General features: G+C 66.0%; 103 protein-coding genes, 1 tRNA gene and 1 pseudogene (1 of these 105 only partly in view). 43 read left to right on the plus strand and 62 right to left on the minus strand.

What is annotated here, in order from left to right; all coding sequences use genetic code 11:
* Together AC5RUO_RS15095 and AC5RUO_RS15100 are read left to right on the plus strand one after the other, a co-directional pair.
* A partial coding sequence (locus AC5RUO_RS15095; RefSeq protein WP_494103949.1) for a lipoyl synthase occupies positions 1-443 on the plus strand: 443 nt, incomplete at its 5' end.
* 60 nt (positions 444-503) lie between these two features.
* Positions 504-1,808, plus strand: coding sequence for an MFS transporter (locus tag AC5RUO_RS15100; RefSeq protein ID WP_494011731.1), 1,305 nt, complete (start codon positions 504-506; stop codon positions 1,806-1,808).
* A gap of 39 nt (positions 1,809-1,847) precedes the next feature.
* On the opposite strand, the gene AC5RUO_RS15105 is transcribed toward AC5RUO_RS15100, so the two are convergent.
* The 3 genes from AC5RUO_RS15105 to AC5RUO_RS15115 all read right to left on the minus strand — a co-directional run bounded on the left by AC5RUO_RS15105 (position 1,848) and on the right by AC5RUO_RS15115 (position 6,094).
* Positions 1,848-4,193, minus strand: coding sequence for a glycoside hydrolase family 65 protein (locus AC5RUO_RS15105; RefSeq protein ID WP_494103950.1), 2,346 nt, complete (start codon positions 4,191-4,193; stop codon positions 1,848-1,850).
* A 120-nt stretch (positions 4,194-4,313) separates the two neighbouring features.
* Positions 4,314-5,051: an HAD family hydrolase gene (locus AC5RUO_RS15110; RefSeq protein ID WP_494011733.1), complete on the minus strand. Its 738-nt coding sequence runs from the start codon at positions 5,049-5,051 to the stop codon at positions 4,314-4,316.
* 425 nt (positions 5,052-5,476) lie between these two features.
* Positions 5,477-6,094 carry an alpha/beta hydrolase gene (locus AC5RUO_RS15115; protein ID WP_494011734.1) on the minus strand — a complete coding sequence of 206 codons (618 nt, stop codon included), beginning with the start codon at positions 6,092-6,094 and terminating at the stop codon, positions 5,477-5,479.
* A gap of 161 nt (positions 6,095-6,255) precedes the next feature.
* Here AC5RUO_RS15115 and AC5RUO_RS15120 point away from each other — a divergent pair, with 161 nt between their 5' ends.
* The 5 genes from AC5RUO_RS15120 (at position 6,256) to AC5RUO_RS15140 (ending at position 11,057) form a co-directional block, all read left to right on the plus strand.
* The gene (locus AC5RUO_RS15120) at positions 6,256-6,513 is read left to right on the plus strand and encodes a DUF6458 family protein (RefSeq protein ID WP_494011735.1); all 258 of its coding nucleotides are present in this window, start codon (positions 6,256-6,258) and stop codon (positions 6,511-6,513) included.
* A gap of 351 nt (positions 6,514-6,864) precedes the next feature.
* A complete protein-coding gene (locus AC5RUO_RS15125) occupies positions 6,865-7,671 on the plus strand; it encodes a DeoR/GlpR family DNA-binding transcription regulator (RefSeq protein ID WP_494011815.1) in 807 nt (268 codons plus the stop codon).
* Entirely contained in the window at positions 7,668-8,648 is a 981-nt protein-coding gene (locus tag AC5RUO_RS15130; RefSeq protein ID WP_494011736.1) for a 1-phosphofructokinase family hexose kinase, read from the plus strand. The genes AC5RUO_RS15125 and AC5RUO_RS15130 overlap by 4 nt, the downstream gene beginning before the upstream one ends.
* Before the next feature lie 2 nt (positions 8,649-8,650).
* Positions 8,651-10,726, plus strand: coding sequence for a PTS fructose transporter subunit IIABC (locus AC5RUO_RS15135; RefSeq protein WP_494011737.1), 2,076 nt, complete (start codon positions 8,651-8,653; stop codon positions 10,724-10,726).
* Positions 10,727-10,778: 52 nt separating this feature from the next.
* Entirely contained in the window at positions 10,779-11,057 is a 279-nt protein-coding gene (locus AC5RUO_RS15140; RefSeq protein ID WP_104185572.1) for an HPr family phosphocarrier protein, read from the plus strand.
* Between the two features lie 169 nt (positions 11,058-11,226).
* Here the strand turns inward: AC5RUO_RS15140 and AC5RUO_RS15145 are convergent, their stop codons facing one another.
* From AC5RUO_RS15145 to ku, 3 genes are all read right to left on the minus strand, one after another.
* Positions 11,227-11,601 (minus strand): SRPBCC family protein, encoded by a 375-nt coding sequence (locus AC5RUO_RS15145; protein ID WP_494103951.1) that lies wholly within the window; start codon positions 11,599-11,601, stop codon positions 11,227-11,229.
* Positions 11,601-12,446: a class I SAM-dependent methyltransferase gene (locus AC5RUO_RS15150; RefSeq protein WP_494011739.1), complete on the minus strand. Its 846-nt coding sequence runs from the start codon at positions 12,444-12,446 to the stop codon at positions 11,601-11,603. The genes AC5RUO_RS15145 and AC5RUO_RS15150 overlap by 1 nt, the downstream gene beginning before the upstream one ends.
* Positions 12,447-12,563: 117 nt before the next feature.
* Positions 12,564-13,694, minus strand: a complete 1,131-nt coding sequence (gene ku / locus AC5RUO_RS15155; RefSeq protein WP_494011740.1) for a non-homologous end joining protein Ku — start codon at positions 13,692-13,694, stop codon at positions 12,564-12,566.
* Positions 13,695-13,734: 40 nt separating this feature from the next.
* On the opposite strand from ku, the gene AC5RUO_RS15160 reads away from it, so the two are divergent.
* Positions 13,735-16,314, plus strand: coding sequence for an ATP-dependent DNA ligase (locus AC5RUO_RS15160; RefSeq protein WP_494103952.1), 2,580 nt, complete (start codon positions 13,735-13,737; stop codon positions 16,312-16,314).
* Positions 16,315-16,441: 127 nt separating this feature from the next.
* Here the strand turns inward: AC5RUO_RS15160 and AC5RUO_RS15165 are convergent, their stop codons facing one another.
* On the minus strand, positions 16,442-16,696 hold the full coding sequence (locus tag AC5RUO_RS15165) for a hypothetical protein (protein ID WP_494011742.1): 255 nt from the start codon (positions 16,694-16,696) through the stop codon (positions 16,442-16,444).
* Between the two features lie 609 nt (positions 16,697-17,305).
* Here AC5RUO_RS15165 and AC5RUO_RS15170 point away from each other — a divergent pair.
* A complete protein-coding gene (locus tag AC5RUO_RS15170) occupies positions 17,306-18,925 on the plus strand; it encodes an MFS transporter (RefSeq protein WP_494103953.1) in 1,620 nt (539 codons plus the stop codon).
* A 234-nt stretch (positions 18,926-19,159) separates the two neighbouring features.
* On the plus strand, positions 19,160-20,281 hold the full coding sequence (locus AC5RUO_RS15175) for an FUSC family protein (RefSeq protein ID WP_494011744.1): 1,122 nt from the start codon (positions 19,160-19,162) through the stop codon (positions 20,279-20,281).
* On the opposite strand, the gene AC5RUO_RS15180 is transcribed toward AC5RUO_RS15175, so the two are convergent.
* The 5 genes from AC5RUO_RS15180 to AC5RUO_RS15200 form a co-directional block, all read right to left on the minus strand.
* On the minus strand, positions 20,249-21,022 hold the full coding sequence (locus AC5RUO_RS15180) for an SDR family NAD(P)-dependent oxidoreductase (protein ID WP_494011745.1): 774 nt from the start codon (positions 21,020-21,022) through the stop codon (positions 20,249-20,251). The genes AC5RUO_RS15175 and AC5RUO_RS15180 overlap by 33 nt on opposite strands.
* A 79-nt stretch (positions 21,023-21,101) precedes the next feature.
* Complete coding sequence (locus tag AC5RUO_RS15185) at positions 21,102-22,898, minus strand: IucA/IucC family protein (protein WP_494104033.1); 1,797 nt, start codon at positions 22,896-22,898, stop codon at positions 21,102-21,104.
* Positions 22,899-22,954: 56 nt separating this feature from the next.
* Positions 22,955-23,524, minus strand: coding sequence for a GNAT family N-acetyltransferase (locus AC5RUO_RS15190; protein ID WP_494011746.1), 570 nt, complete (start codon positions 23,522-23,524; stop codon positions 22,955-22,957).
* A complete protein-coding gene (locus AC5RUO_RS15195; protein ID WP_494011747.1) occupies positions 23,521-24,888 on the minus strand; it encodes a lysine N(6)-hydroxylase/L-ornithine N(5)-oxygenase family protein in 1,368 nt (455 codons plus the stop codon). The genes AC5RUO_RS15190 and AC5RUO_RS15195 overlap by 4 nt, the downstream gene beginning before the upstream one ends.
* A complete protein-coding gene (locus AC5RUO_RS15200) occupies positions 24,885-26,486 on the minus strand; it encodes a pyridoxal phosphate-dependent decarboxylase family protein (RefSeq protein ID WP_494011817.1) in 1,602 nt (533 codons plus the stop codon). Before AC5RUO_RS15200 ends, AC5RUO_RS15195 begins: the two co-directional genes overlap by 4 nt.
* Before the next feature lie 282 nt (positions 26,487-26,768).
* Here AC5RUO_RS15200 and AC5RUO_RS15205 point away from each other — a divergent pair, with 282 nt between their 5' ends.
* Positions 26,769-27,110: a hypothetical protein gene (locus AC5RUO_RS15205; protein ID WP_494011748.1), complete on the plus strand. Its 342-nt coding sequence runs from the start codon at positions 26,769-26,771 to the stop codon at positions 27,108-27,110.
* A gap of 185 nt (positions 27,111-27,295) precedes the next feature.
* Complete coding sequence (locus AC5RUO_RS15210) at positions 27,296-27,619, plus strand: hypothetical protein (RefSeq protein WP_494011749.1); 324 nt, start codon at positions 27,296-27,298, stop codon at positions 27,617-27,619.
* Between the two features lie 27 nt (positions 27,620-27,646).
* On the opposite strand, the gene AC5RUO_RS15215 is transcribed toward AC5RUO_RS15210, so the two are convergent.
* From AC5RUO_RS15215 to AC5RUO_RS15245, 7 genes are all read right to left on the minus strand, one after another.
* Complete coding sequence (locus AC5RUO_RS15215) at positions 27,647-28,609, minus strand: NAD(P)/FAD-dependent oxidoreductase (RefSeq protein WP_494103954.1); 963 nt, start codon at positions 28,607-28,609, stop codon at positions 27,647-27,649.
* Between the two features lie 107 nt (positions 28,610-28,716).
* Complete coding sequence (locus tag AC5RUO_RS15220; protein WP_494011752.1) at positions 28,717-29,046, minus strand: GNAT family N-acetyltransferase; 330 nt, start codon at positions 29,044-29,046, stop codon at positions 28,717-28,719.
* Entirely contained in the window at positions 29,015-30,322 is a 1,308-nt protein-coding gene (locus AC5RUO_RS15225) for an acyltransferase family protein (protein ID WP_494103955.1), read from the minus strand. Before AC5RUO_RS15225 ends, AC5RUO_RS15220 begins: the two co-directional genes overlap by 32 nt.
* A 119-nt stretch (positions 30,323-30,441) precedes the next feature.
* Positions 30,442-30,846, minus strand: coding sequence for a DUF1304 domain-containing protein (locus AC5RUO_RS15230; protein WP_494011754.1), 405 nt, complete (start codon positions 30,844-30,846; stop codon positions 30,442-30,444).
* A 95-nt stretch (positions 30,847-30,941) separates the two neighbouring features.
* Positions 30,942-31,958, minus strand: coding sequence for a LacI family DNA-binding transcriptional regulator (locus AC5RUO_RS15235; RefSeq protein ID WP_494103956.1), 1,017 nt, complete (start codon positions 31,956-31,958; stop codon positions 30,942-30,944).
* A 17-nt stretch (positions 31,959-31,975) separates the two neighbouring features.
* Positions 31,976-33,553, minus strand: a complete 1,578-nt coding sequence (locus AC5RUO_RS15240; RefSeq protein ID WP_494011756.1) for a glycoside hydrolase family 43 protein — start codon at positions 33,551-33,553, stop codon at positions 31,976-31,978.
* Complete coding sequence (locus AC5RUO_RS15245) at positions 33,550-34,416, minus strand: DUF6807 family protein (protein WP_494011757.1); 867 nt, start codon at positions 34,414-34,416, stop codon at positions 33,550-33,552. Before AC5RUO_RS15245 ends, AC5RUO_RS15240 begins: the two co-directional genes overlap by 4 nt.
* A 296-nt stretch (positions 34,417-34,712) precedes the next feature.
* Here AC5RUO_RS15245 and AC5RUO_RS15250 point away from each other — a divergent pair, with 296 nt between their 5' ends.
* The 6 genes from AC5RUO_RS15250 to AC5RUO_RS15275 all read left to right on the plus strand — a co-directional run bounded on the left by AC5RUO_RS15250 (position 34,713) and on the right by AC5RUO_RS15275 (position 41,711).
* Entirely contained in the window at positions 34,713-36,017 is a 1,305-nt protein-coding gene (locus AC5RUO_RS15250; RefSeq protein ID WP_494011758.1) for an ABC transporter substrate-binding protein, read from the plus strand.
* 55 nt (positions 36,018-36,072) lie between these two features.
* Positions 36,073-37,026 carry a carbohydrate ABC transporter permease gene (locus AC5RUO_RS15255; RefSeq protein WP_494011759.1) on the plus strand — a complete coding sequence of 318 codons (954 nt, stop codon included), beginning with the start codon at positions 36,073-36,075 and terminating at the stop codon, positions 37,024-37,026.
* A 9-nt stretch (positions 37,027-37,035) separates the two neighbouring features.
* Entirely contained in the window at positions 37,036-37,941 is a 906-nt protein-coding gene (locus AC5RUO_RS15260; protein WP_494011760.1) for a carbohydrate ABC transporter permease, read from the plus strand.
* Positions 37,942-38,031: 90 nt separating this feature from the next.
* Positions 38,032-40,065, plus strand: coding sequence for a pectinesterase family protein (locus tag AC5RUO_RS15265; RefSeq protein WP_494011761.1), 2,034 nt, complete (start codon positions 38,032-38,034; stop codon positions 40,063-40,065).
* A 51-nt stretch (positions 40,066-40,116) separates the two neighbouring features.
* Positions 40,117-41,388 carry a pectate lyase family protein gene (locus tag AC5RUO_RS15270; RefSeq protein ID WP_494011762.1) on the plus strand — a complete coding sequence of 424 codons (1,272 nt, stop codon included), beginning with the start codon at positions 40,117-40,119 and terminating at the stop codon, positions 41,386-41,388.
* 110 nt (positions 41,389-41,498) lie between these two features.
* Complete coding sequence (locus AC5RUO_RS15275; RefSeq protein ID WP_009357757.1) at positions 41,499-41,711, plus strand: dodecin; 213 nt, start codon at positions 41,499-41,501, stop codon at positions 41,709-41,711.
* Between the two features lie 84 nt (positions 41,712-41,795).
* Here AC5RUO_RS15275 and AC5RUO_RS15280 read toward each other — a convergent pair whose 3' ends face one another.
* Both AC5RUO_RS15280 and AC5RUO_RS15285 read right to left on the minus strand, forming a co-directional pair.
* Positions 41,796-42,014, minus strand: coding sequence for a hypothetical protein (locus AC5RUO_RS15280; protein ID WP_494011763.1), 219 nt, complete (start codon positions 42,012-42,014; stop codon positions 41,796-41,798).
* A 129-nt stretch (positions 42,015-42,143) separates the two neighbouring features.
* The gene (locus AC5RUO_RS15285; protein WP_494011764.1) at positions 42,144-43,046 is read right to left on the minus strand and encodes a helix-turn-helix domain-containing protein; all 903 of its coding nucleotides are present in this window, start codon (positions 43,044-43,046) and stop codon (positions 42,144-42,146) included.
* Positions 43,047-43,250: 204 nt separating this feature from the next.
* Between AC5RUO_RS15285 and AC5RUO_RS15290 the strand changes: the two genes are divergently transcribed.
* The 7 genes from AC5RUO_RS15290 to AC5RUO_RS15320 all read left to right on the plus strand — a co-directional run bounded on the left by AC5RUO_RS15290 (position 43,251) and on the right by AC5RUO_RS15320 (position 50,841).
* Positions 43,251-44,072: an aldo/keto reductase gene (locus AC5RUO_RS15290; RefSeq protein ID WP_494011765.1), complete on the plus strand. Its 822-nt coding sequence runs from the start codon at positions 43,251-43,253 to the stop codon at positions 44,070-44,072.
* Positions 44,073-44,117: 45 nt separating this feature from the next.
* On the plus strand, positions 44,118-45,089 hold the full coding sequence (locus tag AC5RUO_RS15295; protein ID WP_494103957.1) for an aldo/keto reductase: 972 nt from the start codon (positions 44,118-44,120) through the stop codon (positions 45,087-45,089).
* A complete protein-coding gene (locus tag AC5RUO_RS15300; protein ID WP_494104034.1) occupies positions 45,086-46,108 on the plus strand; it encodes an SDR family oxidoreductase in 1,023 nt (340 codons plus the stop codon). Before AC5RUO_RS15295 ends, AC5RUO_RS15300 begins: the two co-directional genes overlap by 4 nt.
* A 206-nt stretch (positions 46,109-46,314) precedes the next feature.
* A complete protein-coding gene (locus AC5RUO_RS15305; RefSeq protein ID WP_494103958.1) occupies positions 46,315-48,867 on the plus strand; it encodes a rhamnogalacturonan lyase in 2,553 nt (850 codons plus the stop codon).
* Positions 48,868-48,896: 29 nt separating this feature from the next.
* The gene (locus tag AC5RUO_RS15310; RefSeq protein ID WP_494103959.1) at positions 48,897-49,730 is read left to right on the plus strand and encodes an aldo/keto reductase; all 834 of its coding nucleotides are present in this window, start codon (positions 48,897-48,899) and stop codon (positions 49,728-49,730) included.
* Between the two features lie 133 nt (positions 49,731-49,863).
* Positions 49,864-50,130 (plus strand): GlsB/YeaQ/YmgE family stress response membrane protein, encoded by a 267-nt coding sequence (locus AC5RUO_RS15315; protein ID WP_494011769.1) that lies wholly within the window; start codon positions 49,864-49,866, stop codon positions 50,128-50,130.
* Between the two features lie 123 nt (positions 50,131-50,253).
* Positions 50,254-50,841: a hypothetical protein gene (locus tag AC5RUO_RS15320; protein ID WP_494011770.1), complete on the plus strand. Its 588-nt coding sequence runs from the start codon at positions 50,254-50,256 to the stop codon at positions 50,839-50,841.
* A gap of 175 nt (positions 50,842-51,016) precedes the next feature.
* Here the strand turns inward: AC5RUO_RS15320 and AC5RUO_RS15325 are convergent, their stop codons facing one another.
* On the minus strand, positions 51,017-51,607 hold the full coding sequence (locus tag AC5RUO_RS15325) for a DM13 domain-containing protein (protein WP_494103960.1): 591 nt from the start codon (positions 51,605-51,607) through the stop codon (positions 51,017-51,019).
* A 176-nt stretch (positions 51,608-51,783) separates the two neighbouring features.
* On the opposite strand from AC5RUO_RS15325, the gene AC5RUO_RS15330 reads away from it, so the two are divergent.
* Positions 51,784-53,685: an HNH endonuclease signature motif containing protein gene (locus tag AC5RUO_RS15330; RefSeq protein WP_494103961.1), complete on the plus strand. Its 1,902-nt coding sequence runs from the start codon at positions 51,784-51,786 to the stop codon at positions 53,683-53,685.
* Between the two features lie 134 nt (positions 53,686-53,819).
* On the opposite strand, the gene AC5RUO_RS15335 is transcribed toward AC5RUO_RS15330, so the two are convergent.
* On the minus strand, positions 53,820-54,593 hold the full coding sequence (locus AC5RUO_RS15335) for a putative protein N(5)-glutamine methyltransferase (RefSeq protein ID WP_494011819.1): 774 nt from the start codon (positions 54,591-54,593) through the stop codon (positions 53,820-53,822).
* 276 nt (positions 54,594-54,869) lie between these two features.
* On the opposite strand from AC5RUO_RS15335, the gene AC5RUO_RS15340 reads away from it, so the two are divergent.
* Both AC5RUO_RS15340 and AC5RUO_RS15345 read left to right on the plus strand, forming a co-directional pair.
* Positions 54,870-55,916, plus strand: a complete 1,047-nt coding sequence (locus AC5RUO_RS15340) for a lactonase family protein (protein WP_494011773.1) — start codon at positions 54,870-54,872, stop codon at positions 55,914-55,916.
* Positions 55,917-56,104: 188 nt separating this feature from the next.
* Entirely contained in the window at positions 56,105-59,236 is a 3,132-nt protein-coding gene (locus AC5RUO_RS15345; protein ID WP_494103962.1) for an alpha-amylase family glycosyl hydrolase, read from the plus strand.
* A gap of 74 nt (positions 59,237-59,310) precedes the next feature.
* On the opposite strand, the gene AC5RUO_RS15350 is transcribed toward AC5RUO_RS15345, so the two are convergent.
* Together AC5RUO_RS15350 and malQ are read right to left on the minus strand one after the other, a co-directional pair.
* A complete protein-coding gene (locus AC5RUO_RS15350; protein WP_494011775.1) occupies positions 59,311-60,267 on the minus strand; it encodes an SDR family oxidoreductase in 957 nt (318 codons plus the stop codon).
* 20 nt (positions 60,268-60,287) lie between these two features.
* Positions 60,288-62,573 (minus strand): 4-alpha-glucanotransferase, encoded by a 2,286-nt coding sequence (gene malQ, locus AC5RUO_RS15355; protein ID WP_494103963.1) that lies wholly within the window; start codon positions 62,571-62,573, stop codon positions 60,288-60,290.
* Between the two features lie 766 nt (positions 62,574-63,339).
* On the opposite strand from malQ, the gene AC5RUO_RS15360 reads away from it, so the two are divergent.
* On the plus strand, positions 63,340-64,386 hold the full coding sequence (locus AC5RUO_RS15360) for an aldo/keto reductase (RefSeq protein WP_494011777.1): 1,047 nt from the start codon (positions 63,340-63,342) through the stop codon (positions 64,384-64,386).
* 18 nt (positions 64,387-64,404) lie between these two features.
* Here the strand turns inward: AC5RUO_RS15360 and AC5RUO_RS15365 are convergent, their stop codons facing one another.
* Positions 64,405-64,704 carry a hypothetical protein gene (locus AC5RUO_RS15365; protein ID WP_494011778.1) on the minus strand — a complete coding sequence of 100 codons (300 nt, stop codon included), beginning with the start codon at positions 64,702-64,704 and terminating at the stop codon, positions 64,405-64,407.
* A 110-nt stretch (positions 64,705-64,814) separates the two neighbouring features.
* Between AC5RUO_RS15365 and AC5RUO_RS15370 the strand changes: the two are divergent.
* Positions 64,815-64,988: pseudogene (locus AC5RUO_RS15370) on the plus strand (DUF3040 domain-containing protein); the annotation flags it as partial.
* Here the strand turns inward: AC5RUO_RS15370 and AC5RUO_RS15375 are convergent.
* Both AC5RUO_RS15375 and AC5RUO_RS15380 read right to left on the minus strand, forming a co-directional pair.
* Positions 64,944-66,059: a DMT family transporter gene (locus AC5RUO_RS15375; RefSeq protein ID WP_494103964.1), complete on the minus strand. Its 1,116-nt coding sequence runs from the start codon at positions 66,057-66,059 to the stop codon at positions 64,944-64,946. The pseudogene AC5RUO_RS15370 and the gene AC5RUO_RS15375 sit on opposite strands and share 45 nt — an antisense overlap.
* Positions 66,056-66,652: a TetR/AcrR family transcriptional regulator gene (locus AC5RUO_RS15380; protein ID WP_494011780.1), complete on the minus strand. Its 597-nt coding sequence runs from the start codon at positions 66,650-66,652 to the stop codon at positions 66,056-66,058. Before AC5RUO_RS15380 ends, AC5RUO_RS15375 begins: the two co-directional genes overlap by 4 nt.
* A 148-nt stretch (positions 66,653-66,800) precedes the next feature.
* Here AC5RUO_RS15380 and AC5RUO_RS15385 point away from each other — a divergent pair, with 148 nt between their 5' ends.
* Both AC5RUO_RS15385 and AC5RUO_RS15390 read left to right on the plus strand, forming a co-directional pair.
* Complete coding sequence (locus tag AC5RUO_RS15385; protein ID WP_494011820.1) at positions 66,801-67,646, plus strand: SDR family NAD(P)-dependent oxidoreductase; 846 nt, start codon at positions 66,801-66,803, stop codon at positions 67,644-67,646.
* A 172-nt stretch (positions 67,647-67,818) separates the two neighbouring features.
* Positions 67,819-68,118, plus strand: coding sequence for a DUF4193 domain-containing protein (locus AC5RUO_RS15390; protein ID WP_494011781.1), 300 nt, complete (start codon positions 67,819-67,821; stop codon positions 68,116-68,118).
* Between the two features lie 139 nt (positions 68,119-68,257).
* Here AC5RUO_RS15390 and ppsA read toward each other — a convergent pair whose 3' ends face one another.
* Together ppsA and AC5RUO_RS15400 are read right to left on the minus strand one after the other, a co-directional pair.
* Positions 68,258-70,657 carry a phosphoenolpyruvate synthase gene (gene ppsA / locus AC5RUO_RS15395; RefSeq protein WP_494103965.1) on the minus strand — a complete coding sequence of 800 codons (2,400 nt, stop codon included), beginning with the start codon at positions 70,655-70,657 and terminating at the stop codon, positions 68,258-68,260.
* A gap of 147 nt (positions 70,658-70,804) precedes the next feature.
* Positions 70,805-71,623 (minus strand): pyruvate, water dikinase regulatory protein, encoded by an 819-nt coding sequence (locus AC5RUO_RS15400; RefSeq protein WP_494011783.1) that lies wholly within the window; start codon positions 71,621-71,623, stop codon positions 70,805-70,807.
* 145 nt (positions 71,624-71,768) lie between these two features.
* Between AC5RUO_RS15400 and AC5RUO_RS15405 the strand changes: the two genes are divergently transcribed.
* Positions 71,769-72,059, plus strand: coding sequence for a hypothetical protein (locus AC5RUO_RS15405; protein ID WP_494103966.1), 291 nt, complete (start codon positions 71,769-71,771; stop codon positions 72,057-72,059).
* On the opposite strand, the gene AC5RUO_RS15410 is transcribed toward AC5RUO_RS15405, so the two are convergent.
* The 7 genes from AC5RUO_RS15410 to AC5RUO_RS15440 form a co-directional block, all read right to left on the minus strand.
* The gene (locus AC5RUO_RS15410; protein WP_494011785.1) at positions 72,044-72,793 is read right to left on the minus strand and encodes a GAF and ANTAR domain-containing protein; all 750 of its coding nucleotides are present in this window, start codon (positions 72,791-72,793) and stop codon (positions 72,044-72,046) included. The genes AC5RUO_RS15405 and AC5RUO_RS15410 overlap by 16 nt on opposite strands.
* A 502-nt stretch (positions 72,794-73,295) precedes the next feature.
* Entirely contained in the window at positions 73,296-73,736 is a 441-nt protein-coding gene (locus AC5RUO_RS15415) for an SRPBCC family protein (protein ID WP_494103967.1), read from the minus strand.
* Positions 73,737-73,788: 52 nt separating this feature from the next.
* Positions 73,789-74,058 carry a hypothetical protein gene (locus AC5RUO_RS15420; protein ID WP_494011786.1) on the minus strand — a complete coding sequence of 90 codons (270 nt, stop codon included), beginning with the start codon at positions 74,056-74,058 and terminating at the stop codon, positions 73,789-73,791.
* Between the two features lie 26 nt (positions 74,059-74,084).
* Positions 74,085-74,576 carry an RpiB/LacA/LacB family sugar-phosphate isomerase gene (locus AC5RUO_RS15425; protein ID WP_494011787.1) on the minus strand — a complete coding sequence of 164 codons (492 nt, stop codon included), beginning with the start codon at positions 74,574-74,576 and terminating at the stop codon, positions 74,085-74,087.
* A complete protein-coding gene (locus AC5RUO_RS15430; RefSeq protein WP_494011788.1) occupies positions 74,573-76,324 on the minus strand; it encodes a dihydroxyacetone kinase family protein in 1,752 nt (583 codons plus the stop codon). The genes AC5RUO_RS15425 and AC5RUO_RS15430 overlap by 4 nt, the downstream gene beginning before the upstream one ends.
* 41 nt (positions 76,325-76,365) lie before the next feature.
* Positions 76,366-77,139: an SDR family NAD(P)-dependent oxidoreductase gene (locus AC5RUO_RS15435; RefSeq protein ID WP_494011789.1), complete on the minus strand. Its 774-nt coding sequence runs from the start codon at positions 77,137-77,139 to the stop codon at positions 76,366-76,368.
* A 38-nt stretch (positions 77,140-77,177) separates the two neighbouring features.
* Entirely contained in the window at positions 77,178-78,002 is an 825-nt protein-coding gene (locus AC5RUO_RS15440; RefSeq protein ID WP_494103968.1) for a sugar phosphate isomerase/epimerase family protein, read from the minus strand.
* Positions 78,003-78,184: 182 nt separating this feature from the next.
* Between AC5RUO_RS15440 and AC5RUO_RS15445 the strand changes: the two genes are divergently transcribed.
* From AC5RUO_RS15445 to AC5RUO_RS15470, 6 genes are all read left to right on the plus strand, one after another.
* Positions 78,185-79,522 carry an MFS transporter gene (locus AC5RUO_RS15445; protein WP_494011791.1) on the plus strand — a complete coding sequence of 446 codons (1,338 nt, stop codon included), beginning with the start codon at positions 78,185-78,187 and terminating at the stop codon, positions 79,520-79,522.
* 35 nt (positions 79,523-79,557) lie between these two features.
* Positions 79,558-80,451: a transketolase gene (locus AC5RUO_RS15450; RefSeq protein ID WP_494103969.1), complete on the plus strand. Its 894-nt coding sequence runs from the start codon at positions 79,558-79,560 to the stop codon at positions 80,449-80,451.
* The gene (locus tag AC5RUO_RS15455; RefSeq protein WP_494103970.1) at positions 80,451-81,470 is read left to right on the plus strand and encodes a transketolase family protein; all 1,020 of its coding nucleotides are present in this window, start codon (positions 80,451-80,453) and stop codon (positions 81,468-81,470) included. Before AC5RUO_RS15450 ends, AC5RUO_RS15455 begins: the two co-directional genes overlap by 1 nt.
* A gap of 111 nt (positions 81,471-81,581) precedes the next feature.
* Positions 81,582-82,241 carry a GntR family transcriptional regulator gene (locus AC5RUO_RS15460; protein WP_494103971.1) on the plus strand — a complete coding sequence of 220 codons (660 nt, stop codon included), beginning with the start codon at positions 81,582-81,584 and terminating at the stop codon, positions 82,239-82,241.
* A gap of 148 nt (positions 82,242-82,389) precedes the next feature.
* Positions 82,390-84,669 (plus strand): maltose alpha-D-glucosyltransferase, encoded by a 2,280-nt coding sequence (gene treS / locus AC5RUO_RS15465; RefSeq protein WP_494011795.1) that lies wholly within the window; start codon positions 82,390-82,392, stop codon positions 84,667-84,669.
* Positions 84,670-84,769: 100 nt separating this feature from the next.
* Positions 84,770-85,222, plus strand: a complete 453-nt coding sequence (locus AC5RUO_RS15470) for a DapH/DapD/GlmU-related protein (protein WP_494011796.1) — start codon at positions 84,770-84,772, stop codon at positions 85,220-85,222.
* Between the two features lie 4 nt (positions 85,223-85,226).
* Here AC5RUO_RS15470 and AC5RUO_RS15475 read toward each other — a convergent pair whose 3' ends face one another.
* From AC5RUO_RS15475 to arfA, 16 genes are all read right to left on the minus strand, one after another.
* A complete protein-coding gene (locus tag AC5RUO_RS15475; RefSeq protein ID WP_494103972.1) occupies positions 85,227-86,741 on the minus strand; it encodes an MFS transporter in 1,515 nt (504 codons plus the stop codon).
* Positions 86,742-87,003: 262 nt separating this feature from the next.
* Positions 87,004-88,065 carry a HoxN/HupN/NixA family nickel/cobalt transporter gene (locus AC5RUO_RS15480; RefSeq protein ID WP_494103973.1) on the minus strand — a complete coding sequence of 354 codons (1,062 nt, stop codon included), beginning with the start codon at positions 88,063-88,065 and terminating at the stop codon, positions 87,004-87,006.
* Complete coding sequence (locus tag AC5RUO_RS15485) at positions 88,065-89,033, minus strand: urease accessory protein UreD (protein WP_494103974.1); 969 nt, start codon at positions 89,031-89,033, stop codon at positions 88,065-88,067. The genes AC5RUO_RS15480 and AC5RUO_RS15485 overlap by 1 nt, the downstream gene beginning before the upstream one ends.
* Positions 89,030-89,647 carry an urease accessory protein UreG gene (gene ureG / locus AC5RUO_RS15490; RefSeq protein WP_494011799.1) on the minus strand — a complete coding sequence of 206 codons (618 nt, stop codon included), beginning with the start codon at positions 89,645-89,647 and terminating at the stop codon, positions 89,030-89,032. The genes AC5RUO_RS15485 and ureG overlap by 4 nt, the downstream gene beginning before the upstream one ends.
* Before the next feature lie 29 nt (positions 89,648-89,676).
* Complete coding sequence (locus AC5RUO_RS15495) at positions 89,677-90,345, minus strand: urease accessory protein UreF (RefSeq protein ID WP_494103975.1); 669 nt, start codon at positions 90,343-90,345, stop codon at positions 89,677-89,679.
* A gap of 154 nt (positions 90,346-90,499) precedes the next feature.
* Positions 90,500-90,985 (minus strand): urease accessory protein UreE, encoded by a 486-nt coding sequence (ureE, locus tag AC5RUO_RS15500; RefSeq protein WP_494011801.1) that lies wholly within the window; start codon positions 90,983-90,985, stop codon positions 90,500-90,502.
* A 16-nt stretch (positions 90,986-91,001) separates the two neighbouring features.
* Positions 91,002-92,750, minus strand: coding sequence for an urease subunit alpha (gene ureC, locus AC5RUO_RS15505; RefSeq protein ID WP_494103976.1), 1,749 nt, complete (start codon positions 92,748-92,750; stop codon positions 91,002-91,004).
* On the minus strand, positions 92,747-93,115 hold the full coding sequence (locus AC5RUO_RS15510) for an urease subunit beta (RefSeq protein ID WP_494011803.1): 369 nt from the start codon (positions 93,113-93,115) through the stop codon (positions 92,747-92,749). Before AC5RUO_RS15510 ends, ureC begins: the two co-directional genes overlap by 4 nt.
* A 9-nt stretch (positions 93,116-93,124) precedes the next feature.
* On the minus strand, positions 93,125-93,427 hold the full coding sequence (locus tag AC5RUO_RS15515; protein ID WP_494011804.1) for an urease subunit gamma: 303 nt from the start codon (positions 93,425-93,427) through the stop codon (positions 93,125-93,127).
* Between the two features lie 213 nt (positions 93,428-93,640).
* Complete coding sequence (locus tag AC5RUO_RS15520; RefSeq protein ID WP_494103977.1) at positions 93,641-94,192, minus strand: cysteine hydrolase family protein; 552 nt, start codon at positions 94,190-94,192, stop codon at positions 93,641-93,643.
* 60 nt (positions 94,193-94,252) lie between these two features.
* Positions 94,253-95,257 (minus strand): LacI family DNA-binding transcriptional regulator, encoded by a 1,005-nt coding sequence (locus tag AC5RUO_RS15525; RefSeq protein WP_494103978.1) that lies wholly within the window; start codon positions 95,255-95,257, stop codon positions 94,253-94,255.
* Between the two features lie 194 nt (positions 95,258-95,451).
* Complete coding sequence (mmsB, locus tag AC5RUO_RS15530) at positions 95,452-96,738, minus strand: multiple monosaccharide ABC transporter permease (protein ID WP_494011806.1); 1,287 nt, start codon at positions 96,736-96,738, stop codon at positions 95,452-95,454.
* 5 nt (positions 96,739-96,743) lie between these two features.
* A complete protein-coding gene (gene mmsA, locus AC5RUO_RS15535) occupies positions 96,744-98,273 on the minus strand; it encodes a multiple monosaccharide ABC transporter ATP-binding protein (protein WP_494103979.1) in 1,530 nt (509 codons plus the stop codon).
* A gap of 93 nt (positions 98,274-98,366) precedes the next feature.
* Positions 98,367-99,491 carry a multiple monosaccharide ABC transporter substrate-binding protein gene (chvE, locus tag AC5RUO_RS15540; protein ID WP_494011808.1) on the minus strand — a complete coding sequence of 375 codons (1,125 nt, stop codon included), beginning with the start codon at positions 99,489-99,491 and terminating at the stop codon, positions 98,367-98,369.
* 254 nt (positions 99,492-99,745) lie between these two features.
* Positions 99,746-100,330: an HhH-GPD-type base excision DNA repair protein gene (locus AC5RUO_RS15545; protein WP_494052603.1), complete on the minus strand. Its 585-nt coding sequence runs from the start codon at positions 100,328-100,330 to the stop codon at positions 99,746-99,748.
* Positions 100,331-100,410: 80 nt separating this feature from the next.
* Positions 100,411-101,937 (minus strand): arabinosylfuranosidase ArfA, encoded by a 1,527-nt coding sequence (gene arfA, locus AC5RUO_RS15550; protein WP_494103980.1) that lies wholly within the window; start codon positions 101,935-101,937, stop codon positions 100,411-100,413.
* Between the two features lie 359 nt (positions 101,938-102,296).
* On the opposite strand from arfA, the gene AC5RUO_RS15555 reads away from it, so the two are divergent.
* The gene (locus tag AC5RUO_RS15555) at positions 102,297-103,238 is read left to right on the plus strand and encodes a GAF and ANTAR domain-containing protein (protein WP_494103981.1); all 942 of its coding nucleotides are present in this window, start codon (positions 102,297-102,299) and stop codon (positions 103,236-103,238) included.
* A 104-nt stretch (positions 103,239-103,342) separates the two neighbouring features.
* Here the strand turns inward: AC5RUO_RS15555 and araA are convergent, their stop codons facing one another.
* Genes araA through araB form a run of 3 tightly spaced genes read right to left on the minus strand, consistent with a single transcriptional unit; the run spans position 103,343 to position 107,323 of the window.
* Positions 103,343-104,863 (minus strand): L-arabinose isomerase, encoded by a 1,521-nt coding sequence (gene araA / locus AC5RUO_RS15560; protein ID WP_494103982.1) that lies wholly within the window; start codon positions 104,861-104,863, stop codon positions 103,343-103,345.
* Positions 104,864-104,903: 40 nt separating this feature from the next.
* Positions 104,904-105,599 carry an L-ribulose-5-phosphate 4-epimerase gene (locus AC5RUO_RS15565; protein ID WP_494011813.1) on the minus strand — a complete coding sequence of 232 codons (696 nt, stop codon included), beginning with the start codon at positions 105,597-105,599 and terminating at the stop codon, positions 104,904-104,906.
* Positions 105,596-107,323 carry a ribulokinase gene (gene araB / locus AC5RUO_RS15570; protein WP_494011814.1) on the minus strand — a complete coding sequence of 576 codons (1,728 nt, stop codon included), beginning with the start codon at positions 107,321-107,323 and terminating at the stop codon, positions 105,596-105,598. Before araB ends, AC5RUO_RS15565 begins: the two co-directional genes overlap by 4 nt.
* 273 nt (positions 107,324-107,596) lie before the next feature.
* On the opposite strand from araB, the gene AC5RUO_RS15575 reads away from it, so the two are divergent.
* Positions 107,597-108,082: a hypothetical protein gene (locus AC5RUO_RS15575; RefSeq protein WP_494011823.1), complete on the plus strand. Its 486-nt coding sequence runs from the start codon at positions 107,597-107,599 to the stop codon at positions 108,080-108,082.
* On the opposite strand, the gene AC5RUO_RS15580 is transcribed toward AC5RUO_RS15575, so the two are convergent.
* The 6 genes from AC5RUO_RS15580 to AC5RUO_RS15605 form a co-directional block, all read right to left on the minus strand.
* Positions 108,072-108,854 carry an anti-sigma factor gene (locus AC5RUO_RS15580; RefSeq protein WP_494103983.1) on the minus strand — a complete coding sequence of 261 codons (783 nt, stop codon included), beginning with the start codon at positions 108,852-108,854 and terminating at the stop codon, positions 108,072-108,074. The genes AC5RUO_RS15575 and AC5RUO_RS15580 overlap by 11 nt on opposite strands.
* Entirely contained in the window at positions 108,841-109,473 is a 633-nt protein-coding gene (locus AC5RUO_RS15585) for an RNA polymerase sigma factor (RefSeq protein WP_494103984.1), read from the minus strand. The genes AC5RUO_RS15580 and AC5RUO_RS15585 overlap by 14 nt, the downstream gene beginning before the upstream one ends.
* On the minus strand, positions 109,470-110,201 hold the full coding sequence (locus AC5RUO_RS15590) for a class F sortase (protein ID WP_494103985.1): 732 nt from the start codon (positions 110,199-110,201) through the stop codon (positions 109,470-109,472). The genes AC5RUO_RS15585 and AC5RUO_RS15590 overlap by 4 nt, the downstream gene beginning before the upstream one ends.
* Positions 110,202-110,321: 120 nt before the next feature.
* Positions 110,322-111,167 (minus strand): DUF4397 domain-containing protein, encoded by an 846-nt coding sequence (locus AC5RUO_RS15595; RefSeq protein WP_494011919.1) that lies wholly within the window; start codon positions 111,165-111,167, stop codon positions 110,322-110,324.
* Between the two features lie 132 nt (positions 111,168-111,299).
* The gene (locus AC5RUO_RS15600) at positions 111,300-112,322 is read right to left on the minus strand and encodes a LacI family DNA-binding transcriptional regulator (RefSeq protein ID WP_494103986.1); all 1,023 of its coding nucleotides are present in this window, start codon (positions 112,320-112,322) and stop codon (positions 111,300-111,302) included.
* Positions 112,323-112,489: 167 nt separating this feature from the next.
* Positions 112,490-112,562 (minus strand) — tRNA-Lys (locus AC5RUO_RS15605).
* A gap of 177 nt (positions 112,563-112,739) precedes the next feature.
* Here AC5RUO_RS15605 and AC5RUO_RS15610 point away from each other — a divergent pair.
* Positions 112,740-113,399 carry a hypothetical protein gene (locus AC5RUO_RS15610; RefSeq protein ID WP_494011828.1) on the plus strand — a complete coding sequence of 220 codons (660 nt, stop codon included), beginning with the start codon at positions 112,740-112,742 and terminating at the stop codon, positions 113,397-113,399.
* Between the two features lie 331 nt (positions 113,400-113,730).
* Positions 113,731-113,925, plus strand: partial view of a DUF47 domain-containing protein gene (locus AC5RUO_RS15615; RefSeq protein WP_494011829.1) — the 5' end (the start) only. Its footprint extends 423 nt past the window's final position; only the first 195 of its 618 coding nucleotides appear in the window; it begins with the start codon at positions 113,731-113,733; its stop codon lies off the right edge, out of view.

The following is a 113,925-nucleotide window of genomic DNA, read 5'->3' on the forward strand; positions in this document are numbered from 1 at the left end:
TCCGCCCCGCGTTCCGCTACGAACGCTCCCTGAACGTCATCACCCAGGGCCGGAACCAGGGCATGGTCACCAAATCCAACCTCATCCTGGGCATGGGCGAAACCCGCGAAGAAATCAGTGAAGCCCTCCGCGACCTCCACCAGGCCGGCTGCGACCTGATCACCATCACCCAGTACCTGCGCCCCAGTGAACGGCACCTGCCCGTGGACCGCTGGGTCAAACCCCAGGAATTCCTGGACCTGCAGCACGAAGCCGAAGAAATCGGCTTCCTCGGCGTCATGTCCGGGCCCCTGGTCCGCTCCTCCTACCGCGCCGGCCGGCTCTGGGCCACCGCCATGCGCAAAAAGGGCCGCGACATCCCCGCCGAACTCGCCCACATCGCCGACGGCATCCAGGACTCCGGCACCACCCGCCAGGAAGCCGCCAGCCTCCTCGCGGGATAGCGACTGCCTGGTGCAGGTTGGGGGCACCAGGCAGGCAAGGGCGGGCATAAACTGGGGCGTATGCCCACCCCCAAAGCCCTGCGCCCCTTTGCCCACCGTGAGTACCGGGTACTGATCGCGGCGCTGGCCATCTCGATCTTCGGGTCCGGGATGTGGGCCGTGGCAATGGTCTACCAAGTGATACAGCTCGGCGGAGGACCGCTTGAGCTCTCCCTGGTGGCGGCCGCTGGAAGCATCGGGCTGGTGGCGTTCGTCCTGGCCGGCGGCATCGCAGCCGACCGGATCCCGCAGCGCCAGCTGATCATCGCCGTCGAGGGCGCCAACCTGGCAGTCATCGCAACCATCAGCGGACTGGCGATGGCCGGCTGGCTGCAACTGTGGCACGTCGCGGCGGGTGCGTTCGTCCTGGGCGTGGGCGCCGCCTTCTTCTTCCCCGCCTATTCGGCCATCCTGCCGCGCATCCTGCCTGCCGAAGACCTGCTGGCTGCCAACGGGATGGAAGGCACCATGCGCCCGGTCCTCCAGCAGGCGGCCGGCCCTGCCGTGGCGGGCATCCTGGTGGCTGCGCTCTCGCCGTCGCATGCGGTGACGGGCGTGGCCCTGTGCCACCTGTTGGCGTTCATCGTGCTGAACTTCCTGGCCCGCCACACCCTGGCGGCGCAGCCCGGCGGACGTGAACAGCCCGCCGGGGAGCAGCGGAAACAGTCCTTCTTCCATGACCTGCGCGAGGGCGTCAGCTACACCCTCCGCACCCCGTGGCTGCTGTGGACCCTGATCTGGGCGTGCATCTCGGTACTCTTCCTGATCGGCCCCATCGAGGTGCTGCTGCCGTTCGTGGTGCGGGACCAGCTGGGCGGCGATTCCAGCATGTTCGGTTTCCTGCTGGCCATCATGGGCGTGGGCGCCGCGCTGGGTTCCCTCGTCACCGCCTCGCTCCGGCTGCCGAGGCGCTACCTCACTGTGATGATGGTGTCCTGGGGCCTCGGCAGCATGCCGCTGGCCGCCGTCGGGCTCATGGACAACTTCTGGGTGATCGCGGCAGCCACGTTCGTGTGGGGCGTGACCGGCAGCGTGGGCATGGTCATCTGGGGAACGCTGCTCCAGCGGCGGGTTCCGCCGCACCTGCTGGGCCGGGTTTCCAGCCTCGACTTCTTCGTCTCGCTCGCGCTGATGCCGGTGTCCATGGCCCTGGCCGGCCCGGCCGCGGAGGTCCTGCCTATCTGGCTGATCTTCCTGGTGGCAGGCGGCGTCTGCCCCATCATGGCGGTCATCGCCGTGGCCGCGGCGAAGATGCCCGCCGACGAACTGGCCCACCCCCTGGACAGGGCGCCTGAGGTGGAACGCGCGACGACGGCAGGAGACTAAGGCGCGGGTCCGGCCGCCGCCTCCTCCCGCCGTCGGACGTCAGCTCTTGCCCCGCACCACCGGGATACTCGCCGTGGGCAGGCCGCTCGGGAAGACGGTGGGCTCCGGCTCGGTGACCGGATCCAGCGCCACACGGACCGGATCGGCGCCGACGGCCTGCAGCTGCCCGCGGACGTCCACCTCCAGCGGTTCGCCCTCCTGGACGGTGAGGGTGATGGATTCGGCTGTGAGCTGCACCAGCAGCAGGCGGCGGCGGATCTTAAGATGGAAGGTCAGCCCGTTCCACTCCGCCGGCAGCCGCGGATCGAAGTACGGCGCGGGGCCCTGGTCACGCAGGCCCGCAAACCCGCAGACCAGCGAGCTCCACACCCCGCCGGTGGAGGCGATGTGGACGCCGTCGATGGTGTTCCCGTGGGTGTCGTCCAGGTCGATGAACACTGCGTTGGTGAAGTGCTCCAGTGCCTCCCTGGAATACCCCACCTCCGCGGCCATGATGCCCTGAACGCAGGCGGACAGGGTGGAATCGCCGGTGGTGATGGGATCGTAGAAATCGAAGGCGCGCTGCTTTTCCTCCGCAGTGAAGTCCTGCCACTGCAGGAACATGGCCAGGACCGTGTCAGCCTGCTTGAGGACCTGGTGGCGGTAGATCACCAGCGGGTGGAAGTGCAGCAGCAGCGGGTACTTGGACCGCGGCGTGGTCCAGTCCCACGGTTCCAGGGTCATGAAGTCGGCGTCCTGGGAGTGCACCTGCATCCGGTCGTCGAACGGCAGCTGCATACGGCTGGCGGCCGCCTCCCACAACTGGCGCTCCTCCTGGGTGATGCCCGCGTGCTCCAGGGCCGCCGCGGCACGCAGATTAAACCGGGCCATGACGTTGGTGTACAGGTTGTCGTTGACCACGGCGGTGTACTCGTCCGGTCCGGTGACGCCATGGATATGGAACAGCCCGTCCTTGCCGAAGAAGCCCAGCGAGATCCACATGCGCGCGGTCTCGATCAGCAGCTCGGCTCCCATGCCGTCCTGGAACGCGGTATCGCCGGTGGCCCACAGGTAACGGTTGGTGGCAAAGGCGATGGCGGCTGCGATGTGGAACTGGGCGGTGCCGGCGGCGTAGTAGGCGCTGGCTTCCAGGCCGTTGATGGTGCGCCACGGGAACAGGGCGCCGTCCACGCTCAGTTCCTTGGCACGGATCTGGGCCTCGGGAAGCATCCCGTGCCGGAACTCTAAGACCTGCCGGGCGCCCTCCGGGTTGGTGTACGTCATGTACGGCAGGAGGTACACCTCCTGGTCCCAGAAGTAGTGGCCCTCGTAGCCGGAACCGGTCACGCCCTTGGCGGGGATGCCGGCCACGCCTGCCCGTGCGGTGGCCTGGGCCAGCTGGAACAGGTTCCAGCGGATGGCCTGCTGCAGCTGCGGGTTTCCGCCGTCCACCACGATGTCCGAGGTGGCCCAGTAGCGGCGGTAGTGGGTTTCGCTCTCGGCAAAGATGTCCTGGACCGGCCGCAGGCCTGCTTCAGCGACGTCGGCGGCATCTGCGGCGGGGTCCAGGACCGCGGCACCCGCAGCGTAGCTGATGCTTTTCTCCAGGGTAAACGGCTGGTCCGGGCTTACGGCCAGGACATACCGGACAGTGCTGTCATCCTGGTCCACCAGGGTCTCGAAGGGCTGGTAGCCGGTGGAGGTCCAGTGGTCCACAGCGATGCCCACGCGCTGCTTGGACTCCGCGGCTTCCCAGGCGAGCCGGAGCGAGCCGTCGCCGCCGTCGAGCCGCAGAGGCAGCAGCACGCGCCCGGCGTGCCGGCCCGCACGGCGCGGATCATGGACAGAGTGGTCCTCGACGGGCTGGTCCTGCCGGTTGATAACGGAAGACGTCACATCCAGTGACACATCCTGGTCCGTGGCAACCGAGAGGGAGATGCCCAGGCTGCCCCGGGACTCGAAGCCCACGGCCCGGCGTTCCGTGGTGGTCACTGTGGCGCCGGAGCGGCACTGCCACGTGATCCGGCACTCGTACACGCCGGTGGCGAAGTCAAGGGTCCGCCGGTAGTCAAGAACCTCGGATTCGGCGAGGCTGAGGGGCTCACCGTCAACAACCACGGTGAAGTTGTTGGCATCAGGGATGTACAGGATGCGCTGGCCCGTCCGTGCGAAACCAAAGGCATTCTCGGCGTGCTTGATGTCCCAGATCTCGTGCAGCCCGTTAATGAAGCTGCCCGGCAGTTCGGCGTCCGCGGCGGCCCAGTGCGCGCCCCGGATTCCCAAGTGCCCGTTGCCGAGGGCAAAAAGCGTCTCCAAAGTTCCGGCATCGCCCGGCTCGTGGCGGGCCTCGACCAGCTGCCAGGGGATATTCGGGAACCGCTCGCGGTCTGCGGTGATGAGTGCCATGGTGTTGGGGTCCTTTTGGCGTTTACTGAGCTGCCGGCCGTGCCGGCAAATGTTATTCGAAGGGGGTGCGGTGCCCGGATGGCTGCTGCGGGGAAACAGCTGCCGCCCTGCTGACGGTGGTTAGGGCACCAGTTCCTGCAGGTCCTGGACCACCAGCGTTGCCCCGGCGTCGAGGAGGGTCTGCCGGCCGGCGCCGCGGTCCACGCCGATGACCGCGTGGAACGAGCCTGCCTGGCCTGCCTGGACTCCGGACACGGCGTCCTCCACCACAACGCATTCCTCGGTGGGCAGTCCCAGCAGCCGGGCAGCGTATTGGTAGGTGGCGGGGCTGGGTTTGCCGGGCAGGCCTTCCTTGGCCGCCAGCACGCCGTCCACCACCACGGGAAAGTGGTGGCTGAGCCCGGCAGCTTCCAGGACCGCCGGCGCATTGCGGGAGGAAGAGACGACGGCGACCTTCAGCCCACGTTCAAGCGCGGCCCGGAGGAACCGCACCGAGCCCTCGAACGGTTCGACGCCAGTGCTGACGATATCGTTGAAGATGCGGTTCTTCCGGTTGCCCAGGCCCTGGACGGTGGAGTTGGCCGGATCGTCATCCAGGGGGCCTTCGGGGAGCACGATTCCCCGGGAGGCCAGGAAGTCGCGGACGCCGTCGAAGCGCGGCTTGCCATCGATGTGGTCGAAGTAGTCGCTTTCGCGGTAGGCGGCCACCTCAGGTTGTGAGGCGAGGTAGCCATCAAACAGTTCCTGCCAGGCCTGTTCGTGCACGGTGGCCGTGGGGGTCAGCACGCCGTCCAGGTCGAACAGGATGGCGGAAGCGCCGGTCCAGGCGGCAGTCTCTGTGGCAGGCGATGCAGTCATCGGCGGTTTGTCCTTTCAGACGGCGGGCAGCCGTGAAGACGGAGTATGGGGGAGGTGGCTTCGGTGCCCGGGTGACCAGCACAGGCGCGGCTGCCGGAGGAAATTCCTGCGGCGCGGGGTCCCTGCTGGTCCAGATACGTCTTCCATCATGTGCCTGTTGCCGGTGAAGGACAACTTTGGGGAACAGAAATCTGCCGCGTCACGCTGCGATGGGGTGCCCACACGAACCGGGACTGCGCAGGCTCGTGGCGGCGGTTTGTTGCCTCCATGTTCCTCGCCTCCTTATCCGCCCAGTTCAAAGCCTCATGAGGGGCCGTAGATGAGTGTAAGCGCTTACAAATTTGGCGTGCAACTGTTTTTTTGCAGTTGGTGACACTGGCCTGGATGTGACGGAAATCGCACACCGGAATACTAAGTTTCCGCGCTCAGCGGAGGATGTAGTGGCGGAGGAATGCGCTGACGTCAACCATTTCCGCTTTTGACATCGCATGCCCCATGCCGGGGTAGGTCCTGCTGGTCAGGAGGGTGTTCTTCTCGAGCCAGTCGGCGGTGTAGGCGATGGCGTCGTCGTTGATCACGAGGTCCGCCTTGTCGCGGCCCCAAAAAAAGGGCGGCTTGGCGTCGAAGGAGTCTGTGAGGGCCAGCAGTTCGTTGTTCAGGACGAAGCCGGAGAGTCCTACTACCGACGCATAGGCCTGGGGATGCAGCCGCAGCAGCGTGCTTGCCATGGCCATGCCCTGCGAGTATCCCATCAGGCTGACGCTCGTGTGCTGGCCCTTGACTGTATTGACCCACCCATGCACGGCATTCGTGGCCGAGATGACCTCGGCGAAGTCGTTGACCAGGAAATAGTCCAGCAGGAACCAGCCGTAGTGGTCGCCGATGGGCATCGGCGCCCGGAGGGCGGCGAAGGTGAACTCGGAGGGGAGGTAGTCAAAGAGCCGGACCATGCGGGACTCGTCCGTACCGTAGCCGTGCATCATCACCAGCAAGGGAGTGCCTGCGCGCTGGTCCTCGGGCTTGGACCACACAACCGTTTCCATCGGACCAGCCTAGCCAGCCGTTACAGAGATGAAACGCGCAGCGGCCTCCCACATCGTTGATCAGGGCCGCACAGGGCTGTAGCGTTGCGATTAACAGACAGCATGCTTAGCATCTGTCGCGGGCTAAGACAACGCCCATCCTCGACCAGAAGGAGCAAGACATGAGAATCGGATCCTCCATTTTCCTTATCGCCCTCGGCGCCATCCTCGCCTGGGCGGTTGCTCCGGGCCTGATCCCCGCCGTCGACCAGGTGCTCATCGGCTACATCCTGATGGCCGTGGGCGTCATTGGGCTGATCGCATCCCTCATCCTTGCCTCCCCCGGGCGCAGCCGGCGCATCAGCGAGACCCGCTCGGTGGTGGATCCGAACACCGGCGAACGCATCACGCGCAATGAAAGCCGGGACGGCGGGCTCTAACCCACCCGAAGCACCAAGTAAGGCAGGACATGCCTGGGGCACCAGATGCCCTACACACCCGGGAGGCCGGGCCGGACCACTGCAGTCAGGCCCGGCCTTCGCCTTGCTCGTTGGAATTCTTGTCCAGATAAAGCGACTTCGAGGGCGGATAAGTCGCCTTATCTGGACAAAAACTCTGAAGGCGAGGGTCAGCATTTTGTTTCGTGTTGATTTCCATTGACAAACCAACAGAAGCAAAGATAAAGTCAAGTAAGCCAACATCATGTGATGTCAGTCACCCAGGTTTCGGAGACCCCGAGCAGCGGCGGCATCGCTAACCCCAGCACCAGCAACCTACGCAACGGAGGGTATGTGTTCGCCGAGGAGCGCCAGCAGAAGATTGCCGAGCTTGTTGCCGGCAGCGGCCGGGTCAGCGTGACCCACCTGGCCGAGCGCTTCCGCATCACCACCGAAACCGTCCGCCGGGACCTCGCCACCCTTGAGACTGCAGGAACAGTACGCCGCGTGCACGGCGGCGCCGTAGCGGCGGACCGATTCAGCACCACCGAGGAAAGCATCACCGACCGCGCCATCCAGCGCCCCGACCAGAAAATCCGGATCGCCGAGGCCGCGCTTGCCCTCATCCCCCGCAACAAGACTGCCAGCGTCCTGCTCGACGGCGGCACCACCACCGAAGTCCTGGCGGACATGCTTTCCCGCCGCTCCGCCGTCGATCCAACCGAATCAGGTGAACTCCGGCCCGAACTCGTGGCCATAACCCACGCCGTGCCCATCGCCGCCAAGCTCTCCAATGTCCCCGGCATAGCACTGCAAATCCTGGGCGGCCGGGTCCGCGGAATCACCCAGGTGGCCGTGGGCCAGGCCACCGTGGACGCCGCGGCAAGAATCCGCCCGGACATCGCCTTCTTAGGCACCAACGGCATCCACGCGGACTTTGGCCTCAGCACTCCCGATCCCGAAGAGGCCGCCGTCAAGGCAGCCTTCGTCCATTCGGCACGCCGCATTGTGGTGCTGGCCGATTCCTCCAAGCTGGACACGGAAACCCTGGTCCAGTTCGCCTCCCTGAAAGACCTGGACACCTTGATTACAGACAGTGAACCCGGACCTGAACTGGCAGCCGCACTGGAAGAAGCCGGCGTAGATGTGGTGATCGCATGATCGTCACCTTCACCGCGAACCCCAGCCTGGACCGCACCGTGGCCCTGCCCGGGCCGCTGGAACGCGGCGAGGTGCAGCGCGCCGTATCCGTCAGCCAGGAGTCGGGGGGCAAGGGCGTCAACGTGTCCCGCGCCCTGGTGGCCTCCGGCCTGGAGTCCATGGCCGTGCTCCCGGGTGCGGACAGCGATCCCGTGCTTGCCGGCCTCCGGGACAGCGCCGTGCCGTTCGCCTCGCTGCCCATCGACGAGCCGCTGCGCACCAACGTTGCCCTCACCGAGCCCGGCGGCGTGACCACCAAGATCAACGAGCCCGGCCCCGCCCTGGATGAAAACCAGCAGGAGGCCCTGCTCAAGCTGCTGCTGGAGACGTCCCGCGGTGCCAGCTGGGTGGTCCTGGCCGGCTCGCTGCCGCCGGGCTTCCCGGCCGATTTCTACGCGACGGCGGCCCAACGCCTGCGTTCATCCGCCGACGGCGCCGCCCCCCGGATCGCCGTCGACTCATCCGGCCAGCCACTCGCCGCCGCCCTTACCGGCGGCGCGGCAGGCATGCCGGACCTCCTCAAGCCCAACGCCGAAGAACTGGCAGAGCTGGCCACCGCGGCCGGTTTTGCCCCGGCCACCGCTGACGAACTGGAAGCGGACCCCGTGGCCGCAGCGGCAGCCGCTGCCGCCGTCGTTCGAGCCGGTGTGGGTGCTGTGCTGGCAACTCTCGGATCCAAGGGAGCTGTCCTGGTAACGGCCGACGGCGCGTGGCTGGCCACGCATCCGCCGGTCACCGCAGTCAGCACGGTGGGCGCGGGCGATTCCGCGTTGGCCGGCTATCTGCTCGCCCACGGCCAGGGTGCATCCCCGGCCGATTGCCTTCGTCAGGCTGTGGCCCACGGTGCCGCTGCCGCCTCCCTGCCCGGTTCAACGGTTCCGGCAGTCCACCAAACAACCCCGGATGCCGTAACCATCACGGCCCTTCGAAAGGATTGACAGTGACTCAGCTCATCACCACGGAACTGGTCGAGCTCGACCAGAACCTGGGCAACGCTCCCGAGTCGGTGATCCGGCACCTGGCAGGCAAAGTAGCTGCCGCCGGACGCGCAACGGAGGTTGAAGGCCTCTTCGCCGACGCCTTCGCCCGCGAAGAGAAGACTTCAACCGGTATCCCCGGCGGCATTGCCATCCCGCACTGCCGCTCGGCCGCGGTCACCCAACCCACCCTGGCCATGGCGCGCCTCAACCCGAAGGTGGACTTCGGCGCCAAGGACGGTCCGGCAGACCTGATCTTCTTCATCGCCGCTCCGGACGGCGCGGACCAGGAGCACCTGAAGCTGCTCTCCAAGCTGGCCCGCTCCCTCATCAAAAAGGACTTCACCGCAGCCCTGCGCAACGCTTCCTCACGTGAGGAAATTGTGGACCTGGTGGACGGCGCCCTCGCGGACAAGCCCGCCGCCCACGCTGCCGCAGCACCGGCAGATGGAACGCCGGGAACTCTGAACACTTCCGGCCAGTCCGGCGCTTCCGCCGTTGCAGGTACGGGCACAAGTGCAGCGGCTGGTTCCTCGGGCCCCAAGCGGCTCGTGGCTGTCACCGCATGCCCCACCGGCATCGCCCACACCTACATGGCAGCGGACTCCTTGGTGGCGGCTGCACAGGAAGCCGGCGTGGACCTGCAGGTGGAAACGCAGGGTTCCTCCGGCGCCAAGCCGCTGGACCCGGCAGTCATCGCTGCCGCCGACGCGGTGATCTTCGCGGTGGACGTGGATGTGCGCGGCAAGGAGCGTTTTGCCGGCAAGCCCGTGATCAACGCCCCCGTGAAGCGCGGCATCGACGAGCCCGCCAAAATGGTGCAGGAGGCTCTCGCCGCGGCTGACAACCCGAACGCACGCCGGGTTCCGCACTTCGGTGCCGAGGAACAGGCAGAGCGCGACGCCGAGGAAAAGGGCGAGCACATCGGCCAGAAGCTGAAGAGGGCCCTGCTCACCGGCGTCAGCTACATGATTCCGTTTGTTGCTGGTGGTGGCTTGCTGATTGCCCTCGGCTTCCTGCTCGCAGGATTCGACATTGCACTGGGCACGAAAGCCGACGACATTTTGGCGGCCAACACCCTCTTCAACCTTCCCGAGGGCAACCTGGCGCTTTACCTCGGCACGGTGCTATTCAAGATCGGCGCGCTGTCCATGGGCTTCCTGGTACCCGCACTGGCCGGCTACATTGCCTACGCCATCGCGGACCGCCCCGGCATTGCCCCCGGTTTTGTCGCCGGAGCCGTTGCCGGCTTCATGGGTGCCGGCTTCCTCGGCGGCATCGTGGGTGGTTTGCTGGCCGGATACATCGCCCACGTGATTGGGACCTGGGCCGTCCCGCGCTGGTTGCGCGGCCTGATGCCCGTCGTCATCATTCCGCTGCTTGCCTCCATCGTCGCTTCCGGTGCCATGTTCCTGTTCTTGGGCGGCCCGATCGCAGGTATCACCGCAGGCCTGAATGGCTGGCTGTCCGGCATGACGGGCGCGTCCGCAGTGGTCCTGGGCATCATCCTTGGCCTCATGATGTGCTTCGACCTCGGCGGCCCCGTCAACAAGGTTGCTTACGCATTCGCTGTGGCCGGCCTTGGTGCCGGCAGCGCAACCAACCAGGCACCCTGGCAGATCATGGCTACCGTTATGGCGGCCGGCATGGTCCCGCCGCTGGCAATGGCTCTGGCAACCGTCCTGGACAAGAAGCTGTTCAGCTTGGCCGAACGTGAAAACGGCAAGGCAGCCTGGCTGTTGGGCGCGTCCTTCATCTCCGAAGGGGCCATCCCGTTCGCAGCAGCCGACCCGCTGCGCGTCATCCCCGCCAGCATGGTGGGCGGTGCCCTCACCGGCGCACTGAGCATGGCCTTCGGCGTTACGTCCCAGGCGCCCCACGGCGGTATCTTCGTGTTCTTCGCCATCGGCAACCTGCTGATGTTCGTGCTCTCGATCATCGCCGGTACCATCGTCAGCGCCCTGGTCGTAGTGGCCCTCAAGCGCTGGGCAGCCAAGAAGACGGTTGATACGGTGGAGACCGTTCCCGCAACGGTCTGACCTGCCTTACCCACTAGCTATCCGGCACCGCCGGAAGACAAAAGGAGCAAAAATGCCAGAACGCACCGCAACCGTCGCCAGCCGCGTGGGCCTGCACGCCCGCCCCGCCGCCATCTTCGCCGAGGCAGCAGGCGAGTACGACCTGGACATCACCATAGCCCGTGAAGGCGAACCGGCCGATGAAGCCATGGATGCCGCCAGCATCCTGTCCCTCATGAGCCTGGGCGCCTCCCACGGTGACGTTGTAGTCCTCCGCGCCGAGGGCGACGGTGCCGACGATGCGCTGAACCACCTGGTCCAGATCCTGGAAACGGACCACGACGCCGAGTAGCCGTTCGCGTTTCGGCAGCAACGTGCCGGCGGCCGCCGTCGGGCCTTCCTTTGGGGAAAGTCCGACGGCGGTCGCTTGGCTTAATGCGCCTGCCCGCCTGGCGGGGACGTTAGTCAGCCGCGCTCGGCGATCGCCTTCACGTCGCCCACCAGCTTGTCCCATATCTCCTTTACGTGCGCGGCCGCCTCTTCCGTGGCGTTGTTGTCCTGGGCGAGCGTGAGCCGGTCCCCTGGTTCTGCGCCTCAAGTGTCCAGGTGAGGGTGTGGTAGTTCTCCGGGATGTCCGCGTCGCCGCTGAGCGGGCTGTAGTGGATGTGGACCAGCCGCTGCCCGGGCTCCACTTCCAGGATGAAGCCCTTGTCCTCGTAGTCCTTGCCCTCCCACTGGCCACGCCACACGATGGGCCCGCCCACGGACCAGTCGGTGACCACGTCCGCGCCGAACATGAATTCCTTGATGGCGGCAGGATCCGTGATGACGTCCCAGACCCGGCTGGCGGGAGCGTCGATGGCGACGGACGAGGTCGCAACGTGGCCGCCGGCCATCACTGCGCCTTTTTCGCCGTGAACAGGAGGTACTCCCATTCCATCTGGAAGGGGGTGTCACCGTGGGCGTCGCCGAAGGAGTCGGCGAGTTCCGTGAGCGCGGCATCGAGGGCTTTGACCTTGTCCGCGTCCTCACCGATGAACTTGTAGACCGAGATGGTGGGGCCGTAGTGGGACTTGAAGTAGCGCACGAAGTCGGCCGGCTGGTGGAAGCTGCGCACCGCCAGTGTCTGCTTGCGGGCCTTGGCGTCGGTGATGCTGTTCCCCAGCAGTTCCCGGACGTGGTCCTCGCTCCCCCACAGCGGTGCGGGCTGTGCGCCGGGCGGGGGCGGCGGTGCGAAGGGTTTCATGGTGGCAAACATCCGGCCGATGAATCCTTCCGGGGTCCAGCTGAGCAGGCCGATGGTCCCGCCGGGTTTGCACACCCGCACCAGTTGGTCGGCGGCTTTCTGGTGGTTTGGCGCGAACATGGCGCCCAGGCAGGACATCACCACATCAAACTCGGCGTCGCCGAACGGCAGGGCCTCGGCGTCCGCCTCCTGCCAGTCCAGGCTCACTCCCCTGTTTGCCGCCTCCCGGCGGCCGGCCTCGAACAGCTCGGGGGTGAGGTCGCTGGCCACCACTTTGGCGCCCATCATCGCCGCCGGAATGGCCGCGTTCCCGGAGCCGGCCGCCACGTCCAGAACCCGGTGGCGGGACGTGATTCCGCAGGCTTCCACCAGGATGGCGCCCAATTCCAGCAGCATCTCATCCGCCAGCGCCGGGTAATCCCCTGACGCCCACATGGCCCGATGCTTCTGTTTGAGCGCCCGGTCCGCCTCCGCCGCTTCCGTTTGGTCGTTCATGTCCGCGCCCCTCTGCCGTTCCGTTCGGGATGAGTGGCAGCACGCTGTGTGCACAGCGGAGGCTGCGATTCAGCCATTGTGGACGTGCGGGCACTGGCTGTAAAGGGATCTGCGGGATTATGCGGGCTTGCGGGCTTTGGTTGTGGCTGGCTTCGACGCCGTGGTTTTTTCGGACGCCGTCTTGGTGCCTGTGCTCTTGGTCGCTGCGGTCTTGGCGGCCGTCGTCTTCGAGGCTGCGGCCTTGGTGCCGGACGTTTTCGTGGCAGCCGGTTTGGACGCCGTGGACTTTGAGGCCGTGGTCTTCGCCGTGGTGGATTTGGCAGCGGTGGATTTGGTGGTTCCGGATTCTGCAGTCTTCGCACCGGAAGACGCGCGCGATCCGGAAGCCCTGCGGGCAGGCTTGGCCGGCTCCTCTTCCACTTCTTCCTCGTCCGATTCCTCGGCTGGGGCAGCGGCCCCGCCCCCGCGCTTCTTGTCCAGGCTCCGCTTCAGCGCCTCCATCAGGTCGATGACTTCGCCCTTGCCGCCTTCGCCTGCTTCCACACCGAAGGTTGCTTCCGTATCCAGCGACTCACCCTGCTCAAGCTTGGCTTCGATGAGCGTGCGCAGCTGGACCTGGTAATCGTCCGTGAAGGATTCGGGGTCGAAATCCGCCGCCATGGACTCCACCAGCGCGGCGGACATCTCCCGTTCCTGGGGGGAGATCTTGATGGACGCGTCCAGGGCGGGAAAGTTGGCTTCCCGCACCTCGTCCGGCCACAGCAGGGACTGCAGCACCAGGACGTCGTCCTTGATGCGCAGCGCGCCCAGCCGCGTCTTCTCCCGCAGCGCGAACTGCACAATGGCCACCCGGTCCGTGTCCTCCAGCGCCCGCCGCAGCAGCACGTACGCCTTGGGCGACTTGGAGTCCGGCTCCAGGTAGTAGCTCTTCTCGAACATCATGGGTTCAAGCTGCTCGGACGGGACGAACTGCACCACGTCGATCTCGTGGCTGTTCTCCGCCGGAATGGCCTTGAGCTCATCCTTGGTGAGGATCACCGTCCGGCCGTCTTCCTCGTACGCTTTCTCGATGTCCGAGTAGTCGACCACCTCGCTGCACACCTCGCACCGCCGCTGGTAGCGGATCCTGCCGCCGTCGGCATTGTGAACCTGGTGCAGACTGATGTCATGATCCTCAGTGGCGCTGTAGACCTTGACGGGCACGTTGACCAGCCCGAATGCGATGGCACCCTTCCAGATGGCTCTCATCCCTACAGTCAACATCAGTCCGGGCCGGAGGTGAAGACCCATGCCCGCAGGTAAGGACCGTGTCCGGGTGGCGGGCCGCGAACTGACGCTCACCAACCTGGACAAAATCATCTATCCGCAGACCGGAACCACCAAGGCGGACGTCCTGGCGTACTACGCCGCCGTGGCCCATGTCCTGATTCCCGCCGCCGCCAACCGGCCGGCAACGCGCAAACGCTGGGTCAACGGAGTGGGGACCGCGGACCATCCCGGGGAGGTGTTCTTCCAGAAGAACCTCGAAGACTCGGCGCCAGGCTGGCTGCCGCGCGCCGCCATCACGCATAAGGACCGGACCATCTACTATCCGCTGGTCAACGATCCCGCCACGCTGACATGGTTCGGACAGATCAACTCACTGGAGATCCATGTGCCGCAGTGGCGCGTGGATTCGCACGGCAACCAGCTGAACCCGGACCGCCTGGTCCTGGACCTTGACCCGGGTGAGGGCGCGGGCCTGCCGGAATGCCGGGAGGTGGCCCTGCTGGCCCGGTCCATCCTGGAGGACGTCGGGCTGGACCCTGTCCCCGTCACCAGCGGCAGCAAGGGCATCCACCTGTACGCGCCGCTGGACGGGACGCAGACCTCGGACCAGATCTCCGCCTTCGCCCGCGAACTCGCCCGGGCCCTGGAGGCCGACCATCCGGACCTCGCCGTCAGCGACATGAAGAAGACGCTCCGGAGGGGGAAGGTGCTGGTGGACTGGAGCCAGAACAACGCAGCCAAGACCACCATCGTGCCGTACTCCCTGCGGGGCCGGCCCACGCCCATGGTGGCCGCCCCGCGGACGTGGCGCGAGATCAGCTCCAGCCGCTTGGAGCACCTGGACTACCATGAGGTCCTGCGCCGGGTGCAAGACCGGAAGGACCCGTTCGCCGCCGTCGTCAGCGCGTCCGGACAGGCCGCGGACTCCCATTCGGTGGATGTCGACACGCACGGCGGGTCAACACAGGGCGGGTCAGCAGCGGGCTCCGAAGGGCACGACGCGAATCCCCGGCTGGCCAAGTACCGGTCCATGCGTGATCCGAAGGCCACGCCCGAGCCGTTCAGCGGCGCGGCCGGAAGTGGCGACGCGTTCGTCATCCAGGAGCACCACGCCAGCAGGCTGCACTACGACCTCCGCCTGGAGCATGACGGTGTCCTGGTGTCCTGGGCCATCCCCAAGGGCGTCCCCGAATCCGGGGGCAAGAACCACCTCGCCGTGCAGACCGAGGACCACCCGATGGACTATCTCACGTTCCACGGCACCATCCCCAAGGGGGAATACGGCGCCGGTGAGATGACCATCTGGGACACCGGCACCTATGAGCTGCACAAGTGGATCAACGGCCGCGAGGTCATCGTCACCCTCCACGGCTCGGAGGGCGGCGGGCTGGGCAGCCCGAAGAAGTTTGCGCTGATCCACACCGGCCGCGGGCAGGGCATGGATGCCGAGGGGCAGTGGCTGATCCATCTCATGGACAAGGAGCAGGCAGGCGGACGACGGCGGCACGCAGCCCCCGCGGCCGGGCAAGCGGAAAGTTCCGTGGATCCAGCCGGGAAAGCTGGCGGGCCGAAGGCCCCTTCAGCGGCGCGAAAGGACGCAGCATCGACGGAAGCCGCGACCAAGGCAGACACCGCTCCCTCCCCCGAAGATTTCGGCCCCATGATGGCCACTGCCGGTGACCCGGCAGACCTGCAGGGCAGCGACTGGCAGTTCGAGCTCAAGTGGGACGGCGTGCGGGCCCTCCTCGTGGCCGACGCGCAGCGCGTCCGCATCTTCAGCCGCAACGGCAACGACGTCACCCGCACCTACCCGGAACTAACGGACCGCTCCTGCTGGCCCGAGCAGCCCTTCGTGGCCGACGGCGAGATTGTGGCCGTCGGCGGGGACGGCCGGCCCGACTTCGGGCTGCTCCAGGGACGCATGAAACTCACCCGGCCTGCCGACGTCGCAAAAGCCCGCACGGCCATCCCCGTCCGGCTGGTTCTCTTCGACCTGCTGTCCGACGGCGGAACGGACCTCCGCCGGCTTCCGCTCAGCAAGCGGCGCGAGCGGCTGGAGGAGTTTTACCGCCCCTCCGGCTGCCCCGTGGACCTCTCGCTCGTGCTGGACGACCGCATCGACCACATCCTCGAGAGCGCGCGCGAGCTGGGCCTCGAGGGGGTCATGGCCAAGCGGACGGACAGCCGCTATGTGAGCGGGCAGCGCACCCGCACCTGGATCAAGCTCAAGATCGAACAGACCCAGGAAGTGGTGGTGGGCGGCTGGCGGCCGGGCAAGGGCGGCCGCCAGGACACCGTTGGATCGCTCCTGGTGGGTATCCCCGACGGCGACAAGCTGCAGTATGTGGGCCGGGTGGGCAGCGGCTTCAGCACCCGCGAACTGGCCGAACTCCGGCAGACGGTGGAGCGGCTGGCCAGGAAAACGTCACCCTTTCGCGACGTCCCCCGCCCCGATGCAGCGGACGCGCACTGGGTGGCGCCGCAACTGGTGGGCGAGGTGACGTACAGCGAGTGGACGGGCCCGGGGCGGCTGCGGCATCCACGGTGGCGCGGCTGGCGGCTGGACAAGGATCCGTCCGAGGTGGTCCGCGAGACCTGAGACGAACGACTGACGCGAAGATTCATCCGCCACGCGAAAATTGCCTGGCGCCCCCAAATAATGGGATCACCAGGCAATTTCCGTGTCGATAGTTGTTTTGTGTGGCGCCGGCGGAAACCGGCCGGGCCTAGGACGAGTGCGGCATCTGCGGCCGGCTTGTGCGGTGCACGGCCGTCACCGCTGCTTCGTGGCCCATCCTCCCCTGTCCGGAGCCGCGCTCCTTCGGGTGCCGGCGCTTCCCGTTGCCGTCCGGCCACGAGTTCTGCCTGGGCATTCCGGTCCCGCCAGTGATAGCCGGTCCGGGCAGGTCCGGAGTGTTCATGGCCGCCGCAAGGTGGTCTGCCAGCTCGGGTTTGATGTGGGTTTCACGGTTGTCAGCCATGTGATCTTCCTTTCCGCAGTGAACTGAAGTGTTGCCCGGCGGCCGGGGCCCCGGGGAACCGCTGGACGTGCCAGCGGAGTTGCGCAGCCGGCCTGCTGCCGGGACATCCCCGGCTCACGATCCGCAGGCCTGAAAGGAACGGCGGGGTGCAGCCGGACGCTGTCCGGGCACACAGGTCCGCCTGCTTAAGAAGAAGGTTTTTCCATTGCTCCACCATAGGCACCGGGCAGCCGCCTGTGAACCCCTTTGCCCGGGGATTTGGACAGGCCGACGGCGGCATGCCGGCAGGGCGGAAATGGCCGCCTTCACGACAGGCACAGGCCATGGCCCCGATCACACTTAAGGTACGGGCGTCCGTCCAAAGGGGCATAAGAGGCGGCTGCGCCGAAAAAGATTTCGTAACGATGGCCACACCAGCGTGTCTTCCCTGCAATGACGCGGGAAAAGGCGGGAAACGTCACCCCGAATCGCGCGCTGAAACAGGCCCAAAGTGGTCGATACTACGGCATTCCGGGGCTGTGCGCCACGGAATTCCCGTAAAATTGAAGGCCTGCCCGGAGCGGGGCAGCTACAAGTCGCAAGCAAATGACCTCCACAGGAGTTGCCCAAATGCCCACAGACCGAAGCATGACCGACTCTTCAGCAGGCGCCAGGAACGCCAGCGGAACAGATCTGGCAGCCCCCAAGGCTGCGAAAAAACCACGGCGGCTGCCGCGCCGCCGGCTTAAGGAATCCGACGTCAACGTGGTGAACCAGCCGATGCTCAAAAAGGCACTCGGCGGAACCATCGTGGGTAACACCATGGAATGGTACGACGTAGGCGTCTTCGGCTACCTAATCACCACCATGGGGCCTGTCTTCCTGCCGGAGTCCGACCCCGCCACGCAGACCCTGTTCCTGCTCGGAACCTTCGCTGCCACGTTCATCGCCCGTCCCCTGGGCGGCGTGATCTTCGGCTGGATGGGCGACAAGATGGGCCGGCAGAAGATCCTTGCCGCCACGCTCATGCTGATGGCCGCGAGCACGTTCGCCATCGGCCTGCTTCCCGGCTACGCGCAGATCGGGCTGTGGGCCGCCGGCCTGCTGGTACTGCTCAAGATCGTCCAGGGTTTCTCCACCGGCGGCGAGTATGCCGGCGCCACCACCTTTGTCAGCGAGTACGCCCCGGACAAGCATCGCGGTTTCTTCGCGAGCTTCCTGGACATGGGCAGCTACCTGGGCTTCGCCCTCGGCGCCGCGCTGGTGTCCGCCCTGCAACTGGGGCTGGGACAGGCCGCCATGGAGGAATGGGGCTGGCGCATCCCGTTCCTGGTTGCCGGTCCGCTGGGCCTGATCGCCGTCTACTTCCGCAGCAAGATCGAGGAGTCCCCGCAGTTCCAGGCCACCCTGGACGCCCAGGAGGACATCGCCAAGAACGCTGCCGCCTCCGATGACGCTGCTGCCAAGGGCCCGGTGGGAATCGTCAAGGCCTACTGGCGCTCCATCATCGTTGCGATGATCCTGGTGGCCGCCGCCAACACGGCAGGCTACGCCTTGACCTCCTACATGCCTACCTACCTCACGGAATCCAAGGGCTACGACGAGGTGCACGGTACCCTGCTGACCATCCCGGTGCTGGTGGTCATGAGCCTCTGCATTCCACTGACGGGCAAGCTGTCCGACCGGATCGGCCGCCGTCCTGTGCTATGGATCGGCGCACTGAGCACCGTCATCCTGGCCGCCCCGGCGTTCATGCTCATCGGCATCGGTGAAGTCTGGTCCACCCTGGCCGGCCTGGCCCTGATCGCCTTCCCGGTGACGTTCTACGTGGCCAACCTGGCCTCGGCCCTGCCTGCGCAGTTCCCCACGTCCAGCCGTTACGGCGCCATGGGTATCGCCTACAACTTCTCCGTGGCCATCTTCGGCGGAACCACACCGTTCATCGTGGCGGCCCTGATCAGCGCCACCGGCAACGACATGATGCCTGCCTACTACCTGATGGGCACCTCGCTGGTGGGCGCCGTGGCCATCTACTTCCTGAAGGAATCCGCCCAGCGTCCGCTCCCGGGCTCCATGCCCAGCGTGGACACCCAGGCCGAGGCCAAGGAACTGGTGGCGACCCAGGACGAGAACCCGCTGATCGACCTGGACGAGCTGCCGTTCGAAACCCAGGACATCCAGGACGCAGTTGCCGCCGGCAAGGATTCCCCGGACAACTCCCAGGACCAGAAGGTTCCTGCCGGGGTTTAGCACCTTCTTGTAGCCCGCGCTTCCACAGGCCCGTCCGGCATGCTTCCTTGGGGGAGGCATGCCGGGCGGGCCTTCGCCGTGCCCGGGCGTCAGGCTGCCGCGCGCCCGGCACCACGCGGATGTCCTTGTATGACCGCCTGCTGCCGGAGGAAATGACTCCCCCGGCACTGGCCCGGGATAATTTCCCGGGAATCAGTAGAAGACAGGCAAGGGAACAGGCGGGGACAACAGGCCATGAAGCGCGTAGCGGAGCAGGTGCGCGCCCTCCACCGGCTGGAACCTGCCAGTAACGACCACCTGGCCGCACTGCGGGTGGCCGCCGGTGTGGCAGTCCCGTCGCTGCTCCTCCTGGCTGAAGGCCGGACGGACCTCATCATGTACGCGGTGTTCGGTGCGCTGACCGGGATGTACGGACGGGCCGAACCACACCAGCTGCGGCTTATCCACCAGGCCCAGGCCGCCCTCGTGCTCCTAAGCGGCGTTACGGTGGGCGTTGTCCTGTCCGTGAACCACCTGCACTCCTGGTGGCTCGTTGCGGTGGAGGCCGTGCTCGCCGGACTGGCGTCCGCCTACTCGGACCGGGTCCGGCTTAAGCCCAATGGCCCGTTCTTTGCCATCCTCGCCCTTGGTGCCTGCGCTTCCGTTCCCATGCTGGTTCCCTGGTACGCCGCGCTGCTGATCGCGGCCGGGTCCGCCGCTTTCTCCATGGTTATCGGTTTCAGCGGCTGGCTCCGCCGCCGCACCTGGCAGCGGGGCGCCTCCCGGAGCCTGCCGGCGGGGGCAGGGCACCGGGAGATGCTCGTCCACGCGGCGCGGTATGTGCTGGCCGTGGGAGCGGCGGGAACCATCGGCGTCCTCAGCGGCAGCGGCCACCCGCACTGGGCGATGGCGGCGGCCGCCGTGCCGCTCGCGGGTGCAGACCTCCCCAGCAGTGTCCGCCGCGGCATCCACCGGATTGTGGGGACGTTCGTGGGGCTGGCGGTCACCGCCGTCGTGATTCTCCCGGAGCCCTGGACACTTACCGGGCTGTTCCCCGGGCAGCAGGCCATCCTGCTGGCCCTGCTGGTGATCCTGTTCCAGTTCACCACCGAGCTGTTCATGGCCCGCCACTACGGCTTCGCCATGGTGTCCTTCACGCCCGTCATCCTGCTGATGACCCAGCTCGCGGCCCCCATGGACCCCGCGCTCCTGATCCTGGAACGCGGCGCGGAGACCCTGGTGGGCGCGCTGGTGGGAATTCTGGTGGTGGTTGCGGTGCGCCGGGCCGGAACGCGGAGTTTCGCCGCCCTGCTGGGGCGGGGCCCGCTCGTCCGGCTTCCGCCCCTACTTCGGCTTCCGCGCAGGTCCCGCCACTAGCTTCGCCGGCGCCACCCGCGCCACCGCGGCCACCAGCTTGTACCGCTTGGACGGGATGGACACGGCCCTGCCGCGTTCGTTGTCCGCCAGGGCCTCGCGCACCACGCGGTCCGCGTGCAGCCAAGCCCAGGAGGGGGCCACCGACTTGTCCATTCCCATCCGGTCGTGGAATTCCGTGTGGGTGAACCCGGGGCAGACGGCAGTTACCCTGATGCCCTGCTTGCGGTACGCCAGGTTGGCCCAGCGGCTGAAGCTAACCAGCCATGCCTTCGCCGCGGAGTAGGTGCCGCGCGGCAGGAACGCGGCGATGCTTGCCACGTTGATGATCCTGCCGCTGCGGCGTTCCAGCATGTGTTTCAGTGCGGCATGCGTCAGCACCATGGCCGTTTCGCCGTGCAGTTTCAGGTGCTTCTTCTCCTCCGAGATGCGGTTGTCCTCGAAGTTGTGCAGCAGCCCGATCCCGGCGTTGTTGACCAGGATGCCTACCGGCCGCTCCGGATCGGAGAGGCGTTCGACGACGGCGGCCACCCCTGCGTCGTCCATGAGGTCGGCGGGGAGCACCTCAGCCGTAATTCCGTAGCGCCGTTCCAGGCCCGCCGCGGCTTCCTCGAGGCGGGCACGGTTCCGCGCCACCAGGACCAGGTTGGTGCCCTGGGCGGCGAGCTGGCGTGCGAACTCGGCGCCCAGGCCCGCGCTGGCCCCGGTGATGAGTGCTGTGGTTCCGGAGGTTTTAGCCGTCATGCTGCAAGCCTAGCTACATGCCGGGCCATCCTGGATCCGCCCGCAATCGGCCCCAGTCGGCCTTCTTCCCAGGGCGTCCTCAGGCAAAGCGGGCCAGTGGGTTGGCCAGGCGTCCGGCCATCTGCAGTCCGCCCGACGGGTCCGTGAGGTCCAGCATCTGCTGGTTGTTCCGGAGCTGGAGCCGGTTCAGGCAGGACAGCTCGAAGTCCGCGGCGAAGAGGTTGTGGCGGGCAAACTGGTCCGCGAGCTCCGGATGCTGCTCCTGGTACTCCTTCACGGCCGCGGCAGCCGTCCGCCAGAACTCCTCCTGGCCCAGCGTCCCGTCGTCCTCCAGCAGCGCCGCCATGAACCGGAAGATGCAGTCGAAAATGTCCGTGAAAATGGCCAGGACCTTTTCGCCGTCCGGGATGGCGGCCTTGATCCGGGACACCTCTTCGGGAAGGTCCAGACGGTCCCCCATCACCACGATTTCCTCAGCGATGTCCTTCATGATGGCCCGCACCGGCACCCCGTCCTGGAGGACCAGGATGACGTTTTCGCCGTGCGGCATGAACGCCAGCTCGTACTTGTACAGGCAGTGCACCAGCGGCACCAGGTACGCCTCGAAGTAGCGGCGCAGCCAGTCCGCGGGGGCCAGCCCGGAGCGTTCAATCAGTGCGGACACCATTGGCAAGCCCTGCGCATCAACGTGCAGGAGCGAAGCCATCGTGGCCAGCTGCTGCCCGTCCCGGAGCAGGGGCAGCGGGCTTTCACGCCACAGCGCGGACAGCATTTTCCGGTAAGGCGACCCGTTGGCCGAGCCGGCCTCGTAGTAGCCATTGTGGTAACCCAGGGCAGCGATCTCGCCGATCATGGTGAAGCCCCGCTGCTGCAGGGCGCCGTCCGCCTCGATCAGGTTCCGCAGCCAGTCGTTGATGGCCGGCGTGGCCTTCATGTACTGCGGCGACAGCCCGCGCATGAAGCCCATGTTCAGCACGGACATGGCAGTTTTGACGTAGTTCCGGGCCGGGACACTGGTGTTGAAGAACGTCCGGATGGACTGCTGGGCCTGGTACTGGTCTGTCCCCGTCCCCAGGTAGACGATGCGCTGGCTGGCAATTTCGGCCGCGAACGTCACGGTCAGCTTGTTCTCCCACTGCCAGGGGTGGACAGGCATGAAGAAGTACTGCTCCGGATCCAGGCCCTGGAGCTGCAGTTCGCTGGTGAAGTCCGCCGCCAGCGGGCCGAGCTCGGCGTCCATGTGGGCCCGGTAGTCCAGCCCGGCACTCGAGGTGAAGACGGCGTGGCTGCGGTGCACGGCGATCCACTCCAGCTGAACCGCCGCCCCGGTTTCCGGGGCGAAGGCGTGGTAGTCGCTGATGCCAAAGCCCAGCCGGCCGTTGTTGGCCACAAAGCAGGGGTGGCCCTCGGTCATGCTCCGCTCGATCGCCTGGAAGTCGGCGGCGGTGTCTTGGCCGCCGGTCACGCCGGCCGCGAGTTCTGCGGCAGACGGCTGGCCGGCCCACTGCTTGTACGCGTGGCTTGCCAGGGTGCTGCTGATTTCCTCCAGGTAGACGGGGAGCATCTGGATGTTGATCCCCAAGGTCTCGTGGAACGCCGTGATGAACCCCAGTACATCCAGCGGCGCTTCCGTGCCGTCCTGGAAGTAGCGGATGGACGCGGCATCGATGGCCCAGTGCTCCAACTCCAGGACGCGGGCGGTGAACCGGTACTCGTGGAGCCCGTCGCCGCTGCGCAGGCGGTAGCTGCCGGGCTCGCCGTCCACCGGTTCGGGCGTGAGGATCCGCTCGTGCGAGAACTCGGCGAGCGCCTTGCGCAGCAGGTGCCGGTTGGCCCTGCTCCAGCGCTCTGCGACCAGGTGCGGGGCGGCGTTCATGGTGCCGGCGCCGGGGGTCCCGCGGCGGGCGGGTTCGAAGGTGTCGAAGTGGACTGTCACAGTGATGCTCCCTGCGGGACGGGCGTGGAAAGAGTGTCTAGTGCCGCCCTGGCGGCAAGGTAGTCGGCGCGGGTGCAGAAGCTGAGCAGGGCTTCCTTGTCCGGCAGGGTGACCACCCCGGCGGGCTGGAACCCGAGCCGTTCATTGAGGGCGTGGATCCTGGTGTTCCGGGCATCCGGTTCCACCACCACGCGCTCCACCTCCGGCCGGTCAAACAGCCGGCCAAGGACGGCATCCATCACCGCCGTGGTGTAGCCGGATTCGGGGTTTCCCGACGGCGGGGCAACCAGCAGGTGCATGCCCACGTCGCCGGGCTCGACGGCGTAGAGGCCGGCCAGCGGCGAGGACGCCGGAAGGTACTCCTCCATCAGGAAGGCGGGGACGCCGCCGTCGAGCCCCAGAAGCGCGTGGTGGTGGCCGCTCGACTGGATCTTGGCGTACTCCGCCACCACATCGGCCACGCTGGCGGACAGCATTCCCCAGAAGGAGGCGTAGGGCTGGGTCACCCAACTGTGCAGGAGCGGCGCGTCGGCCTTGGCGTCAAGGCAGCGGAACGTGAACCTCATGCCGGCACCTCCGCTCCGGTGGTAGCCGGTGCGGCGGGCGCGCCAGAGGCGGCCGGGGAACCAAACTGCTGGAACGCGATGCTGCGCTCCACCTGGTACACCTCGCGGCCGGTGATCTCCCGCAGGATGCAGGAGTTGCGGTAGGCACCCATGCCCAGGTCCGGGGTGACGAACCCGTGCGTGTGGAGCTCGGCGTTCTGGACGAAGATCTCGCCGGGAACCACGCCGGTGCTGTAGTTCCGGTCCACCGCGAACCTGCCGGCGCCGTCCCGGGCTATCCGGTCCTGCACACCGGCCAGGAACGCCGGCTCCCGGTAGCCGTAGCCGGTGGCAAACACCACGGCTTCACTGTCCAGCGTGTAGGAGGTGCCCTGTTCGCCGTGGCGGAACTGCAGGGTGTGGGTGCCGGCGGCCGGGTCCCACTGAGCCCCGGTCAGTGTGGAGTGGGTCAGCAGCTGGCTATTGACAATGCCGGACATGCTCTTGGCGTAGAGCAGGTCGTAGATCGCATCGATCAGGTCCGAGTTGATCCCCTTGTAGAGGTTCTTCTGCGTCTTGTTGAGGTGGTCCCTGCGCTCCTGCGGCAGTCCGTGGAAGTAGTCCACGTACTCGGGCGAGGTCATCTCCAGGGTCAGCTTGGTGTACTCCAGCGGAAAGAACCGGCCGGAGCGGGTCACCCAGTTCAGCTGGTAGCCGTGGACGTCGGCTTCCTGCAGGAGCTCGTAATAGATCTCGGCGGCACTCTGGCCGCTGCCCAGGATGGTGATGCTGCGACTCTGCTGCAACTCGGCTTTCCGGGCCAGGTAGTCGGCATTGTGGAAGGCCACTCCCCCGCTCCCGGCCGCAGCGCCTGCAACGATGTCGGCACCGGCTTCCGGCACGTAAGGGGAGGTGCCGGTTCCCAGCACCAGCCGCCGGGCGTAAAGCACCCCAGGCCCACCGGGACCGGAGACGGCCAGGCGGTACAGGTCGCCGTCGTACTCCGTATCCAGCACAGCCGTGGCAAAACGGACGGAAGCGAGCTGCCCCGCCACCCACTGGCAGTACTGGTTGTACTCGGCGCGCAGGGGGTAGAAGTTTTCCCGGATGTAGAAGCGGTACAGCCGGCCCGTCTGCTTCAGGAAGTTCAGGAACGAATAGGGCGAGGTGGGGTCCGCCAGGGTGACGAGGTCCGCCATGAAGGGTACTTGGAGGTGGGCGGGCTCCAGCATCATCCCGGGGTGCCAGTCGAAGGACTCGCGCTGCTCCAGGAAGATGCCCTCCAGCCCTTCCACAGGCTCGGTGAGGGCGGCGAGGCCCAGGTTGAAGGGCCCGACGCCGATGGCGGCAAAGTCGTAGATCCTGCGGTTGTCCTGGGTGCTCATGCGGATACCTCGCTCTGCAGCAGTCCGGCGCCGGTGGTGCGGAGGAGGCCGATGATCTCGGCGATGTCCTCGAGCGTTGCCTCGGCGTTGAGGAGGGTGAATTTCAGGTAGTGCCGGCCCCCCACTTTGGTGCCGGCAACCACTGCCTGGCCGGATGCGAACACTGCGGCGCGGATGGCCGGGTTGATGGCGTCGGCGGCGTCCTCGGACAGGCGTTCCCCGCTGCCCAGCACCGGGCGGTAGCGGAACACCAGGGTGCTGAGCTGCGGCGCTGCAGCGAGCTCGAAGTCGTCGTCGGCCTCGAGGAGGGAGCCCACTCGGGCGGCAAGGTCGATCGCCTCGTCGAACAATGCCCCGACGGCGTCCGCACCCATGATCCGCAGGGTGAGCCACAGCTTGAGCGCGTCGAACCGGCGGGTGGTCTGGATGCTCTTGTCCACCTGGTTGGGGATGTCGGCCAGGGCAGCGCTCTCCGGGTTCAGATAGTCGGCGTAGTAGGTGATGTGGCGCAGCATGGCGGACTCGCGGACCAGGAGGGCGCTGGAGCTGACCGGCTGGAAGAAGGTCTTGTGGAAGTCCACGGTGACAGAATCCGCGAGGCGGGTGCCGTCCAGCAGGTGCCGGTAGCGCCCGGACACCATGAGTCCGCCGCCGTACGCGGCGTCGATGTGGAACCAGGCGCCGTAGGCCTTGGCGAGGGCGGCGAGGTCTGCGAGCGGGTCCACGGCGCCGAAGTCCGTAGTCCCTGCGGTGGCTACTACCGCCATGGCGGTCAGGCCGGCACCGTTTGCTTCCGCCATGGCCTCGGCGAGGGCCGCAGGGTCCATCCTGTGGTCCGGGGTGCAGGGGATGCTGATGACGGCGTCGAAGCCGAGGCCCAGCATGGAGGCCGACTTCTGGATGCTGAAGTGGCTGTCCGCCGAGGTGAAGATCCGCAGGGTATCCAGCAGGGCCGGGAGGCGGAGGCCGCTGCGGGCGGGATCCTGCCGGAGCCCCGCCACGGCGTGGTTCCGCGCGATCAGCAGCGCCTGGAGGTTGGACTGGCTGCCCCCGGAGGTGAAGATGCCGTCCGCGTTGTCGCCCAGGTGCAGTCGCTCCGCCGTCCAGTCGATAAGGCGGCGTTCGATCATGGTGGCGCCCGCGCTCTGGTCCCACGTGTCCAGCGAGGAGTTCACCGCGGACAGGATGGCCTCGCCCACCAGGGCGGGAATCACCACTGGGCAGTTGAGGTGGGCGGCGTACTTGGCGTCGTGGAAGTAGATGGCGTCCCGGAGGTAGACGGATTCGAGTTCCTGGAGCGCGGCCGCGGTGTCCGGCAGTGGGGCATCCAGGTCCACGGCGCCCACGCGGGCCTTCATTTCCGAAGGCTCGACGCCGGTGAACGGCGTGGTGGTGCGCTCCAGCTTGGTGGCCACCGCGGTGACGCCCTGCAGTACCTGCGCCACGTAGCGCGGCGAGTTCCGTGCATTGAACAGATGGTTGGTTGCCCCCAGGGCGAGCTCCACCCGGGAGCCGAAGTCCTGCCCCGGCGGGTCGGGTTTGGTGTCCACACCACTGCTGCGGTGGTCATCCACGGGTAACTCGTCAAGGCGGGGCATCAGCGACACTCGTCTTCCTTCGGTCAGGAGCTGGGGAATTACAGAGGTAAGCCTTACTTAGGTAACCCTTTTAATCAAACTTTTGTGCTCTATTTCTCTCCGGCCCCGGAATTTCAGCGTTTCCGCCACTCCTTCCCGCGTCATTGACTGGCATGCGGCACGGGATTTGACGCAAAATGCCCCTCCGCCGACCGGAAGCCGGCACGGCGCGTAGCGGCTGCCGCCGCGGCTAAGGTTGATGTACCAGCAGCACTGAACGCTGCGCTTCGATCTGGGGGAACAATGGAACAGGTACCGGCGCACGCGATCGGGTTTCGGGAAGTGGACCGGGACGGGAATCCCATTCCTGAGGACAACGAACAGGCAGCCCCGAACCCGGAGGGCGGCAGCATGCTTGCCTTCAACCCCTTCATTGCCGCCCTCTGGCTCCTCACTGCCGTGCTCATTGGCGGCGGAACATGGATTTTCGCCAACGCGGACACCTTCGTGGGCCCTGGCAGCGGCGGGATGCCGGCGCAGTTCCTGGTGTTTACCTTTACGCCCTATGCGGTCTTCGCCGGGATTGCAGCGCTCATCAGCCTGCTGCTCTGGCACGCGCTGCAGTGGCAGCGCAAGCGGGCGTAGGAAGCAGCTCGTGAACGACGCGGTGGCCGGAAAGCGACCTCCCGGCGCTGTGTCGCGGACCACATCGAATTTGCCCGTTCATTAGTAAGCATGCTTAGGTATTGGGGTAAATGAACCTCCGCAAGCAGTTCGCGGCGGGGCTGCCAACGCAGGCAGCCTCGTGAAGAAGCCCAAGGATGAACGTAATGGCCACCGCTACCGAAGACCAGTTGACGGCGTTTGGGGAACGCACGCTGGGAGACCTTTCTCCCGTGGAACCCATCCAGCCAATGGATATGGAACTGATGGTCACCTTGAATTCGCGCATGCATTGCCGCATGCCCATGCAGCGCATCGACCCCGATGAGCTTCCCGTCCGCCAGCCCGTCTACGTGGACGGGACGGGCGTTGTACCCATCGGCATGTCAACAGTTCCCGGGAACGTGGTGACATACCGCTGCGCGTGCGGCTTCACCATTGACGACCCCGGCGTCAGTTCCACAGTCAGCGCGCAGGCCCTCGCCAGCTGAGGGCTGCCGCAGGTCTCTGCTCCCGGGCTACTGGTGGGCGTACGCGCGGGCCGCTTCTACGGCTTGCCGCGTATCCGCCAGCACCAGGTCCGCATTGATGGCAGAAGCGGCACGCAACCCGGCAGCTGCCGCCGTCATCACCTGCGCTGAAACGTCCGTGGCATTGCCGGCAGCCCACACTCCGGGACAGGAGGTCAGTCCTGAATCGTCCGCCTGCAGGCGGCTGCCTTCCCCCTCGTCCAGACCGCAGGGTTCCAGCCCCAGGCGCTGGAGCATGTTCGCCTTGCTTACGGTTGCCGGACTGACAGCCAGCACGTCCAGCGGCCGTACACTCCCGTCGTCAAGAGTCAGCCCGGCCAGTTTGTCTGCCTGGACATCCAGTCCACTTACTATGCCGTCAACTACCCGGACGGAACGGGCACGCAACTGTTCCTGCTCCTCAGGGCTGAGCGTAAGCGAGCCGTTCAGGAAGAGGGTTACGTCCTGGCTCCATTGCCGGAAGGTCAGCGCCTCCGGGACAGAATTGGAGTCCGCCGCCAGGACGCCAATCCGCTGATCCCGGATCTCCCAGCCGTGGCAGTAGGGGCAGTACAGGACATCCCGCCCCCAGCGTTCTGCCAGCCCGGGAATTGCAGGCAACTCGTCAGTGATCCCGGAGGCGATCAGGAGCCGGCGGGCAGTCAGGGTTGCGCCTTCCCGGAGCGAGAGGACAAAATTTCCGCCCTGACGGCGCGCCGACACTACGAATCCCCGGCGGGCGGTCCCGCCGAACCGTGCCAGCTCGTCCCGGCCCGCAGACACCAGGTCCTGCGGGCTCATGCCTTCACGGCTCAGGAAACCGTGCACCCCGGCTGCCCTCAGGTTCCGCTGTTCGCCGGCGTCGATCACCACCACAGAGCGCAAGGCCCTGGCGAGGGCAACGCCCGCGCTCAGCCCGGCCGGTCCCCCTCCGATCACCGCAACATCGAACAATGCTTCCAGATGAGCCATGGTGTCCTTCCGCCTTGCTTTTACGGTCTTTACTACCGGTCAAGTACCCGGTGCAGTGGAACCATAACGGCGTGGGCGGTGGGGCTCTTCAGGATGCAGCCATGCGGCTACCCCTCCGGCCAGTCAACAAACTGTTCGTAGCCCTCGTGCTTGCGCAGGTAGCCGGAAATGAACGGGCAGTGCGGAATGATGCGTTTGCCCGTAGCCACGACGTCGTCCAGCGCAAAGTGGGCCAGCACCTTGCCCAGGCCACGCCCCTCGAAGTCCTCGCTGGTTTCGGTGTGGGTGAAGTCGATGTGGCCGGGCAGGTCCCGGAAGAACGACTGCACGGCCAGTTTGCCCCCCACCAGCAGCTCGTAGCGGTGCTGCGCATCGTTGCGCCGCAGGGTGACGTCGGGGGTGAACCTATCCTCGGTGGACATCGTGTTCTCGGTCATGGTTTGACACTGGCACTACTTCACCCCGCTGGCAATGCCAAAGCAACAGCATTAGGGCAGCGGCGAAGCAGGCTGCGCCAAAACCCAGCAGCCCCAGCGAGAGGCCGCTGAAGGCCGCGGCCCCCACTGGAAGGAAGACCACGACGACGGCGGCCGCCACCCGCGCGGGCCGGCAGCGGGTGCCGGGAACCGTCGTCGGACGTCCCTCCAGGCGGCCAAAGGCCAGCACGGCGGCTCCCAGCAGGAGGATAAGCGCCAAGAGGACCAGGGGCCTTGCCCACCACCACTCCGCCGTGCCTGAAGCGGGTTTGGGCAACGGAGTGAGGAGCAGCAGCCCTGACATTCCGACCAGCAGGGGAAGGTGCCACAGATACACCGTGAGGGAGCGGCTTCCCGCGACCATCATGAGCCTGCTGACCCACCGCACCGAGCACACCGGGACCAGCACCGGCCGCGCCAGCTCAAGGAGGGCCGCCTGCGAGATGCCCAGCAGGAGCAGGCAGAGATTGGGCGGGTTGAGGTTGACCAGCATGTTGCCCGGATACAGTCCCACACCCGTCACGGCACCGAGGACCAGGTTGGCCCCCACGGCAAGGGCAAGCAGCCCGGAACGCGACATCCTGGAGCAGTGGCCGTCGGCCAGAAGGAACCCCACCTGCTGGACGGCGCACCACAGGAACACCAGATTGGCGTGCGCCAGACCGGGAAGCGCCCCGCGGAGGCAGTCAACCGCTATCACCAGCGCAACCAGCGCTCCGAAAGTGAGCCAGGGGGCGCGGCGGTGCAGGGCGGCCAGGAGCGGGATGTTCAGCTGGGCCGCAAGGTAGGCGGCCAGGAACCACAGTGGCATCCCCGCGCCGGCCGCCATCAGCTGGAGCACCTGCGGATGCACACCCAGCAGCCCTGCCGCGCCCAGGCCTCCGAACATCACCACCAGCAGCGCGGTGGCGGCGCGTACCAGGCGCAGGAGCCTCGCCCGGACAAACTGGGACGCCGTTCCGCCGCCCTTGCTGAGCCGCCGCCAGGACTGCAGGCCGGTCATGCCGCCGGTGACGAAAAACAGCGGCATGACCATGAAGATCCAGATGACCGGAACAAACCAGTCCTGCTCGGCGAGCGTGTTTTGCGTGGTCACCGTCCCGTCGGCATGCAGGACGGGGCTCACCATCATGCAGTGGCCCACCACCACCAGGGCCAGGCAGACGAAGCGCACAAGGTCGATGACGGCGTCGCGGCCCTCCGGCGCAACCGGCCGCGAATCCCTTGCGTGCCTCATTGTGCCGCCTATTACCGGGCCTGCGGAATCCTGACGCTGGTCACAGCACCATTCTGCTCCTGTTGCGGATGGTGTTGAAGGGACGGATGGGCTTGCGGCGGGACGGGCCCGGCCCCGGGCTAGGCCAACAGTCCGAGCAGGCCGAGGACGACGGCGACCAACGGCAAGGTCCCCTGGGTCGCGGCGGCCCGGAGGTACTTCCGGCCGGTCGAAACCAGGACCAGGGCAGCCAGCAGCATGGAGCTGCAGCCGGCGAAAATCAGGGTCCAGCCCGCCACGGACTGCGCCGAGCCTTCGGACCCCAGCGCAACGCAGGCTATGCCGATGAGAGTCCCGGCAGCCAGGAACAGGTTGTAGAAACCCTGGTTGAAGGCAAGCGGCCTGGTGGTCTCGGCGTCGGCCTGCGATGCCAGGCCGAAACGCTTCCAGGTGGCCGGCCGGGTCCAGGTCAGCGACTCCATCGTGAAGATGAAGACGTGGAGCGCCGCCGCCAGGAAGGCAAAAAAGAGGGAGGCCGCGATCATTGCTCGATCCTAGCCCCCAACCGTGGAGTTTTTGTCCAGATATGGCGACTTTGCCGCCCTCGAAATCGCCATACGTGGACAAAAACTCCTGAGGGTCAGGGGGCGGGCGGGGCCGTGGTTCCGCGGACCACCAGCTCGGTGGCCACTTCAAGGGCGGTGGGCGCCATGGCACCCGGCTGGTCCTGCTGTTCCGTGAGGATGCCCACGGCCATGGCTGCCAGCTGGGCAAGCGGCTGCCGGACCGTGGTGAGCGGCGGAGACATCAGCGCCGCCTGCGCGATGTCATCGAACCCCACAATGCTGAGGTCCTCGGGCACACGCAGGGATCGCTGCCCTGCTGCGTTCATCACGCCCATGGCCTGGAGGTCGCTGCCCGTGAAGATCGCCGTGGGCGGCTCGGGGAGGTCCAGCAGGTCCGAGCCGAGCCGCATGCCGGACTCGATGCTGAAGTCGCCGTCGCGCACCAACTCCGGCAGGACCGGGAGGCCCGCCTCGTGCAGCGCCGCCGCGTAGGCGGCGTACCTGGCCCGGCCGTGGCCGGGACTGTGCTTGCGGCCGGTGATGATGCCGATCCGCTTGTGCCCCAGGGACAGCAGGTGTCCGACGGCGGTCAGCGCGCCGGAGAACGACGCCGGACTGACGCTGGGGATGGGCAGCTCCCCGGCGCTTTCGGCGTCGATGGCCACCGCCGGGATTTTGAGCGTCCGCACCATGCGGACCAGCCGCGACCCCTTGCGGGGAGCCAGCAGGAGCACCCCGTCCAAACGGATTACGGATGGCTCACGCAGTTTCCGCCAGCGGTCAGGAGTGGAGTGGTCAGCCCGGGCGTAGGACACCGTGTAGCCCAGCCGGTCCGCAGCGGCCTCGACGCCGGCCATGGTTTCCAAGATCCACGGTGAATCAAAGTTGTTGACCACCAGCTGGAGCATCCCGGGCTGGGCGGCAGGGGTGCTGGGCTTGGAATAGTCCAGTTCTTCCAGCGCCCGCTGCACCTTGGCCCGGGTGGCTTCCGAGACGTGGGTACGGCCGTTGAGCACCTTGGACACGGTGGGCACCGAGACCCCGGCGGCCGCCGCGACGTCGGCAATTTTGGGTCGCGGGGTGGCGGTCAACGGAGCAGTCCTTGGGGTCATATGGTTGCGGCGGCGAGTTGCGGAGCAGTGGCGCGCCTGACGGGCGCGGTCTCCACCCGCACGGGTCCTACGATAACACTGCCGCTTTCCCGGGAACCCAGTGGCGACGCCGTGAAGATGCCAAGTTCGGCGCCGATCCACTTGCCTTCCATCACCTCGAAGTTCCAGCCCTGGACTTCCCAGGGATCGCCCGGGCCTGACCGCCAGGCAAAGGTTGACCGTGGCGTTCCGTCCGTGCGGATCTGGAGTTCGATCCTGGCTCCGGGCAGCACGGTCCGGCGTCCCATCGCCTGTTCAGCAGGGCCCTCTCCCCCGGTGCCACCACCCAGGACGTAGCCTTCGGCGGTCCGCACGATGCCCAGCCAGGCGTACCTTTGGCCCAGCACCACCACGCCGGCGCGCGTTCCTTCCGGGACGTCCCTCAGTTCAAGGGAGGTGGTGAACGTAGACGGTGTACCGGGCAGGATCTGTGCCAGCACATTGGGCAGCTCCCGCAGGTTCACGGGATCGTTGGCCTGCGGCCGCAGGACCAGTTGCCCGCCGCCACCCTGGTAGCACCAGGCGTCACGCGGGTTGGCCTGCCAGTGCCACTGCGGTCCCAGCCAAGGGGAGGTGAAGTCGTCGCTCGCGGGCGGCGCCACGTCCCTGGGCGAAGTACCCGCCGGGTAGGGGTGGCTGGTCACCGGGGTGCCCGGGCCGCCGTCGGACGCCGGCGCGCCCATCCAGGGCCAGCCGTCCTCATCCCAGCCCATCGGCTGGAGGTGGACCACCCGTCCGTACGGCCCGCGGTCCTGGAAATGCAGGAACCAGTCCTCGCCGCGGGGCGACGTCACCCAAGCACCCTGGTGGGGCCCGTTGACCGCAGTGTTTCCCTGCTCCAGCACGCGCCGGCCCTCGTAGGGACCGAAGGGTGACCTGGACCGGAACACCGACTGCCAGCCGGTGGCCACACCCCCGGCCGGGGCAAAGATCCAGTACCAGCCGTCCCGTTTGTAGAATTTTGGCCCCTCCAGCGTTGTATAGCCAGGGAGCTCGTCACCATTGATGACGTGGGTTCCTTCGTCCAGCAGCCGGCTGGCGTCCGGGCTCATCCGGTGGATCGTGAGCCGGTTCTTGATGCCGATCCGGCTCTTCGCCCAGCCGTGGATGAGGTATGCCTGGCCGTCGTCGTCCCACAGCGGGCAGGGATCGATCAGCCCGCGTCCGGGATACAGCAGATGCGGGGCCGTCCACGGGCCTTCCGCCTTTTCGGCGCTCAGGACGAAGATGCCGTGGTCCGGATCCGGGTAGAAGATCCAGAAGCGGCCGTCGTGGTACCGCAGGGCAGGTGCCCACACTCCGCCGCCGTGGCGGACAAGGGAGTAGTGGCTGCCTTGGGGCAGGTGCGGCAGTGCATGTCCGGCGTGTTCCCAGTCCACCAGGTTCCGGGACTTCAGGATGGGCAGTCCCGGCACGCGGTTGAAGCTGGAGGCAATGAGGTAGTAGACGCCGCGGACCTGGACGGCGTCCGGATCCGGCCAGTCGGCGTTGAGGACGGGGTTGGTGTACACGGGGACTGCGTTGCGGGATGTCATGGCGTCCTGTCGGGGCGGGAGGTCTGGAGTTCGGGGTGGTGCTCGAGGAGTTCAAGGGCCTGGACCGGGGTGGAAAGGTGGCCGTCGTGGATCACGGCGTGGAGGGCCTGCACCAAGGGAGTTGCGGCGTTGACCACAGCCTTTTCGGACCAGGCAACGGCCGGGCCGGCACCGAGGTAGCCGTCCGTCCTCAGGAACCAGGGGCGGCTGCTTTCCTGGGCCAGGACAACACTCGCCGGGGATCCGCCCAGGGTTGTGCTGATGGCGAGCCAGGATGACCGGCTTCCGTGGGCTGCCGCCGCACCGCCACCCGAGGCCGAGAAGACTGTTGGCTCGGCGCAGTCCTCGGCAAAGCGCCAGAAGATCCCGCCGTAACCTGCGCCCACACGCCCCTTGACGGCCGACGACGATACCTCCAGTTGCGCGACGCCGCCGGCGGGAAGCAGCACCGAGCGGATGGAAAGGCTCCATGTGCCCGGGGCCGGGTGCCGGAAGCAGCGGATACTTCGGTGCTCCGTGGCCAGCTTCACCCCTAGCTCGGAAAACCAGGTGACGGAACCGTCCGCCCCGCCGGCTGTCCGGCTCCAGCCGGAGGGTTCCTGCCACCCGTGGTTGGACAGCCTGGCCGGGCCATCCGTGGACGTGTAGGTGGAGCCGCCCCAAAAGTTGGTGCCATTGACATCCGAGAAGGCGATGGACAGCCCGGCGTGGTGCGGATGGTCCTCCGGCACCGCCGCGGTCAGCGTGGTGCCGGCAAGCGACCGGACCGGGTGGTGGTACGGCCGCGGCGAACTCGACGGCGGAAGGCTTCGTCCGCTGCGATGGCCCACCGCGGCCTCCAAATCAGGTGCATCAAGCGCCATGAGACCTCCTTCCGGACGCGTGGTTTTGCGGGAATGCAGATCAGCATAAGCAGTCCGAAAACAAACGGCAAGAGCTAAGGAAAATTTCTGTCCTGAATGCAGATCAGTTTCTAAAAAAGTGTTGACAGTCACATGACAGCATTGCTAGAAATCGTTTACTCACGTATTTCTCCTGCCTGCCACTTTCCCCTTCACCAAGAAAGCCAGGGTCGGCACTCCTTCCGGAAGCAGAAAAAGTTTCCGTACAAATGCACATCATGCTCCGTCCGAGGACAGCAACAGAGAGGCGTCATTCGATGAAGAAGACAACAACCGCCGGGATGCCCCGCAGGATGTTCCTGGGGGCGGCCGTAACAGCAGCCGGGCTGGCCCTGAGTGGCTGCGGCGGCGGCGCAGCCCCCGCGGCCGGCGGCAACGTGGAACTCAACTTCGTGTACTGGGGTGACGCCAACCGGGCCAAGATGACCGACGCAGCCATCAAGGTCTTCGAAGAGAAAAACCCGGGCATCACCGTCAAGAGCGAATACCAGGACAGCGGCCCCTACGCGGATAAGCTTGCCACCCGCTTCGCCGGCGGCAATCCTCCCGACGTGCTCAACATGGCAAACCGAAGCCTGCTGGAGTACGCCCAGCGCGGCACCCTGGCAGACCTTCGGTCCATGCCGGAACTCGACCTGGCGAACATCCCGGATGCCATCCAGAGCCGGGGCGAGGTGGACGGTAAGCTCTACGGCCTGGCCACCGGCGTGACCACCATCGGCATGGTGGTGAACAAGACCATCACGGACCAGGCCGGCGTCACCATCCCGGACGACAAGACGTGGAGTTGGGAGGACTACGCAAAGTTCGCCACCGAGGTCACGCAGAAGACCGGCGGCAAGGTCTACGGGGCAGGCTACGACGTCGCCACCGAAACAGGCCCCATCCTGTTCGCCAGGCAGCGCGGCGAGGACTTCTACACCAAGGACAACAAGCTCGGCGTCAGCGAGGAAACCATCCGGGACTGGTTCCAGTACAGCGTGGACCTGCGGGAAGCCGGCGGCTATCCGCCGGCAGGCTTCTTCGAGCAGATTGGCGGTTCCGCCGCGCAATCCTACCTGGCCAAGGGAACCGTCGCTTCCCAGATCATTCCGATCAACAACTACAAGGCCTACAACGAGGCTGCCGGCGGCAACGTGGTCCTGCTCCGGATGCCCGGCGAAACAACCCAGGAGCGCCGCGGCTACTCGGCGGACCCCAGCATGCTCTGGTCCATCGCGGCCAAGTCGAAGCACCCCAAGGAGGCTGCAAAACTGCTGAACTTCCTGGTCAACGATGCAGACGGAGCCGCGGAAACACTCACCCAGCGCGGCGTCCCCATCAATCCGGAGGTTGCGGAGGCCATCAAACCAAAACTCAGCAAGGACGATACCGCCTTCGTGGACATGGTGGCCGCCATCCAGGAAGACGAACTGGCCCCGGCATACGTCTACCCCAAGGGGGCCAGCGTTGTGGCGGACACCCTTAAGCAGCTCGCCACCGAAGTCGAGTTCGGCCGGATTACCCCCGGGGACGCCGCCAAAACCTTCCTCGAGAAGAGCAATGCAGCAATCAACAAGTAGGTCCGGCCACTCCGTCCGCCTGCCGGCATCCCCGAACCAGATAGGAGCCTGACGGATGTCAGTGCTGACCAAGCAAGCCCCCGGTGCGGCCGCCGCCCTCGGCGCGGGCGCACCGGGACGCCCTTCCCGCGGAACGCCGCGGCGGAAGAACCAGCGCTCCGGCTACCTGTTCCTGCTGCCGTGGTTCCTGGGCATGCTGTTCACGATCATCCCGTTTTTTGCATCCCTGTCCCTGGCATTCACGGACTACAACCTGTTCATGGAGCCGAATTTCGTAGGCCTGGCAAACTTCCAGGCGATGGCCGAGGACCCGCGGCTGTGGCAGTCTCTGAAGGTCACCTTCATCTACACCTTCGTTTCCGTGCCCATTTCGCTGGCCGTCGCCCTGGTGATTGCCTTGGTCCTCAACCGCGGCCTGCAAGGGCTTTCCATCTACCGCTCCGTCTACTACCTGCCGTCCCTGCTGGGCGGCAGCGTGGCCATCGTGATGCTGTGGCGGTACATCTTCGGCAATGACGGGATCGTCAACGGATTCCTGGGCCTGTTCGGCATCCAGGGGCCGGCCTGGGTCACCGATCCGGACTTCTCGCTGAGCACCCTCATCGTGCTGAACGTGTGGACATTTGGCTCGCCCATGGTGATCTTCCTGGCAGGCCTGCGGCAGGTCCCCGCCATGTACTACGAGGCCGCGTCGATCGACGGTGCATCCCGGTGGCGGCAGTTCCGCAGCATCACCATTCCGCTGATCAGCCCCATCATCTTCTTCAACCTGATCATGCAGCTCATCGGCTCGTTCCAGACGTTCACGCAGGGCTATGTGATGAGCGGCGGCACGGGCGGGCCGGCGGATTCCACGCTCTTCTACAACCTGTACCTCTACCAGAAGGGCTTCACCGAATTCGAGATGGGGTATGCCTCGGCGATGGCCTGGCTACTGCTGATGATCATTGCGATCTTCACGGCCATCAACTTCATCGCATCCAAGTTCTGGGTCTTCTACGACAACTAAGGCAATCCCATGGCACTCCTCGAATTACCGACAAAGCGCAAGCAAGACAAGCCGGCCAGGCAGGCGGATCCCGAAGACGCCCTGGCCGGAACGCCGGGCACCAGGTTCTCCCGGCACCTGATCCTTTGCCTGGTGGGCCTGGTGATGCTGTATCCGCTGCTGTGGCTGATCTCCAGTTCCCTCAAGCCCAGCAACGACATCTTCCGGCAGCTGGGACTGTGGCCGGAAAACTGGGATTTCAGCAACTACGTCCAGGGCTGGACGGCCCTGGACCAGCCCTTCCACGTCTACCTTTTCAACTCGATGATCGTGGTGGTCTTCTCAATCGTCGGCAACATCTTCTCCTGCGCGCTGGCGGCCTATGCCTTCGCACGGATGGAGTTCACGGGCAGGAAGCTGTTCTTCGCGCTGATGCTGGGCACGCTGATGCTGCCAGGCCACGTCCTGCTGGTACCGCAGTACATCATTTTCTCCCAGCTCGGCTGGCTGGATACCTACCTGCCGCTGATCGTGCCCAACTTCATGGCCACCAACGCGTTCTTCATCTTCCTGATGGTCCAGTTCATGAAGGCGCTGCCAAAGGAGCTGGACGATGCCGCGCAGATTGACGGATGCGGCCCGTTCCGCACCTTCCTCCGGGTCATCCTGCCGCTGTGCGTCCCCGCCATGGCCACCACCGCCATCTTCACCTTCATCTCCACCTGGAACGAGTTTTTCGGCCCCCTGCTCTATATCCAGAACCAGGACCTGTACACGGTTCCCCTGGCGCTGCGGGCCTTCATGGACTCGGAGGGCCAGAGCATGTGGGGCCCCATGTTCGCCATGTCCGTGGTCTCCATCGCCCCGATCATCGGCTTCTTCATCGCCGGCCAGAAGTACCTCATCAACGGCATCGCCACCACCGGCCTTAAATAGACGGCCGCCCGCTTCCGCTCGCATCACGAATACCCCTAATTGCCACGTCCGGGCTGGAGGCTGCCTGGAACCAGAACAAAGGAGTTTTGCATGAGTCTGCTACGTCTCTTGGGCGCGGCAACCGCCGTCGTCATCCTTGGCGGGCTGGCACCTGTTCCGGCAACCGCCGCCCCTGTCCTTACGGCCGGCGGCACCCTCGCTCCCGCCGCGCCGGCAGCACCGAAACCCGGGACGAAGGACCCAGCCGCGCTGGACCCCAACGCACTGTGGAAGGAGACTCCGGACGGCTTCGCGTCGCTGCCCGGCCACGGGCTTCCCGGAACCACCGGCGGACAGGCGGGAAAAATCGTCACGGCAACCACCATTGCCCAGCTGCAGGAGTTTGCTTCCTCGCCCGAGCCGCTGGTGATCTTCATTGACGGTTCCCTGCACGCCGCCGAGTACGTCAAGATCCCCGTCGCAGCCAACAAAAGCTTCATAGGGGTGGGTGCCGGAGCCGAGGTGGTGAACGCGGGATTCAAGCTCATCAACGTTTCCAACGTCATCTTCCGGAATTTCACCGTCCGTGATTCCTACATTCCGGGCGACTGGGACGGCAAGCGCCCGGACAATGACCGGGACGGCATCCAGCTGGACACCAGCCACCACGTCTGGGTGGACCACATGAAGTTCGAACGCATGGGCGACGGCCTGATCGACACGCGCAAGGACTCTGACTTCCTCACCTACTCCTGGAACGTCTTCGCGGACAACAACAAGGCCCTGGGCGTGGGCTGGACCGCCAACGCCGTCACCCGCATGACCATCCACCACAACTGGATCCGGAACACCACCCAGCGGAACTTCAGCCTGGACAACACCGCCGCCGCCCACGTTTACAACAACTACCTGCAGGACATCGGCCAGTACGGCATGATGGGCCGGAACGCGGCCAAGGTGGTCCTGGAAGGCAACTACTTCGCAGCCGTGCAGGACCCGGTTGTGGCCAAGGACCCGGGTACGGAGGTGGTCAACCGGGACAACATCTTCAACTCCACCCGCGGCCGCAAGGACAACGTGGGCGCCGCCTTCGATCCCGCTGCCTTCTACCCGTACCAGGAAGACGACGCCGCCCGCATCCCTGAGATTGTCAGCGCCGGAGCCGGGCCGCGGACAAACAACGCCCCCAATACGACGGCGGAAATCACCGTTGCCTTGGACGGCACCGGAGACTTCGGCAGCCTGCAGGCCGCCATCGGTTCCATTCCTGCCGGCAATACCCAACCGCGGACCATCACCGTCAAACCCGGCACCTACCGCGAAGTGGTGAACGTCTGGGCAGACCGCCCCAACCTCACCATCCGGGGCGCAACAGCCAACCCGGCCGACGTCGTCATCACCTACGACACCCCGGCCGGGGGCGTAAAGTTCTTCGGCGGCACCTGGGGAACGGCTGGCAGCCCTACCATGACCATCCAGGCGGCCGATACTACGGTGCGGAACCTGACAGTCGAGAACACCTATGACGAGGCAGCCAACGGCAACAGCCAGGCGCTTGCCGTCCGTTCCATCGGCGATCGCGTCACGTTCGACGGTACGCGCTTCCTGGGCAACCAGGACACGTACCTTGCGGACACAGCCGGACGTGACGTCACCGCACGGACCTACCTGAAAAATTGCTACATCGAAGGCGACGTGGACTTTCTCTACGGCCGCGGCACCGCCGTGTTCGACGGCTGCACCATCCATTCCCTGGACCGCGGCAGCGCGACCAACAACGGCTACGTTGTGGCCCCCAGCACCAAGAACTCAAACCCCTACGGCTTCCTGATCACCAACAGCAACCTCACCTCCAACGCCGCACCGGGCACGGTTAGCCTTGGCCGTCCGTGGTTTGCCAGCAGCGACCCGGACGCGCACCCGATGGCCGTCATCCGGGATTCGGTCCTCGGCAACCACATTGCCGTCCAGGGCTGGGCGGACATGAGCGGCCATGCGTGGACGGAAGGCCGGTTCGCCGAGTACAACAACACCGGGCCCGGCGCCTACGTCAACGAGTTCCACCCGCAGCTTTCGGACGCAGACGCGGCCAGGTTCACCAAGGAAGCCTTCCTGGGTGGCTGGACCCCGGCGGGAATGCGCTGAGATGGCCGGCAGGCACAACTCCAAGGGGGCCCAAGGGTGATTACTGCACCCGTGTCTATCGCGATCGCCGCCGCCATCGCCCTCACCGCGGCCGCTCCCGCACCGGCGCCGCCTGTCAATGAAGCCAGATCCACACCCGCCGATCCCGGTCGGCAGACCCTGGCCGCGGGTGATGGTTGGGCGTCCTTTAACGGCGGCACCACCGGCGGTGCCAACGCAGCGCCTGAAGACGTGCATGAAGTTTCAACGAGGGACGAGCTCGCCGCAGCAGTGGCCGGAAACAAGCCCAAGATCGTGTACGTCAAGGGGGACATCAACGCAAATACCGCTTCTGACAGCACTCCCATCACCTGCGAGGACTACGCCGTAAATGGCTATTCCCTGGACGCCTACCTCGCGGCATTCGACCCCGCCCACTGGAGCGGGAAGGCATCCGGTCCCCTCGAGGATGCCCGCAAGGCATCAAGCGCCAACCAGCAGAAGCAGATCAGGATGGACGTCGGTGCCAACACAACCATCATTGGCCTGGGCAACGTCCAGCTCACGGGTTTCACCGTGAATATCGACCGGGTGGACAACGTGATTGTCCGCAATCTCCGGCTTTCCGACGCCTATGACTGTTTCCCCGGTTGGAACGGGGACACCTGGAAGACCGAATGGGACAACCTCGTGGTTTCGGGATCCACCCACGTCTGGCTGGACCACTTAACCCTTGATGACGGTGGGACAGCCGACGCGGAACAGCCCGAGTACTTCGGTGAGCCCTTCCTGCGGCACGACGGCCTCCTGGACGTCGTCCGCCAGGCAGACCTGGTGACCATTTCGTGGAGCAGGATGGTGGGGCATGACAAATCGCTGCTGTGGGGCAACGGGGACGGTGCCACCGGGGACCGGGGCAAGCTCCGCGTCACCCTGCACCACAACGAACTGGTCAATCTGGAGCAGCGGGCGCCCCGGGTCCGCTTCGGGCAGGCACACGTCTATAACAACGTGTACCGGGTGACCAGTCCTGACCGTTACCAGTACTCATGGGGCGCCGGGGTGGAGTCGAGCATCATCGCGCGGAACAACACCTTTGAGCTGGCCGGGGGCATTTCCCCTGACCGGATCATCAGGGGCTTCGGTGGCACCGGCATCGATGAGGACGGTACGTGGGTCAACGGACGGCATGTCAGGGTCCTCGACGTCTACAATTCGGCCAATCCGGGCCAAACACTGACACCGGAAGTTCCGGGCACACCCGGGCCACACCTGCCGATTGAACCTGCCCCGGCGGCACGGGAACGGGTTGACCGTGGTGCTGGTTCCGGCCTGCTGTTCTGATCCAGCCTGTGCGGGCGGATGCAGATAAAGGCTGGTCAAGGCTCCGGAAGTCCTACTAGTCTTCAAGGACGGCCCGCAACCGGGAGCAACGATGATCACGAGGAGCGAAGTTGTCCAACCACACGTACAGCATTTCTGAAATTGTCGGCACGTCGGATCAGGGTGTGGACGACGCCGTCCGGAACGGGATCGCCAAGGCCTCCCAAACGCTGCGGAACCTCGACTGGTTCGAGGTGAAGGAGATCCGCGGACACCTGGAGGAAGGCAAGATCGCCGACTGGCAGGTCACAATGAAGATCGGCTTCCGCCTCGAGGAACACTAAATCCCCCGCGACTGGCCCGCAGCGGCGCACTTAAACCAATGGGTTTAGGCGCCAACTGCGGGCCAGTCCGCGCTTAAGGTGGCCCTAGTTGGCCGAGGCGATGTTCGAAGGACGCCGCCGCCACACCGTCGGGACGCCGTCGAACGCGGGGAACACATGTCCTTCGAAGAAGGACAGCACGGTGTGGGGATCGTGGTCGGGGCTCCACAATCCGGATACCGGGCAGTGCGAGCCGGTGGCGGTGGACGAGGCGTTGCCGGCGTTACCTGCCTGGCGTTCCTTCAGCAGGGCGATGCGTTTCATCTTTGAGACCATCCTTGGGGAGCGAAGAGTTTGTTCCTCCAGCCTAGGAAGAGCATCCCACCCCACCAATGGGCGGCTGGCCAGAATTGCCGCCCTGCTCTGGACAAATGTACAGCCGCCCCGCCGGACCTAAACTTCCTCGGTCTCGTGGGATGCGGGGGCGGCGTCAATTCCCTGCCCCTGCTGCCCGGCCCCGGGCGCGCCAATGCTGCCCAGCAGGGCAAGCGCGTCCGACGACGGCGAGCCGGGCCGGGCGGAATACACCCGCAGCATCTGGTCGGGGTCATCCGGGAGGGCGAGGTTTTCAAAGTTCAGTTCCAGGTCCCCCACTGCCGGGTGGTGCAGCCGGACGGTGCCCGCCGACCGCGTCGCCACCCGGTGTCCCGCCCACCATTGCCGGAAGTGCTCACTGTGGACCGCGAGCTCGCCCACCAGCTGGCTGGCCTGCGGATCGTTCGGGTGCCGCCCCACGTCCAGCCGGAGCGCTCCGGTTGCCTCCGCCGCCACCGTTTTCCAGTCCCGGAACAGCTCCCGGGCCGCGGGATCGAGGATAAGCCAGCGCGTGAGGTTGCGTTCCGCTGCCGGAAGGGCCGGAAAGTCCGCAAAGAGCAGGAACGCCATCCGGTTCCCGGCCAGCACATCGCTGCGCCGGCCGAGGACCATGGCGGGCACGTCGCCCACTGCATCGAGGAGGTGCCGGAGCGCCGGCCGGACGCCCTGCACGGCGGACCCCGGCGGCCGGGGCGTCCCGGCGCAGTTCTCCAACAGATCCAGCATGTGGGCGTGTTCGCTGCTGTCCAGCCGCAGCGCCCGCGACACTGCGTCGAGCACCGTCCGTGAGGGATGGATGTTGCGGCCCTGCTCCAGCCGGACGTAGTAGTCGGTGCTGACTCCGGCCAGCCGCGCCACCTCCTCGCGCCGCAGCCCGGGAACCCGGCGCGCCCCTGGAGTGGAACCGGCTCCGGCCACTTCCGGACTAAGCCGTGACCGCATGGCTTTGAGGAATTTTCCGAATTCGGCGCTTTGACCCATGGTGACCATTGTGCCCGGCGTTCCCCGCACCTTCTACAACGAAGGTAGGACTGGCAGTCCTAGGAAAAAGAGGATCATCCTTACCTGCTGACTTGCTGGCAAAAAATGCATAGGCTCAGAACAGAGCCAGCGGAAACCGCTTTCTCAGCGTCGAGCAAACGGCACCCATTCCAGCATTAGCCCCAGCACCTGCAAGGAGCACCAATGTCAGAGCTGACACTGAACAACGGAGTCACCATCCCCCAGCTTGGCTTCGGCGTATTCCAAGTCCCGCCGGAAGACACGCAGCGGACCGTCGAGGACGCACTGGAGGCCGGCTACCGCCATATCGACACCGCCGCCGCCTACCAAAACGAGGCAGGCGTCGGCGCTGCCATTGCGGCCACCGGCATCGCCCGGGAGGACATCTTTATCACCACCAAGCTGCGCAACGGCGAGCAGGGCCGTGCCCAGGAGGCCTTCCAGAACAGCCGCAAGGCGCTGGACCTGGACTACATCGACCTTTACCTCATCCATTGGCCGGTTCCGTCGCAGGGCCTCTATGTCCAGGCCTGGAAGGAGATGGAGCGGCTGTACGAGAACAACGAGATCCGGGCAATCGGCGTCTCCAACTTCCTCTCCGAGCACCTGGACACCCTGCTCGAGTCCGCCGAAATCGTCCCAGCCGTCAACCAGATCGAACTCCATCCCAGCTACCAGCAGGCAGAGCTCGCCGGAAAGTGCCGGAGCCTGGGGATCGAGGTGGAGGCGTACAGTCCGTTGGGACGGGGCGCGGACCTCAACGGAAACGCCGTCACCTCCATCGCCAACGCCCACAACGCCACCACTGCCCAGGTGGTGCTCGCCTGGCACCTGGCGGCCGGCAACGTCGTCATCCCCAAGTCCGTGGACCCCGGACGCATACGGGAAAACTTCGCCGCCTCGTCCCTCACGCTCTCCGACGACGAACTCTCCGCCATCAGCGCCCTCGAGTCGGGCGCCCGCCTGGGTTCCGATCCCGCCGTCGCTTCCTTCACCCAGCTATAGCGGCTTTCCAGCCGACGCAACCGCCAAACGCTGAAAGGACTCTCCATGGAATACACCCACCTGGGCCGGTCCGGCCTCAAGGTCTCCCGCCTCTGCCTGGGCACCATGAACTTCGGGCCGCAAACGGAGGAATCCGATGCACACAGCATCATGGACTCCGCTCATGAGAACGGCATCAACTTCTTCGATACCGCCAACGTCTACGGCGGCGCGGGGCACCGCGGCTGGACCGAGGAGATCATCGGGCGCTGGTTCGCCAAGGGCGGCGAGCGCCGCGAACACACGGTGCTGGCCACCAAGCTCTACGGCACCATGACGGACCGGCCGAATGAGTCCAGGCTGTCCGCCCTCAATGTCCGCCGCGCCCTGGACGCGAGCCTCAAGCGGCTGCAGACGGATTACATCGACGTCTACCAGTTCCACCACATCGACCGGGATACCCCCTGGGACGAAATTTGGCAGGCCATTGAAGTGGCAGTCCAGCAGGGCAAGATCCTCTATTCCGGCAGCAGCAACTTCGCCGGCTGGCATATTGCCCAAGCGCAGGAGGCCGCGCGGCGCCGGAACTACACCGGCCTGGTCAGCGAGCAATCCATCTACAACCTGTTCATGCGGCAGGTGGAGCTGGAGGTCATCCCCGCCGCACAGGAGTACGGGCTGGGGCTTATCCCGTGGTCACCCCTCCAGGGCGGGCTCCTGGGCGGGGTGCTGAAGAAGGAGCGCGACGGCGTCCGGCGCACCGAGGGACGTGCGGCCGAAACCCTGAAGAAGCACGAAGACCAGATCCGGCAATACGAGGACTTTGCCGATGAGCTGGGCCACGAGCCCGGCGACGTCGCCTTGGCATGGCTCCTCCACCAGCCGGCTGTGACGGCCCCGATCGTGGGCCCGCGCACCCAGGAGCAGCTGGATGCCGCCATCCGGGCGCTGGACGTCACCCTGGATGCCGACGCCCTGAAGCAACTGGATGCCATCTTCCCGGGCCATCGGGCAGCCCCGGAGGATTACGCGTGGTGATCCCACATCCTGAAGCCGGGCCGGTAGCGCCGCGGAGCATCCTGTTCATCGGCGGCACCGGGGTGATCAGCACGGCGGCAGCGGAACGCGCCGTCGGGCTGGGCCACCGGCTCACCATCCTCAACCGGGGCAGGACCACCAGGCCGGCCCCGGAGGGGGCGGAGATCCTGCACGCGGACATCCGGGACCAACAGGCCGTCCGGGAGCTGCTGGGCGGGCGGGAGTTCGACGCCATTGCCGACTTCATCACCTACACCCCGGACCAGGCGCAGGCGGGCCTGGACCTGTTCCGGGGCAGGACCGGGCAGTACGTCTTCATCAGCTCCGCGTCCGCGTACCAGAAACCACCTACCCGGCTGCCGATCCTTGAGTCCACGCCGCTGAAAAACCCCTTCTGGCAGTACTCCCGGGACAAGATCGCCTGCGAAGAACTGCTGTTCCGCGCCTACCGGGACGACGATTTTCCACTGACAGTGATCCGTCCTTCGCACACCTACGACCGTACCAAGATCGCGATGGTGGGCGGCTGGACGGACATCCACCGGATGCGCGCCGGCCTGCCGGTCATGGTGCACGGGGACGGCACCTCGCTCTGGACCCTGACCCACAGCCGGGACTTCGCCAAGGCCTTCGTCGGCTTGCTCGGCCTGCCCCAGGCGGTGGGCGAGAGCTACACCATCACGTCCGACGAGTACCTGCCGTGGAACCAGGTCTACCGGCTCTTCGCCAGGGCCGCGGGCATCGCGGAGCCGGAACTTGTCCACGTGGCATCGGAGACCATCGCCGCACACAACCCCGAGATCGGCGCCAACCTGCTGGGCGACCGCTCCCACTCAGTCATCTTCGACAACACCAAAATCAAGGCCCTCGTCCCGGACTACACGGCCACGATTCCCTTCGCCGACGGCGCCCGGGAAATCGTGCAATGGCATGACTCCCACCCGGAACTGCAGGTGGTGGACCAGGGCTACATGGAGCTCACCGACAAGCTCACGGCCTGGGCGCGCAGCGGCGCGTAGCCGCGCGTAGCGCTCGCCCCAGGCACCAGGCACCAGGCACACCGGACGCCCCCTCGCACCTGTTCCGTGAGGGGGCGGCCCACTCCTTCTCTACAACGTTCTAAATAGCGTGCTTCGGACGCGATTTCAAGGCTTGTTTTACCCCCTCCCCCTACCCTAGGTTACTGGGGAAGCGTTTTCCCGACACAAATTGAAAGGATTCACCGATGAATCCCACCAAGACAAGCCTGCGCCTGCTGTCCGTCGGCGCCCTCGGCGTGGCCCTGACATTCGGCTGCCTCGCAGCCCCGGCCTCCGCCGTCGGCCCCTCCCCCAAGTCGGGCAACCCGGCCGTCCAGTTGGACCACCTGGACCGGGGACTGGTTGCAGCGGGCACGTCCGAGGGCGTCTTCCTCAGCTGGCGGCTGCTGGGCCACGAGGCCACCGGTTCTTCCGACACGGGCGTCACCGGCACCGACTTCAACGTGTACCGGGACGGCCAGAAGCTGGCCACGGTCACGGACAGCACCAACTACCTGGACACCTCCGGGACCGCCGCCTCGAAGTACCAGGTGCGCGCCGTCGTCGAAGGCGTTGAACTGGACGAAAGCGCCACCGCCACCTCCTGGGGCGGAAACTTCAAGGACATTCCGCTAAAGAAGCCGGCCGACGGCGTGACCCCGGCCGGACAGGCCTACACGTACTCCGCCAACGACGCATCGGTGGCCGACGTTGACGGCGACGGCCAATACGAGTTCATCGTGAAGTGGGACCCCAACAACTCCAAAGACGTCTCGCAGGTGGGTTACACCGGCAACACCTACGTGGACACCTACAAGGCGGACGGCACCCTCCTGCACCGGATCGACCTGGGCGTCAACATCCGCTCAGGCGCGCACTACACGCAGCTGCTCGTCAACGACTTCGACGGCGACGGCCGCGCAGAGATGATGATGAAGACGGCGCCGGGGACAAAGAGCGCCAACTACAACGCGGACGGCAGCGTCGCGTCCCAGCAGTTCATCACCCTCCTGCAGTCGGACATCGAAGCAGGCTACGCCAACACGGACGACTACCGGATGAGCGCCGCGGACTACTACCAGCACGTGGTGGAGATGTTCCAGGGCTGGCGCGAGCACCCAGAGGTGAAGGCCGGCAATTGGCCCGCCACCCTCGAGGAAGCCTTCGGCATCGCGCCGAAGTACCAGTACCCGCTGTCCACATCCGATGCCAAGGCGTTGGCCGACTACTTCATGGGCGCTTACGCACCCTCCCGCAGCGGACGTAACAACCTGCGGGCCTTCGAGGGCTTCATCCTCTCCGGCCCGGAATACCTCACCGTTTTCGAGGGCGCAACCGGCAAGGAGCTGAAGACGGTGGCCTACGAGCCGGGCCGGCACGACGACGGCCTGATGTGGGGCGACTACGCCATGGCCCGTATCGAGCCGGGCAACCGCGTGGACCGGTTCCTGGCCGGCGTCGCGTACCTGGACGGGAAGAAGCCCGCAGCGGTCTTCGCCCGCGGCTACTACACCCGCACCACCTTGGCCACCTACACCTGGGACGGCACCAACCTCGCCCCGGTCTGGAACCTCGACTCGGGCTGGGCGCCCATGACCAACCCGTTCAATGACTCCCCGCACGGCCGCGACGGCACGGACCCCCAGTACGGCAAGCTCACCACGCAGGGCTTCCACTCGCTGAGCGCCTCGGACGTGGACGGCGACGGCAAGCAGGAGATCGTCTACGGTTCCGCGACGATCGACGACGACGGCTCGGTCCTGTACAGCTCGTTCGACACCATGCCGCAGGGCAGCGCAACGCCGGGCGAAGAGGCGCGGCTGGGCCACGGCGACGCCATGCACGTGACGGACATCGACCCCCACCGGCCCGGCAAGGAAATCTTCACCGTGCACGAGGGCGGCGCCTGGGCACCCTACGGCTACGCCATGCGGGATGCCCGCACCGGGGAGGTGCTGTTCGGAGCCTACTCGGGCAAGGACACCGGCCGGGGCATGATCGGCGACGTGGACCCCGCCGTGCCCGGCATCGAGAACTGGGCCATCGGCATGCAGTCAGCCGACGGCGACAACCTCTCCGCATCCCAGCCCGGCACCAACATGAGCATCAAGTGGGCAGCGGACATGACCACGCAGATCATCAACGGCTCCGGCGACCAGACCCCCAGCATTGATGACTGGAAGCGCGGCCGGCTGCTGACCGCGGAGGGAACGCGCACCAACAACGGCACCAAGGGAACACCCAGCCTGGTGGCGGACGTGGTGGGTGACTGGCGGGAGGAGATGCTCGTCCGGACCGCGGACAGCACCGCCCTGCGGATGTACATCAGCACCGAAGTGACCAACCACAAGCTGTACACGCTGATGCACGATCCGCAGTACCGTGCAGAGGTTGCCCGGCAGAACACCACCTACAACCAGCCCTCCTACACCGACTTCTACCTCGCCTCCGACATGGAGTTTGATGATGTGCCGCTGCGCGCCGCCTGGCTTCCGGGCAGTGTGAAGGCGCTGCAGCACGCACTGGAGGACTTGACGGAGTCGAAGGATGTCGCCGGCCCGGTGGCAAGCCAGCTCACCGAAAACGTGCGGCAGGCAGCGAAGGCCGTTGAGGACGGCGACCCGGAGAAGGCTGCGCGGACGCTGGAGCGGTTCGTGGACTTCTTTGCCCAGCAGAAGGGCCCGGACAAGGTTTCAGACACCGCCTGGACCGTACTGAACTACAACGCCGGGAACATTCTCCGGGCCTTTGGGAGCTAGGACGGCGCCCGACGGGAGAGACTGTTCTCATGACACTTGCACCGCTGATCAAACTCAATGACGGCTACTCCATCCCGCAGGTAGGTCTTGGCACCTGGCCGCTGGACGACGATCAGGCCGCTGCCGCCGTCGTCCAGGCCGTGGAAGCCGGGTACCGGCACATCGATACGGCCGTGAAATACGGCAACGAGCAAGGGGTGGGGAATGGCATCCGTGCCTGCGGCGTGGACCGGAGCGAGCTCTTCGTCACCACCAAGCTCGACGGCCAGTTCCAGGGGAACGACAGGGCGGTGGAAGGGCTGGAGGGTTCGCTGAAGCGGATGGGACTGGACTACGTGGACCTCCTGCTGATCCACTGGCCGCTGCCGGCGCGGGATGAGTACATCTCCACATGGAAGACGTTCGAGCGGCTCCAGGCGGAAGGAAAGGTGCGCTCCATTGGAGTGTCCAACTTCAAGCCTGCCCATTTGGAGCGGTTGATGGCAGAAACTGACGTGGTTCCTGCCGTCAACCAGATCCAGCTGACGCCGGCGGTGACCCGGACCGCTGAGCGGGAGTTCCACCAGAAGCACGGAATTGTCACCGAATCGTACAGCCCGCTGGGCGGGTCTGGGGCGGCCCTGCTGGACGCGCCCATCCTCACCCAGCTGGCCGAAAAGCACGGCAAAACGCCCGGCCAGCTGGTACTGCGGTGGCACGTTCAACACGGACTGGTAACAATTCCCAAAACAGCGAATCCGGACCGGATGAGGGAGAATCTGGACATCTTCGATTTCGCCCTTGATCCGCAGGATCTAGCGGAATTGGCCATCCTGGACGAGGGGCCCGGAGCTGGCAACGATTCAGACGTCACAGGGCACTAAAACAGCCCTGAAATGCACTTTTTCCCGCTTCCGGGGTTGGCAAACAGATAGTAAGCATGATTACTATTGAGTCAGAAGGATGAAGTGCTTCCGGGATCCGGAGGCCTCCTTTATTTAGGAAGAGGAACGAAAAATGGGATTTATTGCATTTCTGATTCTCGGACTTATTGCTGGTGCGATCGCTAAGGCGATCCTTCCGGGCCGTCAGGGTGGCGGCTGGCTCATCACCCTGGTTCTGGGCGTCGTAGGAGCACTCCTCGGCGGCTGGATCGGCGGCATGGTCTTCGGCACCGGGCTGCAGGAGTTCTTCTCGCTGCAGACGTGGCTGCTGGCCATCGGCGGCGCTCTTATCGTGCTGCTGGTCTACGGCATGATCACCAAGCGCAGCGTGCGCGGCTAACCTAGCCCGCAAGCCAGGAAACCGGCCCGGGGACACAATCCCCCGGGCCGGTTTTCATATTCCCGGCCATGGGCCTTCCGGCCGGCCGGAATAGAAAACCTTCTCACGGAGCAGGAGTTCATCGTGAAAAACAAGCTTCTTTTGGGTATCGGAATTGCTACCGGGTACGTCCTTGGATCCCGGTCCGGGCGCGCTGCGTACGACAAACTCAAGGCACGCGCCGCAGGAATCTGGGACAGCAAGCCTGTCCAGGACAAGGTTCACGTTGCCACAGATGCCATCAAGGAAAAGGCACCGGAAGTGGCTGACCAGCTGACCGAGGCGGCACGCCGGGCGGGGACCGTGCTTGGCTCTGCAATGCATCGTGACGGTGCCTCCGGGTCCTCGGGCGACGGCAAGCCTGCAACGTCCGACGCCGGCACTTCCACGGTTACACCCGGCACCGGAACAGGCGCTGGCACCACAGGCACCGCCACCCCGGGCGGCTATGGAACCACGGGGACCGGAACTTCTTCCGGCACCACCGGAACGTCGGGCAACCTGGGCGCGACGGGAAACCCTAGTGCAGCAGGGGCAACCGGTGCAGCCGGAACGTCCGGAACCCTGAACGATGCGGGCGACCTCGGCGAGGACCACATCCCCGCGCACAGCACCCACCCGGAAACAACGAACCTGGGAACCACGTCCGATGAGGGTGGTTCGAAGGCCTGAAGTACTGTGCGTCAGATCATGACGCGGAAAGCACGCTTGACAAGGGGGCATTGACTTCCCTGTGCTACAACTGAAGCGCCATGCCGGCCGTCGCGATCCTTGGGGGACGCGGCGGCCGGCAGCTTTTTATGATTCCTGCGTTGCCGGGCCTTGGCAGAGACAGGCTTTCAGGGCGTCAGGTGACCAGGTCAGCGGCGCCGAAGGAAACGCTGAACTGCACGCACCAGAGGTCCACTGACTTGTACCGTGCAAGATCAACGTCAGCAGGAATGTCGTAGACCTGGTTGCCTTGATTTCCCTTGATCAGGCCCAGGTCGTAGTACTCGGCGGAACCTGCCGTAAACCAGCCGGCTGTGCCCTCCACCACTTTGGCAGCGCTCAGCCAGACGTGGACATCCGGGCCGTTCGACGTGTCCAGGTTCTCCAGGCTCAGCAGCCTCTTGCCATCGGGCTGTTCAACGATCCGGACAGTGCCTGTGGTGGTGTGTTCGTGACTGATGAGCGTGCCCACGGCTAGTTGCCGTGGCCCGGCAGGCGCCGCCGGAGGAGCCTGGGATTGGGCGGCGTCCCCGCCCGGAACGCCGGAGGGCGAAGGCTGCGGTGGGGTGGTCTGGCTGGCCACAATCGGAAGTTGCTCGTCCACCCGCACGTCCACGAAAAGCAGCCACGGCTTGAACACGACAAGCCCCACCACCAGAGCCCCGGCTGCCAGAACCGCCAGGATGACCTTCGATCGCCGGCCCAGCCGGCCGCGGTTTCTGCCCATGGCTCCATCGTCCGGGCATTAGCTAGCCAGTGCAATGACGCCACGGACCGTCTCGCCCACCATGATTTCTTGGCTTCCCACCGCCATTCCGAACGCCAGGCGACCCCTTTTAGCGGGTTTTCCACATAGCCTTTCGGGCTGGCTATTTTGTCGGTGGTCTTTGGCAGAGTTGTCCCATGGAGGCCATCGGGGAGCAGTTTGCAGAGTTCGGCAGCACTGCCGGTACTCTTCCGCGGGTTGTGCCGCGGGGCCGCCGCCCGTTTGATACGCACGACGCCGGCGCTCGGCCCGGGCGGCTGAGTCACCTTCCCGCCCGCCCGGCTCCCACTGACCACTCGGACTCAAGCGCGGCAGGCACCGGCGCGGCAGGCACGGGTGCGGCAGGTAGTGATTCGGTTACCCTCCCGGCTGAAGGCCCGCTGGGGCTGGCCGCGATCGGTGCACTGCTCGCGGCGGCGGCTGCCGCGGCACCCGAGTGCCTGACAGCCGCGGACTATGCAGAGGCGGCCCATTACGCGGCCCACATTGAAGAATTTTCCCGTCGTGTGGAGTCATTGCAAATCCAGTCCGCCGGTGCCGTGGACCGCACCCGCACCCAAGCCATCGCCGCCGCCGCCCGAACCAGCAGGGCCCGTGCCAGCGCGGCAACAACGGACCGGCCGGGCCGAGGCCGGATCACCGGCTGGGACGCTAACGGCGTCGAGACAGTGAATGAAACGGATGCCAACTGGCCCTCCCCCACCAGTCCCGTACCTGCCGCCGGGCATCAGGATCAGCAGGTGACGTCCACGTCCCCGGCCGACGATGGCTGCCGGAACACCGCCGAGTTCCTCAGGCTCAGGCTCCACATCCCTATCCGCGAAGCCCGCCGCCGCCTTGCCCTCGCCCACCAGGTCCTGCCTGCCAGCAGCCTCACCGGACAACCCGTCCCGCCGTTGCGCATCCACCTCGCCGCCGCCCTCGCTCCCACAGGCAGCGAAGCTGCAGCACCGGCCGTATCCTCACACGCCGCGACCATCATCACCGCCACCCTCGAGCGGCTCCAGCACCACACCACGCCGGAAACCCTCGAGCACATCGAACACCATCTCACCACCGCCGCCAGGACCGCGGACCCCGACTTCCTCGCCCGGCTGGCCCACCGCTGGGCCGACACCATCGACGCCGACGGTACCGAGCCCACAGAAGAAGCCCTTCGCCACACCCAGGGCGCATTCATCCGCAAGCCCCGCCACGGCCTTCATCACCTCGAAATATTCGCCACCACCGACCAATACGAATACATCGCCACCGTCATGAACACGGCCACCAACCCCCGCACTACCATCCACAACACCAGCACCAGCAGCGGCATCAGCACCGGCCAGCCAACGGAAAACCTCACGGGCAGCAGCCAGCCTCACGTCCCGGCAGACAACCCGGATGCCACCGTGGACCCTGACTTCAACCTGGACCGGCGCACGCGCCCCCAACAACAGCTCGACGGGCTTGTCTCCGCCGTCAAAGCAGGCCTGACCACAAACCAGCTGCCCATCACAGGCGGCAACCGCCCCCAGATCATCGCCACCATCAACTACCGGGACCTCTTCCCCGCCAGCACGGGCACCGGTGAGCAGGCGACGGCCGACCGCCCCGGAACCGGAAACTTCGCCTTCACAGGACCAGCCGCCGCCACCAGCCTGCGCAAAATCGCCTGCGACGCCGACATCATCCCGGCAGTCCTGGGCACCCACGGCGAAATCCTGCACCTCGGACGCAAAACACGTCTCTTCACCTCGGCCCAGCGCCTGGCGCTCACGGCCCGCGACCAAGGCTGCGCCTTCCCCAACTGCACCATCCCCGCGCCCTGGTGCGAAGCCCACCACATCACCTATTGGTCCCACGGCGGCGAAACCACAACCGACAACGGCGTCCTGCTCTGCAGCTACCACCACCACCTCATTCATAAAGAACAATGGACAATCGCCACCCCGCACGGCACCCCAACCTTCATCCCTCCGCCCCACATCGACCCCCACCAAAAGCCCCTGCAAAACCACTACTTCAAACCCCCACCGCTCCCCCACCCCCGGGAATGACCCGGCCCCTCCGGGCCGTCCCTCTGCCCGGGTGCGCCCCTCCCCTGCCTGTCCACTTCGCCCCGCCTGCCCACTTCGCGAACGGGTCCCCTGTTGCGGAGCCAGGTTCGCAACGGTGTCATATCAGGGCGGTGCTAGGTCGCTTTGGTCCCGATAACTACAGTGCCGTCCAGTTCTTCCGATCGAACAGTCCTGGCAGCAAGGCCAGCGGCCGCAACGATTGATGCCGTTCCTGCTGCCTGCTGCTCGCTGGTCTCAATGATCAGATGCCCTCCGTGACCAAGCCACCCGGGAGCGGAGGCAGCCACAAGGCGGTGGATGTCCAGCCCATCCGCCCCGCCGTCGAGGGAAAGGCGGGGTTCGTGAAGCCGGGCCTCCGGAGGCATGGTCCTGATGGCATCGCTGGGCACGTATGGGGCATTCGCTGCAAGCACGTGCACGCGGTCGCGGAGCGAAACGGGAAGGGCTTCAAACAGGTCTCCCTCGTGCACCTGGCCGCCCAGCGGCCCGACGTTCCGCCGGGCGCATTCCACTGCAGCGGGATCGAGATCCGCGGCGTGGAGTTCCAGGTTTGGGTATACAGCCAGCAGGGCGGCACCTACCGCCGCGGACCCGCAACAGAGATCCACCACGACACTGGATGCAGCGGTGCTGGACGGAGGATGGCCGGCGACGGCAAGCAGTTCCAACGCCACCTGGACAAGCAACTCGGTCCGGCGGCGGGGCACAAAGACGCCCGGTCCTACTTCGATCCGCCGGCCGGAGAACCCGGCCCAGCCCAGGACGTATTCAAGCGGGACACCGGCGCAGCGCCGCTCCACCCTACGGGCCAGTTCCTTAGGGCTGGAGGATTCGGCCACAAGGAGCCGGGCCTCCTCCTCAGCAAAAACGCAGCCGGCGCCCCGCAAGGCGGCGACAATTCCAGCAAGAGTCAGGGAAGCGGGAGGTGATTCAGGAGGAGCAGGAAACCATTCAGCAGGTGGCATGGGAACGCCCTTTCGGTGAGCCGGTGGTCACCCTGCACGCACAAGTCAGGCCAAGCGGCCCGGACAGCAGCACCAGGATGAACCCGAAACAGGTAACACGTTGATCGGACCCACCTCCTCCTGCCAAGACTGGAAATTCCATGCTAGCCGAGGCCGGGTCGCCATGGAGGGAAGCAAAATTCTTGGCAGGATGGAAGCATGACCTCCGCCACTAGCGACACCATCATCTGGACCGGCACCTACACACCGGACGGAGACGGCCGGGCCGAGGGCATCGGCGCCCTCCGCGCCCATGAGGACGGCAGCCTGGAGTGGCTGGGCACGGCCGTGCAGGCGCAGTCGCCGTCGTTCATTGCCGTGCACCCGACCCTTCCGGTCGTCTACGCGGTGGCTGAGCAGCGCAAGATGGTCCAGGCGTACCGCCGGACCGGCGCTTTTGGCCTGGAGCCGCTCGGCCCGCCGCAGCCCGCCGGTGAGGCCACCTGCCATGTGGCCGTCGACCGCCGGGGCCGCTTCGTTACCGCTGCCTGCTGGGGTGATGGCCAGGTCCTCCTGTATGAACTGGATTCCGACGGCGGCATGACCGGGCGGTTTGTGGCCGCGCCATCGACGGACCCGCATGCGAGTCTGTCCCCGGGCCAGCCCCGGCCAAGCCGGGCGCACGCCAGCCTGATGCTCCAGGACGGCCGAATCATGACCACCGATCTTGGCCATGACACCCTCCGTGTCTGGAACTACGTCCCGGGGACAGGGCTTGTTGCCGACCATGAGGTGGCACTGGCGTTCGGCAGCGGTCCCCGCCACTTGGTGCAGCATGCCAGCGGCAACGTCTTCGTCGTCTCTGAATACTCCGTTGAGGTCTTTATCGTCCGGCCTGAAGCCGGGACCTTTGAACTGGTGTTCCGCGGACCGGCTACATCCGGCGGCAGCCAGTCGGGGGACTCCGCGGCCGAGATCTGCCTGGGAAAGGACGGCGGCTACGCCTATGTAGGTGTCCGCGGCACCAACATCATCAGCACATTGGAGGTCGCCGGCGGCGGAACGGAACTCCTGCCGATCCACGACATGGGGAGCGGCGGCGACTGGCCGCGGCACCACCTGGTGAGGGACAACTGGCTCCACGTGGCCCATGAACGGTCGGACAACGTGGCCACGTTCGCCCTGGATCCTTCCACAGGGCTGCCGGGCCCCCTGCTCCATGACGTCCGGACGCCCTCACCCACAGCCCTCATCCTGGCTGGCTGAGACCTTTAGGCACAGTTCCCGGGGCCCACAACGGGCATTACCCAAACGCTGGAGTTATTTGGTGCAAGCGCTTACAGTTGTGACGTGGTTCACAGGGTGATGCTGCCCTGTGAACCTGCATCATGCAGCACGCCCTGCCTCCGGCAAACCTGTACAGCAGCGCCGCTACACCAGGAAGGTCTCACCCCTTGACATCCCGCACCGCCAACAGCGCCTTGTCGCGCGCCAGAACCACCAGGCAGAAACGATCACCACAAACAGGAACGGTTCCGTGCACCGTCCGGACGGCGGGCTTCCGCTCCGCGGCGGGACTGCTTGCAGCAGCCATTACCGTATCCGCAGCAATCCTTCCCGCAGCCGCCGCACCGGGCACCAAAGAGGGTCCAAAGAACCCGGGAGCGTCATCGGCCCTCCACTCGCTCCGGGCCCCGGTCACCGACGAGAACTTCTATTTCGTCATGGCCGACCGCTTCAGCAACGGCAGCACCTCCAACGACCAGGGCGGGCTTGGCCCCGATCCCATGGTCTCAGGCTTCGATCCGGCCAGGAAGGGGTTCTACAACGGCGGCGACCTGGCCGGGCTCCTCAACAAGATCGACTACATCCAGGGACTCGGCACCACGTCCATCTGGCTCACCCCCAGCTTCAAGAACAAGGCCGTCCAGCCCGAAGATAAGTCCGCGGGCTACCACGGCTACTGGATTACCGACTTCACCCAGATCGATCCGCACCTTGGCACCAACGACGAACTCAAGGCCCTCATCGACGCTGCCCACGCCCGCGGCATGAAGGTTTACTTCGATATCATCACCAACCACACTGCGGACGTCATCGGCTACCAGGAAGGTGCGCGCAAGGGCTACGTCTCCAAGGATGCAGTCCCTTACAGGACGGCGGACAGCCAGGAATTCGATGACCGCGACTACGCCGGCACAGGCGGCTTCCCGGACCTGGACGCCGCCACCTCCTTTCCCTACGTGCCCGTCCTGGACGAGGACGAAAAGGACCTGAAGGTTCCGGCCTGGCTGAACGACCCCACCCTGTACCACAACCGCGGCGACACCACCTTCGTGGGTGAGGACGCCTACTACGGGGATTTCTTCGGCCTTGATGATCTCTTCACCGAGCATCCCACGGTGGTGGAGGGCATGAAGGACATCTACAAGACGTGGATCGGCGACTTCGGCGTGGACGGTTTTCGGATCGACACCATGAAGCACGTCAACAACGAGTTTTGGCAGGAATTCGGCCCGGACGTCCTCACCTACGCGAAGGAACAGGGCAAGGAAGAATTCTTCATGTTCGGCGAGGTCTTCGACACCACCAAGAGCTTCACCTCGCAATTCACCACCCGCAACCAGATGCAGGCCGTACTGGACTTCCCGTTCCAGGACGCAGCCCGCAACTTCGCCTCTAAGAGCCAGGACACCCGGAACCTGGCGACGTTCTTTGCGGGCGATGACTGGTACACGGACGCCGACTCCAACGTCTATCAACTGCCCACGTTCCTGGGGAATCACGATATGGGCCGCATTGGCAGCTTCATCGCCGCCGACAACCCGGGCTCGGGCGACGCCGAGCAGGTTGCCCGCGACCAACTTGCCCACGAGCTGATGTACTTCTCCCGCGGCAACCCCGTGATTTACTACGGCGACGAGCAGGGCTTCACAGGCCCCGGCGGAGACCAGGACGCGCGGCAGACCCTGTTCGCGAGCAAGGTGCCGGAATACCTGGACGATGACCTGCTGGGAACTGATGCCACCCATGCGGAGGACAACTTCAACACCGGACACCCGCTGTACGCGAAGATCAGCGAACTGGCGGCACTGACCAGGGAGCACCCCGCCCTCCGCGACGGTGCTCACCAGCACCGCCACGCGTCCGAGGGCGCAGGCATCTACGCTTTCTCCCGCACAGACGCGGAAGACCAGCGGGAATACGTTGTGGCGCTGAACAACAGTGAGCAGCCGCAAACTGCCGAGGTTCCTACCTATATCGCCAAGCGCAACTACACCCGCATCTACGGCGATGCGGCAGCTGAAGCCAAGACGTCGGAGGACGGGAAGCTTACCGTCACCGTCCCGCCGTTGTCCGCCGTGGTCTACCAGTCCTCGGGCCGCATCCCGCACTCGAAGGCCGCGCCCGCCGTCGTGCTTCAGGAACCTGCGGCGGCACCCGGTGACAATGGCCGCCTTAACGTGACGGCCGACGTCGCCGGTTCCTCGTTCTACGAGGTCACCTTCGAAGCGAAGACAGCGGGCGGCACCTGGGAACCGATCGGCACTGATGACACTGCTCCCTACCAGGTATTCCATGACGTCGCGGCCTTGGACGCCGGCACCGCGGTGGAGTACCGCGCCACCGTCCTGGACAATGGCGGCCACACCGCGACCAGCCAGGCGCTCCCGGCCAGCGTCCCGGCACCCGTTCTCACGCTGCAGAAACCCGAAGAAGGCAGCAGCGTTAAGGGCATGGTGGAACTCAGCGCCACAGCCGATCCTGAGAAAGCCAGCCACACTGTCTCGTTTGAGCGCAGCGTGGCGGGCGGCGAGTGGACGGCCGTCGGGTCTGATGATTCTTCGCCGGTGTACTCCGCGACGGACGATGTCTCCAGCCTGGCGGACGGCACCGAGGTGAAGTACCGCGCTTCGATGAGCGGCCCCGGCTTCACTGTCGCCAGCGAGGTGCGCACAGTCACTGTGGGCGAGGCCCCGCAGCCTGACTCAGTCACCGTTGCCGGCTCCCTGAACCAGGCGATGGGCTGCCCCGAAGCCTGGCAGCCTTCCTGCAGCCAGGCCATGATGACCCTGGACCCGGCAGACAACATCTGGCGCCTGACGGTGGATTTGCCGGCAGGCAAGTACGAGTACAAGGCGGCGTTGAACGGCGGCTGGGATGAAAACTACGGTGACGGCGGCCAATTCAACGGCCCGAACCTCGTTCTGGACCACCCCGGCGGGCCGGTGACGTTCCGCTACGACAACGGGACCCACGTCCTCAGCGCGGTCTACGCCTCCCAGCAGCCCGGAGCAGTGGCCGCTGCCGGCAGCATGAACAGCGAGCTTGGCTGTGCCGCCGACTGGGAGCCGGCCTGTGACCAGGCCCAGCTGGTGCTGGACCCGGCAGACCTGGTGTGGAAGCTAAGCGTTCCGGACCTGCCCGCCGGAAGCTACGAGTTCAAGGCGGCGCTGAACCGTTCCTGGGACATCAGCTACGGGGCGGGCGGCGCCTCCCCTGGGGCCAACATCGCCTTTGAGCACGACGGCGGCCCGGTCACCTTCCGCTATGACCACTTCAACCACGTGATCACGGCGGGTTAGCGGCCCGTCAGTCAGGAGGGCCCCTTGCCTTGTTCCCAAGTTTGGGACGGGCGAGGGGCCCTTCCCGTTCCCGGTCAGCCCTTGACGGGGTGCCCCAGGATGCCGATGAGCCGGCGGACGCCGTCTTCGGCTGCTGGTGGCGGCCCGAAGACCTCAGCCTGCCGCTTGGTGTCGGCGACATAGCGCCCGGTCTGGAACCAGGCGATCATGGCCGCGAGGTCCTTCACCATGGGATTGAAGCGGCCCACTACCAATCCCGCCGCCTTCAGGACCGGCATGGGGACGGAGCGGACCTTGATGGGTTTGCCTGCCAGCCGCCCCGCGATCTCTGCGACGTCCTGCATGCCGAGCGGACGGTCCCAGCCGATGTCGATCCGCTGCCCGTCAATGCCGGGAGCGTCCACGGCTTCTGCCAGGTAGCCGGCGAGGTCCGGGGTCAGCACGAACGTGGTGGGGATGCGGGGCGAGCCCATCCACATGAGCTTGCCCTTGGCGATCGGGTCCCCGCCGAACCGGGTGACCTGGTCCAGGAAGGCGCCGGGCCGCAACGCGACGAAGGGAACACCAAGCTGCTCGAGCCTGTCCTCCATGAGCTTCTTGTGCCAGAAGTGCGGGACCTCCGGAGTCTGGTCGCAGGTGAGGATACTGGTGAGGACGAACCGGCGGACACCCGCGCGGCGTGCGGCCCCGGCGAGGTTGGAGTTGCCTCTCGTGTCGATATCGGGCGTATCCCCCTTGGAATGCCTGGTGTAGCCGGCGGCCGAGGTCACCACTGCATCCACGCCGGCCATGGCCCGGTCAAGCGAGTCCGGGTCCATCATGTCGCCCCGGGCTATGTCAGCGCCGGCTGCCTCCAGCCTGGACGCATCCGAACCTGGCCGGACCAGGGCGCGCACCTGTTTCCCCCGCCTCAGCAGCTCAGTGGCCACCTGGCTCCCCAGGAAGCCTGTGCCGCCAACCACCAGCGTGGGCCCACGCCCGTCGGGGTCCCTGGCCGTGCTTGCGCGGTCGGGGAACGGGTGGGGATTCATGGCGCCCTCCTCAGGGTTGTTCAGCCGTGCAGAGCCTCCTCCACCGCCGCGAGCAGGCTGTTGAACCGCGCGTTCGCGGGGAGGTCATCAAGGAAAACAGGACTGCCGTCCGGCCCGCCCAGCGGAACCTGCCAGTTCGGGTAGAGTGCCTCGGTAGTTCCGGGTTGGTTCTGCACGCGCCGCTCCCCTACCGCGTCCACAAGGGCCACGCCCAGCAGGACGGACGGAGTCTGCGTGAGCAGCAGGTGCAGCGCCTCGATGGTGCGCTCCTCGGAACCGGATGATCCTGCCACAGTGCCACCGGAACCGGCGGCCGCACCCTCCGGAAGGTAGCCCCGTTCCCGCAGCATTGCGAGCATCTTTTCCAGGGACGCGTTGTGCTCGGCCCGTTCTTCGGCTTCGGAGCGTTCCAGCAGGCCCAGCCTGCTCCGCAGGGCCACATGGTCGCCGGAAAGGTAGCCGGCGGTGGGCGGAAGGTCGTGGGTATTCACGCTGGCAAGTGCCTGCGTACGGTACTTTTCCGGCGCAAGGGGCGAGTCGCCGTCGTACTCAAACCAAAGGATGGACGTGCCCATGATGCCGCGCGCGGCCAGGTAGTCCCGCACCCAGGGTTCGAAGGTGCCGAGGTCCTCGCCGATCACCACGGCGCCGGCGCGGTGCGCTTCAAGGGCGAGGATGCCGATCAGTGCCTCGTGGTCGTAGCGGACGTAGGCGCCGTCGCCGGGCGCGTTGCCCACCGGGATCCACCAGAGCCGGAACAGGCCGAGGATGTGGTCCACGCGGATGCCGCCGGCGTGCCGCAGCACGGTGGCGAGCATGTTGCGGAAGGGCTGGTAGCCGGCTTCGGCAAGTCTGACGGGGTGCCATGGCGGCTGGCCCCAATCCTGGCCCTGCTGGTTGTACATGTCCGGTGGCGCGCCCACGCTGGTTGCAGGCGCCAGCACGTTCCGGAGAGTCCAGGCGTCGGCACTGCTGTGGTCCACTCCGACGGCCAGGTCGTGGACCACGCCCAGCCGCATGCCTGCCCTCAGCGCGGCCTGCTGGGCATTCTCCAGCTGCTCGTCGCAGATCCACTGCAGCCAGCGGTGGAACCCGATGCGGTCAGCCAGCTTCTCCCGGAGGGCTTCCGCTTCCGGCGAGCCCAGGGCGGTGGTTGGGTCCTTCCAGAGCGGGTCGTCCGGGGCAAGGTCCTCGCGAATGGCGGACCAGAGGGCGAAATCGTCGAGTCCGCTGCCGGAAATCCGGCAAAACTCGTCGAACGCTGCCTGCCGGGCCGGCGATCGGCGGGTGTGGTACAGCAGTTCCAGTGCTTGCAGCTTGGCGGCGTAGACGGAGTTCCGGTCCAGCCGTTCACCGTCCTTGTTGAGTCCGGCCACTTCCTCATGCAGTTTTTCCAGCTGGGCACGTCTGCGCGGCTTCAGGTAGGCCAGCTCCGGAACGGCCTCGATCCGGATGTACAGCGGGTTGAAGAACCGCCGGGTGGACGGCGAGTAGGGCGAAGGCTGCACCGGCGGAACCGGCTCCGCCGCGTGCAGCGGGTTGACCAGCACGTAGTCGGCGCCGCGGGCGCCGCTCAGCGCGGCAAGGTCGGCCAAATCCGAGAAGTCGCCGATCCCCCAAGACCGCTTGGACCGGACGGAATACAGCTGGGTTGCCAGGCCCCAGCCGCGGCGCTTCTCCAGTTCCTTTGCCGTCTCCAGCCGGGCAGGGGCCACCACAAGAGCGGCGGAAGCGGTGGTGCCTTCAGATTCGGCCACGAGCGTGTGCCAGCCCAGCGGCAGGTCCTGCGGGAGCGTGAAGGTTGCCCGGCCCACCGACACTCCGTCCACGTCCCGGGGCTCCACCCGGACGTCCTGCTGCTCCGCCTCCCGCGTCCCAGCCCCGCCTTCCAGCGTGATGGCCAGGCTGGCAGCCGCTCCTTCCCGCACATGCACCTGGACCTGCGCCGGCTCGCCCTGCTGGACTACGACGGCGGGTGGCAGCATCCGCCGCCACGGCGCCAGTTCCGCGTCCGCCAGGGCCTCCTGGATGTGCTGGTTGGTGTGGGCCTCGACGCCCAAGGCAGCCAGAACCTTGATGAGTGTTTCCTCGGCCACCGAGTGCGGCAGCCCGTCCCAGCCCTGGAATGAGGTTCCCACCCCGTGGGCATCGGCCAACTGCTGGAGCAGGTGGGGGTCCACGCGTTCACTTGTAGCGGACCCTCCGGCAGCACTTTCCCGGGCTGATTCCCCGGCAGCCGGAGCGAGGCCGGGTGGATCGGCCGGCGTCGCTGGCCGTGGTGCGTGCTGCTGGTCTGAAGCCGTCATGCGTGTCCGCCTCGTCTGGTGTGAAGGGATCGAACTTACAGTGCTGCCTGTTGTACCGGGCGTTCGCACCCCCGTACACAACCGTTGGTTCAGATTATTGCAGGGCGGGGCAGAGGCGAAATGCGGACGGTGTCAACACGTCCCGCATCCCGGCCTTACGGCTCGAAGTGCGTGTTGCGCCGGGCTGGTCGGCAAAAAGGTTCAATGCGGCGCTCTGCTTTTCGTCCGGGGCAAGGGGGACGCCCCAGCACGCTGTGGCAGGCGTTCTCCCCCAGGACATTCCGGTACTCGGGCCAGCGGGTGTCGGTCTCCCCATTGGGCAGGACAACGAAACACATGCTCTCCAGGGCAGTGAGGCACGGCCCCTGGCGCAGGTCCTGTTCAAGCGCGTTTAGTTCCCTGCCCGATCCCTGCTGCCGCCACCGTGGTGCTGCGCTTGCGCCGCCGAAGGTCACGCCGCACTCAATGTGCGTGCCGGTAGACTCACTCAGCGTCGCGGCCGCCACCGTGGACAGCTCCGTGAGGAAGCTGCCGATAAATCAAGTCGCACAGCTTCACGAACTGCTCGTCTTTGCTGGGGGTGGCCAGCCCCCAAGGTATGCGAGATCGCGGGCTGGTGCGCGCGCCACAAAACGTCATCCGGCCCCCTGCGTTACTTCGTGCGTCGAAAAGCGAAGGACTAAGGCAGGCATCTTCGGGCAGCCGGCGGATCTGGGTAGCCTCGTGACGGGCCAAGGGCAAACAGGGCAACGGGAGGAGACCGGGGATGAGCCTCAGCGAACTGCGGATTTTCGGGCGGTCGGGAACCCCCGTCAGCGCGCTCACACTGGGCACCATGAACTTCGGTGAAGGGACCGGCGGGCCATCCGGGGCTCCCACCGGTGCCGAGGAAAGCATCCGGATCATCCACGCCGCATTGGACGCAGGTATCACGGCCATCGACACCGCCGACGTCTATTCCCAGGGCCAGTCCGAGCAGGTGGTGGGCCGGGCCCTGCGCGGACGCCGCGACGATGTTTTCCTCGCCACCAAGTTCCACGGGCAGATGAGCGCCAACCCCGCCCACTCCGGCAACTCCCGCCGCTGGATCACCCAGGCAGTGGAAGGCAGCCTGCGCCGGCTGCAGACGGACCGCATCGACCTCTACCAGGCGCACCGGCCCGACTACAACACCGACGTCCTGGAAACCATCACCACCCTTAATGACCTGATCCGGCAGGGCAAGATCCTCTACTACGGCACCTCCGTCTTCACGCCCGCACAACTGGTGGAGGCGCAGTGGCTGGCCACCACCAACCATCTGATCCCACCGCTGGGGAACCAGGTGCCGTACTCGATGCTGGTACGCGGCAATGAGCGGGACGTGCTGCCCATCGCGCAGCAGTACGGGCTGGGTGTCCTTGCCTATGGACCGCTGGCCGGCGGCTGGCTGTCCGGCAGCTTCGTCCTGGAATCCGGCCGGCCGGCCACCCGCGTGCACTCCCTGCCCGGGAGGTACGACATCTCCGGCCCCTCCAGTGAGCGGAAGCTGCTCGCGGCGGACGCCCTGGCCCGGCTGGCCGACAAGCTGGAGCTCCCGCTGGTGGACCTCGCCGTCGGCTTTGCCCTGGCCCATCCGGCCATCAGCAGCGTGATCATTGGCCCGCGCAACGAGGAGCACCTGTACGCCTACCTGCGCGCCGCGGGCATCCGGCTGGGTGAAGACGTGCTGGACGCCATCGATGACATCGTCCCGCCCGGCACCAATTTCGTGGAGCGGGACGCGGGCGCCATTGTCCCGTCCATCGAGTTTGCGGAATTACGACGGCGATAGCCGGCTCCGTGCGGGCACCTACCTTTGCCGCCGGGAGCGGCGCAGGGCGAACCGGTAGCCTGCCCAGAACGCCAGAAGGAGCAGTCCGGCCAGGATCAGTGCATAACCAAGTCTGGCCGTGCCGTCCATGAAAACCAGGTTGTTCGACGAAAAGGGCTCGTTCGCCAGCGGCGCGTAGGCAAACCAGCCCACGTCCTGCCGCGGGGCCCGCACTACTAACGTCCCGGTCACGCCGCTGGCCACGGCGACCAGCGGCACCATAAACCTCCGCCAATTCCGTCCGCCGGAGCGGCCACTGCTGTTCTCCCCCAAAGCCATGCCTTCACCCTAGCGCCACGCGGCCGGGCAGGTCTTGACTAAGTGAGACAAGGCTCCTACGGTCAGTAGCGATACCCGCGTCTCATGGAATCCAGGGGCATGAAATGCCAATGTCCGAAGAGGAGCGGAGGCTGCTTCACGAGCTGGAATTGCGGCTGATCGCTGACGATCCCCACCTGGCCATGGAACTGCTCTCCGGCTATCCCGCCCGCCGCGTCCCGGCCAGGCTCTTCGCCGGCTCAGTCGCGTGCCTGCCCGGACTTGTCCTCCTCCTGGTGGGAATCGGCAGCCAGGCGGCGGCCGCCGTCGTCCTCGGCCTTTTGCTGCTGGGCGCGGGGGCCTTCGTGTTCCTGGACCGGCCCTTCCCAGGCAGGGGCCGGCGGCGGGAACAGCCCACCGGCTAGGGCGGGTTCCCTTTGGCGCCGAGGGTTGCGCGGCGTGCGCGGCGTCAGGATGAACAGGCTCGCCAGGACGACGGCGGCGCCAAGCCAGCCGAGTGCCGGTAGCCGCTCTCCCACCACCAGCACGGCCAGGACGGCGGCCACCACTGTCTCCAGCAGGGAAATGCTGGTGGCGGTGCTGGCGTGCAGCCGGGCCAATCCCCAGCCGAACAGGACGTAGCCGGCGAACATCGGAACCAGCGCCATGTAGGCCCCCACGGAGAAGGTGGTCCACGATTGCAGCAGCGGGGCGCCCGTCAGGGCTAGTACCGGCATCAGCAGCACCCCTCCAAGCCCGAACACCGCTCCCATTGCCGCCCTGGAGGAGATCCCGCCGCCGATCAGCCGGTGCGCGGCCCAGGAATACAAGGCATAGGTGCCGCCTGCTACCAGGCCCAGGAGGATGCCTGCCGCCGACGCTGCGGAAGCTGCGCCTTCCTGGCCGGGCCCGGGGCCTGCAGGCCCGTGGCCCGCGAAGGACAACAGGGCCGCGCCGCCCATTCCCAGCAGCGCACTGGCAATCCACCGCCGGGTCAGCGGCTTGCGGTCCGCGAACCGCTCCACCAGGGCTGCAGCCACCGGGGCCGAGCCGATGGAAACGACAGTTCCGATGGCTACGCCGGCCAGACGCATGGAACTGTAGAAAGCAAGTGGATAGACGGCAACCGCTGCTGCAGCCAGGAGCACCAGCTGCCACCTTTGCACCAGCCCGCCCCGCTGGGCCGCAATGGATCGGGCGGCATACAGCGCCTGCAGCAGGCCGCCGATCCCCATGGCCACGGCACCGATGGCGAGCGGGCTGACGGACGGCGCGAAGGTGGCGGCGGTTCCGGTGGTGCCCCAGAGGACTGAAGCGGCCGCTACGAACAGGGCTCCCCACAGTGGTGCGTCGGCAGTCGGGAATTTTGCCGTCACAGGTCCTCCAGCATCCGGGCAGCAATGAGCCTCGCATCCCTGAGCCGGGCATCCCCCCCTTCGAGCCCTGCCCTCGCCATGGACCCCTCCAGGAGGAAGGAGAGGTGGCGTGCCAGCCCTGCGGCGCGCTCGTCCTCTCCGGGCAGCAGCTCGAGTACATGCGCCTCCAGCAGTTGCTCGACCTGTTCCTTGTGCCGCCGCACCGCCTCCCGGCCTGCGTCCCCGGCCGGGAGTTCCGCTGCGGCATTCAGGAGCCCGCAGCCCCGGAACCCGTGCACATAGGCTGCATTGGCATGGTCGAGGTAGGCATCGAAGATGGCCAGGACCCGTTCCTGGGGATTCCCGGCGTTTTCCAGCCCGCGGCGGTACAGCTCCAGCCATTCCGCGTGCCGGGCTTCCAGGTACGCCGCCACCAGGTCGGCCTTGGAGGCGAAGTTGTTGTAGAGGCTTTTCTTCGCCACCCCCGCTTCCGAGGTGATGGTGTCAATGCCCGTGGCGGCCACCCCTTTGGCATAGAACAACCGGGCGGCGGCGTCCAGCAGCAGCTGGCGCGCGGGGCGCCGGGGCGGAACGGAAACATCCGGTGCAGGCATGCACACTCCTCGAAGCAGTGGTAGGTAGACGAGCCTACCTACCACCGCAACGCTCAGGCGAATGGGGCCCTTACCCGCTATGGCCTCGGCCGGCGATCCGTGCTGGGATTGGGGTAGGAAGCGTCAGGAGGCGGTAGCCGTGGCATCGATGGATGGCCGGATTGCACTGGTCACGGGAGCAACGGGAGGCTTGGCCAAGGCGGTTGCCGCCGGCCTCGCCCGGGAAGGCGCCGCCGTCGTCGTGATTGGCCGGAACTACGCCCGCGCGGAAGAGGCGGTGGCGGATATCCGGGCGCGTGTCCCGGCGGCCAGGCTGGAGCCCCTTGCCTGTGACGTGTCCCTGCAATCGTCGGTCCAGGCGGCGGCGGACCAGGTCCGAGCCCGCTACGGGCAGCTCGATGTGCTGGTGAACGCGGCCGGCGTCTTCCGGAAGGAACGCCATGTAACAGCGGAGGGGCTTGAGCTGACGTTTGCCACCAACGTCATGTCCTACTTCCTGTTCAGCAACCTCCTCCTGGAACCCCTGAAAAAGGCCGCGGCCGTGGCAGGATCGGCACGGATCGTGAACGTGGCCTCCAGGTATGGCAACTCTCGCCTGGCCTTCGACGACCTGCAGACCGCCAAGGGCAAATACAGCTACCTGCGCTCCACGCCGCCCACCATGCTGGCCCGCGTCCTCCTTACCCAGGAGCTCGCAGAGCGCCTGCGCGGCAGCGGAGTCGCGGCCAACGCGGTCCACCCCGGGTTGGTCAGGAACACTGGGCTGCTGCAGGACGTGGGCGGGCCGTTCCGGTGGGTCACCAACAGGTTCGGGAAAACGGCGGAGCAGGCCGCGGACACGGCCCTCTGGCTGGCAACGGGAGCGGAGACTGCCGCTGTCACCGGCAAGCTCTGGGCACAGCGGAAAGAACTGCCCACCCCGGGAATGGGCTCGGACCCGGAAGCCAGGCACCGGCTTTGGGCCGAATGCTCGCGATTGGCCGGATGGGCCTGAGCAACCGTCGAAAGAAGTTTCCCGTCCCTCCTTGAGCCTGTGGCGGGAAGTCCGCATTGCCCGCATAATGGCGTACCGGGAATTTCCCGGCCGGGAATAACTGCGGGCCAGCCAGGGTTTCCGCTCTGTTCAGAACAATCGGGCAATAGAAGCCGTACAGGAGAACGCATCAATGGCAGTTGACTACGACGCTCCGCGGGTGACTCCGGAAGAAGAACCGAACGTCGCCCTGGAGGAGCTGAAGACTGAGAAGCCGGGACGGCGGGAGGCTGCCCCGGACGTTGACGAGTCGGACCTCGCGGACAGCTTTGAGCTCCCGGGCGCCGACCTGTCCAACGAGGAGCTGCTGATCCAGGTGGTCCCTGTGCAGCAGGACGAATTCACCTGCATGTCCTGCTTCCTGGTCCACCACCGCAGCCAGCTGGCACGGGAAAAGGACGGCAAGAAGTACTGCAAGGAGTGCGAGGGGTAAAAGGGGTCGGAGGCCGGCCAGGTTTCGGGTCAACCATCGGGGCCGTGGTCCTGCCAGCCGCCGACACCAACGGGCTGGCCAGGACCTTGCGGTCCCGGTCAGCCCGCCGGCGTGCGGATCACTGTCCTTCGAGTTCGGGTCAGCCCACTGCGGTGAGCTCGGCCGCCGTCGTTCCTGTCAGCCGGAGCCAGGTGTCCACCACGGTGTCCGGGTTCAGGGAGACAGAGCTGATGCCCTCCGCCACGAGCCACTCGGCAAAATCCGCGTGGTCGCTGGGTCCTTGGCCGCAGATGCCCACATACTTGCCGCGGGCGTTGCAGGCGCTGATGGCCATGCTGAGGAGCTTCTTGACCGCGGGGTCCCGCTCATCGAAGCCGCCGGACACGATCCCGGAGTCCCGGTCCAGGCCCAGGGTCAGCTGGGTCATGTCATTGGATCCGATGGAGAACCCGTCGAAGTAGTCCAGGAACTCGTCGGCGAGCAGGGCGTTGGACGGCAGCTCGCACATCATGATCACTTCCAGGCCGTTCTCGCCGCGCTTGAGCCCGTTTTCAGCGAGCAGCTCGATGACGCCGCTGGCCTCGTCCAGGGTCCTCACAAACGGGATCATGAGCTTGACGTTGGTCAGCCCCATCTCATTGCGGACGTAGGCCAGGGCCTCGCACTCCAGGTCGAAGCAGTCGCGGAATGACGGGTCCAGGTACCGCGAGGCGCCACGGAAACCGATCATCGGGTTCTCTTCGTGCGGCTCGTAGGCCGGGCCGCCGATGAGGTTGGCGTACTCGTTGGACTTGAAGTCGGACATGCGCACGATGACCGGCTCCGGGGCGAAGGCCGCGGCGATGATGGACACGCCCTCGGCCAGGCGCTTGATGTAGTAGTCGCGGGGGCTGCCGTACGCGGCGATCCGCTCGCTGATTTCGGCCTTGATGTCCGCCGGCTGCTCGTCCAGGTTCAGCAGCGCCTTGGGGTGGACCCCGATCTGGCGGTTGATGATGAACTCCAACCGTGCCAGACCCACACCCTGGTTCGGCAGCTGCGCGAACGTGAACGCCTGCTCCGGCGTGCCCACGTTCATCATGACCTTGACCGGGGCCTCCGGCAGTTCCGCAATCTCGGTTTCCTCGGCGGTGAAGTCAAGGATCCCCTCGTAGATCACGCCGGTTTCGCCGTCCGCACAGGACACGGTGACGGCCGGGACGTCGGCGAGGATTTCCGTGGCGTTCCCGGTGCCCACCACCGCAGGGATGCCCAGTTCGCGGGCGATGATGGCCGCGTGGCACGTGCGTCCGCCGCGGTTGGTCACGATCGCTGCGGCACGCTTCATGATCGGTTCCCAGTCGGGATCGGTCATGTCCGCCACCAGCACGTCGCCGGTCTTGAACCCGGCCATCTGCTCAATGCCGGTGAGGATGCGGACGTTGCCGGCGCCGATGCGCTGGCCGATGGCGCGTCCCTCGGCCAGCACGCGGCTGGTCCCGTTGAGGCGGAAGCGGCTGAGGCTGCCGGCGGCGCGGCGGGACTGCACGGTCTCCGGTCGGGCCTGCAGGATATACAGGCCGCCGTCCACGCCGTCCTTGCCCCATTCGATGTCCATGGGGCGGCCGTAGTGCTTCTCGATGGCGACGGCGTAGCGGGCGAGCTGCTCCACGTCGTCGTCATTGAGGCTGAACCGGTTCCGCAGGGATTCCTCAACCGGCACGAAGTCCACCGTGCGGCCCACCTCGCGGCTGGTGGTGTAGGTCATCTGGAGGGCCTTTTCGCCCAGGCCCCGCTTCAGGATCGCGGGCCGCCCGGCTTCCAGCGCGGGCTTGAAGACGTAGAACTCGTCGGGGTTGACGGCGCCCTGGACCACAGCCTCACCGAGGCCGTAGGAGGACGTGACGAAGACGGCGTCGCGGAAGCCGGATTCCGTGTCCATGGTGAACATGACGCCGGAGGCCCCGACGTCGGAGCGAACCATGCGCTGGATGCCGGCCGAGAGTGCCACATCGGCGTGCTCGAACTTGTGGTGGACGCGGTAGGCGATGGCCCTGTCGTTGTAGAGCGAGGCGAACACGTCCTTGATGGCCACCAGGATGTTCTCGATGCCGCGGACGTTCAGGAAGGTTTCCTGCTGGCCGGCAAAGGACGCGTCCGGAAGGTCTTCGGCGGTGGCGCTGGAACGGACGGCCCAGGACAGGTCGTCGGAGCCGCCGTGCTTGTCCACCAGCTGCTGGTAGAAGTCCCGGACCTGCGCTTCGAAACCGGGGAGGAAGGGCGTCTTGCGGATCAGCTCCCGGATGTCGTGGCCGGCCGCGGCCAGGGCGGTGACATCGTCGGTGTCCAGCCCAACCAGCCGGTCGGCGATCGTCTGGTCCAGGCCGGAGTCCGCAAGGAAGGTGCGGTAGGCATCCGCGGTGGTGGCAAACCCGTCCGGGACCTGGACCCCGGCTGAACTCAGGTTCTGGACCAGTTCCCCGAGGGAGGCGTTCTTTCCGCCCACCCGGTCGAGGTCCTTCAGTCCGAGCTCTGAGAACCAGAGGATGTCTTGTGTCATGTCGCTGCTCCTTCGCAGTTAATGGCAGTGGTTACCCGTCGCCGTGTGGCTTTTGCTGCCTTATGGGCGCAAATCCTGTCCACCGTGACAGGTCTTGGCGGCTCTTTCCATATGATTTGCACCACATGGCGGGAGGCGCGGCCCTTCCTAGTGCTTGAGGTTCATCCGTTGCAGGATGGTTGCCGCCATCTCCTCCACCGATACTGTGGCCGAATTCAGGAACGGAATCCTGTGCGCCATGTACAGTTGCTCGGCGCTGCGCAGTTCATAGCCGCACTGCCGCAGCGAAGCGTAGGGCGAGCCACTGCGCCGCTCGGTGCGGATCTGGCTCAGGCGCAACGGGTTGGAAGACAGGCCGAAACACTTCGACACAAACGGCCTTAGCGGCTTGGGCAGGCCTTCCCGTTCAAAGTCCTCGTCCACCAGCGGAAAGTTCGCGGCGAAGATACCGTGCTGCAGGGCCAGGTACATAGTGGTGGGGGTCTTGCCGCAGCGGGAGGGGGCAACCAGGATCACCTGGGCCTTTTCGAGGGCACGCAGGCTCTGCCCGTCGTCGTGTTCCATGGCGTATTCGACGGCGGCCATCCGCGACTGGTAGCGGGCTGCATTGCCCAGTCCGTGCGCGCGCCCGGGTTCCCCGCTCGCCGGGGTGCCGAGGGCAGCCTCCAGTTGCGGGACGTGGGCTCCGATCAGGTCCACCACCGCGGCTTTGCACGTCTCCAGGATGGAGCGGATCTCGCTGCTGACCGCCGTCGAGAAAACGAGCGGCCGCAGGCCTGCGTCGGCAACGCTGTCAATGGTTGTCACCACGGCCTTCGCCTGCTCGGCCGTGGTGATAAAGGGGACGGTGATGCGGTCGAAGTTGCTGCCCGGGAACTGCGTCAGCAGGGTGTTTCCGAGCGTTTCCGCAGTGATGCCCGTGCTGTCCGAGAGGAAGTAGACGGGGCGTGGAGCGTCATTGGTCATGGACAGATTCTCCATGACGACGGCGGCGGCCCCGTGCTCCGGGGGCAGGATGACGCGTTAGAAAAATTCACAAACCTGCAGCCATCCCCAACCCGTCCCGCTACGAAGTCCTGTCAGGAAACCCATCGCAAGTGCAGGAGGGACGATGGATGAGCTGGACCAGCAGGCCCTGACCGGCGCTGTGATCAAGAGGCACAGCCTGGACCTGGGCGAACTGTGGCTGGACTACGTGGCCCTGGGCGGCGAGGCCTCGGAACAGACGATCCGGGACTACGCTGCAGGCGGAGCGGCGCTCCCGGAGAAGGAACGGGACGCACTGTCCCAGGCTGTGAACGAGCACTGCGCCGGTGCGGGCCTTGGGGTGCGGGCGCCGTTCAGCGACTCGCCGCTGGAACAGTTGGATGCCAAGCCGCAGGATCCCTATTCATCGAAATAGGTGAAGGTGTCCGCACCTCCGGCCACGGACGAGATCACGCCGGAGGCAATCTCCCGCAGCTTGATGTTCCGGGTGTTTGACGCCTCCCGCAGCACCTTGAACGCGGCCGCCTGGCCGCAGCGGTTCTGCGCCATGATGGCTCCGGTGGCGAGGTCGATGACCGTCCGTGTCTGCATCGCCGCGCTCAGGCCGTCCTTGGTGTCCTGGAGCCTTGCCATCCGCAAGGCAAGCCTCAGCCCCTTCGAGGCCTGGGCAACAAAGGCCTCAGCAGATGCCGCGCTGCCAGAGCCCGGCTCCTCGGGCTGCGAGGAGTAGAGGGTGAGGAGTCCATGGTCGTCACCGTCGAGGAGCAGCGGGATGCTGACGACAGAGAGGACGCCCTGCCTCCGGCCGGCGAGGACATACTCCGGCCAGCGGTCCTCCTGCCGCAGGTCCGGAACCACCACCGTTTGGGAAAGCCGCGCCGCCGTGGCACCGGGGCTGTCGGCGTAAGCGCCTTCCAGCTGGTTCATCAGCCGGGCCAGGGAACTACTGGCTGCCCTCGCCACCGGCTTCTTGGGGCGGGCCAGGGTGATGTTGCACGCAAGTTCGACGGCCGGCGCGCCAAGCCTCTGTGCCGCATACCCTGCCAGGTTATCGAGCATTTGGGGTACAGGCTGGTTTCCCAGCATCAGGTCCTGCAGGCGCACTGCAACATCGGCGAAAACGGTGCAGTCATAAACGTCGCTGTTCATTGCAAGGCTCCCTTCCGGACACAGTTAGGCCACAGCATCATGGCCGCCCACTGCCGGACGGTACGTTCCACCCTACCCGGGCGGACGCCGTAACGTGTCAATCATGAAACTCGCCACCGGCCCCAGCGGCACAGCAGGCGGCACCACCCTGGCGGTAAACGGCACGGCAACCCCCGCTTCCTTGGCGTTCCTTACGCGAAGACACGGGAGCGGTTCCGCCCCCGGTTCCCGCCGTTTCCTGGCCAGGGGCGCTGGGCTGCACACGGCTGGGCATGCCGGCGTCGGAAGGCCTCTTCCGCCGTGTCATCCTGCAGAGCGGCACCGCCGAACGGTTCCGCACCCCGGAGGACTCGGCCCCCATTGCCCGGGAGTTCCTCGTCAACGGGGCGGAATTTCGCCTATCTCTTCACGTGGCGCAGCCCGGCCATGGGCGGGAAACTCGGCGCGTGCCACGCACGGGATCCGCGCCAGGAGATCCGGCAGTTCTTCGCCGCGAACCAAGTCAGCCGGCAGCCTGAGCGTTGAGGGTGTCCCTGATCCCGTTCAGTGCCGGATCGCGGAGCTGCATGAAGGCAGGCTTGAGCAGCGGCTGGATGATCTTGGCCGGGCCCTTGATGCTGAACTCGGCCGTGTACTTGACGATCGAGCCGGAACCGGACGGGCTCACGTCAACGGAGTCGAAGGCCGTGACGCTCTTGTTCTCGCCGCGGAGCGTGATGTGGTTGTCCGTCAGCTCGATGACCTCGTATTCCAGGGTCTGCCGCTTTCCGCGGAACTCGGACTCCGCGTGGTAGCGGTGGCCCACAGCCACCGGTCCCGGCGTCAGCTTGTCCATCACCGGAGTATTGGGGTCCCACTTGCTGGTGTTTTCGAACTCCTTCATGAAGGCAAAAGCCTTCTCGGCAGACAGGTTGGTTTCCACGCTTCCGGTGACTGTGATCATCACCCCAGTCCAGGAAGGCACCCGCGGCAAGCACACCCCCAATGTGTGCTGGCTACGGACGCGGCAGGGGCACTGGCAGGTAGACGGCAGCCATCTTGTAGCACAGGTTCCCGCCCAGTTCCCGGGGACTGATCCACACCTCGTAACCCTCAGCTGCCGCAAACAGCGCCCTGCCCGCCAAGGCGTCCGCGGCGAGCCATAGCGCCGAGGAATCAGGCATTACGTCATCCACCAGCCCGGCCCGGACCAGCCTGAAGTCCTTCCGGATCTCCACCGGAATCCCCGCCAGGCGGTTCCAGTCGTGGCAGCGCATCCATTTCATGCCGCACTTCCCGTCCGGGTGCCTGGCTAGCAGGCCTCGAAGTCGGTGAGGACTCTGACCTTGCCGGCGGATGACGATGCCGGGTCGAAGGTGTAGCCGATCCACTCTTTGGCGAGCCGGCGCGCGAGCTCAATTCCGACCACCCGCTGGCCCATGGTGAGGACCTGGCAGTCGTTGGACAGGATGGAGCGTTCCACAGAGAACGAGTCGTGTGCTGCCGTTGCCCGGATACCTTCCACCTTGTTGGCCGCGATGGCCACGCCGATTCCGGTGCCGCAGAAGAGGATGGCACGGTCGGCGGCGCCGTCGCGGATCATTTCACCGGCGGTGATCCCCACGTACGGGTACGGCTTGGTGAAGGCGTCCGGCGCGTCGGACAGGTTTACCCCGATATCGATGACTTCCCTGATCCGCGGGTCCACCCGGAGGTCTGCCAGGACCCGGTCCTTGTAATCCACCCCTGCCTCATCAGCACCCACGATGACCCGCAGTCCCATGCTGTTTCCTTCCTTGTTCATGCTTTTGCTCCAACGGTTTCCTGTGCTGCCGGAACGGCAGTGAAATGCGGGCCCATCACGCCGAAGACCATGGCCAGCGATATTGCCCCCGGGTCCGGCGTGCCCAGGCTCTTTTCCGCGAGTGGCCGGGCGCGTCCCTTGAGCGGCAGCAGGTCCGCCGTTGCCGCGGCGGCAGTGGCGGCGTCACGGGCAGCTTCCTGCCAGGCGGCACCGGGATCCGTGCCTTCGCCGATCAGGCGGGCAAGGCTGCCGGCAAACGGAAGCAGCGCGTCCACCATGGTCTTGTCGCCCATCTCGGCCTTGCCCAGGTGGACAATCCGGTCAGCGAACGCGGTCACGCCGGCGGCGAGATCCCGTGCCGAAGGAACAGCCGAATTCCCTACTGTTTCGCCGAACGCACGCAGTCCGGCGCCCCACAGCACGCCGGACGTGCCGCCGGCCTTGTCAGCCCAGGCGTCCCCGGCGGCAGCCAGCACATCGCCGGCCCCGGCGCCGTGGCCGAGCGCAGCGAAGGCAGCCTCGGCGGCGGCATCAACGCCGCGCACCATGCCCCGCCCGTGGTCGCCGTCGCCGGCAATGGCGTCCATGCGGCCCAGCCGCTCCTCTGCCTCGTGCAGCGACGTGCGCGCGGCCTCAATTGCCGCAGCGCACAGGGAGGCGTAGCTGCGGGAGGCATCCGTGGCGGTGAACGCCGCAGAGATCTCGCCGGCGTCTGCCGCTTCTTCCGCGGCGTCCAAACCGGAAACCCGGACGGCGTTTCCGCGGCGGTAGGCCGGGGTCTCGGCCGGGGCAACCCACAGCGGTTCCAGTTCGTCGTCCAGCCAGGTGACGGTGAGTGAAACGCCGGCCATGTCCAGGCTGGTCACCAGCTCTCCCACCTCAGGCATCACCAGCGTGTACCCGGCCGCCCGCAGCAGCGGTGCCACCGTGCCCCAAAGGACAAAAAGCTCTTCATGCTTGGTGGAGCCCAGCCCGTTGAGGATGACGGCAATCCGCTCCCCCGCGCCGGCCGGGGTTTCGGCCAGGACCCGTGACACCAGTTCCTGCCCCAACTCCTTGGCGGACGGCAGGTCCGTGTCATGCAGGCCCGGCTCGCCGTGGATGCCCAGGCCAAGGCCCATTTGTCCTTCAGGCAACGTGAACAGCGGCGACTCGGCGCCCGGGAAGGTGCAGCCGGCAAAGGCGCTGCCGATGGTTCGGGTCAGACCGTTGGCCTTGCGGCCGAGCCGAACCACCTCCGCCAGGTGGTCGCCACGCTCGGCGGCGGCGCCCATCACCTTGAAGACGGGAAAGTCACCGGCGATGCCGCGGCGCTTTCCGGCTTCCGGCGGCGGGGCGCTGGCGATGTCGTCCGTCACCAGCACGTTCTCCACGGCGATGTCCTCGGCGGCCAGCCGTTCGCTGGCCATGCCGAAGTTCATCACGTCGCCGGCGTAGTTGCCGTAGGTGAAGACGACGCCGGCTCCGGACTCGGCGGCCTTGGCCACCGAGTAGGCCTGCTGCGCCGAGGGTGAGGTGAAGATGTTGCCCACCACGGCGCCGTCAGCGAAGCCGGGTCCGACCAGCCCGGCGAAGGCCGGGTAGTGCCCGGAGCCGCCACCCGCGAGCACCGCCACCTTGGGCTGGGCGGGCCGGTACCGGCGGACGGCGCCGCCGGGGACCTGGCGCACCAAGTCGGCATGCACGTCGCAGAAGCCGGCCAGGGCTTCCTCGGCGAAGTCGGAGGGGTCGTTGAAGATCTTTGTCATGGTGGGCTCTCTGGCGTCCGGAAGTTTCGCTGGCAGGGCTGTTAGTGCATGTGGCTTCCGCCGTTGATGTCGATGGTGGTGCCGGTGAGGTAGGCGGAGTCCTCGGAGGAGAGGAAGGTGATGACGGCTGCAACCTCTTCGGTGGTGGCGTTTCGGCCCAGCGGGATGCCGGCGTTGATGGCGGCTTCCTGTTCCTCGGTGCTGCCCACGCGGATGTTGGTGTCCACGGCGCCCGGGGTGATGGCGTTGACGGTGACGCCGGTGGTGCCCAGTTCGCGCGCCAGGGCCTTGGTGAAGCCGAGGATGGCGGCCTTTGCGGCGGAGTAGGGAACCTTGCCGAAGACGCCGCCGCCGCGCTGGGCGGAGACGGAGGACATGTTCACGATGCGGCCCCAGCCGTTCTCGATCATGTCCGGCAGGAAGGCCTTGGTGACCAGGTAGGTGCCGGTGGCATTGACGTCCATGACCTTGTGCCACAGCTCGAGGGTGGTCTCCAGGAACGGCACGGGCGAGGTGATGCCGGCGATGTTGGCCAGGGCGCCCACAACGGGGAGATTGCCCGCGGCGACTTCGGTGGCGACGGCTGCGTGGGCGGCGGTGACGGAGGCTTCGTTGGCGACGTCGATCTCGTGGCCGAAGGCGGGAACGTTGAATTCGTTGCCGATCTCGGCGGCGACCTTGGCGGACTTCTCGCCGTCGAGGTCCAGGATCACCACCGCCCAGCCCTGGCTGGCGTAGCGGCGAGCGGTGGTGAGGCCGATGCCCCGGTCCGAGGTTGCCCCGGTGAGGACGGCGGTGCGCTGGATGGTGCTCATGGTGGTACTCCTTGTGGCTGGTGGGGAGAGTTTGTGTCTTAGAGAAGGTCCGTGATGAAGCTGGCCGCTTTCGCTGCTGCGGCCGGGCGTTCGTCGTGCGTGACGTCCCGCGTCTCGAGTTCGAGCGAGTAGTGGCCGGTGTAGCCGTCCGCGGCGAGCCGCCTTAGGCCGCCGGCGAAGTCGGCAACGCCGTTGCCGATGCTGAGGTTGATGTTTCCCGGGACGGCGTCGCGCAGGTGGACGTGGCTGATACGGCCGCGGTGCCGGTCCAGGTAGGCCTGGATGTCTTCGCCGGCGGCCGTGATGTGGCTGAAGTCCATCACGATTCCGACGCCGGTTCCCGCCAGCCGGTCGGCCAGCAGTCCGGCGCGCTCCAGGTTCCAGCAGAACCGGAGGAAGTGCAGCGATTCGGTCCAAAGTTCGACGCCGAACTCCGCCGCCCGCTGTCCGGCGCTGATGAGCTGGGCGGCAATGAGGTCAAGGTCCTCGTCGACGCTGCGCACCGGGTTGTGGTCCAGCGCGCCGCATGGCAGGACGAGGGCCTTGGCACCGGTGTTGGCCGCCAGGGTGAGCAGGGCATCGAGGTGCCGCTGCCGCGCTGCCCGCCCGTCGCCGTCGAGCACGGCGTTCAGGTCCCCGATGTCACCGTTCACGGAACGCACCCGGAGGCCGGACGCCTGGACGGTTGCCGAGACCACCTCGACGGCGGCCGCGTCCAGCTGATAGGGGACGTGGTCGCACACCCCGGGCAGGGCGCCCAGGTCGATCTCCTCGAACCCCAGTCCGCCCATGGTGCGCAGCGCGGTGGCGAGCTCCTGGTGCCTAAAGCTGATGGATGAGCAGCCGAGTCTGGAATGGAACATCGTTGATCCCTTGGTTCTTGCAGTAGTGATGCCGACCACAGTAACCGGGTTCAATGTTAACAGTCAACCTCTGAAGTTAACTGTTGACATTGAGCATGACGCGAGTCACACTGGGGTCTATCATTTGTTAACCGTCGACAGCGGCGTCTCCCCCTTCAGCCGCTCTCCGAAAGGGAACCACCATGAGCAAAGATGCTCTGAACATGCGCGGTCCGGTTCACGGAACCAAGGACGCCAAGCGCGTTGCCATTGGCTCCGGTGTGGGTGCCGTCATTGAGACCTATGACTTCATTGGTTTCGGCACCGCCGCTGCGCTGTACTTCGGCACTGCCTTCTTCCCCACCGGTGACCCGGTCACCGGCACGCTGGCCGCCTTCGCCACGCTGGGCGTCGGCTTCGCAGCCCGCCCCTTGGGCGGCATCATCGGCGGCCACCTCGGTGACAAGGTAGGCCGCAAGCCCGTGCTGGTCACATCGCTGATCCTCATGGGTGTGGCCACCTTCCTGATCGGCCTGCTGCCCACTTACAGCCAAGTGGGCCTGCTGGCCCCGGCGCTGCTGGTATTCGTCCGCATCGTCCAGGGCCTAGCCTTCGGAGCCGAATGGGGCGGCGCGATCCTGATGAGCTACGAGCATGCACCGTGGAAGGCCAAGGGCAAGTACACCGGCATCGTCCAGGCCGGCTTCCCGGTGGGCCTGCTGCTGGCCAACCTGGTCTTCCTCGTCAGCGTGAACCTGGGCGGCGAGCTCGCCTGGCGCGTTCCGTTCCTGGCCAGCATCGTGCTGGTGGTGGTAGGCCTGGTCATCCGCTCCAAGGTGCCCGAGTCCCCGGTCTTCGACGAGGTCAAGGACAGCGGCGACATCGTGAAGTCACCTATCGTGGAGGTCATCAAGACCGACTGGCGCAACATCGTGAAGGGCATTGGCCTCCGTGTCGCTGAAACTGCCGGCTACGCCGTATCCATCACGTACATGATTTCCTACCTGCACACCGAGCAGCTGGCCGACAAGACCCAGACCCTCGTGGCCCTCTGCGTCGCATCCTTCATCGGCATCTTCGCCACGGCCGCCTGGGCCCGCCTAACGGACAAGATCGGGCGCCGCCCCGTATACGTCTGGTCCTGCGCCTTCGCCGTCCTGTTCGCAGTGCCCATGTTCCTGATGGTCAACACCGGCCTCTTCATTGCCATCATCGCAACGATCGCCATCTCCTACGCCGTCTGCCAGAACTCCCTCGCCGGTGCCCAGGGTGCCTGGTTCCCGGAGCTCTTCCAGGCCAAGACCCGCGCCTCCGGCGCCAGCCTGGCCTACCAGATCTCCGCCATGGTCTCGGGGTTCACGCCCTTCGTCACCACCCTGCTGTTCGTCAGCTTCGGCTGGATGGGCCCGGCACTGCTGTTCGGCACCTACGCGGCAATCGGCCTGTGGGCCGCCGTCGCCACCCGGGAAACGTGGGGCAAGCGGGAGCGGCAGCTGGCCGATGAAGCCACCAAAAGCACGCCCAACACCGTAAGCGTCTAATGACCGCCACGCATGAAACAACAACGGAGTCAGCAATGCCAACACAGACCGTCGAGGAACCCACCACGCAGGACGGCGTGTCCCCGGACCGGATCGCGAAGGTCAGCGCAGCCGCGTACCGGATCCGGCACCACGCCCTGAACATGGGTGAGGTGCAGGGCCAAGGCTATGTTGGTCAGGCCCTGGGCGCAGCGGACATGCTCGCCACCGTCTACGGCGACCAGCTCCGCTTCCGCGCCGAAGATCCGCACTGGGAGGCCCGGGACCGGTTCCTGCTCTCCACCGGCCACTACGCCATCGGCCACTACGCCGCCCTCGCCGAGGCGGGGATTGTCCCGGTGGAGGAGCTCGAAACCTACGGCTCGGACGACTCCCGGCTGCCGATGTCCGGCATGTCCACCTACACCCCCGGCATGGAAATCTCCGGCGGTTCCCTGGGCCACGGCCTGACCATCGCCGTCGGCATGGCCCTGGGACTGCGCTACCAGGGCTCCGGTTCGCGCGTGTTCAACTTCCTTTCCGACGGCGAACTGGACGAGGGCTCCACCTGGGAAGCGGCGATGGGCGCCCACCATCACCAGCTGGGCAACCTCACCGCGATGGTGGACATCAACGCCCTGCAGGCCGACGGCAAGACGGACACCGTCCTTCGCACCGAACCGGTTACCGAGAAGTGGGAATCTTTCGGCTGGTACACCCAGCGGGTGGACGGCAACGACGTCGCCGCCCTCCTGGCCGCCTTCGACAACGCAGCCGCCCAGGCCGCCGCCGTCGGACGCCCTTCCGTGATCCTCTGCGACACGAAGGTGGGCCGCGGCGTGCCGCTGCTCGAGAACCGCGAGAAGGCGCACTTCATGCGCATCGAAGAGAACGAATGGCAGACCTGCCGCGAGCAGCTCACTGCCGGATACGAAGGAAAGACTGCCTGATGAGCACCACCACCGAGGCCCCGAACACCACAGCAGCCACCAAGCCGAAGCTGAAGACCTCGGCCATGATCGCGTCCTTCGCCGATCCCGGCCAGAAGACCGCATCCGCGCCGTTCGGGCACGCCCTGGTCAAGGCCGCGCAGGAAAACGACAAGATCGTTGGCCTCACCGCGGACCTGGGCAAATACACGGACATGCACATCTTCGCAAAGGCCTTCCCGGAGCGGTTCTTCCAGATGGGCATGGCCGAGCAGCTGCTCTTCGGTGCAGCCGCCGGCCTGGCCGAAACCGGGCTGGTACCGTTCGCATCCACCTACTCCGTGTTCGCCGCGCGCCGCGCCTACGACTTCCTTTGCCTGGACGCCGCGGAACCGAACCTTAACGTCAACATCGTGGGCGGCCTGCCCGGCCTGACCACCGGGTACGGCCCAAGCCACCAGGCCACCGAGGACATGGCGATCTTCCGAGGCATGCCCAACCTGACCATCGTGGACCCCTGCGACTCCGTGGACATCGAGCAGGCGGTGCCCCAGCTAGCAGCTTCCGAGGGCCCCACCTACCTGCGGCTGCTGCGCGGCAACGTGCCCACCGTCCTGGATGAGTACGACTACACGTTCGAACTCGGCAAGGCCAAGGTGCTGCGCGGCGGCAACGACGTCGTGTTCCTTTCCTCCGGCCTGATGACCATGCGTGCCCTGCAGGCCGCTAAGGCCCTCGCGGCACACAACGTGGACGTCGCCGTCGTTCACACCCCCACCATCAAGCCGTTCGACGCCGAAACCGTGCTCAAGGAAATCAACACCGACCGGCTCGCCGTCACCCTGGAAAACCACTCCGTGGTGGGCGGCCTCTTTGAAACGGTTGCATCCGCCGTCGTCACCGCAGGACTCGGCAAGCGCGTGGTACCCGTAGCGCTGCCGGACCAGTTCCTCGACGCCGGCGCGCTGCCCACCCTGCACGACCGCTACGGCCTGGCCACCGACCGCATCGTTGCGAAGGTACTCGCCGAACTCGGCTGAGTTGCAATTGCAGAAAGCACGGCTCTGGTCCAGGCAGGAGCCGTGCTTTCTGCCGTACTATCGAAACTACCGACTGTAAACAGTCAACCTCCAACATTGAGGACAGAGGCCATGGCCGGACTGACCGCCCCGCTGCTGGGACTGCAAAAGAAGAGCCTGCGCGAGCAGGCACTCTCGGCTTTGAGGACCGCCATCACCAGCGGTGAACTGGAACCCGGGCGGCACCTGGTGGAAACCGAGCTGTCCGAGATGCTGCAGATCAGCCGCGGCACCCTCCGCGAAGCCCTCCGCCAGCTGGAGCAGGAAGGCCTGGTGTCCGCCGGCCTCCGCGGCCGGCTCTCCGTCCGTCACCTGGACGAAAAGGAAATCCGCGACATTTACGCGGTCCGCGCCGCCCTGGAGTCCCTCGCCGCCCGGACCCTGTGCGAACTGCCTGACCGGCAGCAGGTCACCGACTCCCTGCACCAGGCCATCGACGCGATGGGGGCCGCCGCCGGCGGAACGCTTGAGGAACGGATCGAGTCGGACCTCGAGTTCCACCGCACCCTCTGCCGGCTGACCGGCAATGAGACACTCCTGCATTCTTGGGAGTCCCTGGAGGGCTCCATCCGGATGTCCATCATGTTCGCCGGGCTGGAAAAGGGCGTCAGCAACATGAGCGTGGACCGGCACCGGGACATCGTCGCCGCCATCGACACCGGTGACGCCGCCCTGGCCAGGAAAACCATCCTCGAGCACATGGACACGGCGGCCGCCAACCTCGTCTCCTAGCTGGCGCAGGCCTGGTGTACCGGCGTCTTTTTTGCCACCGGCGGCTCCATACGCGCGAATACTCCACGTCCACTGGGGTACGTTGGCAGGAGCAGGGTGACCTGGAATGATGCCCAGGGACCACGGGAACAACCTGTAGGAGGAATCTATGCGGGAAGTCAGTGCCAGCGACGGTTTTCTTGAATCGGACACCATTGCCGGCGAGGATGAACAGGCAGTTCCGGCCGAGGCCGAACCGGCAGTAGAGCCGGAAATCACCTACGACGAACAGTTCTACCCCGCCCGGCCCAAGGCGCTCAGGCCGATTGCCCGCCGGAGGCAGTACCTCGCCACCCGGCCGTCCTTCGAGTTCGACGGCCGCAACGCCGCCTACGTGGAGTGGCTGCGGAACCAGGCCATGCTCGGCGACGCCAACACCCTGGCCCGGCAGCTCTCCGGGCAGGCCAGCATGTGGCAGAACTCCTATGCGCACCCGAACCCGCGCGCCGCCGTCGAGCGTGCGCCGGTGTGGTTCACCGCCTATCCGCTGTCCTTTATCACGCGGCCCAGCGAATCCTTCCTCAGCGCCCTCGGCGACAAGAGCATGTGGGACGCCTTCAGCGAGATCGGCATCCGGGCCATCCACACCGGGCCGGTCAAGCTGGCCGGCGGCATCAGCGGCTGGACCCAGACGCCCAGCGTGGACGGCCACTTCGACCGCATCAGCATGGCCATCGACCCCGTCTTTGGGACGGAGGAGGAATTCCGCCGGATGTGCGAGGTGGCCTCGGACCACGGCGGCACCATCATTGACGACATCGTGCCGGGCCACACCGGCAAGGGCGCGGACTTCCGCCTCGCCGAAATGAACTTCCGGGACTACCCCGGGATCTACCACATGGTGGACATCCCCGAGGAGGACTGGCACCTGCTGCCGGACGTCCCCGACGGGCAGGACTCGGTTAACCTCAGCCCGGAATCCGAGCAGGCACTGCAGAAGGCCGGGTACATCATCGGCCGGCTGCAGCGGGTGATCTTCTACGAGCCCGGGGTCAAGGAAACCAACTGGAGCGCCACCCGGCCGGTAGTGGACACCACGGGCAAGACCCGCCGCTGGGTCTACCTGCACTACTTCAAAGCCGGCCAACCGTCCATCAACTGGCTGGACCCCACCTTCGCCGGGATGCGCCTGGTAGTCGGCGATGCCCTGCACTCGCTCCTTGACTTGGGCACCGGCGCGCTGCGGCTGGATGCCAACGGCTTCCTGGGCGTTGAAAAGAGCGCCGAGGAACAGCCCGGCTGGTCCGAGGGACACCCGCTGTCCGAGGCCGCCAACCAGCTCATTGGCTCCATGATCCGCAAGGTGGGCGGGTTCTCCTTCCAGGAGCTGAACCTGACCATCGACGACATCAAGGCAACATCCGAAGCCGGCCCTGACCTGTCCTACGACTTCATCACCAGGCCCGCGTACCACTACGCGCTGGTCACCGCAGATACCGAGCTGCTGCGGCTGACGCTCCGGCTGTCCATGGAAATCGGCGTTGACCAGGCGTCGCTGGTCCACGCGCTGCAGAACCATGACGAACTCACCTATGAGCTGATGCACTTCGCCTCGGGCCACCGGGACGAGATGTTCGAGCTTGCCGGCGAGGAGCTCACGGGCGCCGAGCTGGCCGAGAAAGTCCAGCAGACCATGCGCGAGCGCCTGACCGGGGAGAACGGCCCGTACAACGCGGTGTTCACCACCAACGGCATCGCCTGCACCACGGTGAGCTTCATCATGGCGGCGCTGGGGATCCGGGATCCGGAGGCGATCACGCCGGAGCAGGAGGCAAAGGTACGGGACGCCCACATCCTGCTGGCGATGTACAACGCCCTGCAGCCAGGCGTCTTTGCGCTGTCCGGCTGGGACATTGCCGGGATCACCGCCCTTGACCGGGAGAGCGTTGCCGAGCTGACCGCGCAGGGCGATACCCGCTGGATCAACCGCGGCGCCCACGACATCATGGGCACCAGCCCGGACGCGAAGTCTTCGTCGTCGGGCATGCCGCGGGCACGCAGCCTGTACGGCGCGCTGCCGGAGCAGCTGCAGGACTCCAACTCGTTCGCCCGGCGGCTCCAGCGTGTCCTGGCTGTCCGGGAGGAGCACGGCATCGCCACGGGCACACTTGTCGATGTCCCCGATGTGTCCCACCGCGGCCTGCTGGTCCAGGTCATCAGGCTGGGAAGCGGCGCGCTTGAGGTCACAGTGCTCAACTTCTCCGACCAGGACGTGGCCGGCAGCATCCAGTCGAGCCACCTGGTGCCCGGCTCCACGGTGCAGGACCTGTTCAGCGGCGAGGCCATCGGCCAGGTGGATGATCTGTGCAGCTTCTTCCTGGAAGTGCCGGCATTCCAGGGCACGGCGCTGCTGCTGACGGAAGCAGAGGCGGACGCGGCAGGCAATTAGCGCCGTCGCCGAGGCGCTTACAGGGCCCGCGGGAATCTGTTTGGGTTCCGGACCGTTAACTGACTGTACGGTAAGTTACCGCACGGTACTGAGGGATTTCATGAACGCGAAGTTTGAATCAGTTGAGGACGACGCCGGCAAAGTCACCCGCTACGTCCGGCGCGTCAACGGTGGCGGCCTGGTGGCTCCAGGCGCCACGGTTGGCGACAGCACCCGCATCGGCTCCATGACCTATGTCGAGAACGGCGCACGGATCGGACACGGGTGCCGGATCGGGCACGGCAGCTGGATTGACCGTGACGCGACCATCGGCGACCGGACGGTGATCGGCGATGGCGTGCGCATCGGACGCGGCACGGTCATCGGAAACCGCGTGCACATTGGCAGCCACTCACGCATTGGATCCAGCGTGCTGATCGAGCACGGTGTCCACCTTGAAGCGGACGCCACCGTGGCGGACGGCGAGCAGGTGCTGATTGATGCCCGCACGCCGGCCGCAACTCGGGCAAAGCACCGGCCGCACCGCAGGAGCAAGGGCAGGATCGCCGCCTGATGCGCTAGCGAACGGCGGCCGGCTCTGACAGTGCCGGAACGGGGGTCAGCATCATGGTGGAGGTGTCGATCCGCTCATCGCTGTCCTGGTCCGCCGCCAGCTTTTCCGCCTCGTTATGGCTGGTAACCACGGGCACCGAGCCCAGGAGGGGGCGTGCTGCCGTCTCGCGCATCTTCAGCAGGGCAACCAGCGCCACCGCGGAAAAGAACATCACATAGAAGGCCGGGGCGTACAGGTTGCCCGTAGTCTCAACCAGGATCTGGCTGACCAGGGGCGTGGTGCCGCCGAAGATGGATATGGAGAGGTTGTGGGTGACGCCCACTGAGCCGAACCTCGAGGCGGTGGGAAACAGCTCGGACATGACCGCGGCGGTCAGCGCCAGGAAAAAGGCGCACGGCAGCGCGACCAGGAACATGGCCAGGTAGATCGACCAGAGCGTCCCCAGTTGCATCAGCGCGAAGGCCGGGACCAGCAGAACGAGGTTGCCGATGGTCGCCATGGCATAAATGGGGCGCCGGCCGATGCGGTCGGACAAACGCGCCACAAGCGGAATCATGGCGGCCAGGAGGACCAGCACGACTACCGCGGCGATGGCGGTGTGCACGGCATCCGATCCGATCTGGGTTTCCAGGTAGGTGGGCATGTAGCTCGTGAGCATGTAGCCGGAGCTGCCGTCGGCGGCAATCAGGGCACAGCCGATAAGGATTTGCGGCCAGTAGTGCTTGATGATGTTTGGCAGGTTGTGCCGGACGAAAATGGGGTCGACGTCCTGGGTACCGGCTTTCACGTGGGCCACTTCGAAGCTCGGCGATTCGGGCAGGCGGCTACGGAGGGCGATCGCCACGATGCCCAGGGGCAGGGCGATCAGGAACGGGATCCTCCAGCCGCCGTCCAGCATGGCGGAACTGCCCCAGACGGACGTGGTGACGGCCGTGGTGACCGCCACCATGCTTGCGCCCGCCGCGAAGCCCAGCATTGATCCCGAGTTCAACAGCGAGGTCATGATGCCCCGGTCCTTGTCCGGGGAGAACTCGGCGATGTACGTGGCGGCACCGGAGTACTCGCCGCCGGTGGAGAACCCTTGGAGCATCTTCAGCAGGTAGAGGGGAATGATGACCCACAGGCCCACCTGGCCTGCAGTGGGCAGCAGCCCGATTCCGGTGGTGGCGACGGCCATGATGGCCATCGTGGCAAAGAGCACCTTGCGGCGGCCGATCCTGTCGCCGAGCGGGCCGAGGATCATTCCGCCGAGGGGACGGACGATGAACGAGACCGCGAAACCCAGCAGCGTGACAAGCAGCCCCATGCGCTCGTCCATACCCTCCGTGAAGACGGAGGTCATGGTTACTGCGAGATAGCCGTAGACGCCGATGTCATACCACTCGATGAAGTTACCGACGCCGGCACCTACCTGTGCCTTCCGCAGATCGCCCTTATCAACGACGATGCAGTCTTCCGCCCTCAGCCTGCGGGCAGTTTTTGGGCGCACGGAGCGCTGTTCTTTGGACTGTTCGAACATCTTCGTCCTGTCTATGTACCGGATGACGGATCGGCAGGAGTACCGGCGGTCACACCGGAATCCCCTAGGGGAGGTTGGTAAGTATTCTGCCAGAAAGGCAACGGCAGTTCGGCCTCCCTGGCAGCCAGGATGTGATCTAAGCCTCCAAGTTCCGCGTAGTTAGTCCGCCTCAGGGCTGTTGCAATAGAAGCAACTGCTCGCGTAATAATCACCGTTTTCGGGGTTACTGGGCCTTCGGTGCGCTCCAAATCCAGCACTCCTGTCAGCATTCCGTTCTACTTTTGACGGCCGTTCGTCCCTTGAGCGCGGCGGCGCCCCACACCGCCAGCAGCAGCGCCACCAGCAGGAGCCCGGCTTCACCCAGGTCGATTGACCCCAGCCAGCCGGTAACCGGGTGTTCCAAGGAGAAGGCCGATTCGAGGAAGCCGCCGAGCGTGATCACGGCGATGAACAGGGCCGAGAAAGCAGAGATGCCCGTGACCAGGGCATTGAAGCCCAGCTTCCGCTGGGGGTCGTCCAGAGCCGAGCGGTACATGCGCATCATGGCCATGCCGTTGAGGGAATCGCAGAGCGTCATGGCCGCAGCGAAGGCCAGCGGCAGGGCAAGCAGGGTGAACGCCGGCACCCCGGCCAGCGATGCCGCCGTCGTCATCATCAGCAGCCCGATGGTGGTGGCGGTGTCGAAGCCGAGCCCGAACAGGAAACCTATCACGTAGATATTCCGCGGCCGCCGCACCCGGGACAGCGGCTTGGCAAGGAGCCGCGCCACCAGTCCCCGCGGTTCCAGGTCGCGGAGATCGACGGCGGCACCCGTGCGTGCCCGGCGGTAGGCCTCCGCGGACCGGGCAAACGCGGAGCCGTTGAACAGGCCCATCGCCAGCAGGAACAGTCCGGACACCCCGCTGCCCACCAGTCCGAGGACCAAGTTTCCGGTGGACCCGTCCGCCATGAATTCACCCACCACTGCCGCCCCCGCGATGACCAGCACGCCCGCCAGGGCCACCACCGAGCTGTGCCCCAGGCTGAAGGCGAACCCGACGCTGACAGGCTCCTGCCGCTGGGCCACGAACTTCCGTGTCGAGTTGTCGATGGCCGCGAGGTGGTCCCAGTCGTAGCTGTGCTTGACGCCGGCCAGGTAGGCGGTCAGGATCAGGCCCCAGGTGAGTGCCTGCGTCCCTGCTAAGCCGGCGTTTCCGGAGAGCAGGAGTACGACGGCGGCCGCGTGCAGGGCGGCCACGGCACCGAAGGTGAACAGTATCCGGGTCCGCAGCGGCAGGGTTTCCCGCTCCCGGTACAGCGCGGTGATGGTTGTCAGAGCCGTCATCAGTGTTTCCTCAGGTTGAGCGGTCCCTGCCCGTGCCAGCGTTCCCGCAGGAGGTTGGTGCAGCCAGCAAGCAGGCGGTTCAGTTCCCCGGTGCTGTTGGACAAGGCACGCAGCACCATGCCCGTGGTCCCCGAGACAGGGCGGGTGAGTGAGATCCCAGCCAGGGCGTCGTGTTTGCCCGTGAGCTCGTTCAGTTCGTCGGCGAGCGCCTGGTCCACGCGGGCGTCCACCACCACCAGCGATCCCAGGTGGCTGTAGCCCTCCATGAATCCCAGGCCCGTCACGTCACCCGCGGGCGGCCGGATCAGCAGATTGTCCAGTACCAGCAGGCCGGCGCCGTCGTCCGTTTCGATCCGGATCTCGTTCCGCAGCCGGATTTCCTCGTACCGGAAGCCCGCCCCGTCCGGCGACCAGCCCGGCGTCACAACTTCCGCCATCACCAGCGACGACGACGGACGGACAGTCACGCAGGTCCGTTGCCGGTAGCTGGCCTCGCGGTAGGCGATGAGCTGGTCCGGCATCAGCTCCAGCCGCGCCCCGTCCCCAAGCCGCAGGTTCATCCGCTGCTCCGCAAAAGACCCAGGAGTCCGGTAGACCTTGGTCGCGGATTGCGTAGTCAAAAGGAGGTCTGCCCCATCCCCAACTTCAACATCAAGCAGGAAAAGATCAGCCCCAAGGTAAGCCCCGCCAGGATTCACCACGACATAGCAAACCTGCCCGGAATCATCCAGATAATGGGGCCGCAAAACACGAAGCGCGCCCTGATGGTACTGGTGCGCGGCCACGGACCGCTGCCCACGCAAGGCGACCCCAAGCTCCAACCGGCCCATCTCGGGCCGATCAGCGGACGCGGGTGATAGGGGCCGCGGCGTGGCGGGCACCGCGAAGCGGGCACGGCCCCTATCACCCGCGGTCGCAGGCCCAGGTGAGATGCCCGCCTTGGGCAACGGTGCCGCCGTCGTGCTCATTGGGCCAAATCAAGCATCAGGACGTCGCGCCGGATCCAGTCGATGACCTTGCCGAGCCCTTCGTCGGTTTTGAGGTTGGTGAAACAGAACGGTTTGTTGCCACGGAACTCGCGGGAATCCCGTTCCATGACGGACAGATCCGCGCCGACGTGGGGGGCGAGGTCGGTTTTGTTGATGATGAAGAGGTCGGACTTGATCATGCCCTGGCCGGCTTTGCGGGGGATTTTCTCGCCTTGGGCCACGTCGATGATGTAGATGGAGAAGTCGACGAGTTCGGGGCTGAAGGTGGCGGAAAGGTTGTCGCCGCCGGATTCGACGAAGATCACCTGCAGGTCGGGGTGCCGGGCCTTGAGTTCCTCGATGGCCGCGGTGTTCATCGAGGTGTCTTCGCGGATGGCGGTGTGCGGACAGCCGCCGGTTTCCACGCCGATGATCCGGTCTATGGGCAGGATGCCGTTGGCGGCGAGGATTTTGGCGTCCTCAATGGTGTAGATGTCGTTGGTGATGGCGGCCATGGAGATTTCGCCGCTCATGTGCCGGGTGAGCCGTTCCACGAGCTGGGTTTTGCCGGCGCCCACGGGCCCGCCGATGCCGATCTTGATGGGTTCAGTCATGGTGTCCTCCTTTGCATCCACAAGCACAGTCAGCTCATGAACATCCGGGCACGCTGGCGTTCGTGCCGCATTTGTGAAATTTCCAGTCCGGGGGTGAGGGCCCCGAAGTCGTCCGGCGCCAGGTGGGCCACCCGCTCGACGGCGGCAGCGACGTCGTCGTGGGCCTTCCGCAGCACCCGCTGCCCGGCGTTCTGACCGAGCGGGATGGCGCGGACGGCGTTTTGCGTCAGTGACGTGGCGGTGGCGAAGAAGTAGGCGGCGAGCGCCTCCTGCTGGGGCACTCCCAGTGAACGTGCGACGACGGCGAACGCCAGTGGCTGGTGTCCGGCGGCCCTGCCAGTGGTCACCAGGTCCCTGTACAGTTCCAGCGCAGGGGAGGGGAACACCTCCCCGCCGATCTCCAGCAACCGAAGCCCCATTTTGGTGCTGGCCTCCCGGACCTGCCGCGGCAACAAAGACGCCGACAAAAGGGCATCAAGTTCCGGCACCTCCCACCCCTCATAGAGAAACCGGACGGCAAGCCCATCCGAATAAGTCAGCGGCTGCGCCATAAAGACGGACAACCACCGCCCAAAAGAAGCCTCATCAAAGACGACCCCCCGATCGAGGTACGTTTCAAACCCAAAAGAGTGGGCAAAAGCCCCAGTAGGAAGCGCGGAGTCAACAAGCTGCTGCAGCGCGAGCTGGTAACTGCCCACCCTGGCGGTGGCGGGTGAAGGGGGCTGCGGCGTGGTGGGCCGCGCGGGGGGCCCACTAGCGCGAGGGCCCCGACCCGAGCTTGCGAGGGTTGGGAGCGCCTGGGGACGGGCACAGCCCCCTTCACCCGCTACCGCAGCCAGCGTGACGCTGGTACTAGTGCGAGTGCTCGGCATGGCGAAAAGGTACGGGCATGACGCGTTCCTGCCGGGAGTAGGGCACTCCGGCGTGTTTGAGGTAGTCCTCGACGGTGTGGTCGTAGGCGCACACCATGACCTCGGCCTCATATTCCGAAGCCGAGTCAAAGAACTGTGCCTGCAAGTGCCGGTTGCCAAGCGAGTGGGCAACGACGCCCATCTCGTGGATGGACCGCGGTGCGATGACCAGGACGTCCGTGGGCAGCACGGACACCACGATCATGTTTGAGTCTTCAACAAGCAGGATGTCGCCGTCGCGGAGGTCGCCGGAGCCGGTGGGAAGGCGGATGCCGATTTCCTTGCCGTGGTCCGTGGTGGCGCGCTGGATGCGCTTGACCAACTGGGCGCTGGGCAGCACCACCTTCTCCCGGTGCAGGCCGGCGTACGCTGCGAGGTCCGTTTCGGGCAGCTCGTGCAGATTGCCGAGGACTTTGTCGATAATCACGTCGTTCTCCGAAGGGCTAGAAAAGGAAGTAGCGCTGGGCCATGGGCAGGACGTCGGCGGGATCACAGGTGACGTCCTCGCCGTCGACCCGTACCTGGTAGGTCTCCGGGTCAACCTGGATGTCCGGCGTCGCGTCGTTGTACTTCAGGTCCGCCTTGGTGAGGGTGCGGATCCCGGACACGGGACGGATGACCTTCTCCAGCCCCAGCTCCTCCGGCACCCCGGCGTCAATGGCCGCCTGTGAGAGGAACGTGATGGAGCATTGCTGCACCGCCTTCCCGTAGGCCCCGAACATGGGCCGCATGGTCCGCGGCTGCGGAGTGGGGATGGACGCGTTGGCATCCCCCATCAGGGCATACGCGATCTGCCCGCCCTTGATCACCAACTCCGGTTTGACGCCGAAGAATGCCGGATCCCAGAGGACCAGGTCCGCGAACTTGCCCTCCTCAACGGAGCCCACCGCGTCTGCGATGCCCTGGGCGATGGCCGGATTGATGGTGTACTTGGCCACGTAGCGCTTGAGCCGGAAGTTGTCGCTGCCCGCGGAGCCGTGAGTACCGGCAGCGTTGTCAGCCGTACCGTCGGGGTCTTCCAGCACACCGCGCTGCTTCTTCATCTTGTCCGCCACCTGCCAGGTGCGGGTGACCACCTCGCCCACGCGTCCCATGGCCTGGGAATCGGAGGAGGTGATTGAGAAGATGCCCAGGTCCTGCAGGACGTCCTCGGCCGCGATGGTCTCGGCCCGGATGCGCGAATCGGCGAAGGCGACGTCCTCGGGAATGTCCGGATTGAGGTGGTGGCAGACCATCAGCATGTCCAAATGCTCTTCGATGGTGTTGCGCGTGTAGGGCAGCGTGGGGTTGGTGGACGCGGGCAGGACGTTGGGCATGCCGGCGATCTTGATGATGTCCGGTGCGTGGCCGCCGCCGGCACCTTCGGTGTGGAAGGTGTGGATGACGCGGCCGCCGATGGCCCGGATGGTGTCCTCCACGAAGCCGCACTCGTTGAGGGTGTCCGTGTGGATGGCCACCTGGACGTCGTACTCGTCCGCCACCTTCAGGGAGGTATCAATGGACGAATGCGTGGAACCCCAGTCCTCGTGGACTTTCAGCCCGATGGCACCGGCGCGGATCTGTTCGGCCAGGGGTTCGACGGCGGACGCATGGCCCTTGCCGAGCAAGCCGATGTTCATGGGGAAGCCTTCGGCCGCCTGCAGCATCCGCTGGATGTGCCACATCCCGGGGGTGACGGTGGTGGCCTTGGTTCCTTCGGCCGGGCCCGTACCGCCGCCGATCATGGTGGTCACGCCGCTGGTGAGGGCGGTGGCCACCTGGCCCGGGGAGATGAAGTGGATGTGGGTGTCCACTCCCCCGGCGGTGAGGATCTTGCGTTCCCCGGCGATGATCTCCGTGCTGGCACCGATCACGATATCCACGCCGTCCGTGATCTGGGGGTTGCCGGCCTTGCCGATCTTGAAGATGTGGCCGTCTTTGAGCGCCACGTCCGCTTTGTAGATGCCGGTGTAGTCCAGGATCACGGCGTTGGTGATGACGGTGTCCGGAACGCCTTCATCGCGGACCGCCTGGCCGTTCTGGCCCATGCCGTCCCGGATCACCTTGCCGCCGCCGAACACCACCTCCTCGCCGTACACGGTGAGGTCCTTCTCGATCTCGAGGAACAGCTCCGTGTCCGCCAAGCGGATGGCGTCGCCCGCCGTCGGACCGTACAGGTCGGCGTACTGCCGGCGTGGCATCTCGAAGCTCACTGCTGGTCCCCTTCCGCTGCGGCACCCGGCCAGGCCGGGTTTCCGAGGTGCGTGCCGCCGTCGAGCTTTCCGTTGACCGCGTTGCTGAGCCCGTGCACTTCGCGGGTCCCGGCGAGTTCGATCAGCCGCACGCTGCGCGAGTCGCCGGGTTCAAACCGGGCCGCGGTTCCGGCCGGGATGTCCAGCCGGCGGCCGTAGGCTGCCTGCCGGTCAAAGGCCAGGGAAGGGTTTGCTTCGGCGAAGTGGAAGTGCGAGCCCACCTGGACCGGCCGGTCGCCGGTATTCGTCACCTCGACGTCGATGGCCTCGCGCCCCGCGTTGGCCGTCACCGGCTCGGGCCGCAGGATGTACTCTCCGGGAATCATGTGGCGCCCCTAGCGGATCGGGTCGTGGACGGTAACGAGCTTGGTGCCGTCCGGAAACGTCGCCTCGATCTGGACGTCATGGATCATCTCGGGAACGCCTTCCATCACGTCGTCGCGGGCGAGAAGGGTGGTCCCGTAGCTCATGAGTTCGGCCACGCTGCGCCCGTCCCGTGCCCCCTCCATCAGCTCGTAGCTGATGATGGCCACCGCCTCCGGGTAGTTCAGCTTGAGCCCCCGCGCCTGCCGCCGTCTGGCGAGGTCGGCCGCCACCACGATCAGAAGCTTTTCCTGCTCACGGGGCATCAGATGCATAGGGTTCCCTTCAACGGGCCGCTGGTGCGGCAGCGTGGGACCCACAGTAGGTTGCGGACGTTTCCGCCACGTTTCAGGTTTGTAATGCCTGGCTCTCACAAGCGCGTCGCCTTCGATGGCCGCTGAATTCCGCCAGGATTGCACCCCCTGCCCAACGGGGACGACGGCAGGTTGCCGGAACACGCCGTCGTCCGTCCCTAAAGGTGGGGAGACTCAGCGGTTCAGACGGGCGAGGATCTCTTCGCTGGACTGGACGGGCTGGCGGTAGCTCGTGGAAAGGATCCGCAGCATGTCAGCGGCGTCCTGGTTGTCCTCGGAGGCGATCGCGTCCTTCGCATAGGTGACGCGGATGTTGTGGGCGAAGGCGTCTGCTCCCGTCTGGGCGATGCAGTTGTGGGTGGACACCCCGGCCAGCACCACCTCGTCGGCGCCCCAGTTGCGCAGCCGCGACAGCAAATTGGTGCCCACGAAGGCGCTGTCCCGCGTTTTGTTCAGCTGCGGCAGTCCGTCTATTGCAAGCCCAGGAACAGCTTCCGCCTGCTTGCTGCCGCGGAAAATGAAGCCCTGGTCGTCGTCGAGCATATTGAGCGTCCAGGTGGACTTATCCCGCTCGTGCTCCGTGCCCACCAGCAGTGCCTTGTGGCCGCTCGCCTCGAAAGCCTCCAACAACTTGTTGCACGAAGCGACCAGCCGCTCCTGCTGCGCGCCCAGTTCCGGCGCCTCAAAGAACGCGTTCTGCATATCGATGACAAGAAGTGCAATCATGCGGCGCCTTTCCCTCGTTGGACTCTGCCGGGAAAGTACCCCGTGATCGACGGACGAAACCTAGGGTGCGGATTGGCGGACCTGCAGGCGGAATTCGGCTTCCACGTGCACGCCTTCACCAGTTGTTTCCCGCCCCTCGATCCGATCGACCAGCAGGCCGATCGAGCGCTGTGCGATCTCCTCCATTCCCGGCGAGACCGTGGTCAGGGAAGGTGAGGCAAACCGGGCCTCGTCGATATCGTCGAAGCCTGCCACGGCCACCTCCTGGGGAACCCGGACGCCGCGGATCAGGAGCTCGTGCATGGCGCCCAGGGCCATGACATCGTTCAGGCCGAAAACGGCGTCAAACTCCACACCCTTGTCCAGGAGACCGGCCACGGCGCCGGCCCCGCTGTCCCGCCGCCACTCGCACTGGGCAACCAACGCGGGATCGAACGGAACCCCCGCCTGGCCAAGCGCCTTCCGGTAGCCGTTGAGCCGCAGCCCTGCACTGCCAGCGGATTCACCGGGGTGGGCACCGAGCACGGCAACGCGACGGCGGCCGCCCGACAGCAGGTGGGCGGTCAGGGCAGCAGCGGCTTCCTCATTTTTCATGGTCACCAGGTCGAAGCGGGGATCCAGGATGTGTTCGCCCAGCAACACCATCGGCTTCTTGCCCAGGCCGGCGGCGATGGCATCGGCGTCGACCTTCAGCGGCGTGAACAGCAGCCCGTCGGTGAGCTGCCGGAAAGGGCCCTGGAGGGCGTTCAGTTCCACGTCCCCCACAGCGTCCGACTGTTCCACCAGCACCCGGTAGCCCCGCCGGGACGCAGCCTTCATCAACCGGGAAGCAAGCTCCGCATAATAGGGTGCCGAAAGATCGGACAGGACAAGGCCCAGCATTTTGGTTTTCCCTGACCGCAGGCTCCGCGCTGTCAGGTTCGCCTCGTAGCCCAGTTCCGCGATGGCGTCCTGGACGCGCTGCTTGGTGGCAGGACGAATGAACTCGTAGTCATTCAGCACGTTGGAAACAGTCTTGAGCGACACCCCCGCCGCCCGCGCAACGTCGTTCATGGTGACCGCCATCATGGCTCCTTTATGTGGTTCCGCAAGTATCTGACATACATCGTTGCAGAAGTTTGGGGCTGCGCAGGACCCATGGAACACCAAAAGCTGGTGCGGCGACACATTGTGAACGTATCGCCGCACCAGCTATGGTCCGCTTGGACAAGGCACCTCGGGCCCTCAACGTCCCCGGGAAAGAGCCAATGCTCCCGGCTTCACTGGCCGCGGGCAGTCCCCACAGGCTCGACCGGCTCGGTGACTGCCGTCTTCTGCTCGGTGGCTGGCGGTGTTCTCCGGAGCTTGAACCGGCTGGAGATGGCAGGTCCTCCCCCGACGCGATTCTTATTGAAGATGTCAAAGGCAACGGCCACCAGGAGGACCAGTCCCTTGATCAGCTGTTGGTAGTCGGTTCCAAGGCCGAGGATCGACATCCCGTTGTTCAGCACGCCCATGATCAGTCCGCCGATCATGGCTCCGGCGACCGTGCCCACGCCGCCCTGCACAGCAGCACCGCCAATAAAGGCCGCTGCAATGGAGTCCAGCTCGAAGCCCGTACCGCCTGCAGGCTGGGCAGAGTTTAGGCGGGCGGTGAAGACCAGGCCTGCAAGGGCTGCCAGGACACCCATGTTGACAAAGAGCCGGAAAGTGACGGCTTTGGTCTTGATACCTGAAAGTTCTGCCGCGTGGAGGTTGCCGCCGATTGCGTAGATGTGCCGGCCGAAGATGCTGTTATTCATGAGCGCCGAGTAGATGATGACCAAAGCTGCCAGCACGATCAGGACGATCGGAGTGCCGCGGTAGCTCGCCAGCAGGAACGTGATGATGAGCATGAGCAGCGCGATGAAGGCGGTTTTAATGGCGAACCACGCCATGGGCTCGTTTTCAAGATCGAATTTTCGGCGGACGCGGCGCTCCTTGAGGGCTTGGAACACGATGGCCGCCGTGCCGCCCACCCCCAGGATAACGGTGAGTATTTCGACTACCGAGTTGCCTCCCGTGATGTCTGGCAGGAAGCCCCCGCCCAACGCGCGCAGCTCCTCGGGAAAAGGTGTGATCTGCTGGTTTTTCAGCGTGATCAAGGTCAGGCCGCGGAAGATCAGCATTCCGGCAAGGGTGACTATGAAGGCAGGGATGCCCACATAGGCAATCCAATACCCCTGCCAGGCACCCACTAACGCCCCCACCAGCAGGCAGGCGGGAATGGCGATCCACCAGGCCCAGCCCCAGTGAACTATCATCACCCCCGACACCGCACCAATGAAGCCGGCGATGGACCCGACAGAGAGGTCGATATGGCCGGCGATGATCACCATCACCATGCCAATGGCCAGAATCAGGATGTAGCTGTTCTGGACGACAAGGTTTGTCACGTTTTGCGGCTGGAGCAGGATGCCGTCGGTGAGTATTTGGAAGAGCAGGACGATCAGGATCAGGGCGACAAAGATGCCGACCTGGCGGAGGCGGCTCGTCAGGAAGCCGAGTGATTCTCGTAAGGCGGACATGGTCGCTATTCCTTTTCTTGGGTCATGTAATGCATTAGCGTCTCCTGGGACGCCTCGGCAATGGGGATCTCACCGGTGACGCGGCCCGCCGACATGGTGTAGATCCTGTCGCAAATGCCCAGGAGCTCAGGGAGTTCGGAGGAGATGACGATGACGGCTTTCCCCTCGGCAGCAAGCTTCGCGATGATCGTGTAGATCTCGAATTTCGCGCCAACGTCAATACCCCGGGTCGGTTCATCAAGGATCAGGACATCGGGGTCCGAAAACATCCATTTGCTGAGGACGACCTTCTGCTGGTTTCCTCCCGAAAGCTTCCCGGTAACTGCGGCAACCGTGGGAGCCTTGATGTTCATGCTCGTTCGGTAGCGGTTGGCCACAGCCGTTTCTTCGTTCTTGTCCACCCAGCCCCTGTTGGCGAGTTTGCCCAGGCTCGCCATGGAGATGTTGCGCTTGATGTCCTCAATGAGGTTCAGCCCGTAGTGCTTGCGGTCCTCCGTGGCATAAGCAAGCCCCTGGCGGATGGCCTCGGAAACCGTGGAGGTATTGATCTCCTTGCCGTACTTGAGCACCCTCCCCGAGACGGCCCGGCCGTAGGTACGCCCGAAGACGCTCATGGCCAGTTCCGTGCGGCCGGCTCCCATGAGCCCGGCCAAACCAACCACCTCGCCTTTCCGCACGTGCAGGCTCGCGTTCTGGACTACCGTGCGCGTATGGTCCTGGGGGTGTTGCACGGACCAGTCCTCTATGCGCAGGACCTCCTCACCAATGACCGGAGTCCGCTCCGGGTAGAGGCTTTCCAGGTCCCGGCCGACCATTCCGCGGATGATCCTTTCCTGGGTTATCTCCCCTTCGTTCAGGCGCAGCGTCTCGATCGTCTTGCCGTCCCGGATGATCGTGACGGCGTCGGCCACCTTCCGGATTTCGTTGAGTTTGTGGCTGATGATGATGCTGGTGACACCTTGGCCCTTGAGGTGCAGGATCAAATCCAGCAGATGATTGGAGTCCTCGTCGTTCAACGCAGCCGTGGGCTCGTCGAGGATGAGCAGCTTGACTTCCTTGGAGAGTGCTTTGGCGATCTCGACGAGTTGCTGCTTTCCAACACTGATGTGCTGGATGGGGGTAACGGGGTTTTCATTCAAGCCGACGCGGGCCAGCAGCTTGGCCGCCTCCAGGTTCGTCTTGCGCCAGTCCACCCAACCCCGCGTCGACAGTTCGTTCCCCAGGAAAATATTCTCGGCGATCGACAGGTAGGGGCTGAGGGCGAGTTCCTGATGGATGATGACAATGCCGCGTTTCTCACTGTCGCTGATGCTCGCAAAGCCACAGGGCTCGTTCTCGAACAGTATGTCCCCCTCGAACGTGTTATGCGGGTAAACCCCGGACAACACCTTCATCAAAGTGGACTTACCTGCGCCGTTTTCGCCGCAGATGGCATGCACCTCACCGCGGTTCACGTCCAGGGTCACGTCCTGGAGGGCCTTCACGCCGGGGAACGTCTTGGTGATTCCCCGCATTTGCAGAATGGGTACGTTCATGGTCATTTCCCGCTGACTGGCGGAAGCCTGGCTCCTGCATGCAGGGGCTGCGAGGCTGCGGCCGGGAAAGCCCGGCCGCAACCTCACCGGCTCCTACTTGACGTCAGCTTCTGTGTAGTAGCCGGAGTCGATCAGTTCCTGCTTGTAGTTGTCCTTGGTGATGATCACGGACTCCAGCAGGTAGGCCGGAACAACCTTGACTTTGTTGTCGTAGGTGGTGGTGTCGTTGGTTTCCGGTTCCTCGTTCTTGAGGACGGCGTCCACCATCTTGACGGCCTGCTTGCCAAGCTCCCGGGTGTCCTTGAAGATCGTCGAGTACTGTTCCCCGGCGGTAATGGACTTGACTGACCCCTTCTCCGCATCCTGGCCGGTCACGACCGGAAGGTTCCCTCCGGAATACCCACCGGTGCTCGTGAGAGCGGAGATGATGCCGATGGAAAGCCCGTCGTACGGGGACAGGACGCCGTCGAGCTTCTGCCCTGAGCTGTAGGCCGCGGTGAGGATGTCCTCCATCCGCTTCTGGGCCACAGGGGCCTGCCAGCGCAGGATGGCGGCCTGCTCGAATTTGGTCTGGCCGCTGGGAACCTTGAGCGTTCCTGCGTCAAGGAACGGCTTCAGGGTGTCCATGGCGCCAGTCCAGAAGAAGTTGGCGTTGTTGTCGTCAGGGCTTCCCGCAAACAGTTCGACGTTGAAGGGGCCAACGCCGTCCACCTTCTTGCCCTGGCCATCAAGGAGCCCGAGGCCGGTCAAAAGCGAAGTGGCCTGCTGAACGCCTACAGTGTAGTTGTCGAAGGTCGTGTAGTAGTCGACGTTCGGCGTGCCGTTGATCAGCCGGTCATAGGCGATCACTTTGACATTCTGCTCTTTGGCTTTGGCGAGGACGTCGGTCAGGGTGGTGCCGTCGATAGCGGCGATGATCAAGGCCTTGGCGCCCTTGGTCAGCATGTTCTCAATCTGCGACACCTGGGTCGGGATGTCGTCGTTGGCGAATTGAAGGTCGGTTTTGTAGCCGAGCTCCTTCAGCGACTTCTCCACGTTGTTCCCGTCGGCTATCCACCGCTCGGACGTCTGGGTCGGCATGGAGATGCCGACGAGTGATTCGCTGGGATTGGCCGTGCCGCCGGTTTCGGCCGCCCCTCCGCGGGTCCCACAGCCGGTGGCGCCCACCGTTAGTGCCAGGGCGACGGCTATGGCGCCCACGAGTTTCCTAAATTTCACGCTATTCTCCTCCCGCGGCTACTTCAGCCACGCATCTGTGCTGGAGCGGAAGGCATCGATGCCTCCCGCCGAGCCGGGACTTTTGCAGCGTTCCCGGGGTGCTCCAAGCAGGGCCTGGCGCCGTCGAATCCGAACACAGGAGGCCCGGTAGCTTCGACCCTGTTAGCGCTAACAGAGCATGAGCTTAACCCGGCCAAGTCTATGGATCAAGTCACAATTGTGCTACGGCCCGCGAACCGGCCCCCGGAATGCGGTCAGGCCTTTGCGGCCTTCGCCGCAGCCTTGGCAGCCTGCTTGCTGGCACGCACCTTGACGAGCGACTCGGGATCCACGATGTCCGCGACGGACAGGAAGGCACCCTCCTCGCCGTAGTGGCCTGCCGCTTCCCGCCAGCCGGGCGCCTGGAGGCCGCGCTGCTTGCCGAGCAGGGCAAGGAAAATTTTGGCTTTCTGGTCACCAAAGCCGGGCAGCGCCTTCAGCCTGCGCAGCACCTCAGCACCGTCCGGATTGCCCTGGGTCCAGATCGCGGCGGCGTCACCACCCCAGTTGGTCTGGACCGCCTCGGCCAGTGCCTGGACCCGGGCAGCCATGGAACCCGGGAACCGGTGGACCGCCGGCCGCTCCTTGAACATCTCCACGAACGCCTGCGGATCATGCGCCGCGACGGCCTCCGGCTTCAGGGATCCGATCCGGGTCCTGATCTTTTCCGGCCCTGCGAACGCCGATTCCATGGTCACCTGCTGGTCCAGCAGCATTCCGGTCAAGAGCGCAAAGTCATCCTCGCTCAACAACTTATCGGCGGCGGGATCACCCGTGATGTGCAGTTCCATGCCGTCCATCCTCCCAGAGGTTGCCGCCCAGGCCAGCGGGGCGCTTAATTGTTGCAATCCGCGCCCCGCTGAAACACCCATTCCCGCTGCTACTTGCCGACGGCGAGCCGGATCATCGACCAGGACACGGCCGGAAGCTCCGCGGTGAGGCGGCCGCCGTCGGCCTGTGCCGTGACATTCTCCGCGGGCAGGACGGAGGTGGAATCGTCTGCGGTGGCCTGCCAGTAGGGGTCCTTGTTGGCGTAAGTGAGGGCCTCCACCACGCGGACGTTGCCGAGTGCGGACACCGCGGCGTCCAGCCGCAGCGCGTCCGTGGCCGAGCGGTTGACGGCGAACACCACCGCTTCGCCCTTGTCGGCGTCGTAGGTTGCGACCGCGGACACGGCGGCAAAGTCCGTCGTCTTGCCCCCGCTGACCAGCGGGGATTCGACGGCGAGCTGCAGCACAGTGCCCGATGCGTGGCGGGAGGTCAGGGCGAACGGGTGGAAGGTGGTCTGCTTCCAGGCACGTCCGCCCGGCTCGGTCATGATGGGGGCGATGACGTTCACCAGCTGCGCCAGGCTCGCTGAGTGCACCCGGTCGGTGTTGCGGAGCAGCGTGATCAGCAGGTCCCCGACCACGACGGCGTCCGCCACCGTGTAGATGTCTTCCAGCAGCACGGGGGCCACCGGCCAGTCCTTGCCGCTCGGCGCCGTGGATTCACCGCGGCTCATGTGCCAGACATTCCACTCGTCGAAGGAGATGTTGACCTGCTTGTCGGACTTCTTGACCGACTTCACGTGGTCGATGTGGGCCACGATGTCGCGGATGAAGGCGTCCATCCGGTGCCCGGCGGACAGGTGTTCCTGCAGGTCGCCGAAGTCCTCGAAATACTGGTGGGCAGAGACCAGGTCCACCAGGTCGTAGGTCTCGCTGAGCACCACGTGTTCCCACTCGCCGAACGTGGGCATGGTGGGCCCGGAGCTGCCGCAGGCCACGAGCTCAAGGTCCGGATCGATCATTCGCATGCCCCGGGCGGTGTCCGCCGCGAGCCGGCCGTACTCATGGGCACTCTTATGGCCGATCTGCCACGGGCCGTCCATCTCGTTGCCCAGGCACCACATTTTGATGCCGTAGCCCTTTTCCGCACCATTGGCCCGGCGCTGGTCCGAGAAGGCCGTCCCGCCGTCGATGTTGCAGTACTCCAGCAGGTCCAGCGCTTCCTGCGTTCCACGGGTGCCGAGATTGACGGCCATCATGGTCTCCACCCCAGCCTTGGCGGACCACTTGGCGAATTCGTCCACGCCCACGAGGTTGGGGTCACTGGAGTGCCAGGCAAGGTCCAGCCGCACCGGGCGCTGCTCCACCGGGCCCACACCATCCTCCCAGCGGTAGCCGGACACGAAGTTGCCGCCGGGGTACCGCACCGTGGAAACCCCCAGTTCACGGGTGAGTTCCAGGACGTCCCTGCGGAAGCCGTCCTGGTCCGCCGAAGTGTGCTCCGGCTCAAAAATGCCGGTGTACACGCAGCGGCCAAGGTGCTCCACGAAGGCGCCGAAAGTGCGCCGCCGGACAGGGCCCACCACAAATGCGGGATCCACGGTGATCTTCGCCGCGGCTGATTCTGCTGTAGTCACGAAAATATCCTCACTCCATTTTTACAACGTTATAGACGACCATTGTTGAGACTCCCGCAGCAGGAGTCAAGCAAATGAAAGAAAGCGCTCCAGTAAGTGTCCCCGTGGGGGACGTCGGGCCCTCAAGCCACCCACCTGCGGCAATGGGAACGGGCGGGGTGTGGCCAGCGAACCCAAGTACTACCTAATCTCAAAAACGAGTACCTCCTACGCGTTCATCCCCCACAGCCCCGCAACTAGGTTTCTTACCAGACACAAAAGTGGCGCGGCTCGCGGTACGTGGCTCACGAGGGGGTGTGAGACTGGCAATGCATGCACGACATATAAGTTCGGCCTTCCCGGTCCAACGGACACGGGTATTGAGCGGGGCCGGCGACGAGGAGGCCTACGAGACCAAGGCCTCTCCCCCAGCCGTCGTCGGCCCCCCTGTTCCGCCGCGGAACGCGGGCCCCCGCACGGCAGCCGGCATTGCCGGAGTGGCCACGCCCGGTACCGGCGGCCAGGACGTGCTGCTGGATCTGGTGACCGGCGCTGACTCGTTGGGAGAATCCCTCGCCCGCCTGGTGACCGCTTCCGCGCAGGCCGTTGTCCGCCAGGCAGGACTCCGCATCGAATGTGGGGTCATAGTCCACCAGCCCAAGAAGCCGCCCGCTGTCACCGGCACCTCGGAAGAAGTCGTCCGGCTGCTCGAATGGGAGCACCGGGCGGCTGAGGGCCCGGTGCGCGAGGTCCTCGCCGGCGGCCAGCCAGTGGCAGTTCTCCAGCGCAACGGCGACTTCCGCTGGCCGCATTACTGTGACCAGCTGCAGCAGGCCGGTTTCGGCAGCGTCCTTGGCGTGCGGCTGCCGCTGAGCAGCGAGACCCCCGCCGATGGCGCCAGGGAGGGCGGCGCTGCAGCCGGAGCTACCAGAAAGGGCCCGGACGGGACCGCTGGCACCCAGCACCGGGAAGAAAGGCCGGCCGCCCTGGCATTCTTCGCCCAGGACGCCAAGGCCTTCCCACTACAGGTCATCGCGGAGGCCCGCTCGTTCGCAGGTCTTGCAGCCAACAGCCTGCAGATGGCCATCGACCTGCATACCGCCCGCTCCATGGCCACCGACCTGCGCTCCGCCCTGGACAGCCGCACGTCGATCAACGTTGCGTGCGGCGTCATCATGGCGCAGAACAGGTGCTCCTACCACGAGGCCTTTTCCATCCTGGCGAAGGCGTCCAGCCACCGGAACATCAAGGTGCGCAGGATCGCCGAGGACATTCTGGAGCGGCTGCCGGAGGGTCCCCCGCGCGCCCACTTCGGGCATTGAGCGTACACCTCAGCCAGCGGCCACCTCCTTAGAGTTTTTGTCCAGATATGGAGGCTTCAGGGGAAGTTAGCTCGACATATCTGGACAAAAACTCGCAGGGTTCGCTAGATGCCGCCAGCCAGCTTGTAGTAGGCGGCGTTCCAGTTGAGGTCCTTCTTAAACTGGCGGATGGTGGTGCCTTCGTCGATGGTGAGCAGCTCGGTTTTGGCAATCTCCGCGAAGTCCTCGAACACGTCCATGCCCACCTGGGTGGACAGCACAGTGTGGTGCGCGGCGCCGGCGGTCAGCCAGGCGGCGGCGGAGGTGGCGAAGTCCGGCTTGGGCTGCCACAGGGCGCGTGCGACCGGCAGGTTGGGCAGCGGCTGGTCCAGGGGAACGACGTCGACGGCGTTGGCCACCAGGCGGAAACGGTCCCGCATGTCGGACAGCGCGACGACGACACCCGGGGAGGCATCGGCGTCGAACACCAGCCGGACCGGGTCCTCCTTGCCGCCGATGCCCAGCGGATGGATCTCCAGCCGCGGCTTGCCGGCGGTCAGGGAGGGGCAGACCTCGAGCATGTGGGCTCCCAGGATCTTCTCCGAGCCCGGTTCCAGGTGGTAGGTGTAGTCCTCCATCAGGGAAGCGCCGCCGGGCAGGTCCCCGCCCATCACCTTGGCGGCGCGGACCAGGATGGCCGTCTTCCAGTCGCCTTCGGCACCGAAGCCGTAGCCGGCAGCCATGAGCCGCTGCACCGCCAGGCCGGGAAGCTGGCGGAGCGCACCAAGGTCCTCGAAGGACGTGGTGAACGCTGCCGAACCGTTGGCCTCCAGGAAGCTCCGCAGGCCCAGCTCGATCCGGGCCCCGTAGCGCAGCGACTCATGCCGGGCTGCGCCTGGGCGGAGCTCCGGAACAACGTCGTAGAGGTCCTGGTACTCGGCCACCAGGGCGTCGACGTCGGACTCCGCGGCCGCGTGCACGGCGTCCGCGAGCTCGTTCACGGACCAAGTGTTGACCGCGACGCCGAAACGCAGCTCCGCCTCGGTCTTGTCGCCTTCGGTGACGGCGACGTTGCGCATGTTGTCGCCAAAGCGGGTCAGCTTGAGGGTGCGCACGGCGGCCCAGCCTGCGGCGGCGCGCTGCCAGGAGCCCACCTGCCGGGCCACCTCGGGGTTGGACACATGCCCGACGACGGTCTTCCGTGCGATGCCGAGGCGGGACTGGATGTACCCGAATTCGCGGTCGCCGTGGGCGGCCTGGTTCAGGTTCATGAAGTCGAAGTCGATGTCTGCCCAGGGCAGGTCCCGGTTGGCCTGCGTGTGCAGGTGCAGCAGTGGCTTGCGGAGCAGGTCCAGGCCCTGGATCCACATCTTTGCCGGGCTGAATGTGTGCATCCAGGCGGTGACGCCGATGACGGAATCGTCCGAGTTTGCTTCCAGCGCCGTGCGGCGGATTGCGTCCGAATCGGTCAGGACCGGCTTCCAGACCAGCCGGACCGGGACGTCGGAGCTGGCGTTGAGCTTGTTGGCGATTTCCTGCGACTGGGCTGCCACCTGCTTCAGGACATCCTCGCCGTAGAGGTGCTGGCTGCCGGTGAGGAACCAGACCTCATAACCGTCAAGGGAAGTGGATGCTGCGGTGCTCATGGGTTCTCCTGGGATGTAAGCCTGAAAAGGGGCCTGATGGTTATTGGCCGTAGACGTTCTGGTAGCGGGCGTAGAGCGAATCGATGTGGCCCTGGTCGATGGGCTTCGGTTCGCCCAGTTGCCGGGAGATGTGCACCGTCCGGGCCACTTCCTCACACATCACCGCTGCCTTCACCGCGGAGCGGGCGTCCTTGCCGATGGTGAACGGTCCATGGTTCTGCATCAGCACCGCTGGCGAGTTCGAGTTCTTGAGCGTCTCCACGATGCCGTGGCCAATCGAGTCGTCACCGATCAGCGCGAACGGCCCCACGGGAATTTCGCCGCCGAATTCGTCGCTCATCATGGTGAGCACGCAGGGGATTGCCTCCCCGCGGGCTGCCCAGGCGGTGGCGTAGGTGGAATGGGTGTGCACCACCCCGCCCACCTCGGGCATATGCCGGTACACGTAGGCGTGCGCTGCCGTGTCCGACGACGGCGACAACGGCGGGTTGCCCCACTCGCCGTCGTCGTTCCCCGCCACGGGCACCCCGTAGAGATCGGTGACCACCATCTGCTCCGGGGTCAGGTCCTGGTAGGACACACCGGAGGGCTTGATTACCATCAGCTCGTGACCGGGCACCCGGGCGGAGACATTGCCGGCCGTCCACACCACCAGTTCATAGCGGGTCAGCTCGGCGTGCAGGGCGCAGACTTCCTCCCGGATACGGCCGATTGCCTCGAGGATCGGGCTGCTCATGCCGGCACCTCCACGGCGGCCGGGCCGGAAGCCAGGAGTGAGCCGGAGGCCCTTCGCTGGATGGCCTTGAGCCGGTGCATCACGTCGTTGCCGCCCCGCCCGAAGTAATCGTGCAGCGCCTTGTACTCCTGGAAGAGTTCCTCGTAGGCTGCCACGTTCTCCGGAATGGGCGTGTACACCTCACCGGGTTCCGCGCCCATGGCGGCGGCGGCCTCCCGGATGTCCGCATACTTCCCGGCGGCCACGGCGGCGTGGATGGCGGAGCCCAGCGCCGGCCCCTGGGCGGAACCGATGGTGGAGAGCTGCAGCCCTGTGGCGTCGGCGTAGATCTGCATGAGGAGCCGGTTCTTGAGCAGCCCGCCGGCCACAATGAATTCCTTGACCGGGACGCCGGCCTCCCGGAAGGCATCAACGATGGTGCGGGTGCCGAACGCGGTGGCCTCGAGCAGCGCCCGGTAGGTGTCCTCGGGTTTAGTGGCGAGGGTCTGGCCCACCACGATGCCCGAGAGCTCGTGGTCCACCAGCACCGACCGGTTGCCGGAGTGCCAGTCGAGCGCGATCAGCCCGTGTTCACCGATGGCCTGCGACGAGGCCAGTTCAGTGAGGTATTCGTGGATTCCCATTCCCGCGGCATCGGCAGCCTCATGGTACTCGGGCGGAACGCCGTACTTGGTGAACCAGCCGAAGATATCGCCGACGCCGGACTGGCCGGCCTCGTAGCCCCACAGCCCGTCCACAATGCCGCCGTCCACCACACCGCACATTCCCGGTACTTCCCGGAGTTCGGTGCCGCTCATGACGTGGCAGGTGGACGTGCCCATAATGGCCACCAGCTGGCCCGGGTCCACCGCCCGAGCGGCGGGAGCGGTGACGTGCGCGTCCACGTTGCCTACCGCCACGGCGATGCCCTCCGGCAAACCGGTCCAGGCGGCTGCTTCGGCAGTGAGGTACCCGGCGGCGTCACCAAGGCGGCCGATGGCGTGTTCCAGTTTGCTGCTGACGAAGTCCTTGAACTGCGGGTTCAGCGCGGCCAGGAAGTCCTCTGACGGGTACCGTCCGTCCTGGTAGATTCCCTTGTAGCCGGCGGTGCAGGCGTTCCGGACATAGGTGCCGCTGAGTTGCCAGACGATCCAGTCGGCCGCTTCCACCCAGTGGTCCATCGCCGCGTACGCTTCCGGGTCCTCCTCCAGCAGCTGCAGGCCCTTGGCGAATTCCCACTCCGAGGAGATCAGTCCACCGTAGCGGGGCAGCCAGTCCTCGCCGCGCTCGGCGGCGAGCCGGTTGATCCGGTCCGCCTGCGGCTGCGCGGCATGGTGGCGCCACAGCTTCACATAGGCGTGCGGGCGGTTCGCAAACCCGGGCACCTCATTCAGCGGCGTTCCGTCAGCCTTGACCGGCACCATGGTGCACGCGGTGAAGTCCGTGGCGATGCCTACGACGGCGGCGGGGTCGATCCCCGCGTCAGCGATGGCCGCAGGAACGGCGTTCCGCAGGACGTCCCGGTAGTCGTTGGGCACCTGCAGGGCCCATTCGCCGGGAAGCCGTGCGGCGCCGTCGCCCGCTGTGTCCGCGGGCAGGGCATGGGTGACCACGGCATGCGGGTAGTCATACACCCCGCTGCCGAGCTCCTTGCCGTCCCGGACCCGCACCACAACGGCACGGCCGGACAGCGTTCCGTAATCCACGCCGATAACAAAGACGTCCGAGCCGTCAAATGCGTCCATTGAAAATCCTCCAGATAGCTGCCGCAGCACTGCGGCCTGGTGTCAATTGTGAGCGCTAACAAGAGTGAAGTCAACAAGCCTTCCCCTGCTCCCCCTCCCCCACTTGGAGTTTTTGTCCAGATATGGAGACATCCAGGGTGCTGAAGTCGCCATATCTGCCCAAAAGCTCCAACGAAGGAAGGGCAGGGGAACCGGCTTCTTGAAAAGTGCGTCAGGGCGGCGCCAATGGGTAAGGGAAGCAGGGACCGAAACTTCCATCAACGGGGAGAGCCCATGACCGACGCCGAGCCACCGCCGTCCGCCGGCAGCCGCTCCCTGGCCTGGCTGGCCGGCCCCCTCGCCACGGGCCTGGGCTGGACCGCACATGTGCTCGGCGGAGGCCGCTCCCCCGCCCTCCTCATCGTCGTGGCGTTGGCAGCCTTGCTTGGGATGGCAGCGGCCATGGCGGGGCGGCGGCGCCTTCCGCCCTGGGCGGTCCTTGTTTCTGCCGGGCTGGCGCAGCAACTCCTGCACCTTGCCTTCAGCGCGCTCTCCTTCGCCAGCGGTTTCGCCCTGCCCGGGCACGGCCATGGGAATGCGCCGTCCCCGGAGGCGGAGGAGGAGCCAGGCCAGGCCGCCGCCCAGGACCTGCACCTGCTGCTGTACCTGCACGCCGCGGCCGCACTGCTGACTGCGCTTGCAGTGACCCAGTGGGAAAGAATCAAACAGTGGCGCAGGCAGGAACCGGCAGCAGGAGACAAAACGGGCGTCAGGAAGTGAGTGTGCCCCGGACGATGCTGACGCTTGAGTGTGCGGGATTCCCGTCCACCGGTTCGTCCGAGACATCAACAATGGGGTACTCGGAAAGCTCCAGCCCCGCCGGCACCTGGAACGTCCCGGTGTCCGCGTTCATCACGCCCAGGCTGACCAGCTTCGACAGGTCGGGCGCGATCAGCCACACCTCCTGGTAGCCCTGCGCCTCGTCCTTGCTGAGCTCGACTTCCAGGGTGCGGGCACCGTCCTGCGTCTCCACCACCCGGGCCGAGCCCGTTGCCGAGAACGATGCCAGCGGGGTCAGCTGGGCCTCGGCCAGCGCCAGTGGCTGGGGCGGCCGGTTGAGTGCCCAGATCCCGCCGAGGGCCACCACCACTGCAGCGGCCGCAGCCACCAACCAGGTTCCGCTGCGCTGCCACCACGCACGGCCTTTCCTGGCGGCCCGGGCTTCCGATATGTCCGCCGGCGGGGCAACGACCGACGACGGCGCAATGTCCGACGGCGGGACGCGGCCCTGGTGCCCGGCGGAGGCCAGCGGATCCTCCCGCACTGACGCCGACAGCCCGAGTTCCCGGTGGATGCCGTCCCACACCTGGGGCCCGGGAACAGAGAGCCGGCTGCTGTCCGGCGTCGTTTTCACTGCCTCCACGGCTCGGCGCAGCGCGGCAAACTCGGAGGCGCAGGCCGGGCACACCTCCAGGTGCTCCCGGCTGCCGGCGTCGTCCCAGTCGTCATACAGGGCAAGGAGGCTCAACTCTTCCGGATCAAGATGCGGCATGGTCTACCTCCAATCTTTTCCTCAAATGCGTCAGGCTGCGGCGGATGTGGCTCTTGACCGTACCAAGCGGAAGGTCAAGTTTCCGCGAAATCTGCTCGTGCGTCAGGTCTTCGTAGAAGGCGAGCTTCATGATGGAGCCCTGGGGTTCGCCCAGCCGTGCCAGTTCCCCGTCCAGCAGCAGCCGCTCCGCCAGGACCTCCGCCGCCTCGGTACCGGACCCCGGTTCGTCGGCCATCCCGGCACCCGCTGCCGCCACTGCCTTTCGGGCTTCGCGCGCGGACGCGGACCGGGCGTCGGCAATGGCGTTCCGGGTAATGCCAACAATCCAGGCCGGAAGCCTGGCGGTGTGCGGGTTGAACGTACTCCGGGACCGCCACACCCTGATGAAGACTTCCTGGGTGACGTCGTCCGCCGCTGCACGGTCACCCAGCGAGCGCAGGGCCAGGGTGTGCACCAGCGGGGCGAACTCGCGGTAGGCCGTGGCCAGCGCCTGCTCATCACCGGCCAGGAAGGACGCGGTCAACCCGTCTTCCCACCGGTCGGTGGCCTGCCCAGGAAGTGCCACAGTGGACTCCTTCCCGGCTGCGGTGGCGAGAATCACGGCTGGATCACCGCTCATTCAAGGACCGCGGTGACAATCACATTGTCGCTATAGTCCATCCGCTCGTCCAGCCATCTCCCGCCGCAGGTGACAACCTTGAGCTCATGTGGTCCGGACCTGCGGAAGAGGGTTTCACCGTCGAATTTGTCCTTGGCCATCAGTTCCACCCGAACCACCCGGTAGGTCAGCGCCGGAGCGCCCTCCCGCCCCACCTGGATGGCCGTTCCCGCCGGCACGGATTTCAGCTGCGAAAACGGTGCGCTGTCCGAGGTGGTGTCGATGTGCCCCGCTATGACGGCGGTTCCCTCAGCGGCCCCCGGTGCCGGGCCGAACCGGTACCAGGCGGCCTTGTCGAAGGCGTCCGGGATTTCCATGGCCCCCTCGGCTGACACACCTCCCGGAATCACGGGCATGTTGATGGCGGTCCCGGCAACGGTGAGTGACGTGGGGGCCGGCTGCGCCGGGGCGGCTGGCCCCAAGGTGGCCGCACGGACCGGGACGTCCACTGCAGGAGCCTGAGGTGAGGGGGAAGCCGGGGTGTCAGTGGGATCGGCCGCGGCGGTAACCGGCGGGGTGGTGGCTGCTGCCGGCGCGGCTGCCTGGCTGGCAGCGGCCGGCGCCGGATCCTGCGCCTGCCCCGCCGGCGCGCAGGCCGGGAGAAGCAAAACCCCCGCGAGGAAGGCAGCGCCGGCAAAACCGGAAGAACGACGGCGGGACTCCCCTGCCGTCGTCGTGGTGCTGTTCATTTCTCAGCCTTCCCGCGGCCGCCGAAGGATTGCCGCTGTTGAATCAGGCGCCGGCCGCCCGGCTGGAACCGGGCGGCCTGCTTCCTGCTGCAATGTTGTGTGACTGGTTGTTGCTCCTGGTTACCGCTGTGCGCGGGCTGCCCCGATGGCCCGGGCCGCGCCCATGCCGGCGAACACAAGGGCCAGGGCTGCTGCGCCGAAGCCCAGGGCGAGTGCGGCAGGTTCTGCCGGTGCTGCTGAAGCAGCATTGGCGGAGCCGTCAAGTGCACCCGGGACCGAACCCGGCGAGGAGTGCATGCCTTCAATGGTCTGGACGGCCAGCTGCAGGTTGTTGTTGGCCAGGCTGCCCCATGCGTAAACGATGGTGTGCGTGCCCTCTGCGACGGTGACGTCCGCAGGTCCGATGACCGGGGTTGTGGTGCCGGCGGCCGCGACGGCTGCCGGGATGGTGCCGGGGTCGAGGGTCAGGGTCTGCTCGTTCGGGTTGGCCAGGTTGGAGATGACCGCGGTGCCGCCGGCGAGGACGTCGACGGCGGGTGCTGCCGCTGCGTGCCGGACGGTGAGTTTGCCCTTGCCTGCCGCGATCTGCGAAACGTCGTTTGTGTAGAGGTTGGCGGTGGGGTTGCCGCCGGCGTCGAGGTTGGCCACGGCGGTGTAGTTGCCATTGGCCGCCAGGTCGACGCTGACGGGCCCGATCACTGCTGCGCTGGCATCGGCGGCATCCGAGGCAGTGATGGCGAGCTCGTAGGCGCCGGCCGGAAGTGCCAGGGGTCCGGCCAGGGTGCCGGGGGTGAAATCATCCAGGGTCCGTTCGCCGTTGACCCAGACGTCTACGGTGAGTCCGGGAACGCCGTGCAGCACGGAGAGCTGGGCGTCCCCTTCGGCTGCCTGGGCGGGGCCGGCGAGAGCGATTGCTGCCGCAATTGCCGCTGCACCGGCACCTGCTGTGAAGATCCTGTTGCGCATGTCCTTCTCCTTCATCGGCCCGCCTTTGCGGGCGTTTTTTGCTTACACCCCTACTACTGGTGCAGGCCGGGAGTTGGATGCACATTCATGGAAAAATCTTCGGGCAAATTTTTCGGACGGGGTGCGCCGTCTTTACCCCGCCGCTGCCGGCGGCGCCGTGCTGGCCCGCAGCACCAGCTCCGGGGTGACGATGGTGGAGCTGACGGGCGCCCCCGCCTCGATTTCTTTCAGCATGATGTCCATGCAGCGCCGGCCCAGCTCCTCGAAGTCCTGCCGCACGGTAGTGAGGGGCGGGGTGAAGTACCCCGATTCCGGCTGGTCGTCGAAACCCACCACGGAGACGTCGTCGGGCACGCGGACGCCCGCCTCTGCGAACGCCCGCAGCAGGCCCAGGGCCATCTGGTCGTTGCCCACGAAGATTGCCGTGGCGCTGCGCGTTTCCGCCAGTTTCCGGCCGATCTGATAGCCGCTGCCCGCGCTCCAGTCGCCTTCCACCAGGAGCGCGTCAGGCAGGCCGGCGGTGCGGAGCGCGTCGCGCCAGCCCTCGGCCCGTTCGGCGCCGTCCGTCCAGTCCGGCGGCCCGGATAGGTGGCCGATCTGCCGGTGCCCCTGCCCGATGAGGTGTTCGACGGCGAGCTGGGCGCCCCGCCGCTGGTCCACCATGGCACCGCTGACGTTGCTGTTGCCGAGGGATCCGACGGCCACCACGGGCACGGAAAGGGTCATCTCATCGAGGGCCTTCAATGTGTCCGAGTGCGGGACCAGCACTGCGATCCCGTCCACTGCCTGGTCCATGAAGTGGCTGATGGCGTCCGCGATCGCCTCCCGGCTGATCTCGCGCAGCGCGGCTATGCTGACAAAGTAGCCGGCGTCGCGCGCGGCGTGCTCCACGCCGAGGAGGGTATTGGCCGGACCGTACTGGGACAGCTCGTTGGCCAGGACCCCGATGGTCTGCGAGCGCCGGGTCACCAGGCTCCGGGCCGCAGTATTCCGCCGGTAGCCCAGTTCCGCGATGGCCGCCTCCACCTTTTCGCGTGTGGCCTTGCTGACGTTGGGGTGGTTGTTGACCACGCGCGAAACTGTCTGGTGGGAGACACCCGCCACGTCCGCCACATCTTCCAGACGCGGCATCCTGCCCTTGCTGCTTTTTGCCATGAGCCTATTGTCCCTGCCCGCGCCTGGATTTTTTGTCCAGATACGGCGACTTTCGCCCCGCTGAAGTCGCCATATCTGGACAAAAACTCAGGGTTGGCGGGCAGGAAAGGGCCTGGATTACAAAAACAGCAGGCCGGAGACGAATTGCCTCCGGCCTGCCGTGCGGGTGGGCCCTGTGGGGCTCGAACCCACGACCCACGGATTAAAAGTCCGATGCTCTACCAACTGAGCTAAAGGCCCCTGCCGGCCGGTTCAACACGTTTGTGTTGTACCGCCCGGCCCAATCCATTTCTGGACGTTAATACTCTAACGCATGGTTCCGGCGCCTTCGCACGCCTGCCGGGGACCGCCGCCCGGCTTTTTCCGGAAGGGGCGGGGACGCTCGTATCCGGCACGGCACAGGAGTAGCGTGGGGGCATGAGTGAGCAAGCAGGATCAAGTCCCTACGGTGGCGCGCACCGGCACCACAAGCCCAAACCCTTCGCTCCCATCGACTTTGAGCCCTTCGCCGGCGGTGCCGATCCCGCCCGGGTTTCAGAGGCCGCACACCTTGCCGCCCAGGCGCTGGTCCGCCACGGCCGGGACAGCGACGACCCCGTAGTCACCCAGCGCCTGGTCAAGCTCGCCGATGAACAGGGCCTGGAGGCCATTGCAGAGATGTGGGCCGAAAGCCCGGCACGTTCACTTCCCGGCGCGCTTTGGCGCTTGTACGCGCTGCGGGCGGCTACGGTCCAGGACCCCGAGCGCATTTCCGTGTACTTCCGGGCGGGCAGGGACACGGCGCAGGTCTCCAACGTGGTGGCCGGAGCAGCCGAGCCTCCCGGCGCGGACGAGATGACCGCCATGGCCGACGCCATCCTCTCCGGAGCGTTCGACGGCGAGTTCGACGTCGCACTGGAACGTTCCGCCGCCTTCTGCCGCGTAGTGGCACTGGGCCAGGCGACCATCGCCGACGGCGCCGAGCACGCCAACGAGGCCCACGCCAGCAAGCTGACCCGCAATTCGCACCAGCTGGTCAAGACCGCGGAGGACCTGGAGCACGCCGCCAACGCGTGGCGGCTGGGCGAGCTGGACTGATTCCGTCATGTCGCACCCTGCGGGCCCACGGGCCTGCCATTTGGGCCCGTGGGCCCATCACGACCTAACTGTCAAGATTGACTTGGGAGCGGCATCGTAGAACACTGAAACTGGTGTCGGACCGCGAAACCCCCGGGCTTCAAAACTCAGCCGCCTAGAGCGGCCTACCGCCGAGAGGCGTATCCGGTTCGGCACCATTTTTCTGCCCTTTTCCTGTTTTCCCATTTCAAGGGTGCAGTTACGGCCCGGTAGAGTTAGCGTCAGTTGCCTGCCGGGGTCAAGTCACACGGCAGCAATCCCCGCCCTGTACTTTCCCCGGAGACGGAACCACGTGAAGCTGCGCCTTTTTCCCCAGGAGCCCGCCGGGCTGAACCTTCTCTCGCAGATGGCGCAGCAGATTGTGCTGGCCGGGGGCACGCTGGCCGAGATCCTCGGCGTTCCCGCAGCCGATCATTCCAAGCTGGTCGAGGACATGCACAACCACGAGGCCAAATGCTCCGAACTGCAGTTCGCCCTCCTGACCCAC

This window comes from Arthrobacter sp. Y3221087 (genome assembly GCF_059089905.1).

Coding starts and splice junctions, on each gene's coding strand:
- AC5RUO_RS15100 (WP_494011731.1), top strand. CDS start 504: ATGCCCACCCCCAAAGCCCTGCGCCCCTTTGCCCACCGTGAGTACCGG.
- AC5RUO_RS15105 (WP_494103950.1), bottom strand. CDS start 4,193: ATGGCACTCATCACCGCAGACCGCGAGCGGTTCCCGAATATCCCCTGG.
- AC5RUO_RS15110 (WP_494011733.1), bottom strand. CDS start 5,051: ATGACTGCATCGCCTGCCACAGAGACTGCCGCCTGGACCGGCGCTTCC.
- AC5RUO_RS15115 (WP_494011734.1), bottom strand. CDS start 6,094: ATGGAAACGGTTGTGTGGTCCAAGCCCGAGGACCAGCGCGCAGGCACT.
- AC5RUO_RS15120 (WP_494011735.1), top strand. CDS start 6,256: ATGAGAATCGGATCCTCCATTTTCCTTATCGCCCTCGGCGCCATCCTC.
- AC5RUO_RS15130 (WP_494011736.1), top strand. CDS start 7,668: ATGATCGTCACCTTCACCGCGAACCCCAGCCTGGACCGCACCGTGGCC.
- AC5RUO_RS15140 (WP_104185572.1), top strand. CDS start 10,779: ATGCCAGAACGCACCGCAACCGTCGCCAGCCGCGTGGGCCTGCACGCC.
- AC5RUO_RS15145 (WP_494103951.1), bottom strand. CDS start 11,601: ATGGCCGGCGGCCACGTTGCGACCTCGTCCGTCGCCATCGACGCTCCC.
- AC5RUO_RS15150 (WP_494011739.1), bottom strand. CDS start 12,446: ATGAACGACCAAACGGAAGCGGCGGAGGCGGACCGGGCGCTCAAACAG.
- ku (WP_494011740.1), bottom strand. CDS start 13,694: ATGAGAGCCATCTGGAAGGGTGCCATCGCATTCGGGCTGGTCAACGTG.
- AC5RUO_RS15160 (WP_494103952.1), top strand. CDS start 13,735: ATGCCCGCAGGTAAGGACCGTGTCCGGGTGGCGGGCCGCGAACTGACG.
- AC5RUO_RS15165 (WP_494011742.1), bottom strand. CDS start 16,696: ATGGCTGACAACCGTGAAACCCACATCAAACCCGAGCTGGCAGACCAC.
- AC5RUO_RS15170 (WP_494103953.1), top strand. CDS start 17,306: ATGCCCACAGACCGAAGCATGACCGACTCTTCAGCAGGCGCCAGGAAC.
- AC5RUO_RS15175 (WP_494011744.1), top strand. CDS start 19,160: ATGAAGCGCGTAGCGGAGCAGGTGCGCGCCCTCCACCGGCTGGAACCT.
- AC5RUO_RS15180 (WP_494011745.1), bottom strand. CDS start 21,022: ATGACGGCTAAAACCTCCGGAACCACAGCACTCATCACCGGGGCCAGC.
- AC5RUO_RS15185 (WP_494104033.1), bottom strand. CDS start 22,898: ATGAACGCCGCCCCGCACCTGGTCGCAGAGCGCTGGAGCAGGGCCAAC.
- AC5RUO_RS15190 (WP_494011746.1), bottom strand. CDS start 23,524: ATGAGGTTCACGTTCCGCTGCCTTGACGCCAAGGCCGACGCGCCGCTC.
- AC5RUO_RS15195 (WP_494011747.1), bottom strand. CDS start 24,888: ATGAGCACCCAGGACAACCGCAGGATCTACGACTTTGCCGCCATCGGC.
- AC5RUO_RS15200 (WP_494011817.1), bottom strand. CDS start 26,486: ATGCCCCGCCTTGACGAGTTACCCGTGGATGACCACCGCAGCAGTGGT.
- AC5RUO_RS15205 (WP_494011748.1), top strand. CDS start 26,769: ATGGAACAGGTACCGGCGCACGCGATCGGGTTTCGGGAAGTGGACCGG.
- AC5RUO_RS15210 (WP_494011749.1), top strand. CDS start 27,296: ATGGCCACCGCTACCGAAGACCAGTTGACGGCGTTTGGGGAACGCACG.
- AC5RUO_RS15215 (WP_494103954.1), bottom strand. CDS start 28,609: ATGGCTCATCTGGAAGCATTGTTCGATGTTGCGGTGATCGGAGGGGGA.
- AC5RUO_RS15220 (WP_494011752.1), bottom strand. CDS start 29,046: ATGACCGAGAACACGATGTCCACCGAGGATAGGTTCACCCCCGACGTC.
- AC5RUO_RS15225 (WP_494103955.1), bottom strand. CDS start 30,322: ATGAGGCACGCAAGGGATTCGCGGCCGGTTGCGCCGGAGGGCCGCGAC.
- AC5RUO_RS15230 (WP_494011754.1), bottom strand. CDS start 30,846: ATGATCGCGGCCTCCCTCTTTTTTGCCTTCCTGGCGGCGGCGCTCCAC.
- AC5RUO_RS15240 (WP_494011756.1), bottom strand. CDS start 33,553: ATGACATCCCGCAACGCAGTCCCCGTGTACACCAACCCCGTCCTCAAC.
- AC5RUO_RS15245 (WP_494011757.1), bottom strand. CDS start 34,416: ATGGCGCTTGATGCACCTGATTTGGAGGCCGCGGTGGGCCATCGCAGC.
- AC5RUO_RS15250 (WP_494011758.1), top strand. CDS start 34,713: ATGAAGAAGACAACAACCGCCGGGATGCCCCGCAGGATGTTCCTGGGG.
- AC5RUO_RS15255 (WP_494011759.1), top strand. CDS start 36,073: ATGTCAGTGCTGACCAAGCAAGCCCCCGGTGCGGCCGCCGCCCTCGGC.
- AC5RUO_RS15260 (WP_494011760.1), top strand. CDS start 37,036: ATGGCACTCCTCGAATTACCGACAAAGCGCAAGCAAGACAAGCCGGCC.
- AC5RUO_RS15265 (WP_494011761.1), top strand. CDS start 38,032: ATGAGTCTGCTACGTCTCTTGGGCGCGGCAACCGCCGTCGTCATCCTT.
- AC5RUO_RS15280 (WP_494011763.1), bottom strand. CDS start 42,014: ATGAAACGCATCGCCCTGCTGAAGGAACGCCAGGCAGGTAACGCCGGC.
- AC5RUO_RS15285 (WP_494011764.1), bottom strand. CDS start 43,046: ATGGGTCAAAGCGCCGAATTCGGAAAATTCCTCAAAGCCATGCGGTCA.
- AC5RUO_RS15290 (WP_494011765.1), top strand. CDS start 43,251: ATGTCAGAGCTGACACTGAACAACGGAGTCACCATCCCCCAGCTTGGC.
- AC5RUO_RS15295 (WP_494103957.1), top strand. CDS start 44,118: ATGGAATACACCCACCTGGGCCGGTCCGGCCTCAAGGTCTCCCGCCTC.
- AC5RUO_RS15305 (WP_494103958.1), top strand. CDS start 46,315: ATGAATCCCACCAAGACAAGCCTGCGCCTGCTGTCCGTCGGCGCCCTC.
- AC5RUO_RS15310 (WP_494103959.1), top strand. CDS start 48,897: ATGACACTTGCACCGCTGATCAAACTCAATGACGGCTACTCCATCCCG.
- AC5RUO_RS15315 (WP_494011769.1), top strand. CDS start 49,864: ATGGGATTTATTGCATTTCTGATTCTCGGACTTATTGCTGGTGCGATC.
- AC5RUO_RS15325 (WP_494103960.1), bottom strand. CDS start 51,607: ATGGGCAGAAACCGCGGCCGGCTGGGCCGGCGATCGAAGGTCATCCTG.
- AC5RUO_RS15330 (WP_494103961.1), top strand. CDS start 51,784: ATGGAGGCCATCGGGGAGCAGTTTGCAGAGTTCGGCAGCACTGCCGGT.
- AC5RUO_RS15340 (WP_494011773.1), top strand. CDS start 54,870: ATGACCTCCGCCACTAGCGACACCATCATCTGGACCGGCACCTACACA.
- AC5RUO_RS15350 (WP_494011775.1), bottom strand. CDS start 60,267: ATGAATCCCCACCCGTTCCCCGACCGCGCAAGCACGGCCAGGGACCCC.
- malQ (WP_494103963.1), bottom strand. CDS start 62,573: ATGACGGCTTCAGACCAGCAGCACGCACCACGGCCAGCGACGCCGGCC.
- AC5RUO_RS15360 (WP_494011777.1), top strand. CDS start 63,340: ATGAGCCTCAGCGAACTGCGGATTTTCGGGCGGTCGGGAACCCCCGTC.
- AC5RUO_RS15365 (WP_494011778.1), bottom strand. CDS start 64,704: ATGGCTTTGGGGGAGAACAGCAGTGGCCGCTCCGGCGGACGGAATTGG.
- AC5RUO_RS15380 (WP_494011780.1), bottom strand. CDS start 66,652: ATGCCTGCACCGGATGTTTCCGTTCCGCCCCGGCGCCCCGCGCGCCAG.
- AC5RUO_RS15385 (WP_494011820.1), top strand. CDS start 66,801: ATGGATGGCCGGATTGCACTGGTCACGGGAGCAACGGGAGGCTTGGCC.
- AC5RUO_RS15390 (WP_494011781.1), top strand. CDS start 67,819: ATGGCAGTTGACTACGACGCTCCGCGGGTGACTCCGGAAGAAGAACCG.
- ppsA (WP_494103965.1), bottom strand. CDS start 70,657: ATGACACAAGACATCCTCTGGTTCTCAGAGCTCGGACTGAAGGACCTC.
- AC5RUO_RS15400 (WP_494011783.1), bottom strand. CDS start 71,623: ATGACCAATGACGCTCCACGCCCCGTCTACTTCCTCTCGGACAGCACG.
- AC5RUO_RS15405 (WP_494103966.1), top strand. CDS start 71,769: ATGGATGAGCTGGACCAGCAGGCCCTGACCGGCGCTGTGATCAAGAGG.
- AC5RUO_RS15410 (WP_494011785.1), bottom strand. CDS start 72,793: ATGAACAGCGACGTTTATGACTGCACCGTTTTCGCCGATGTTGCAGTG.
- AC5RUO_RS15415 (WP_494103967.1), bottom strand. CDS start 73,736: ATGATCACAGTCACCGGAAGCGTGGAAACCAACCTGTCTGCCGAGAAG.
- AC5RUO_RS15420 (WP_494011786.1), bottom strand. CDS start 74,058: ATGAAATGGATGCGCTGCCACGACTGGAACCGCCTGGCGGGGATTCCG.
- AC5RUO_RS15425 (WP_494011787.1), bottom strand. CDS start 74,576: ATGAACAAGGAAGGAAACAGCATGGGACTGCGGGTCATCGTGGGTGCT.
- AC5RUO_RS15430 (WP_494011788.1), bottom strand. CDS start 76,324: ATGACAAAGATCTTCAACGACCCCTCCGACTTCGCCGAGGAAGCCCTG.
- AC5RUO_RS15435 (WP_494011789.1), bottom strand. CDS start 77,139: ATGAGCACCATCCAGCGCACCGCCGTCCTCACCGGGGCAACCTCGGAC.
- AC5RUO_RS15440 (WP_494103968.1), bottom strand. CDS start 78,002: ATGTTCCATTCCAGACTCGGCTGCTCATCCATCAGCTTTAGGCACCAG.
- AC5RUO_RS15445 (WP_494011791.1), top strand. CDS start 78,185: ATGAGCAAAGATGCTCTGAACATGCGCGGTCCGGTTCACGGAACCAAG.
- AC5RUO_RS15450 (WP_494103969.1), top strand. CDS start 79,558: ATGCCAACACAGACCGTCGAGGAACCCACCACGCAGGACGGCGTGTCC.
- AC5RUO_RS15455 (WP_494103970.1), top strand. CDS start 80,451: ATGAGCACCACCACCGAGGCCCCGAACACCACAGCAGCCACCAAGCCG.
- AC5RUO_RS15460 (WP_494103971.1), top strand. CDS start 81,582: ATGGCCGGACTGACCGCCCCGCTGCTGGGACTGCAAAAGAAGAGCCTG.
- treS (WP_494011795.1), top strand. CDS start 82,390: ATGCGGGAAGTCAGTGCCAGCGACGGTTTTCTTGAATCGGACACCATT.
- AC5RUO_RS15470 (WP_494011796.1), top strand. CDS start 84,770: ATGAACGCGAAGTTTGAATCAGTTGAGGACGACGCCGGCAAAGTCACC.
- AC5RUO_RS15475 (WP_494103972.1), bottom strand. CDS start 86,741: ATGTTCGAACAGTCCAAAGAACAGCGCTCCGTGCGCCCAAAAACTGCC.
- AC5RUO_RS15480 (WP_494103973.1), bottom strand. CDS start 88,065: ATGACGGCTCTGACAACCATCACCGCGCTGTACCGGGAGCGGGAAACC.
- AC5RUO_RS15485 (WP_494103974.1), bottom strand. CDS start 89,033: ATGAGCACGACGGCGGCACCGTTGCCCAAGGCGGGCATCTCACCTGGG.
- ureG (WP_494011799.1), bottom strand. CDS start 89,647: ATGACTGAACCCATCAAGATCGGCATCGGCGGGCCCGTGGGCGCCGGC.
- AC5RUO_RS15510 (WP_494011803.1), bottom strand. CDS start 93,115: ATGATTCCCGGAGAGTACATCCTGCGGCCCGAGCCGGTGACGGCCAAC.
- AC5RUO_RS15515 (WP_494011804.1), bottom strand. CDS start 93,427: ATGCATCTGATGCCCCGTGAGCAGGAAAAGCTTCTGATCGTGGTGGCG.
- AC5RUO_RS15520 (WP_494103977.1), bottom strand. CDS start 94,192: ATGATTGCACTTCTTGTCATCGATATGCAGAACGCGTTCTTTGAGGCG.
- AC5RUO_RS15525 (WP_494103978.1), bottom strand. CDS start 95,257: ATGGCGGTCACCATGAACGACGTTGCGCGGGCGGCGGGGGTGTCGCTC.
- mmsB (WP_494011806.1), bottom strand. CDS start 96,738: ATGTCCGCCTTACGAGAATCACTCGGCTTCCTGACGAGCCGCCTCCGC.
- mmsA (WP_494103979.1), bottom strand. CDS start 98,273: ATGAACGTACCCATTCTGCAAATGCGGGGAATCACCAAGACGTTCCCC.
- AC5RUO_RS15545 (WP_494052603.1), bottom strand. CDS start 100,330: ATGGACGGCATGGAACTGCACATCACGGGTGATCCCGCCGCCGATAAG.
- araA (WP_494103982.1), bottom strand. CDS start 104,863: ATGAGCACCGCAGCATCCACTTCCCTTGACGGTTATGAGGTCTGGTTC.
- AC5RUO_RS15565 (WP_494011813.1), bottom strand. CDS start 105,599: ATGAGCAGCCCGATCCTCGAGGCAATCGGCCGTATCCGGGAGGAAGTC.
- araB (WP_494011814.1), bottom strand. CDS start 107,323: ATGGACGCATTTGACGGCTCGGACGTCTTTGTTATCGGCGTGGATTAC.
- AC5RUO_RS15575 (WP_494011823.1), top strand. CDS start 107,597: ATGACCGACGCCGAGCCACCGCCGTCCGCCGGCAGCCGCTCCCTGGCC.
- AC5RUO_RS15580 (WP_494103983.1), bottom strand. CDS start 108,854: ATGCCGCATCTTGATCCGGAAGAGTTGAGCCTCCTTGCCCTGTATGAC.
- AC5RUO_RS15585 (WP_494103984.1), bottom strand. CDS start 109,473: ATGAGCGGTGATCCAGCCGTGATTCTCGCCACCGCAGCCGGGAAGGAG.
- AC5RUO_RS15590 (WP_494103985.1), bottom strand. CDS start 110,201: ATGAACAGCACCACGACGACGGCAGGGGAGTCCCGCCGTCGTTCTTCC.
- AC5RUO_RS15595 (WP_494011919.1), bottom strand. CDS start 111,167: ATGCGCAACAGGATCTTCACAGCAGGTGCCGGTGCAGCGGCAATTGCG.
- AC5RUO_RS15600 (WP_494103986.1), bottom strand. CDS start 112,322: ATGGCAAAAAGCAGCAAGGGCAGGATGCCGCGTCTGGAAGATGTGGCG.
- AC5RUO_RS15610 (WP_494011828.1), top strand. CDS start 112,740: ATGAGTGAGCAAGCAGGATCAAGTCCCTACGGTGGCGCGCACCGGCAC.